Source organism: Tenacibaculum holothuriorum (assembly GCF_002120225.1).
GTDB lineage: Bacteria > Bacteroidota > Bacteroidia > Flavobacteriales > Flavobacteriaceae > Polaribacter > Polaribacter holothuriorum.
Genome location: NZ_LAPZ01000005.1, coordinates 173,014 through 288,356, shown reverse-complemented (window position 1 = coordinate 288,356; position 115,343 = coordinate 173,014). Strand labels below are relative to the sequence as shown.

Sequence of the window (115,343 nt, the reverse complement as noted above, 5' to 3'; positions counted from 1 at the left end):
AATATGGAAATAATAGAGTTAGCTAACAGAGGTTAATTTAGAACTCTTTTTATTTTTGTGGCTTACAGGAACTTTTATAAGAATTGTAGTTCCAGAATTTTCTTTTGAATTGATAGAAAAATTTCCATTAAGCATATGAATTCTAGCTTCAATTTGATTTAAGCCAATACCACCATCTTTAAGAGAAGATGATGAGGTGTTAAAACCGACCCCATCATCTTTAACAAGAATGGTTAGTTGATTGTTTTTCTCTTTCAAATTTATGTAAGCATTTTTGGCTTTGCTATGTTTTAAAATATTGTTGATTAATTCTTGAACTACGTTAAATATTTTAATTTCAAATTCTTGATTATAGCGGTTTATGTTATTTGCCGAAGTATGAAAAGTAAGTTCACTATTTGAATATTTTTTAGAAACATCTTTAATAGCATATTCTAATCCGAATTTTAATAATATTGAAGAGACTAAATTGTGAGATAAATCTCTTACTTTTTGAGAGGCTTCTAAAATTATGGATTGAGTTTTTTCTATTTCAACTGGGGTGTTTTGACTAAACTGTTTTTTAGTAGCACTTAAATGCATATTTGCAGAAGATAAAAGTGCACTTACATTATCGTGTAGCGTTTCAGCTATTTCTTTACGCTCTGCTTCTTTACCATCAATTGTAGCATTTAGTATTTTTATTTGTGCTTCAGATTTTAGCTTTTCTATATTTTGTTGTTGTAATAAGTTAGTTTCAGACAGTTTTAGTTTTAGGTTGTTTTGTCTTAACCTGTAGTTATATACTATAGTTGTTGAGATTATAATTACGAGTAAAGCTAAAGCCCCAAGGTATAAATTTGTTTTATTTTGTTCTGCCTCCAAGAGTTTACGCTGTTCAGTAACTAAATTTGTTTTTTCTTTTTCTAAATTTACTTTTTGTTGAGCATATACTTCTTCGATCATTCTTCTAATTTCCTTGTCTCTTAAATCGTCTTTTATAGCATAAGATTTTTCTTGGTAATCATAAGCTTTATAATCTTTTAGTTTGTATAAAGTCCAAGCTAAATTGAAGTACAAGTCTTCTTTAAATTTAAAAGCATTAGAGCTACTGTTTTTTTCAATTAGATTGACACCTTTAAAATAAAACTCTTTAGCTTTTTCATAATTTTTTTCTATTAAATAAATGTTGGCTAAGTTATTTAATGCAGAAGCTTCATTAACTTTATTATTATTATTTCTGTGAATTTTGATAGCTTTTAAAGCATATTCCTTAGCTTTTTCTATTTTTTTTTCTCTAAATAGTATTCCGGATAAGTTACTATAGGCAGTGGCTATTATACTACTTTGCTTAGTGTTTAATTCAGGTAAAAGAATTAGTTTTTTGTAATAATACTTTGCACTATCACTTTTTCCTAGGTACTGATATTGACTACCTATATTTAGAAGTGTTGGTGCATAATTATCATTGAGCCTTTTAATTTCTTTAATTTTGGAGAGATCATTTGTATAATTTAGAAGTAAATTTTTTTTGTAAAATAAAATGGATTTTTGGTGATTATTAATTTTTCCAAAAATATTAGCTATTAAAAAATTTGTTTTACCTAATAGTATGTTGTTGTCGGTTTTTTCAATCTGCTGTACGAGTGATAGAGATTCTTTTAAAGCTTCTCGATATTTCTTGTTATTGTATAGTTTAAGGCATTTTTTATATATAGCTGAGACTGAATCATTCTTTTGTATGATAGAGGAAATGTACTTAAAAGAGCTATCTTTAGAATAACATAAAGATTGACTACTTATAATCAAGTAAAATAATATATATATAAATTTTTTAACTACCTGGAAATCCACACTCTTATTGTTTTTCTAAATCGAGCCTCTTATTTTAGACTGCTTCTGGTTCAGCAGTACCAATAGAAACTCTAGGTTTTTCTTCAACATCTTCTCTTGAAGCAGTGCCTCTACTCATTGAATTTTTATGGTTAACAAAATTAATTTTTAAAATATCAGATTCATTTAGTTCGAAGTGTCTAGAAAAGTTTTTCTCTTTTGATTTTCCAACTGATAGATGCACTTCGTATACGTTTTTATCTTCGTTATAAATAAATTCTGTTTGAACATTATCATTAACTTTAAAGTCTAGTTGATAAGTACCATTACCATTCGATGTTATACTATACGAATTTAAGAATTCTGTTACACTATTACTCTTTGCAAGTTTAATATCATCATCTTCAACAAAAATCTTCGTTTTTTTATTACCATTAGCTTCAATAAAACCTATTTTTAATTGGTCGTTTTCAACAGAAAAATCGTTAGAATAAGCTGTTTTAGTAGCGACACTGTTTTTTGATAAGACAATGTCGTTAGTATTGTCATTACCTTTAAAGGTAGCAACGTCTGTTTGGTTATCTACATTAAAGTCAATAGAATAAGCCCCTGTTGCATCACGCTTTAATGTGTATGATTTTAATAATTTTTCTTCGGGTTGGTTATTTAAAATTTCAGATTCATTTGATGAACATGATGCTAAGATTAAGCTTAAGCAAAGAAAAAAGGGTGTTAATTTTTTCATGGTAATATAATTTTATGTTAGTAGGAATTTTAAAAGGGAAAAAACGTAAAAAGAAAAAGCGATGTGCTGCAGAAACTATAAAATAGAGAATGGGGGACTTCTATTTTGAGTGATTAGGGGGGTAAAGAAAACGAAAAATGAAGGGGTTTTTCTATTTCTCTAAACTATGTTGTTTCTTACAGCGTACATCGCTAAACCTACTACGTTTTTTACTTGTAATTTTCTATATAAATTTCTTCTATATGTTTCTATTGTTTTTAGGCTAACATTAAGTTGTTCTGCAATTTCTACCGAACTTTTTTCGTTAGCTATATACCTTAGAACTTCTATTTCTCTTTCTGTTAATTCTTCCTCTATTACATTTTCATCTTTGGTTTCTGTAACATAAAGATTAAATAGACTTGTTTTAATGTCGTCACTAAAGTATTGTATTCCGTTATTAACCGATCGCACAGCTTTTATAATATGTTCGCTAGCACAAGTTTTATCTAAAAAACCATTTGCTCCCATACTTATCATCTCTTGTACTAGTTTAGGGTCGCTTAAACTAGATAGTATAATGGTTTTAACATTCATACCACGTTTTTTAAACATTTTTAGAACTTCTATACCATCCATTTCTGGCATATTAATATCTAAAACTAAAACATCAGCATTGTTTTTGGTAAACCATTTAACTACATCTTTACCAGTTAAAGAATAGTCAACAACTTCAATGTCATCTTCAGTATGTAATAATGCAATAACGCCTTCAATTAATATCTTATGATCGTCTGCAATATGAACTTTTATCTTATTACTCATTGTTTACATTTACAAATCTATACTATAATACTACTTCCTACAATACCTAGTAACCCTAAACGTGTTTTAGGGTTAACCCTAAATTGATTAGGGTTAACCCTAATCAAAATGTTAAAATTTTAAGTTAATCCGTTGAAAATACTGGGTTTAACAAAAATAAAAAACCAGGATAAAAATCCTGGTTTTTTTCGCACTAAATATACTAATATGTTAGGTTTATCGTAATCTATCTACAGATTTTACAAGATCTTCATCCTTCTTAATGGCTTTATTTGCTAAAACTAAAAGCAAAATAATTAGAATAGGAAAGAACATCCCAATACCTTTCTCAGAAACTGCAGTTTCTCCAGATAATGTTAGAGATAAATATATCAATACTCCTAGTAAAAAAAGATTAATCAATACATTTAATCGTCCTAATACAAATTGTAATTGGCGATTCATAAATAAAAAGATGGCTACTAACGATAATATAGTTGAGCCATAAAATAAAACTGGAACTATTTTTTCTAAAATTGAAGCACCAGTAAATAAATCATTCACAAAAACACTACCTTTATTAGTATTCCATAAACTAAAAGCAAATGGTAAAGCTCCTGCAATAATCGAAGCTATTAATAAGTATATAGATTGTATTCTTTGAATCATTATTTTTAATTAAGGGTAGCAAATGTAGTATTTCTTTTTTTAACAAGGAAACTTTGCATATTAAATTATTTGGCTATATTTGTCTCGAAAGTAACCGCACTATTAACGTTGTGAAACTCAATCGCAACTGCAATTCAAATAAAAAACTTATAAAACAACAAAATTCTTCCCCTTACCATAGAATTTTATAATAATCATTATTGAAGAATGTTTGAAATTTCTGAATTGAAAGCTAAAAAATTAGCTGAATTACAAGTAATCGCAAAAGAAAAAGGATTGACTAAAATTAGTCAACTAAAGAAATTAGACTTAATTTACAAGATACTTGATGCTCAAGCTGAATCTTCTGCAAAGAAAGAAGTTAAACAGGAGAGTAAGCCAAAACCTAAAAGAAAGAGAATTTCTAAATCTGAAGCTACAGAAGAAAAAAAGGAGGTAAAGAAAGTAGAAGAAAAAGTAGAGGTTAAGCAGCAAGAGAAAAAGAAAGAGACTAAAGAGGAGAAAGCTGCTCCAGTTCAAGAAAAGAAAGAACAAAGAGAGCATAAAAAACCTCAACATTCTCATCAAAATAAAAACCGTAATAACCAAAATAACGGTAATAGAAACAATAAGAATCAGAATCATAAAAACCATAATAAGAATCAAAATCAAAAACATGCTAGCGGTAATAAATACCGTGATCCAGATTTTGAGTTTGATGGAATTATTGAAAGTGAAGGAGTATTAGAAATGATGCCAGATGGTTATGGTTTCTTACGTTCTTCAGACTATAACTATTTATCATCTCCTGACGATATCTATGTATCACAATCTCAAATTAAATTATTTGGGTTAAAAACTGGTGATACGGTAAGAGGTAATGTACGTCCGCCAAAAGAAGGAGAGAAGTATTTCCCATTAATTAGAGTTTCTAAGATAAACGGATTAAACCCTAATATTGTTAGAGATAGAGTTTCTTTTGAGCATTTAACACCATTATTTGCTGAGGAAAAATTCAATTTAGCTGGTAAAGGAGCATCTCTTTCAACTAGAATTATTGATCTTTTTTCACCTATAGGAAAGGGGCAGCGTGGTATGATTGTAGCACAGCCAAAAACTGGTAAGACCATCTTATTAAAAGATGTGGCAAATGCCATTGCTGCAAATCACCCGGAAGTTTATCAAATTGTTTTATTAATTGATGAACGTCCAGAAGAAGTTACCGATATGCAACGTAGTGTTCGTGGTGAAGTAGTAGCTTCTACTTTTGATGAGCCAGCAGATAAGCATGTTCGTGTAGCTAATATTGTATTAGAAAAGGCAAAACGTTTAGTAGAATGTGGACACGATGTAGTAATTTTATTAGATTCTATTACACGTTTAGCAAGAGCATATAATACAGTTGCTCCTGCGTCGGGTAAAATATTATCTGGTGGTATCGATGCTAACGCACTTCATAGACCTAAGCGTTTCTTTGGAGCTGCACGTAACATAGAAAATGGAGGTTCTTTAACTATTATTGCTACTGCATTAACAGAGACTGGTTCTAAAATGGATGAGGTAATCTTTGAAGAGTTCAAAGGAACTGGTAACATGGAATTACAGTTAGAGCGTAATATTGCTAACCGTAGAATTTACCCAGCTATTGATTTAATTAAATCGAGTACTCGTAGAGATGATTTATTATTAGATGATAAAACTGTACAACGTATGTGGGTGCTACGTAAGTATTTAGCAGATATGAATCCGATTGAAGCAATGGAATTTATTCAAGATAGAATTAAAGGTTCTTTAAATAACGAAGAGTTTTTAATTTCGATGAACGGATAATTCTATAGAAGTATAATAAATATGAATCCCGCTAATTTAGCGGGATTTTTTATTTAGGATATATTACTGAATCTAATGGAATATCAAATTCATTAACGTTTGAGATTTTTTCAATAGGTTCAAAAAAGTTAAGCCCAATTGTTTTTACAGTTGGTATACACTCTGCTAAAAATCGGTCATAAAATCCTTTACCATAGCCAACTCTAAAATTCTTCTTGTCTGAAATTAATAACGGGACAAATACCAAATCAATTTTTTTAACGTCTATAACTGTTCCGTATGTAGGTTCTGGAATTCCGTAAGAGTTGATTGCTAATTGTGATTTGTTTTCAAAAACGAAATGAGTTAAGGTGTTGTTAGAAAAATCACTTTTACTAATTATAATTGTTTTGTTTTTTGATTGTAAAAAATCAATAATAGAGTAGGTGTCTATCTCTTTTTGCTTTTTTATTGGAAGAAAAATATGAATGTTTTGAATGCCTGAAAAATCTAATTGTTTTACTTGGTATTCAATACTTTTTTGAAGTTTATCAACTTCATTTTGAGAAAGCTCATTTCTTTTTTGTTTATATATTTTCCGAAGTTCTTTCTTTTCCATTTTTACTGAAGCTTCTCAAGCTCGTTTTGAGTTTTTTTAGGCAAACTTTTTACAACTAAATTATAAGAATGTTCTATTAACTCAAAAGCAAACTTATCCGAAACATCGTTATTTAAAGTAACAGTATTCCAATGTTTTTTATTCATATGAAATCCAGGATTTACACTGTCATATTCGGCACGTAATTCCTCTGCCCAATCAGGATCACATTTTAAGTTTACACTAGTTTCACCATTTTCCCATTTTTCTAACCCTACCAAAGCAAACATTTTATTCATTACCTTAAAAACCAAGGTAACATCATCGAAAGGAAAATGTTCGGTAACTCCTTTTTTAGAAATACAAAAATCTCGTAATTGATCAATATGCATTATTTTCTTCTTTTAGGTTTATGTAAATTAAAAATAATAAAGAAGAAATACCTAGAATTAAGAAAAAATACTTCATAATTCCAGTTAGAATTAAGAATGTAAATCCACGTCTAATATCATAAGTATCTGCTTTTGTCTGAAGTTCTTCAACAAAAATAGAGTTACTTAGAAAAAAGTAAGAAAAAAATGAAAAAGAAGCAAGAATAAAAAGTTTTATATACTTATAATATTTATTTGTCATTCGATTAAAATTATTCCAATAATTTCTGATTTGAGCTTGGTAATTCCAAGGCAGAATAATCTAATTTCCAACCAATAGTTTCTACTAAGTTTTGCATTAAGGTCAGTGCTTCTAAAGCTTCTTTATTAGCAGTTTGCATTAAATTACTCTCGGGTACTTTTTGCAAAATATGCTCTTTAGCTTCTTTATTAACTTTCGTTAAATCTTCTGAACTAAATTTGTTTAACAATCCGTTTTGAATATCGTAAAAACGTAAGTTTGGCTCTACTGAAAAAACTTCAGCCTGAGGAAATTCAGATAAAGAAATGGTTTTGGTTTTGTTATTTGCGTGCATTTTTATTTTACGAAAATCAAAACCAATATGAACTTTAGCGTTAATTAAAATGATCGCTTTTTTCTTACTAGTTAGTAAGCCCAAAAACTTTTCTTTGGTGTTTTCATGATGATAAATTTCAGCGAATTCGCCTTCAACAGTAATTAATTTAGAAACCTTTCTAATCTTATCTAATAAAACAACAGACTGACTTTCCGTAAGATTTTTCTGTTTTGTTATAGCAAATTTTTTAAATATAAAGAACGATGCAATTGCACCGACAATAAGTCCTGTAAAAAGTAATTCCATAAATACGAATTTACGTATCTTTTTTAACTCTTTGAAAGAAGTGATTTATAGTTTTTTTGAAAAAAAATACAGAAATATTTGGAAATTAAATTTTTATAACTGAATCTTTGTACTCGAAAAAGTTCAATCACTTATTGACATGTTATCACGAAAGGTGGAGGGAATAGACCCTTTGAAACCTTAGCAACCCTTTGCTCATGCAAAGAAGGTGCTACATTCTACCCAATTTAAAAAGGGATAGATAACAAAAAGAGCGTTTTGTTCTAAAACAGCTCCATTTTTCATATAACATATTATTAAGTGCTCACTCTTAGAAAAGAGTCGGATTTTTTGATGTTTAAAATCAAAGTTTTGAAAGCACAGTTACAACAAATAAAAATTAAAAACTACACAACCTATAGTGGCTTTGTGTGTGTAGATATACGATTAAGTTATCAGGTTTTTGGAAAAAAACTTGGTACAGCTCCGGTTGTTTTAGTGAATCATGCATTAACAGGCAATAGTAATGTTGCAGGAAAAAATGGATGGTGGCAAGATTTAATTGGAACTAATAAGGTAATATGTACCAATACTTATACCGTGTTGTGTTTTAATATTCCTGGAAATGGTTATGATAATTTTTTAATTGATAACTATAAAGAATTTGTAGCAAGAGATATAGCTAGAATATTTCTAAAAGGCTTACAATTGTTAAAAGTAAATCAATTGTATGCTTTAATAGGAGGTTCGTTGGGAGGCGGAATAGCTTGGGAAATGGCTGTTTTAAATCCAAAAATAACACAACATTTAATTCCGGTTGCATCAGATTGGAAATCTACCGATTGGCTTATTGCAAATTGCCAAATTCAAGAATTAATTCTGAGCAATTCTAAAAATCCGGTAAATGATGCCCGCATGCATGCAATGCTTTGTTATCGAACACCAGAATCTTTTAAAAAACGATTTCATAGAAGTAAAAACAACGACTCTGAGTTGTTTAGTGTGGAAAGTTGGCTTTTGCATCATGGTAAAAAGCTACAAGAACGTTATCAATTGGCTTCTTATAAGTTGATGAATCAATTACTAAAAACTATTGATGTGACTAGAAATAGAGATACGAATGTATTAGAAGAAATTCAAGCAAACATCCATATTGTTGGGGTAGATTCAGATTTATTTTTTACTGCGGAAGAAAACAGAGAAACTCAAAAACAATTAGCACAAGTACATGCAAATGTTACATATCATGAAATAAATTCAGAACACGGGCATGATGCCTTTTTAATAGAATACAAACAACTAAAAAAGATTGTAGCACCAATCTTCAAAAAGAAATTAAATAATAAAATGAAAGTTTTAAAATTTGGAGGAAAATCGCTTTCCAATAAAGGAGTTCATAAGGTAGTAGATATAATTGAACAAAAAGTTAACGATGGTGAAAATATTACAGTTGTAGTATCTGCTCGTGGTAATGCTACAGATACTCTTGAAAATATTTTAGAAAAAGCCGCTAAAAACAAAGCATATAGAGAGCAGCTTGAAGTGTTTAAAAGAGAACAATCATTATTAACTCCATTAGTAGATTTCAGCAAAGAGTTTGAAAGGTTAGAAAAACTTTTTGAAGGAGTTGGTTTATTGGGAGATTATAGTGATAAAATAAAAGATGAGGTTTTAGCTCAAGGAGAATTACTCTCCATTAAAGCAGTTACAGATTTATTAGAACAAAGAGGAATTAGTGCTCATGCAACAGATGCAAGAAAATTTTTAAAGACTGATGAGAATTTTGGCAATGCGCAACCAGTTACAGAAGTTTCTAAAAACAGCACTCAAACTTACTTTGAGGAAATTAAAGAAGAAGTAGCGGTAGTTTCTGGCTTTATAGCATCTACAATTACAAATGAAACGACAACTTTAGGTAGAAATGGAAGTAATTATACAGCTTCTTTATTAGCTAATTTTTTGAATGCAGAAGAGTTGCAAAATTATACGCATGTAGACGGAATTTTTACAGCAAATCCAGATTTAGTTAGTGATGCAAAAAAAATCGAAGAGTTAACGTTTTCAGAAGCAAACGAACTTGCAAACTTCGGAGCCAACATTTTACACGCTAAAACAATAACTCCGTTGTTGGAAAAAAATATAAACCTTAGGATTTTAAATACGTTTAACCCTAACGATAAAGGAACTTTAATTACATCGAAAACAAATTCAAAAGGAATAAAATCATTATCAGTTTTAGAGGATGTAGCTTTAATAAATTTTGAAGGAAGAGGTTTACTTGGCAAAGTTGGAGTCGATGCTAGAATCTTTAAAGCTTTAAGCCTTCACAACATTAGTGTAAGTATTATTTCTCAAGGCTCGTCGGAAAGAGGAATAGGATTAGTCGTAGCAAAAGGCAGTGCGAAAAAAGCAGTTAAAGCATTAGAGACAGAATTTGAACAAGAGTTTTATACAAAAGATGTTCATCAAATTTCTATTTTAAACGAAGTAGCGGTAATTTCTATCATTGGACAAAATTTAAGTGAATTTCATCATCCTTTTAATGCGTTGATAAAAAATCAAATTGTTCCACTACTTTTTAATAATACAATTACAGGTAAAAATGTAAGTATAGTAGTATATAAAGAAGATTTACATAAAGCTATAAATGTAATCCATGGGCAAGTTTTTGGAGTAGCAAAAAAAATAAATATTGCCGTTTTCGGTAAAGGCCTTGTAGGAGGAACTCTTATTAACCAAATTATAGATAACGCTAAAAGTGTTTTAGAGCGTCGAAAAATTCAGCTAAATGTTTTTGCGATTGCAAATTCTAAAAAAGTATTACTTACTAAAAATGGAGTTAACGAAAAATGGGAAGAAAGTCTTAACAAATCTGAGGATAATAATGATGTTGTAAATTCTGTAATTGATTTTGCTAAAGAACATCATTTAGAAAATTTAATAGCAGTTGATAATACAGCAAGTAAGGAATTTATCAATAATTATATTTCTTTAGTAAATGCAGGGTTTGACCTAGTGTCATCTAATAAAATTGCGAATACAGTTTCTTATTCTTTTTACAAAGAACTTAGGGAAACATTGCATAAAAACAAAAAAGTATATTTATACGAGACCAATGTTGGTGCTGGCCTTCCTTTAATAGATACAATTAAATTGTTACATGATTCTGGTGAAAATATAACAAGAATAAGAGGAGTGTTTTCAGGATCGTTAAGTTATATTTTTAATAGATTTTCAGAAGAACAAAAACCATTTTCTGAAATATTAAATGCTGCTATTGAAAAAGGATATACAGAACCAGATTCTAGAGAAGATTTATCAGGGAATGATGTAGCAAGAAAACTACTCATTTTAGCAAGAGAATTAGACTTACATAACGAATTTGAAGACATTTCTATAGAAAACTTAGTGCCTGAGCATTTAAGAAATAAATCTGCGGAAGAATTTCTTCAAAATATTGAAAACCTAAATTCCGATTTTGTACAAAAAAAGAGTAATCAAACAGAAGGGAAAGTTCTAAGATACATTGGTGACTTACATGGCGATTTACAGCAAGAAAAAGGAATTTTGGAGGTAAAGTTAGTATCAGTTCCTAAAAATTCACCTTTAGGAAGTCTTCGAGGGTCTGATGCAATTTTTGAAATATACACACAGTCTTATGGTGAGCAACCTATAGTGATTCAAGGGGCTGGAGCAGGAGCAAAAGTTACTGCTCGTGGAGTCTTTGGGGATATTTTACGATTAGCAAAAAACAATAACAACTAAGAAATAAATAATGAGTACACCTTTTGAAACATTAGCAATACGAACACAATCTGAACGTTCACAATTTTCTGAACATTCTACACCTTTATATTTAACATCGAGTTTTGTTTTTGATGATGCTGAAGATATGAGAGCCTCTTTTGCAGAAGAAAAAAGTAAGAATTTATATAGCAGATTTTCAAATCCCAATACAACAGAGTTTGTAAATAAAATTGTTCAGATGGAAGGAGCAGAAGCTGGTTATGCTTTTGCAACAGGTATGGCAGCAGTATTTTCTAGTTTTGCAGCTTTATTAAATTCAGGAGATCATATAGTAGCTTGTCGTTCAGTTTTTGGTTCTACACACAGCTTATTCACTAAATATTTTCCGAAGTGGAATATAGAAACCAGTTATTTTAAAATTAATGAAGTTGAAAGAATTGAACAGTTAATTCAACCAAATACTAAGATTTTATATGCAGAAACACCAACGAATCCAGCAGTAGATATTTTAGATTTAGAGCGATTAGGGAAGATTGCAAAAAAGCATAATTTACTATTGGTGATTGATAATTGCTTTGCAACACCATATTTACAAAACCCTATAAAGTTTGGAGCCGATTTAGTGATTCATTCAGCAACAAAATTAATAGATGGTCAAGGTCGTGTTTTGGGAGGTGTAGTGGTTGGTAAAGAAGATTTAGTTCGAGAAATTTACTTGTTTTCAAGAAATACAGGTCCAGCAATGTCACCATTTAACGCTTGGGTGTTATCCAAGAGTTTAGAAACTTTGGCAATTCGGGTAGAAAAACATTGTGAAAATGCATTGAAATTAGCACAGTTTTTAGAAAATCATGCTAAAGTAAAACTAGTAAAATACCCTTTTTTAAAGTCACATCCTCAGTATGAAATAGCAAAAAGGCAAATGAAACTTGGTGGAAATATTGTAGCTTTTGAAGTTATTGGTGGAATTGAACAAGGAAGATCATTTTTAAATAAAATTAAAATGTGCTCATTATCAGCAAATTTAGGAGATACAAGAACTATTGTTACACATCCAGCCTCAACAACACACAGTAAATTGAGTGAAAAAGAACGTTTAGAAGTTGGTATAACTGACGGATTAGTAAGGTGTTCGGTAGGGCTTGAAAATATAGAAGATATAATTAGTGACTTAAAGCAAGCGTTGGATTGATGATTGGAGAATAAAAATGTATTTTTGTAGTATGCTTTCAAAGAAAACTAAATACGGATTAAAGGCTTTGGCTTTTATAGCAAAACAGCCTAAAGGAGAAAAAGTACAAATTGCTACAATTTCCGATAGCGAAAATATTTCGCATAAGTTTTTAGAAAGCATACTACTTACCTTAAGAAAAGCAGGGTTTTTAGGAGCAAAAAAGGGTAAAGGTGGTGGCTATTATATGCTTAAAGAACCTTCAGAAATTAAAATGACTGATGTTATTAGAACTCTCGAAGGACCTATAGCGATGCTACCATGTGTTAGCTTAAATTTTTACGAAAAGTGTGACGATTGTCCAGATGAGGATGCTTGTTCAGTACATCGTTTAATGATTCAAGTTCGTGATAATACCTTACAAGTACTCCGTAATAATACCTTAGCTGATCTAGTTTAAAAATAGAACAAGCATTACCGAATTGTTAATTTTTTAGAAAAAACTTTCATAATTGAAAGATAGTTATACATTTGCACGTTCAAATAACCTAGTATTCCGATAGGGTAATGGAGTTTTAAAAATGATTGTAGAACAAGTATTAGAAAATAAAACAAATTTTAAGGCAGATAAAGATTCTGAAAAATCTATTAGAAGCGTTGTAAAATCTATTAGTTGGAGAGTAATAGGAACTATAGACACCATCTTAATTTCATGGATAATTACAGGGCAAGTAAAAACAGCTTTTTCTATAGGAGCTATTGAATTAATAACAAAAATGCTATTGTATTTTTTTCATGAAAGAGTATGGAACAGTATAAAATGGGGCAGAAAATAAGTGTACAGAACATGGATTTAGAAAAAATAAATGAAGAGTTGAGGCTGAAATCACCTCAAGAAATTATTCGTTGGGCATTAACAATGGCTACCAAACCAGTTATTACTACAAACTTTAGACCTTATGAAGCAGCAATATTACATGTGGTGACTAAAGAAGAACCAACAATTAATGTGATTTGGTGTGATACAGGATATAATACCCCCCAAACATATCAGCATGCAGAAAGTGTAATTGATCAATTAAATTTAACCATCGATTTGTTTGTGCCTAAACAAACGGTAGCTCATAGAAATATATTATTAGGCTTACCAACTGTTGATGATCCAAAACATGCCGTTTTTACTGAGCAAGTAAAATTAGAACCTTTTAAAAGAGCCATAAATATTCATCAACCAGATGTTTGGTTTACCAATTTACGTAAAGGACAAACTGCTTTTAGAGATAGTATAGATATAGTTTCTAAAAATAAAGATGGAGTGTTAAAAGTAAGTCCGTTTTATCATTGGTCAGACGAACAATTAGATCAGTATTTAGAGGAACATAATTTACCAAATGAGTTCAAATATTTTGATCCTACAAAAGTAGAAAGTAACAGAGAATGTGGTTTACATATTTAAAAAATGCAATTATGAACACGAATATAATTAGAGTAGGAACCTTAGAAAGTGAAGCCATATTTATTTTAAGAGAAGTGGTTTCTCAATTTGAAAAACCAGTGCTGTTATTTTCAGGAGGAAAAGATAGCATAACACTGGTACGTTTGGCGCAAAAGGCATTCTATCCTTCAAAAATTCCGTTTCCGTTAATGCATATAGATACAGGTCATAATTTTTCTGAAACTATTGCTTTTAGAGATAAGTTAGTTGAAGAATTAGGAGTAGAATTAATTGTAAGAAGCGTACAAGATAATATCGATGCTGGTAAAGTAAAAGAAGAATCAGGTAAGTATGCTAGCAGAAATATGTTACAAACAGAAACCTTGTTAGATGCTATTGAAGAGTTTGGTTTTGACGCTTGTATTGGAGGTGCTAGAAGAGACGAAGAAAAAGCAAGAGCTAAAGAACGAATTTTTTCGGTTCGTGATGATTTTGGGCAGTGGGATGAAAAAAATCAACGACCAGAATTATTCGATATGTTAAACGGTCGAATTGATTTAGGGCAAAACGTTCGTGTATTTCCAATTTCAAACTGGACAGAATTAGATGTTTGGTCCTACATTCAAAAAGAGAACATCGAAATTCCATCCATCTATTTTGCTCATAAAAGAAAAACCTTTGTAAGAGACGGGCTTATTTGGTCTGCTAATGATGAGGTGGTGTACCGAGAAGAAGATGAAAAAATTGAAGAACGTACTGTAAGATTTAGAACCGTTGGAGATATGAGTTGTACTGCAGCAGTACTATCAAATGCGGTAGATATTGATACAGTGGTAGATGAAATTAGAGAATCAACCATTTCAGAAAGAGGCGCTAGAATTGATGATAAACGATCAGAAGCAGCTATGGAAAAACGCAAACAACAAGGATATTTTTAGTCTTATTACTTAAAAAGGAATCACAAAAAACATCGAACAAAAATTATAAATATAACCCGTGCAAAAATCCCTCTCCTTTGGAGAGGGGTGGGGAGAGGCTTATGAACGTATTAAAAATAGCAACAGCAGGTAGTGTAGATGATGGTAAAAGCACTTTAATAGGACGTATTTTATATGATACTAATTCATTAACTGAAGATAAATTACAAGCAATTGAAGAGAAAAGCGCACAACGCGGATTCGATTATCTAGATTTTTCATTAGCAACCGACGGATTAGTAGCTGAAAGAGAACAAGGAATAACGATTGACGTAGCACACATATATTTTTCAACCCCAAAAACCAGTTTTATTATTGCCGATACTCCTGGGCATATAGAGTATACACGTAATATGGTTACTGGCGCGTCTAATTCGCAAGCTTCAATCATTTTAGTAGATGCTCGAAATGGAGTGGTAGAACAAACCTATCGTCATTTTTTTATCAATAATTTATTACGAGTTAAAGAGGTTATAGTTGCGGTAAATAAGATGGATTTGGTAGATTATTCAGAAGAAAAATTCAACCAAATTAAAGGAGAAATAGAATATTTAGCTGAAAAAAGCGGATTTAAAGATCAGCAATTAACATTTATTCCAATTTCTGCATTACAAGGAGATAACGTAGTAAATACGTCAACAAATATTTCTTGGTACCAAGGAAAAAGTTTGTTAGAATATTTAGAAAATATTGAAATTGAATCGACAGTAGAGGAATTCAAAACAAGGTTTCCAATTCAAACAGTTATCAGACCTAAAACCGAAAATCATCACGATTATCGAGGGTATGCAGGAAAGTTATACGGAGGTAGTTTAGCAGTTGGTGATGAAGTTACCGTGCTTCCATCGGCAACACAATCAAAAGTAAAAAGTATTGAGTTTTTTCAAGAATCTTTTCAAGAAGCAACACCCGGAAGTGCAATTACTGTAACATTAGAAAACGATGTAAACCTAAGTCGTGGTGATATGTTAGTGAAAAAAGGAGAAGAACCACAAGTTGTAAAGCAGTTAGATGCTACTATTTGTTGGATGGATAAAGAACCTCTTAAAACATCCGACAAGTATTATGTAAAGCATGGAGTAAACGATGCTCAAGTAAAAATTACAGGTTTAGATGCCTTAATTCATACCGATTTTTCGGGGGAAGAAGAGCAACCATCACAACTATCATTAAATGAAATAGGAAAGGTGCAACTTAAACTGAGCAAGCCTTTGTTTATAGACACGTATGCCGAAAATAAGTCGAACGGAGCTTTTATTCTCATCAATCCAAAAACGAACAATACTTCTGGAGTTGGATTCATAAACTAAAACAAAAGAATCATGGCAATTATTATAACAGATGAATGCATTAACTGTGGTGCATGCGAACCAGAATGCCCAAATACAGCTATTTACGAAGGTGCAGAAGATTGGACGTATGCTCAAGGAACTAATTTAAAAGGAACTGTAAATTTTCAAGGTAAAAAGTTGAATGCTGATGAAGAGCAAGAACCAATTTCTGATGAATATTATTTCATTGTTCCCGATAAATGTACAGAATGTAAAGGTTTTCATGAAGAACCTCAATGTGCAGCAGTTTGCCCTGTTGATTGTTGTATTCCAGATGAAGACGTAGTTGAAACAGAACAACAACTATTAGAAAAACAAGCGTTTTTACACAACTAAAAAAGAAAAATCATGCAAAGTTTTAGAAGCGAAATAGAAAATCCGGTTGTAGAAAAAGATATTTTAGAACTAGAGAAAAAAATAAGACTTTTTAAAGAAGGTCAAATAGACGAAGAACGTTTTAGAAGTTTGCGTCTAGCGCGCGGAGTTTATGGTCAACGTCAATTAGGCGTACAAATGATTCGTATTAAACTTCCGTACGGAAAAGTTACTAGCGAACAGTTGCATAGAATAGCCAATGTTTCAGATGAATATTCTCGTGGTAGATTGCATATAACTACTCGACAAGACATCCAAATTCATCATGTAAGTTTAGATAGAACTCCAGAGTTATGGGCACAATTAGAAAAAGATGATATTACACTTCGTGAAGCCTGCGGAAATGCGGTTCGAAATGTAACAGCTTCTGAAACTGCTGGGATCGATAAAAACGAACCATTTGATGTAACTCCGTATGCACATGCAACTTTTCAGTTTTTCTTAAGAAGTCCTATATGTCAAGAAATGGGAAGGAAGTTTAAAATTTCTTTTTCAGCGACTGATAAAGATTCAGCGTTAAGCTTTATGCACGATTTAGGTTTTATCGCTAAAACAAAAAATGTTGAAGGTAAAACTATAAAAGGATTCAAAGTTTTATTAGCAGGTGGTTTAGGTTCGCAACCAAGGCATGCCGATGTAATGTATGAGTTTTTAGAAACCGACTTGTTAATTCCTACTATTGAAGGAGTATTACGAGTATTCGATAGATATGGAGAACGTAGTAAGAGAGCAAAAGCACGTTTAAAATTTCTAGTAAAAGACTTAGGATTAGATGAGTTTTTAACTCTAGTTGAAAATGAAAAAAGAGCGTTGGCGTATCAAAATCATCCGATAAATACTTCAGAGTTTGAGAATGAAATTGAGTTTGAATCTTCTGAAATTCCAAAGGTTGAAATTCCAAATAAAAAGGAATATGAATTGTGGAAATCTACTAATGTGATTGCTCAAAAACAAGAAGGATTATTCGCAATAGGAATCAAGGTTCATCTAGGAGATTTTTATACAGACAAAGCTCGAAAATTGGCTGATTTAATCAAAAAATACGGAGCCAATGAATTACGATTTACATTGCGTCAAAATATTTTAATCCGTCATGTACGAGAAGAATTGTTATCGTTTTTCTACACTGAACTAGAAAAATTAGGTTTTGCCGAAAGTGGTTATAATAGTTTGGTTGATATTACAGCTTGCCCTGGAACAGATACTTGTAATCTAGGAATTTCAAGCAGTACAGGAATTGCAGTTGAGCTAGAACGAGTATTAAAAACTGAATATCCGCAGTATGCAAATGTTAAAGAGTTAACCATTAAAATAAGTGGCTGTATGAATGCTTGTGGGCAACACAATATGGCACATATTGGTTTTCAGGGAATGTCGATTAAATCAGGAAATCTTGTTGCACCAGCATTACAAATTTTATTAGGTGGAGGAGTTCTAGGAAACGGACAAGGTCGTTTTGCAGATAAATTAGTCAAAGTTCCTAGTAAAAGAGGGCCAGAAACCTTACGCAGATTGTTAAACGATTTTGAGAAAAATCAACAAAATCAAGAAGATTTTTTGAACTATTATGATCGTTTAGGAAAAACATATTTTTACGATTTATTAAAAGATTTGTCAGACACAAAGAATTTAAATGAAGACGATTTTATCGATTGGGGTCATAATAAAAAATATGTAAAAGCTATTGGTATTGGTGAATGTGCTGGTGTGGTTATCGATTTGGTAGCAACGTTATTGTTTGAAAGCGAAGAGAAAATTGAAAACGCAGCAACTACCATTAAAGAAAAACAATGGTCAGATAGTATTTATTATTCGTATTCGGCATTTGTAAATACAGCTAAAGCCTTGTTAACAGCCGAAGGAGCAAAAACCAATACACATGCAGGAATTATTAAAAATTTCGATGAGATTTTTATTACTGAAAGTAAGTTAGACTTAGGATCACCATTTTCAGAAATAATTTATCAAATCAATAAAAATGAACCTACTGAAGCTTTTGCAAAACAATACTATAAGCAAGTTTCAGAATTTTATAAAAAGGCAGATGCCTATAGAAAAATAGCAGTAGAAAGTTAAAAGTATGGAAGATGAATGTACAATCAAAATTAACAGTAGTAGGAGCAGGTCCCGGTGATAAAGATTTAATCACATTAAAGGCCATTAAAGTATTAAAAGAAGCCGATGTTGTCTTGTATGATGCTTTGGTAAATCCAGAAATTTTAGAATTTATTTCACCGAAGGCAGAGTTAATTTTTGTAGGAAAACGCAGAGGTTGTTATCGTTATCAACAAGAGCAAATTAATGAATTAATTGTTGCTCGTGGGATGAGCCATCATCATATTGTTCGATTAAAAGGAGGTGATCCTTTTATTTTTGGTCGTGGAGCAGAAGAAATGACATATGCAGCATCTCATGGAATGCAAGTTGCTGTGGTTCCAGGTATTTCATCTTCATTTGCTGTACCGGCGTATCAAAATATTCCATTAACTAAAAGAGGTAATTCTGAAAGTTTTTGGGTAATTACGGGTACTACAAAAGAGCATCAACTTTCTAATGATATTGTCTTAGCAGCACAGTCAAATTCAACTGTGGTCATTTTAATGGGCATGGGAAAACTGTCGCAAATCATCACTTTGTTTAAACAACAAAATAAGCACGATTTACCAGTTGCAATTATTCAAAACGGAACGACTCCACAAGAAAAAATTGGAGTTGGTACTGTGGAAACTATTGAAGAAGTAGTTGATGAATTAAAGTTAAGTAATCCTGCAATTATTGTGTTAGGAGAAGTGGTTAAACATCGAAGCGAAATACTAAGAATTCAAGAAGAAATACAAATAAAAGCAGTGGTGTAACTATGGAAGAAAGAAATAATTTATATCCTATTTTTTTAAAAGTAGCACAACTAGAGGTGTTAATTGTAGGAGGAGGATTTGTAGCAGAAGAAAAGCTGCGATTTTTATTAAAATCTAGCCCTAATGCTAAGGTCACTATGGTAGCTCCTTTTTACCGAGAAAAAACCATTGCCATAGCAAAAACTGGAAATACTACCATGTTAAATGGTATTTATGATAAGGATTATTTAGAAGGAAAACACATTATTATTGCCACTACCGATAATCCTGAAGTAAATATGCAAGTGTACCATGATTGTAGAGCTCAGAACAAATTGGTAAATGTAGCTGACAGTCCATCATATTGTGATTTTTACATGGGAGGAATTGTTACCAAAGGAAATGTAAAGGTGGCTATTTCTACCAATGGAAAATCGCCAACAACAGCAAAACGATTACGACAATTTTTTGAAGAGGTTATTCCAGAATCCATAGACGACTTGGTAAAGAATTTAAATACTTATCGAAAATCTATAAAAGGAAATTTTGAACGAAAAGTAGAAACATTAAACGAATTAACCCAAACATTAATTCACTAATCATTTCGATTAGTTAGAGAAGAAAGAAAAATGATTGAAACAGATATATTAATTATAGGAGCAGGACCAACAGGTTTATTTACAGTATTTGAAGCAGGATTGTTAAAGTTACGTTGTCATTTAATTGATGCTTTAGCACAACCAGGAGGGCAATGTTCAGAAATTTATCCTAAAAAACCTATTTACGATATTCCTGCATATCCTGAGATTTTAGCAGGTGATTTAACCAAAAACCTTATGGAACAAATTAAACAATTTGAACCTGGTTTTACCTTAGGTGAAAGAGCAGACACTATCGAAAAACAAGAAGATGGGTCTTTCATTGTAACGACCAATAAAGGAACAAAACACAAAGCAGCAGTAGTAGCAATTGCTGGAGGCTTAGGAAGTTTTGAACCTCGTAAACCGCAAATAGAAAATTTATCTCAATTTGAAGATCATGGAGTGGAGTACATGATTAAAGAACCAGAGCTATATAGAGATAAAGATGTGGTAATTGCTGGAGGAGGAGATTCTGCACTCGATTGGTCTATATTTTTAACAGATGTAGCAAAATCGGTAACATTAATTCATAGAAGAAACGAGTTTAGAGGAGCGTTAGATTCTGTAGAAAAAGTACAAGAGCTTAAAAACTTAGGAAAAATAAATCTAATTACACCAGCAGAAGTTAAAGGAATCTTAGGTAAAGATCATGTTACAGGTGTAGTTGTAGAACAAAAAGGAAGTGAACCTTTTATTGTAGATACAGATCATTTCATTCCACTATTCGGGTTAGCACCTAAGTTAGGACCTATTGCAAATTGGGGATTAGAAATCGAAAAAAATGCCATTAAGGTAAATAATGCATTAGATTACCAAACAAATATTCCAGGAATTTACGCTATAGGTGACGTAAATACCTATCCGGGAAAACTCAAGCTAATTTTATGTGGATTCCACGAAGCAACCTTAATGTGCCAAAGTGCCTATAAACGTATTTACCCAGATAAAAAATATGTAATGAAATATACTACTGTAGGAGGAGTTACAGGTTTTGACGGAACTAAAAAAGAAGCACCGAAAGCAGTGGTAAAAGCTATTGAATAATGGAAGTAGATATCAACATTAAAATAAAAGACAGAGCAGGAATAATCCATGAAGTAGTAGCTCCCACAGATATGGCTATGAATTTAATGGAGGTTGTAAAATCGTATGAGTTAGCTCCAGAAGGAACCATTGGTATTTGTGGAGGAATGGCTATGTGTGCTTCTTGTCAATGTTATGTGGTATCAAATCATGAACTCCCAGAAAAAACAGATGATGAAGATGCAATGTTAGCAGAAGCATTCGACGTTCAAGAGAATAGCAGATTAGGATGTCAAATACAAATGACACCCGAATGTGAAGGATTAGAAGTAGAATTAGCACCAGAATCATAATGGAAACATCTGAAAGAAAAAAACTGAAAGTATATCCACTAAAATTAAAAGATGAAGTAGCACATTTAACAAAACAATTGTTTTATAGTTTGTTTGATGATGTTTATGATTTAGAATATAAAAGAGATATCAAAAATAGTTTCTGTTACATTTCAGAAGTGTTAGGAGAATCTCAAGCAGAACAACTATGGAGTCAATTTCAAAATAATTTCGAAACCATTAGATATAAACTTGATTTAGATGCTACTGCTTTCGAAAAGTCAGATCCTGCATGTAAAAGCTTAGACGAGGTATATTTAGCATATCCAGGTTTTCATGCCATAGCTATTTATCGATTGAGTCATGAGTTGTATAAACTAAAAAAATATATACTCGCTAGAATGATGAGTGAATATGCACATAGTATAACTGGAGTCGATATTCATCCTGGAGCTGCTATTGGAGAATCTTTTTTTATAGATCATGCTACAGGAATTGTTATAGGAGAAACCACGCAAATAAAAGACCACGTTAAAATTTATCAAGGAGTTACTTTGGGCGGAATCCAAGTAAAAAAAGAATTAGCAGAAGTTAAGAGACATCCAACGATAAAAAGTAATGTAACCATATATGCAAATGCAACCATTTTAGGAGGTGATGTGGTAATTGGAGCTAACAGTATTATTGGAGCTAATGTGTGTGTAACCAAATCAGTACCCGAAAATTCTATCGTAATTCATCAATCAGAAAATAATATTTCTACCAGAAAATAGTATAAAAAATGAAGACTAAAAAAATTACCGATTTTGTAGGAAATACGCCTTTGGTAGAAGCTACAAATCTTATTAATAAAGAAAACGTAAAATTATTATTAAAATTAGAAGGAAATAATCCTGGAGGAAGTGTAAAAGATCGTGCTGCATACAACATGATTTTCGAAGCGTTGAACCGAAGAAACATCAAGAAAGGAGATCATTTAATTGAAGCCACAAGTGGAAACACAGGAATTGCCTTAGCTTTTATTGCCAAAGTTTTAGGATTGCATATGACCTTGGTAATGCCAGAAAATGCTACTGCAGAACGTGTTAAAACAATGAAAGCTTACGGAGCAGAAGTTTTATTAACACCAAAGGAAGAAGGAATTGAAGGTTCTCGAGATTTAGCTCAAAAGATTAGATATAAAAAAGGATATTTTATGCTAAATCAATTTGAAAATAATGATAATTGGAAGGCACATTATAAAACCACAGGCCCTGAAATTTGGAGAGATACAGAAGGAGAAGTGACTCATTTTGTTTCTGCAATGGGAACTACAGGAACCATAATGGGAGTATCAACCTATTTAAAAGAACAAAATCAAGCGATTCAAATAATAGGAGCACAACCTACCGATGGCTCAAGAATTCCAGGAATTAGAAAATGGTCGCAAGAATATTTACCTAAAATTTTTGACCGTTCAAAAGTAGATCAAATTATAGAAGTAAGTGAAAATCAAGCTCGTAATATGGCAAGGAAATTAGCTAGTAAAGAAGGTGTTTTTGGAGGAATGAGTAGTGGAGGAGCTGTACATACAGCTTTACAAGTAGCCGAGAAAATAGATGAAGGAGTTATCGTTGCTGTTATTTGCGATATTGGTGATAGGTATTTGTCATCCGATTTATTTAATTATTAAAGTTTGTTTCAAACAAAAAAACTTTGTTAATTTGTATCATATTTAGTTCATTAAATTAACTGTTAGTTATCAAGAAAGGTGGAGGGAATAGACCCTTTGAAACCTTAGCAACCCTTTGCATATGCAAAGAAGGTGCTACATTCTACCCAATCAATTTTAAGATTGTGGAGAGATAACGAAAAGAATTTTCTTCTCTTTTCCTGATAACTTCATTTATAAAATCAGGAAATGTCCAACATTTATCAAGAAATACAAAAAAGAATTCTCGTGCTCGATGGAGCTATGGGAACAATGCTTCAGGAGTATAAATTTACTGAAGAAGATTTTAGAGGAGAACGGTTTAAAGGTTTTCCAATTCCACTTCAAGGGAATAATGATTTGTTATCAATTACTCAGCCAGAAGCAGTAAAGGAGGTACATAGAAAATACTTTGCCGCTGGTGCAGATATTGTAGAAACCAATACGTTTTCAGGAACTACTATAGCTATGGCAGATTATCAGATGGAAGATCTAGTATATGAGCTTAATTATGAGTCGGCTAAAATAGCAAAAGAAGTAGCAGAAGAATTTACTCAATTAACCCCTAGTAAACCAAGGTTTGTTGCTGGTTCAATCGGGCCAACCAACAGAACAGCTAGTATGTCCCCGGATGTAAATGATCCGGGGTATCGTGCTGTTACTTTTGATGAGTTAAGAATAGCATATAAACAACAAATAGAAGCTTTGTTAGATGGAGGAGCAGATATTTTATTGGTAGAAACGGTTTTTGATACATTAAATGCTAAAGCATGTTTATTTGCTATAGAAGAAGTAAAAGAAGAAAGAAGTATTGAAGTGCCAATTATGGTTTCTGGAACCATAACAGATGCTTCTGGTAGAACTTTATCGGGTCAAACTGCTGAAGCTTTTTTAATTTCTATCTCACATTTGCCGTTGTTGTCTGTAGGTTTTAATTGTGCTTTAGGAGCTAATTTATTACAACCTCATCTAGAAGCTGTAGCTCCAAAAACAGATTTTGCTATTTCTGCACACCCAAATGCGGGTTTACCAAATGCTTTTGGAGAGTACGATGAAACTCCAGAAGAAATGGCTCAGCAAATAGAAGAATATCTTAAAAAGGGATTAATCAATATTATTGGTGGTTGTTGTGGTACTACTCCTGCTCATATTAATGCAATTGCAGAGGTAGCGAGTAAATACTCACCTAGAAAAGTAGTGATTTAATATGGAGACAGAATGTAAAAGATATATGAGATTAAGCGGTTTAGAACCGTTAATAATTACTCCTGAAAGTAATTTTATAAATGTAGGCGAGCGAACTAATGTGGCAGGTTCTCGAAAATTTCTTCGTTTAATTAAAGAAGAGAAGTATGATGAAGCCTTAGCTATAGCAAGGCATCAGGTAGATGGAGGAGCTCAAATTATCGATATTAATATGGACGATGGTTTGATAGATGGAAAAGAAGCTATGGTTAAGTTCTTAAACTTAATTGCTGCAGAACCAGATATTTGTCGAGTGCCCATAATGATTGATAGTTCTAAATGGGAAATTATAGAAGCTGGTCTGCAAGTTGTTCAGGGCAAATGTGTTGTTAATTCTATTTCGCTTAAAGAAGGAGAAGAAAAATTTATTTGGGAGGCTAAGCAAATAAAACGTTACGGAGCCGCGGTTATTATAATGGCTTTTGATGAAGTTGGTCAAGCAGATAATTATCAGAGAAGAATAGAAATAGCAGAACGCTCGTATAGATTATTAGTGGACATTGTCCACTTTCCGCCAGAAGATATCATATTCGATTTAAACATATTTCCGGTAGCAACAGGAATGGAAGAGCATAGAAAAAATGCAATTGATTTTATAGAAGCTACTAGATGGGTGCGTGAGAACTTAGCTCATGTTAGTGTAAGCGGAGGAGTGAGTAATGTGTCTTTTTCGTTCAGAGGAAATAATACAGTAAGAGAAGCAATGCATTCAGTGTTTTTATACTATGCTATTCAAGCAGGTATGAATATAGGTATTGTTAATCCTACTATGTTAGAAGTGTACGATGACATACCTAAAGATTTATTAGAGCATATAGAAGATGTAATTCTAGATAGACGAGACGATGCAACGGAGCGCCTATTAGAGTTTGCTGAAACTGTTAAAGGAAAGAAAAAAGAAGACGATGTTACTGCTTTAGAATGGAGAAAAGGATCACTTCAAGAACGTATAACCCATTCATTGGTTAAAGGAATTGATGCTTTTATAGTAGAAGATGCAGAAGAGGCTAGAAAGAGTGTAGAAAGACCTTTGCATGTTATTGAAGGACATTTAATGACAGGTATGAATGTGGTGGGTGATTTATTTGGAAGTGGAAAAATGTTCCTACCTCAGGTAGTAAAGTCTGCACGTGTAATGAAAAAAGCGGTAGCGTATTTAAATCCGTTTATTGAGGCAGAAAAAGGAGAAGAACAGCAAGCTTTAGGAAGAATTTTAATGGCTACTGTAAAAGGCGATGTGCACGATATAGGCAAGAATATTGTATCGGTAGTGTTGGGGTGTAACAACTATGAAATTATCGATTTAGGAGTGATGGTTCCGCCAGAAAAGATTATAGAAACAGCTAAAAAAGAAAAAGTAGATGCTATAGGTTTAAGCGGATTAATTACCCCGTCTTTAGATGAGATGGTGTATCTAGCTAAGGAGATGGAGCGTGAAAACTTAGATATTCCATTATTAATAGGTGGTGCAACGACTTCTAAAGCTCATACAGCTGTTAAGATAGACACGCAATATAAAAACGCAGTGGTACATATTAATGATGCTTCTAGGGCGGTTACGGTAGTTGGTGATTTGCTAAATAAAAATATCCGAAATGAGTATGTAGCAAAACTAAAAGAGGATTACGAAGAGTTTAGAGATAAGTTCTTAAAGCGTGGTAAATCAAAATCGTATGTAAGCCTTGAAGAAGCTCGAAAGCGAAAGTTTGTTATTAATTGGGATGAGGTGGAGATTAATAAACCAAAAGAATTAGGAGTTCAAATTTTAGAACAAGTGAGTTTAAAAGAATTGATTCCGTTTTTTGACTGGTCTCCGTTTTTTCGTTCATGGGATTTACATGGTAAGTTTCCAAATATTTTAGAAGACGAGTTGGTGGGGGAACAAGCAACTAATTTGTATCAAGATGCTCAAAATATATTGAATGAAATTGTTGCCAATCAATCCTTGAAGCCGAAAGCAATTTTTGGATTGTTTGAGGCAAATACTGTTAATGATGATGATATTTCTGTGCAGAAAAAAGGAAAAGAAATAACTGTTTTTAGAACACTTCGTCAACAATTAAAAAAGAGAGAGGGAAAGTTTAATTATGCTTTGGCAGATTTTATTGCTCCTAAAGAAACGGGTAAAACAGATTATATAGGTAGTTTTTGTACAGCTGTTTTTGGAGCTGATGAACTGGCAAACAAGTATAAAGAACAGCAAGACGATTATAACGCCATAATGGTACAGGCCTTGGCTGATCGCTTTGCAGAAGCTTTTGCGGAGTACTTACATCATAGGGTTCGTACACAACACTGGGGATATGCTAGCAATGAAAATTTGAGTAACGAAGAATTAATAAAAGAAAGTTATAAAGGTATTCGTCCAGCTCCAGGTTATCCTGCTTGTCCAGATCATTTAGAAAAAGAAACTATTTGGCAATTGCTGGATGTTGAGGAGCGTATTGGTGTGAGCTTAACAGAAAGCCTAGCAATGTGGCCAGCAGCAGCAGTTTCGGGGTATTACTTTGCCAATGAACAAGCTGCCTATTTTGGTTTAGGTAAGATTACCGATGACCAAGTACGAGATTTTTCTAATAGAAAAGGAATATCGTTAGAAAAAGCAAGAAAATGGTTGCACCCCAATATTGCGGAATAATAAAAGATTAAACACAACTAGTGCTTAGCGCTCAAAACTAGAATAATGAAAGTAACAGAACATATAGAGAAAGCAAAAGAAACAATTTTTTCTTTTGAAATATTACCACCATTAAAAGGACAAAATATTCAATCGATCTTTGAAAATATTGACCCCTTAATGGAGTTTAACCCTCCTTTTATAGATGTAACATACCATAGAGAAGAATATGTGTATAAGGAACTAAATGGAGGTTTGTTAAAAAAACAGGTGGTTAAAAAAAGACCTGGTACGGTTGGTATTTGTGCGGCTATACAAAACAAATATCAAGTAGATGCGGTACCCCATATTTTGTGTGGTGGATTTACTAAAGAAGATACCGAGAATTTTTTAATAGATTTAGATTTTTTAGGAATAGATAACGTAGTGGCGTTGCGAGGTGATGCCGTTAAAAGTGAAACCTATTTTAAAGCAGAAAAAGAAGGGCATAGGTATGCTAGTGAATTAGTAACCCAAATACAAGACTTAAATGAAGGAGCCTATTTAGATGAAGAATTACAAAATTCTTCAGAAACTGATTTTTGTATAGGAGTTGCAGGCTATCCAGAAAAGCACATGGAAGCTCCTAGTTTAGATTCAGATATTCATTTTTTAAAAAAGAAAATAGCTAATGGAGCAGATTATATTGTAACTCAGATGTTTTTTGATAACCAAAAGTATTTTGAATTTGTAGATAAATGTAGAAAAGAAGGAATTACAGTACCTATTATTCCTGGTTTAAAACCGTTGTCGACCAAAAAACAATTAAACTTAATACCACATCGCTTTCATGTAGATTTACCAGATGCTTTAATTAAAGAAGTGGTTAAATGCAAAGACAATAAAGAAGTAAGGCAAGTAGGGATAGATTGGTGTATACAGCAGAGTAAAGAGTTAAAAAAAGCTGGTATACCTGTATTACATTACTATTCTATGGGTAAGAGTGATAACATACAACAAATAGCCAAAGAAGTTTTTTAAACTTCTTTGGCTATGTAGCATTATTTATTCAAGAAATCTTTTAATTCCTGATAACTTGAAATTAGTATCGACTTTTTTTCTTTGTGCATAATTTCCTGAATCTGTTCAGGTATGGTTAAAGATGTTTGTAAAGTTTCTTCAACAACATCTAAAAACTTAACAGGGTGAGCAGTTTCTAAAAAGATTCCATAACTATTATTAAGATTAAACTCTTTAAGTCCTAAATACCCCACAGCTCCATGCGGGTCTGCAATATAATTTGAGTTTGAATATAGAGCTTTCATAGCTTCTTTTGTTTGCTCATCAGAAAAAGAATAGGATGAAAAAGCGTTTTTCAATTCCTCTAAATTATTGTTGAATAACTCTTGAATTCGAATAAAATTACTCGGATTTCCAACATCCATCGCATTTGATATAGTCGCTACAGACGGTTGAGGTTTGTACTCACCACTCTCTAAATAGTTTGGAACTGTTTTATTACTATTGGTAGATGCAATAAAATGTTTAATAGGTAAACCTAGTTTTTGAGCCATAATTCCTGCACAAATATTTCCGAAGTTTCCAGAAGGAACAGAAAAAACAGAATCTTTATTTGTTTTATAAACTTGCTTATAGGCAAAGAAAAAATAAAACATTTGTGGTAACCACCGAGCAATGTTAATAGAGTTGGCTGAGGTTAATTTTCGTTGAATATCAGCATCTAAAAAAGCTGTTTTTACCATGTCTTGGCAATCATCAAAAGTACCATTTACTTCGAGCGCTGTAATGTTTTTTCCTAAAGTAGTAAGTTGTTTTTCTTGAATATCACTAACTTTTTTACTTGGATATAAAATCACTACTTTAACACCAGGTACATCTAAAAAACCATTGGCAACAGCACCACCTGTGTCACCAGAAGTAGCAACTAACACAGTAACTTCTTGATTATTATTTTTGTTGAAATAACCAAGACATCGCGCCATAAATCGCGCCCCAACATCTTTAAAAGCCATTGTAGGACCGTGAAAAAGTTCAAGAGTTCCGATATTATTTTCAATAGGAATAACAGGAAAATCAAAATTAATGGTTTCGGCAATTAACTGTTTAAGAATGTCTTTTGGAATTTCATCTCCAACGAATTGTTCTATAGCTTTAAAAGCAATTTCTTCATTGGAGAAAGTATCAATGTTGTCAAAAAAATGCTGATCTAAAGGTTTGATTTCTTCAGGAAAATAAAGCCCTTTATCTGGAGCTAACCCGTTTATTACAGCTTCTCGAAAACTTACTTTTGGTGATGTTTTATGTAAACTAAAATAGTTCATAATATTAGTATTGTTCTAAAATTTTTATTCCTTGTGTATTTACTTCCGAAGTAATTATTGAAAAGTTTATTGAAGTGGTTTTATATGCATTTTTTACAGCATCATAAACCTTATTCATATTTGCATCTCCTTTACATAAAGCAAAAATACTTGGGCCAGAACCTGAAATTCCTGCACCGAGAGCACCTGCTTTAATAGCCGTAGATTTTACCAAATCAAAATGTGGAATTAAATGTTTTCTTACAGGTTCAACAATAATATCTACTAAAGAATTCCCTATCAATTCATAATCATTGCTATACAGACCACTAATTAGTCCTCCAACATTAGCCCATTGTTTTACAGCATTTTTTAAAGGAATTTCCTTTGGTAAAACATCTCTGGCATCTTTTGTTTTTACAGTTACTTCTGGATGAATACAAACCAAACGAAGTTCAATAGGAACAGGAATTTTTACAATGTCTAACGGATCGTAATTTCGAACAAGTACAAAGCCACCATAAAGAGCTGCCGAAACATTATCGGCAATCGGTGAACCACAAGTCGCTTCTTCACCTAACATAGCAAATTGGGTAAGTTCTAAAAGCGAAAAAGGATTCCCTAATAATTGATTTACGCCAAACGCAGCACCCGCTGCACTTGCAGCACTACTACCTAAACCGCTACCAGGTTTATAACCTTTATGGATTTCAATATCAATTCCAAAGTTTGGTGAAACTTGTTGTAACATTGCATTGGCAACGACACCAGCAGCATTTTTATTTATGTCTGTCGGTAAAGAAGCTCCAGTAATTTTTTTAATTCGAATTCCTTTTTCGTCGGATTTTTCGAAGGACATTTGATCACCCAAATTATCAATAGCCAATCCTAATGAATCGAATCCGCAAGAAACGTTAGCAACAGTAGCAGGAGCAAATATTTTTAAATATTTCATGATTGATGTTTTAAAAATTAGCAATTCGAATTACATCAGCAAAAATACCTGAGGCAGTAACTTCTGCACCAGCACCAGCTCCTTTAATTTGTAGTGGATTTACAGGATATCTATCTGTGTAAAACAACACAATATTATCGCTACCATCTAGATTATAAAAAGGATGTTCTGGGGTAATATGTTGTAAACCAACGTGTGCTTTACCATCTTTAAATTCAGCAACATATTTTAAACGAGCATTATCGTTTTTTGCATTTTTATATAGTTCTTGAAACTGATTTTCATACTTTTTTAAAGAAGCATAAAAATCTTCATTATTAGTAGTGTTTAAACTTTCTTCTGGTAAAAAAGAGTTGTTTTTAATGTTAGAAAGTTCTAATTGATAACCACTTTCTCTAGCTAAAATTAAAATTTTTCGAGCTACGTCTATTCCGCTTAAATCAATCTTAGGATCAGGTTCTGTATATCCTTGCGCTTGCGCATCGGCAACTACATCGTGAAATGTATTTGTATCATTAAAATTATTAAAAACAAAGTTTAAAGTTCCCGATAAAACTGCTTGTATTTTATGAACTCTATCACCTGAGGCGATTAAGTTTTTTAAAGTATCTATTATCGGTAATCCAGCTCCAACGTTGGTTTCAAACAAAAACGGAGCGTTATATTTATTAGAAACTTTTTTAAGTTTTAAATAATTTTCAAATTCTGATGCACAAGCAATTTTATTACAAGTTACTACTGCAATATTATTTTGTAAATAGCTTTCGTACATAGTAGCAACGTGTGCACTAGCAGTGTTATCTACAAAAACAGAATTACGAAAATTGTAGGATTTAGTTTTGTTTAAAAAGTCTTCTAAGCCACCAGTTTCTCCTTGTTGTAATGATTCTTTCCAATGGCTTAAATCAATTCCTTCATCGTTAAAATACATTTTCTTAGAATTGGCGATACCAATAACACGAATATTTAATTTTAAATGTTCTCGTAAATAATCTTTTTGTTGCTGAAGTTGAGCTAAAAAGCGTTCACCAACATTACCTACACCAGTTACAAAAAGATTGAGTTGTTTTATTTTTTCTTCAAAAAATTGTTCATGTAAAGTATTTAAAGCCTTTTTAGCATTGTTAGCATTAATTACTGCTGAAATATTTTTTTCTGAAGCACCTTGAGCTATAGCACGAACATTTACATTGTTTTTACCTAAAGCACTAAACATTTGCCCGCTTAAACCTTGATGGTTTTTCATATGGTCTCCAACGATGGCAATTATGGAAAGTTCATTTTCAATATAGATTGAAGAAATTTTTTGCTGTGTTATTTCTAAGGCAAAATTTTCATTTAAAATTTGACTTGCTACATCAGCATCACTTGAATAAATTCCAACACAAATTGAATGTTCTGAAGAAGCTTGAGTAATTAATACTACATTAATTTTATGGAATGAAAGCGTTTCAAACAATCGTTTTGAAAATCCAGGAATGCCAATCATGCCACTGCCTTCAATAGTAAGTAAACTGATATTGTCGATATAGGATATTCCTTTTATTGGATTTCCATTTTTTGCAGATTTACTAATTAGAGTTCCAGGATTTTCAGGTTCAAAAGTGTTTTTAATTCTTATAGGAATATTTTTTCCTAAAACAGGTTGAATGGTTGGTGGGTACAAGACTTTAGCTCCGAAATGAGATAATTCCATAGCTTCTTCATACGAAATTTCTGCTATCGGAAAAGCTTGTTTTACTACAGCAGGATTTGCCGTAAACATACCGCTTACGTCGGTCCATATTTGTAGTTCTTCTGCGTTTAATGTTGCTGCATAAATTGCTGCTGAATAATCGGATCCACCTCTACCTAAGGTAGTAATTTCTTGTTGGTTATTTTGAGCAATAAATCCGCCAGCAATTATAATTTGATTGTTATTCTTATTGCAAAACTCTTGAATAGCAGTATCAGTGTTTTCAAAATTAACTTCAGCATCTATGTAATTACCATTGGCATTAATTAGTGTAGAACTATCTGCGTGAACAGCGTCTAATTTTTCACTGGCTGCTGCCGCTATAATGTAAGAAGACATTCGTTCTCCAAAACTTGAAACTTTTGCTAAAGTTTTATCAGATAATTCTTGTAAAAGATAAATACCATGATAAATAGCAGAGAGTTGATTGAGTAAATTATGAATATGAGTTTTTACAACAGCTTGTCTTTCAGAATGAATCAATTCAGAAATAACAGCAAAATGATGCTCTTTTATTTTTGAAATTGCTTCATCAATTTTAGATTGATTTTCTAAAGCAGTATGAGCCGTTTCGATTAGATTATTGGTCGTTTTTCCGAATGCAGAAACGATTACGACTACTTTTTCTTGTTTTGATATCTGTTGTACAATTTGTAAAACAGCTTTTATGTTTTGATGATTGGCAACTGATGATCCGCCAAATTTTAAAACTTTCATTTTAATTTAATTAAAGGTAATAAACGGGATGTTTTTTAAATTAATTATCTGTTTTCGATTTTTCGAAAATATAATTATAGCCTAAGATGATATGTATAAAAATGACCCCCTAAAGGGTACCCGTTGTAATTGTAGTGAAGCCAATAAAAATACTAGTCGCTTTGGTAGCAACAATAGAAGTGGTTGTATTTCTGTCAATTAGGTTCACGTTTCAAATGTAAACTTTATTTTATGTTAACCAAATTATTTTTTCAGTTTTTTGGCTTTTTCCTGAATAATGGTTGCCACAGGTTTGTTGTAAATTTTACTTTCTAACCACGATAAAATATCTAAATATAAAAAGGCGCGTTTTTCGTAAGGATGATTTTCAAACAGCTGTAAACGAGCATGAATTTTTTGAAATTCTTTTTTGAATTGATGTGGGTATAAATCTCCTAAAGAACGAATAGATTCAATAAAAACTTTTTGAACTTCTTGTAGATTTTCCATCTTTAATAAAAACTTATAAGTGTCTTTAAACTGCCTTTCTAAATGATAATCTAAACCACATTCGTAATGAGCGATAAGGTTTAAAATTCGAGCAAAACATTGTAAATCTTCACCAACATAAAACTTTTTAGTCTTTATAATTTTTGTAAGATACTGTATGCATTCTTTGTTTTTACCCATGCCAAAATATAAACAAGCTATTTTGTAGTATAAAGTTATTATGTGATGCTTGTCTAATTGAGATTGATGTTGTTTTATGTAGTCATTTATTTCATTAATTAAATATTCTCCATCAGCAAAAGTTCCCTCAATAAAATGTTTGTGTAATTTATTGGAATACAAATATTGAAACATTAAAATTTCGGTATTGTTATTCTTCGGAATTAATTGGTTATTTATTTCTTCTTCGAAAGAATTTAACTCTTTGGTAAATTCAGTTTTATGACGAATAAAAAATAAAGCTTCTAATAGATAGTTTTTCCCTTTTAAATAAAATACAGGATTGATTTGAATCATTTTTGGATACTCTCTAAATAGCGATACCCATTGTGAAGCGTACTTATATCCTTTTAAAAAATCTTGTGTTAAAAAACTTCTCCATAAATGAGCTTTATACAGCCAAAGACGTTCACGAAAACCTAGCTTTTGGTATTCAAAAACAGGTAAACGAGCTTCAAAATAGTTATTTATTTTTTGGAGTTCAAAATCGTTACGAGCATATCCGGTTTTTAATAAAATTCCATAAAGTTGTAGCGATAAATTAGACAGTTTACTAGTAATTACATTTTGCAAACTAAGTTCTTTTGCCTGTATCGTAAGTTCATCGGCGCGTGTGCTAATACTCCTAGTTATATATTGACTTTCAATTACTTTTTCAAGTTCTACAATTTCATAAGCCATATTTTTTTCTTCGTTTTCAATGGCTAATGTTTTAGCTTTCTCTAAAATTTTTAAACTTTGTTTGTATAATCCTTTTTGGTAAAGAACTGTAGCAAAATCTAACTGTTCTCGAATTTGCACACGAATGTTTTTATGTGCAGGATTCATTCGTAAACTCGTTAGTATTTGCTTGTATAAATGTGCTTTTAAATTTGATAGTTGTTGCTTGCTTACAATACCACTATTTAAGATGACTTTTTCGTCATATTTTTTTTGTTTTTCTAGAAACTTAAAAAGAGCAAAAAATTTAGCATCAGAGTTACCACCCAATCTACTTATGTATAAGTTAAATTGACGTTTTTCAGATTTTGTTAAAGACTGAATTAATGCAAAAAGAGCATCATTTTGTACATTGGGTCTTGTAAAACTGTTCATTGTAACTTTTTGTTTTTCAGTTTTTTATATGTTTGGTTCTTTTTGTTTGCTATCGTAAGACTCCTTTTTAAAAAGAATCTTTCTAGAAGGGCAATATATACATTTGAATTGTATAAAGACAAGTTTACAATAGTAATGAACGATAACAAAGTACAAATTTTCGATACAACCTTACGAGATGGAGAACAAGTACCTGGTTGTAAATTAGACACTTCTCAAAAGCTAATTATTGCAGAAAGGTTAGACAATTTGGGAGTAGATATAATCGAAGCTGGATTTCCTGTTTCAAGCCCAGGAGATTTTAATTCAGTAAGTGAAATTTCAAAATTAGTAAAAAACGCAACAGTTTGTGGTTTAACACGAGCAGTAAAAAAGGATATTGAAGTGGCGGCTGAAGCATTGAAAGGTGCTATAAAACCAAGAATTCATACAGGAATTGGGACCAGTGATTCTCATATTCTTCACAAGTTTAATACTACACAAGAAGAAGTAATTCAAAGAGCAAAACAAGCAGTTTCTCATGCTAAAAACTTTGTAGATGATGTTGAGTTTTATGCCGAAGATGCAGGAAGAACATCTAATGAGTTTTTAGCTAAAGTATGCGAAGAAGTAATTCAAGCTGGGGCAACAGTTTTAAATATACCAGATACTACAGGGTATTGTTTGCCAGAAGAATATGGAGCTAAAATTAAATATCTAAAAGAACATGTAAAAGGTATAGGAAATGTTACTATTTCGTGCCATTGTCATAATGATTTAGGTTTAGCTACTGCGAATTCTATTGCTGGTGCTATAAATGGAGCAAGACAAATAGAATGTACAATTAACGGAATAGGAGAGAGAGCTGGTAACACTGCTTTAGAAGAAGTGGTGATGATTTTAAAGCAGCATCCATATTTAAATCTTCAAACTGATATCAATACAAAGTTGTTATATGATACAAGTTTAATGGTTCGTGAAAAAATGGGAATGCCAGTGCAACCTAACAAAGCTATTGTAGGTGCAAATGCTTTTGCACATAGTTCTGGAATCCATCAAGATGGAGTGATTAAAAATCGAGAAACGTATGAAATAATTAATCCAGAAGAAGTTGGAGTTACCGAAAGTGCAATTATTCTTACCGCAAGAAGTGGAAGAGCAGCTTTGGCATACAGAGCAAAAAAGATAGGGTATGAGTTAACAAAGATTCAACTAGATTCTGCGTATCAAACCTTTTTAAAGTTTGCTGATAAGCAAAAAGAAGTGATTGATGAAGACATACATTTAATCATGGAACAAGTCAATAAATTTTCTAAAATCGCAATGTTATAATGGGAAAAACATTATTCGACAAAGTATGGGATGCACATGTGGTTGATAGCGTAGAAAATGGACCACAGATTTTATATATCGACAAACATTTAATTCATGAAGTTACCAGTCCGCAAGCATTTAATGAGTTGAGAGAGCGTAATATTCCAATTGCCCGACCAAATCAAATTGTAGCAACTGCCGATCATAATACACCAACTAAAAATCAGCATTTACCAATAAAAGACGAGTTGTCTAGAAATCAATTAGAGCAGCTTACTAAGAATTGTAAAGAGAACAATATTACTTTATATGGTTTGGGACACGAGTACAACGGAATTGTACATGTAATGGCTCCCGAATTAGGAATTACTCAACCAGGAATGACTATGGTTTGTGGAGATAGCCATACCTCTACTCACGGAGCTTTTGGCACCATTGCTTTTGGCATTGGTACGAGTCAAGTAGCTCAAGTTTTTGCTAGTCAATGTTTATTGTTACCAAAACCTAAAAAATTAAGAGTTTCTGTAAACGGTAAGTTAAAAAAAGGAGTGCTTCCTAAAGATGTTATTCTTTACATTATTGCTCAGTTAGGTACAAATTCTGGAACAGGATATTTTTGTGAGTATGCAGGAGATGTATTTGAAGAAATGTCTATGGAAGGTCGTATGACCGTCTGTAATATGAGTATTGAAATGGGAGCAAGAGGAGGAATGATTGCACCAGACCAAACTACATTCGATTATGTAAAAGGAAGAAAGTTTGCACCAAAAGGAGAGGAGTTTGATAAAAAAGTAGCTTATTGGAAAACATTGAGAACTGATGAAGACGCAACGTTCGATCAAGAATATTCCTTTAGAGCAGAAGATATTGAACCAATGCTTACCTATGGAACAAACCCTGGAATGGGAATTAAAATTTCTGAAAATATCCCCACCCAAAATGATGTTTCTTTTGAAAAGTCATTGCATTATATGAATTTCAAAAAAGGAGAATCTTTAGTTAACAAACCAATTAACTATGTGTTTATTGGAAGTTGTACTAACTCTCGAATAGAAGATTTTCGTATTGCAGCCAATTATGTAAAAGGAAAGCAAAAAGCTTCAAATGTTAATGCTTGGTTAGTTCCTGGATCTCAACAAGTAGCAAAACAAATTGAAGAAGAAGGTTTACAGCACATTTTCGAAAATGCTGGATTCGAATTAAGGCAACCAGGTTGTTCTGCATGTTTAGCAATGAATGAAGATAAAATTCCAGAAGGAGAATATTGTGTATCAACTTCTAATAGGAATTTTGAAGGACGACAAGGACAAGGAGCTCGAACAATTTTAGCAAGCCCTTTAATGGCTGCTGCTACAGCAGTAGAAGGGAAAATTATAGATTTCACAAAACACCTAAATTAATATGGAAAAGTTTGTAAAACTAATAGATACAGGAGTTCCATTACCTACAGAAAATGTAGATACCGATCAAATAATTCCAGCTCGTTTTTTAAAAGCAACCGATAAAAAAGGTTTTGGTGATAATGTATTTAGAGATTGGAGATATCATAAAAATGGAGAGTTTAATGCAGATTTTGTATTAAACAATAAGAAATACGGAGGCAGTATTTTAATTGCAGGTAATAATTTTGGTTGTGGTTCTAGTAGAGAACATGCCGCTTGGGCATTAGCCGGGTATGGATTTAAAGTAATTATATCTAGTTTTTTTGCAGATATTTTTAAAGGAAATGCCTTAAATAATGGAATACTCCCAATACAAGTATCACCAGAATATTTAAAAGATTTAATGTATCGAGTAGGATCAAATCCAACGACAACAATTATTGTAGACTTGGAGAGCCAAAGATTAAAAACTCCTATAGGAGTTACTGAATTTGAGATAGACTCGTACAAAAAGATTTGTTTAATGAATGGTTACGATGATATTGATTTTTTAGTAAGCAAGAAAGATAAAATAGAAGCCTTTGAAGCTACACTTTCTTAGGGTAATTATAAAAGAAATTAAAGAATGAAATTTAAAATAGCTGTAATACCAGGAGACGGAGTAGGACCAGAAGTAACTGCCCAAGCAAGAAAAGTATTAAATGCGGTGGCTCATGTTTACGATCATACTTTTTTGTATGAAGAAGCATTAATGGGTGCTTGTGCTATTGATAAAACAGGAAATCCGTTACCTCAAAAAACATTAGAGATTTGTAAAAAAAGTGATGCAATTCTTTTTGGTGCTATCGGAGATCCGAAATATGATAACGATCCGAATGCCAAAGTTAGACCAGAGCAAGGACTTTTAAAATTGCGAAAAGAATTAGAACTGTATTGTAATGTTCGTCCTGTAAAGGCATATGATAAACTAATTAAAAATTCGCCATTAAAAAAAGAAGTAATTCAAGGAACAGATATTACTATTTATCGTGAATTAACTGGTGGAATTTACTTCGGAATAAAAGAGTTAAGTGATGACGGTTCAGTTGCTTTTGACGGTTGCTCTTATACTGTTGAAGAAATAGAAAGAATGGCACATTTAGCTTTTAGAGCTGCTCAGTCAAGAAAGAAAAAGTTAACACTGGTAGATAAAGCAAATGTTTTAGAAACCTCACGTTTGTGGCGTAAAACAGTTACAAATTTAGCTTCTCAATATCCAAATATAACTGTAGAAACTATGTTTGTAGATAATGCAGCAATGCAATTAATCTTAAATCCTAAACAGTTTGATGTAATATTAACCGAAAACTTATTTGGCGATATTTTATCTGATGAAGCAAGTGTTATTGGAGGCTCAATAGGATTGCTTGCATCTGCTTCAGTAGGAAAAACTAACGCTTTATTTGAGCCTATTCATGGATCGTATCCACAGGCAAAAGGAAAAGATATTGCGAATCCGTTAGCCTCTATATTATCAGTAGCAATGATGTTAGAACATTTAGGATTGCATGAAGAGGCAGGAGCCATAGAAAATGCGGTTGAAAAATCATTAGCTTTAGGAATTACTACTGAAGATTTAAACTCAGAAAAACCGTTTAGCACCAGTAAAGTTGGAGATTTTATTGCCGATTATATATATAACCAAGAAGATAGTGATATGAATTTTCAAAACATACATATGGGGCAAAGTACCATAATATAAAATATTGTTTGCTTGTAAAAGAGCTAATCTAAAAGTTGTTATTTAGGTGATTATTTAAATTTCTTTTAAATATTTTGTTCGTATAGCTAAAGAATAATCACTTTAAATTTATATGTTGATTTTGTCTTTTAGCTAGCTCTTTTCTTTTTATTGAAGTTTCAATAATGTATCAATTTATAAGGTTGAATTTTTCTCTAATCTTATCCAAGCCCAAATTATGAATACTTCCTATATGAGTATGCTTTTTTGAAGTAATAGGGATGTATGTGCCATTTGATACTTCATCTCCAATTTTTCGATATGCTTCTCTAAAAGGCATTCCATTTTCAACTAAAGTATTGATATTATCCACCGTAAATAAATACGTATACTTGTCGTCATTTAAGTCAATATCTTTAATAATAATTTGTTGGATGGCATAGTCAAAAACATCCAGTACGTCTTTTAGGTCTTCAAAAGCTTGTATTATATTTTCCTTTAAAAGTTGGTAATCTCTATGATAACCACTCGGTAAATTATTGGTGAGCAATATGGTTTCAGAATATAAAGCCTGAATTTTATTACATTTTCCTCTAATCAATTCAAATACATCAGGATTCTTCTTATGTGGCATAATACTACTACCAGTAGTTAATGCATCAGGAAAAGAAATGAATCCAAAGTTCTGACTCATATACAAACAAATATCCATCGCAAAACGAGCTAAGGTGTTGGCCAAACTACCTACAATCATACTTACAGTACGTTCACTTTTTCCTCTACTTAATTGGGCTGCTACAACATTGTATTTTAAAGAGCTAAAGTTGAGTTCTTGTGTAGTGAATTCCCTGTCGATAGGAAAGGAGCTACCATAGCCAGCTGCAGAGCCTAAAGGATTTTGATCTACGGTTTTTATGCCTGCTTGTACCAAATATAAATCGTCAATTAACAATTCAGCATAAGCAGAAAACCAAAGTCCGAAAGAAGAGGGCATGGCAACTTGTAAATGTGTATATCCCGGTAATAATTGCGTTTGATATTGTTCCGCTAATTGTAATAAAGTATTAAAAAGCGTTGTAGTTTTTTGATGAATAACTTCTAAATTATTTTTATAATAGAGTTGTAGTGCTACCAATACTTGATCGTTTCTGGAACGTGCCGTATGGATCTTTTTACCTACCTCTCCATATTGTTGAGTGAGTTCGTATTCTATTTTAGAATGAACATCTTCAAATTGAGAATCAATTACAAAAGTACCTTCTTCTATTTGTTGTGTGAGTTGGTGAAGTCCTTCTGTGAGTTGAGCGAGTTCGTTGTTTGTAATAATTCCAATTTTAGCAAGCATTTTAGCATGTGCTAAAGACGCTTGTACATCATATTTTGCAATATGAATGTCAATTTCTCTGTCGTTGCCAACAGTAAATTGCTCTATTTTTTTATCAATACCTATTCCTTTGTCCCAAAGTTTCATCTCTTGTTATTTTATACTATTAATACTTGCTTCAATAATTCAATATAAATTTGAATACCTTCTTCAATTTCGGTTAGATAAATAAATTCATCAGCAGAGTGAGAGCGTGTACTGTCGCCCGGACCTAATTTTAAAGAAGGACAAGACAAGACTGCTTGATCGGATAGGGTTGGAGAACCATATGTTGTCCTACCTAAGTTAATACCAGCTTTTACCAAATCATGATTTATAGGAATAGAAGAAGAATTCAAGGCAATTCCCCTTGGAACAATACGATCACAAGGAGCATTCTGAACTAGATAATCAACAATTTCCTGATTGGTGTATCGATCGTTTACACGTACATCAATAACCAAAGAAACTTCAGCTGGTACAGCATTGTGTTGTTTACCTGCATTTATCTGCGTGACGGTCATTTTTACCTCTCCTAAGGTATCTGAATTCTTATCGAAGTGTTTTTCCTGAAACCATTCCAATACTTTTATCGAATTATAAATAGCATTATTTGTATTTGGATGCGCAGCATGACTAGGAGTTCCTTTTACTACGGCATCAAAAACAAGTAAGCCTTTTTCAGCTACAGCTAGTTGCATTAAGGTAGGCTCACCAACAATAGCGACATCTATTTTAGGAATGATAGAAAGCATACTATTGAGTCCGTCTTTACCACTACTTTCTTCTTCAGCAGAAGCTACCATAACTAAATTATAGTTCAAATTTGTATGTGTGTAGAAATACGTGAATGTTGCTAGTAAAGAAACCAAGCAACCACCTGCATCATTGCTACCTAAACCAAATAGTTTGTTGTTTTCTACAATTGCTTTAAAAGGATCTTTCGTGTATCCATTGTTAGGTTTTACTGTGTCATGATGTGAATTGAGCAATAGTGTTGGTTTGTTTTGATCAAAATGCTTGTTGATAGCCCATACATTATTGCAATTTCTTTTAAAAGGTATGTGGTTCGCTTTAAGCCATTGCTCTATATGAGCAGCTGTTACTTCTTCTTCAGAAGAAAACGAAGGTGTTTCGATGAGTTTTTTCAAAAGCTCAATAGCCTCTAGCGTTAATTTTTCGATTGTTTTCATTTTAAACGATCTATTTAGTTTTTTACTGCTTGAATTGTAGTGTGTTTGACATTAGAATTGAATAGCATTTCTGGTTTCCCTATACATACTTTACGCACTTGTTTATTGATGGCATGGAAGCAGTTATTGAGTTTTGGTAACATGCCATCTGTTATGATATTGTTTTCGATTAAAGCTTGATAGTTCTTAGCATTGATATTTTCAATTACAGAATGTTCATCATTTACATCTTGTAATACCCCACTTTTTTCAAAACAGTAGTACAGTTCTGTTTGATAAAGTTTAGCAAAAGCAATGGCTAATTCAGAAGCTATGGTATCTGCGTTAGTGTTTAATAACTGCCCGTTTTTATCATGTGTTAAGGCACAAAAAACAGGAGTAATATGATGGTGTAATAAGGTTTGTAAAACCTCAGTATTTACTTGAACAACATCTCCAGCAAAACCATAATCAATATGGGTAACAGGTCTTTTTATTGCGACGATAGTATTCCCATCAGCTCCAGTAAATCCAAGAGCATTGCAATGATTCTCTTGAAGTTTTGCAATAATGTTTTTATTGATTTTACCAGCATATACCATTGTAATAATGTCTAGAGTGTCAGTGTTTGTTTTTCTACGTCCTTCGATCATTTCAACTTTTACATCCAACTGTTGAGCCATTTCGGTAGCTAATGTTCCTCCACCGTGTACTAATATTTTAGGAGTTTTTATAGAAGAAAACTGTTGAATAAAACTTTCTAAAGCTGTAGGATTATTGATAATATTTCCTCCGATTTTTACAATCTTTAATGTTTCCATAGTTAAAGGTTTTCTAACAGTTTTTTTAAAACAATTTGTGCTGCATAGGTTCTGTTATTTGCTTGAGGTATCACAATAGATTGCGTACTGTCCAATACAGCGTCTTCAATCACTACATTTCTTCTCACTGGTAAGCAGTGCATGCATTTTGCAGCTCCTAGTTTTTCTTTGGTCAACATCCATGCGGTGTTTTGAGATAATATTTTACCATAGTCAGTATAACTACTCCAGTTTTTTACATACACAAAATCAGCATTTTCCAAAGCTTCTTTTTGATTGTAATTGATGGGAGTATCTTGTGTAATTTCTGAATCCAATTCATACCCTTTCGGATGTGTAATTGAAAAATCGATATTTAATGTTCGCATCATTTTTACAAAGGAATTAGCCACCGCATGAGGTAAAGCTTTTGGATGAGGTGCCCAAGAAAGTACAACTTTAGGTTGCGCTGTTGTTTTAAATTCTTCTATAGTAATTGCATCGGTTAAGGCTTGTAACGGATGTGCTGTAGAGCTTTCCATATTAATAATCGGAACAGAAGCATACTTTTCAAAACTTTTTAGAATAGTCTCGGAAGTATCTTTTTGTTTATCCTTCAAACTAGGAAAAGCTCTAATAGCTATAATATCTGCATATTGAGATAGTACTTGAGCCGCTTCCTTTACATGTTCAGAAGTGGTTAAGTTCATAAGAGTACCATCTTCAAATTCTAGATTCCATGCATTATTGATGTTTAAAATCATGACATTCATTCCTAGGTTTTTAGCAGCTTTTTCGGTGCTTAAACGAGTTCTTAAGCTTGAATTAAAGAAAAGCATGACTAAGGTTTTTTGCTTCCCTAAAGATTCATATTGATGCGGGTTCTTCTTTAATTGAATGGTATCTTGAATAGTTCTAGGAATATTTTCAAGATCATATATGTCGGTATATTTTTTCATGTTTTGTTTGTTTAAGAGCTTATCAAGTAAGTTTTTACTAATTGTTGGTAATTTCTTACTTGATAAGATTTCTTGAGATGTTCAAAAGTGCCTTCTAGGATTTGAATTCAGTTTTTAAAGCGTCAAAGAATTGATCGATATGTTTTCTTTGAACGGTAAGCGGAGGTAGAATTCGTAATAAATTAGGATTCTTAGCACTTCCTGTAAAAATCTGATGTTTAAAAATCAAGTTTTTTCTTAGTTCAGCTACTGGAAAATCAAACTCTAATCCCAACATCAATCCTCTCCCTTTTAATCTTTTTAAATAAGGTTGATCATTTGCTTTTTCCATAAAGTATTGAGAGATTTCGGAAGCATTTTGTAATAAATTTTCGTCCTGCAAAACTTTTAAAACTGCTAAAGACGCTGCACAAGCCAAGTGGTTTCCACCAAAGGTAGTACCTAACATTCCATAAGAAGCCTTAATCTTTGGATGAATGAGAATACCTCCTATAGGAAAACCATTGCCCATACCTTTGGCTAAAGAGATAATATCAGGTTGAATTCCATGTTTTTGAAAAGCAAAAAAATCGCCAGTTCTACCAAATCCAGATTGTACTTCATCTACAATGAGTAATGAATTGTATTGATGACATAGTTCTTGTAATTTTTGGTAAAATTTAGAAGAATTTTCGTCGAGCCCACCAACCCCTTGAATACATTCAATAATAACAGCACACACATCATTTTTTCGCAAAGCTCTGTCTACAGAAATAATGTCACCAATATTGATAAATTCAACTTCTTGTTGCGCATTGATTGGAGCTACTATTTTTGCATTATCGGTAGCAGCTACAGCGGCTGAAGTTCTACCGTGAAAAGAGTTTGTAAATGAAATTACTTTCTTCTTTTGGGTATGAAAAGAAGCTAGTTTTAATGCATTTTCATTTGCTTCTGCACCCGAATTGCATAGGAATAAATTATAATCTTCACAGTTCGATTGCTTGGTCAATTCTGAAGCTAAGGCATTCTGTAAGGGGTTTTGAATAGAATTGCTATAAAACCCTAAGTTTTGTACCTGTTCACTAATGCTTTTTACATATTCAGGATGTGAGTGCCCTATAGAAATAACAGCATGACCACCGTATAAATCCAGATACTCAGTTCCATGTTGATCATATACAAAAACATCTTTTGCTTTTACTGGCGCTATATTAAATAGTGGATATACATCAAATAAACTCATATCTGTTCTGATTTAATAGTGTTAATTTTTTTGTAAGAAGCTACCATTCCTTGGATTAAAGAAGAACTCAACCCTTGGTGTTCCATTTCATTCAAACCTTCAATAGTACAACCTTTAGGAGTAGTTACTCTATCAATTTCTTGCTCTGGATGATTACCGTTAGTTATTAATAAACTAGCTGCTCCTTCACAAGTATGCATCGCTAATTCTTGCGCTTCTTTCGCATCAAAACCTAGTTGAATAGCAGCTTGCGTTGTGGCTCGTATCATGCGCATCCAAAAGGCAATACCACTAGCACAAACTACGGTAGCTGCCTGCATTTGAGATTCTGGGATACTAATTGAAGTACCAAGTCTATTAAAAATAGCTTCAGCAACTTTTAGTCTTTCCAATCCTTTGGTATTACCGCATAAACAAGTCATAGATTTTCCAACGGCAATAGCTGTGTTTGGCATAGCTCTAATGATAAATGCATTGGAGCTTATGATGTTTTCTATTTTAGCAATAGAAAAACCAGTTATTGTAGAAATAAGTACATGTTTATCAGTAATGAGTGATTGTATATCGTGTAAAATTTCTTCAAAATGAGCTGGTTGAATAGCAAAAATGATGATGTCAGAATTTTGTACTGCTTCTTTATTATCTGAGGTTAGAAAAACATTTTGATAACCGTCAAAATCTTCAAGATCTTTTAGGTTTCTCTTTGTCAAATACAGAGAGGTAATGGCATTGGTAGTAATCAATCCCTTAGCAATAGATTTACCTAAGTTTCCAGTTCCTATAATTGCTATTTTCATGTGTTTGTTTTTTAGTGTGTTGTTTAAAAATATGTTGCTTTTAATTGTAAGCCTTCGTCTTCAGAAAATCCAAAAAGTAAATTCATGTTTTGGACGGCTTGACCAGAAGCTCCTTTTAAAAGATTATCAATACAACTGGTAATGAGTAATTTGTTTTGATATTTGTGTAAATGAATGAGGCACTTATTAGTGTTTACAACTTGTTTTAGATGTAAAGGAGTGTCTGAAATAGTTGTGAATAAGGCATCTTTATAATATTCCTTATACGTATTTTTAGCTTCCTCAATTGATCCTTCAAAATGGGTGTATAAGGAAGCAAAAATGCCTCTAGAAAAATTTCCTCTATTAGGGAGGAATAGTATATCCGCATTAAAATGAGGTTGCAATATGGTTAATGATTGCTGTATTTCTCCTAAATGCTGATGGACAAAAGGTTTGTAGTAGGAAAAATTATTATCTCTCCAAGTAAAATGAGTTGTTGAAGATAATGATGTACCTGCGCCCGTAGCTCCAGTTACTGAATTAATATGCACATCGTTTTGTAACAAATTATTCTTAGCTAAAGGAAGCAATGCAAGTTGAATTGCGGTTGCAAAACACCCTGGATTGGCTATAAATTGGGCTTCTTGAATGGTAGTGTCGTTATAAAGTTCAGGCAGACCATATACAAAAGACTTATTTTTAAAAATATGATTTTTTTCAAGTCTAAAATCATTTCCTAAATCGATGATTTTAGTATGAGTAGAAAAAGAGTGCATTTCCAAAAACTTTTTAGAGTTTCCATGTCCCAGACATAAGAACAACACAGCTACCTCAGAATTGATTGTATTTGTAAATCCAAGTTCGGTACTACCTATTAAATCTTGATGAACTTTATAAACTTTATTTCCAGCATTAGAAGTACTATAGATGAAATTTATTTCAACTTTTGAGTGATGTAACAATAATCTTATTAATTCACCAGCAGTATAACCAGCTCCTCCTATGATTCCTACTTGTATCATTTTATTGAATTTACTTGTTGATATATTTTATTTTGATTTCCTAGTATTTTAATAAAGCCTTTAGCATCGTTAGCGGTCCAACCATTATTCATTTCTCCATAACTTCCATAAGCAGTATCCATTAAATCATGTTTTGAGGAAATACCATTTAGCGTAAAGTGGTATGGTTTTAAAGTCACGCTAACAGATCCAGAAACATTGGCTTGACTATTGGCTAAAAAAGCTTCTATATCTCTCATTATTGGATCTAAGTACAAGCCTTCATGTAAGTGCATCCCGTAAAAACTAGCTAAGTACTCTTTGTGTTGTAACTGCCATTTGGTAAGAGTATGTTTTTCTAGTAAATGATGTGCTTTAATGCAGATAAAAGCGGCTGGGGCTTCAAAACCAACTCTTCCTTTAATCCCCACAATAGTATCTCCTACATGAATGTCTCTACCAATAGCAAATGCAGCGGCTTTTTTTGTGAGTTTTTGAATGTTAGCTTCTGGTTTGTCTACAGTATTATTAATGGCTACCAATTCGCCTTTTTCAAAAGTTAAAACTATTTTCTCTTCTTTGGTTTTTATTAATTGAGAAGGATAAGCTATTTCTGGTAAAGGTTTGTCAGAAGTTAAGGTTTCATCTCCACCTACACTTGTACCCCAAAGTCCCTTGTTAATGGAATATTTGGCTTGTTGCCAAGACCAATCAATTCCATGACTTTTTAAATATTCAATTTCATTTTGTCTAGATAGCTTTTGATCTCTAATAGGAGTAATGATTTCTATTTCTGGAGCCAACGTTTGAAAAATCATATCAAATCTTACTTGATCGTTACCAGCCCCAGTACTACCATGCGCAATGTGTGAAGCTCCATTTTTTTTAGCATAGGTTACAATTTCAATGGCTTGTACAATTCTTTCGGCACTAACAGAAAGCGGGTAGGTATTGTTCTTTAAAACATTTCCGAAAATTAAAAACTTAACTACCTTGTGGTAAAAATCACCTACGGCTTCGATGTTTTTATAAGTACTTACACCCATGAGGTAAGCTTTTTCTTCAATATTTTTAATTTCTTCGGAAGAAAAGCCTCCAGTATTCACGCTTACCGCGTGTACTTCATATCCTTCTTTTACTAGGCTAACTGCACAATATGATGTGTCTAAACCCCCACTATACGCAATGACTAATTTTTTCATTTTATATTAATTATTTAGTTGTTTGTTTTGTGTTTTTTTGCTTTTTTAAGAGCAAGGCTTCCTTAATTTTTTTAAGCCTTTGGAACACCTTTTCTTTCACTTTTACTTTCTTAGAGTTGGAGGTGTTTGGATCATATAGCATGCCTGTACATAAGCACATTTTTTGTTTTGTTCTTTGTAAAACGTCGTAGTTAACGCAGGTTTGACACCCTTTCCAAAAAGATTGGTCTTCGGTTAATTCTGAAAACGTAACAGGTTTATAACCTAGGCTTGTATTCATTTTTATCACCGCTAATCCGGTAGTAATACTGAAAATTTTGGCAGTAGGATATTGGGTTCTAGATAGCTCAAAAACATGCGCTTTAATCTTTTTAGCGAGTCCAATTCCTCTATAGTTTGGATGTACAATAAGTCCGGAGTTTGCTACAAACTTTCCATGTTCCCATGATTCTATGTAACAAAAACCTGCAAATTGATCTCCATCTAAAGCGATCACCGCATTTCCTTGTGTTAACTTAGAAATGATGTAGTTAGGTGTACGTTTCGCTATACCAGTACCTCTTTTTTCAGCGGCCTTTTCAATGGTGTCACAAATAACTTGCGCATATGTAGCATGCGATGCATTGGCAATAACAATTTTCATTGATATTTAGTTATGATTGAAATTTTAAGTTGTAATCGTTTTGTTGGAAGAAGGAACCGGACACACCTAAGTTCCATGAAATAGAGAAACACCCTTACGGGCGTGGTCGGATAAAAGTAGGGCGTACAGTAATATGGCTATCAGAAAAGATAGTATATGACTTACTAATAAAATTTAAAATTGCTGTTGGTTTCAAAACGAAAAAATAAAAATACAATACCTAGTTTGCTATAATAGAAGACACTGTGTCGGTGATTTACCGCACAAACAAACTGGGTGTATTATTGTATGTTTTATTTTGTTGCATAACGCTACAAAGCTATAAATTAATTTTTGATAAATAAAAGAATACAATTAATTTTATTTTTAATTTCTTGTAAAATAAGGGGTTGTAGTCCTGTTGTTTGCAGGGTTTTATTTTTTTTGTTGAAAAATGTTTGGTGGTTAAAAAAATATTTTGAAATATTTGCAACAGAATGAGCAAACAAGTATTAAATATTATTTCTGTCATTATTGTCGTTGTGATTATTTCACAAGGATAGGGGAAGTAGTATTTAAATTATAATATATCATGAAAGGCTTCCTAAAATTTAGGAAGCCTTTTTTTATGCAATTCAAATAGAACACATGAACATATTTACAAACATAGTAGTCATTATCATTATTGTCATTATTAACTCACCACCGAGTTGATGCAGATAGCTATTGTGTATAAGAAAGCCTGTATCAATTTTTTGATGCAGGCTTTTTTTTATACCTGAATATGACTATTGTATAAGGTTAAGAAACACAAAAATAGATAGTTAGGTGTTTTTATTGATGATTGAGAATCATGTGGTTAGCTAAAAAGAAGAATATAAAAAAAGCATATAAAATAATTTCGAAAAACAAAACAACTGAAAATGTATTTCAACGAAGAAACGGTAATTTTTTACAACGGTAAATTTATTAAAGCAGAAGACGCTAAGGAAAATCCATACGGTCAAAGCTTACATTATGGTAACGGAGTATTTGAAGGTATTAGAGCGTATAATACAGTAAATGGAGCGAAAATCTTTAAACCTTATGAACATTACAAACGTTTAAAATATGGAGCTGAAGTTATGAATATTCCTTTCAATTATAGTGAGGAAGAATTAACAAAAATCAGTTATGAATTATTAGAGCGTAACGGATTAAAAGATGCTTATATCCGTCCGTTAATTACCACTGGAGTAGATATGAGTTTAAAAACATCGTCACAATCAAATTTGTTGATTCAATGTTGGGAGTGGGGGAAGTATATGGGAGATAAATTACTGAGAGTGAAAACTTCCAAATTTCAACGTCCGAACCCAAATTCTTGTTTTGTTGAAGCAAAAGTTACAGGGCATTATGTGAATTCAGTGCTTTCTACAAACGAAGCTAAAAATGCAGGTTATGACGAAGCTTTATTATTGGATATGAACGGAAATGTAGCTGAGTGTTCAGGAGCAAATATTTTTATGCAAAAGGATGGAAAGTTACAAACACCTCCTAAAGGTCATATCATGGCAGGTATTACCAGAGCTACAATTATTGACTTATGTAGAGAAGTTGGGATTTCTGTTGAAGAAAAACATTTTACCCTAGATGAATTGAAAGATGCAGATGCTTGTTTCTTTACAGGTACTGCAGCTGAGGTAGTTGGATTAGCATCGCTCGATGATTATAAATTCCCAATGAATTGGAAAGATACACACGGTTATAGATTAATGAATTTGTACAAAGAAGAAGTACTAGGATTACGATTGAAAGAAAAGACAGCCTAATGGAATTAAATAGATTTAGTAAACGAGTAACTCAAGACGATACACAACCAGCGGCACAAGCTATGTTACATGCTATTGGTTTGTCTAAAGAAGATTTACAAAAGCCATTTGTAGGAATTGCAAGTACAGGATATGAAGGAAATCCATGTAACATGCACCTAAACGATTTGGCGAAAAAAGTAAAAGAAGGAACTGAGAATACAAATTTAGTAGGATTGATTTTTAACACGATTGGAGTTTCAGATGGAATTTCTATGGGAACTCCAGGAATGCGCTTTTCATTACCATCAAGAGATGTTATTGCAGATTCTATGGAAACAGTAGTACAAGCCATGTCTTATGACGGTTTGGTTACAGTGGTTGGTTGCGATAAAAATATGCCTGGAGCTTTAATGGCAATGTTACGCTTAAATCGTCCGTCGGTATTGGTGTATGGAGGTACTATTGCTTCTGGGTGTCATGAAGGACAAAAACTAGATATAGTTTCTGCATTTGAAGCTTGGGGAGGTAAAGTAGCTGGAACTATAACACAAACAGAATATCAAAATGTAATAGAAAAAGCATGTCCTGGTGCAGGTGCTTGTGGAGGTATGTATACAGCAAATACTATGGCTTCTGCTATTGAAGCTTTAGGGATGAGTTTACCTTATAATTCTTCAAACCCAGCTATTAGTAATCAAAAAGAAGAAGAATCGGTAAGGGCAGGAGAAGCGATGAGAACTTTGTTAGAAAAAGACATTAAGCCTTCTAAAATTGTTACTAGAAAATCATTAGAAAATGCCATAAGATTGGTAACAGTTATGGGAGGTTCTACCAATGCAGTATTACACTTTTTAGCAATTGCTAAAGCAGCAAATGTAGAATTTACATTGGCAGATTTTCAACGAATTTCTGATGAGACCCCATTTTTAGCCGATTTAAAACCAAGTGGTAAATATTTAATGGAAGATGTACATCGAGTAGGAGGTACACCAGCGGTTTTAAAATACTTATTAGAGAAAGGATTACTGCATGGAGATTGTTTAACAGTTACTGGAAAAACATTAGCAGAAAATCTTGCTGAAGTTCCAAGTTTAACACAAGGACAAGAAGTAATCAAAACTACAGAAAATCCAATTAAACAAACAGGGCACTTACGAATGCTTTATGGGAATTTAGCATCAGAAGGTTCTGTAGCAAAAATTACAGGGAAAGAAGGATTGTACTTTTCGGGAACAGCAAAAGTTTTTGAAGGAGAATTTGAAGCTAACGAAGGGATTAAAAATGGATTAGTCTCAAAAGGAGATGTCGTAGTCATTCGATACGAAGGACCAAAAGGAGGTCCAGGAATGCCAGAAATGTTAAAGCCAACTGCTGCAATTATGGGAGCAGGTTTAGGTAATGAGGTAGCTTTAATTACCGATGGTCGTTTCTCTGGAGGAACTCATGGTTTTGTAGTTGGTCATATCACTCCCGAAGCTCAAGAAGGAGGAGTGATTGCTTTGGTTAAAGATGGAGATACAATTAGCATAAATGCTGAAACTAATACAATTAATTTACAAGTTTCTGAAGAAGAATTATCAGAACGAAAAAAAGAATGGAAAGCACCTCCATTAAAAGTACAAAGAGGAGTGCTTTATAAATATGCAAAAACAGTGGCGTCGGCTTCAAATGGATGCGTAACCGACGAATTTTAAAAAAAAGTGTATCATGGAAACAAGAACAAAAGAACACGCACAAAAAACAACAGTAAAAAAAGTAACAGTTTCTGGAGCTGAAGCCGTAATTAAATGTCTGTTAGAAGAAGGGGTAGACTTGCTTTATGGTTATCCAGGAGGAGCAATTATGCCAGTTTATGACGAATTATTTAAGTATCAAGATAAATTACATCATGTGCTAACTCGACATGAACAAGGTGCTACACACGCAGCTCAAGGATATGCACGAGCAACAGGAAAAGTTGGAGTTGCTATGGCAACTTCTGGTCCAGGAGCAACCAATTTAGTAACAGGAATTGCCGATGCACAGATCGATTCTACACCAATGGTTTGTATCACGGGGCAAGTAGCTGAACATTTATTAGGTTCAGACGCTTTTCAAGAAACAGATATAGTTGGAATCTCAGCACCAGTAACCAAATGGAATTATCAAATTACGAGAGCAGAGGAGATTCCAGAAATTATAGCAAAAGCATTTTATATCGCTCGTTCTGGTAGACCAGGGCCTGTTTTAATTGATATTACAAAAAATGCTCAGTTCGAACAGTTTGATTTTGAATATAAACCTTGTAAATCTGTTCGTAGCTATAAACCCGTGCCAACTTTAGATAAAAAGAAAGTAAAGGAAGCTGCAACTCTTATTAATCAAGCTCAAAAACCTATGGTGATTTGGGGACAAGGAGTAGTATTGGGTGAAGCAGAAAAAGAGTTTAAACGATTTATAGAAAAAGCAGGAATTCCTTCAGCAAGTACATTGTTAGGCTTATCGGCATTACCAACAAAGCATCCATTACATGTTGGTATGGTAGGAATGCATGGTAATTATGGACCTAATAAACTCACAAATGAGTGTGATGTTTTAATTGCAGTGGGTATGCGTTTTGATGATCGTGTGACAGGAGATTTAAGTCGCTATGCTACACAAGCAAAGGTGGTTCATTTTGAAATTGATCCTGCTGAAATTGATAAAAATGTAAAAACTACAGTTGCGGTTTTAGGAGATGCCAAAGAAAGTTTAAAAGAAATATTGCCACACATTGCTGAAAAATCTCATATAGATTGGCTACAAAAATTCAGAAATTTTGACGCTACTGAATTTGATAGGGTAATTCAAAAAGATCTATATCCAACCAAAGAAGGCTTAACTATGGGAGAGGTAATTAAAGAAATTAATACTGCTTCAAAAGGTGAAGCTATTGTAGTAACTGATGTAGGGCAACACCAAATGATTGCTTGTCGATATGCAGAATTTAATCAAACCAAAAGTAATATTACTTCGGGTGGATTAGGAACAATGGGATTTGCTTTACCAGCAGCAATTGGTGCTAAAATGGGAGTGCCCAACAGAGAAGTTGTTGCTGTTATCGGTGATGGAGGATATCAAATGACAATTCAAGAATTAGGTACCATTTTACAGATCAAAGCAGCAGTAAAAATTGTGGTTTTAAACAATGAGTTTTTAGGAATGGTACGCCAGTGGCAACAACTATTTTTTGATAAGCGATATGCTTCAACAGAAATGACAAATCCAGATTTTGTTCAAATAGCGAAAGGATATCATATTCCAGCAAAACGAGTAACCAAAAGAGAAGAGTTAGAAGGGGCTGTAAAAGAAATGATGCAATCTAAAGAAGCATATTTCTTAGAAGTTTGTGTAGAAAAAGAGGACAATGTTTTTCCAATGATTCCAACAGGATCATCAGTTTCTGATGTAAGATTAAGTTAATATTATGAGTGAAAAGAGAACATACACGGTATCAATTTACACCGAAAATAGTGTAGGGATACTTAATAGAATAACAGCAGTTTTTCAACGAAGAAAAATAAATATAGAGAGTTTAAATACATCGAAATCTGAAGTCAAATCGGTATCAAGAACCACTTTGTTAATAAAGGTAACCGAAGAACAGATTAAAAAAATAATAGGTCAGTTAGAAAAGCAAATTGCAGTAATCAAAGCTTTTTACCATACCGATGAAGAAACGATTTATCAAGAGTCATGTATGTTTAAATTAAGCACAGATTTATTGGTAGGTAACAGCGATATTCAAGCGATTATTAATAGTAGTAAATCACGAGTAATTAATATTAATAAAGACTTTTTTGTCTTAGAAAAATCTGGAGGTAAAGAAGAAATCGAAGAACTGTATCACACACTAAATAAACACGGTATTATGCAGTTTGTACGATCTGGTAGAATCGCTATAACCAAAGAAGAAATGCCAGTGTCTGAATTACTAGAATTAATTAATAACTAAACTAACAACTAAAAAATAAAAGAAAATGAATAACTATTTTAACAATTTGTCATTAAGAAGACAATTAGAACAGTTAGGGAAATGTAGGTTTATGGGGACTGATGAATTTCCAAACGGAATTTCAGCTTTAGAAAATAAAAAAGTAGTTATCGTTGGTTGCGGAGCTCAAGGACTAAACCAAGGATTAAATATGAGAGATTCTGGACTTGATGTAAGTTATGCCTTAAGAGATGCAGCAATTAAAGAACAGCGACAATCGTATAAAAATGCAACAGAACATAATTTTGAAGTTGGAACTTTTGAAAAATTAATTCCAACTGCCGATTTAGTTTGTAATCTAACTCCCGATAAACAACATACACGCGTGGTAAATACCGTAATGCCTTTAATGAAAGAAGGAGCAACTTTATCGTACTCTCATGGATTTAATATCGTAGAGGAAGGAATGCAGGTTCGTAAAGATATTACTGTAATTATGGTAGCGCCTAAATGCCCTGGCAGTGAAGTTAGGGAAGAGTATAAAAGAGGTTTTGGAGTACCAACTTTAATTGCTGTACACCCAGAAAATGACCCAAAAAATAAAGGCTTAGAACAAGCTAAAGCTTATGCGTTTGCTACAGGGGGTCATAAGGCTGGAGTGTTAGAATCTTCTTTTGTTGCTGAGGTGAAATCAGATTTAATGGGAGAGCAAACTATTTTATGTGGTGTGCTGCAAACTGCTTCAATTTTATCGTTTAATAAAATGGTTGAAGAAGGATTAGAGGCTTCGTATGCTGCTAAATTGGTTCAGTATGGTTGGGAAACAATTACTGAGGCTTTAAAGCATGGAGGAATCACCAATATGATGGATCGTTTGTCTAATCCAGCAAAAATTAAGGCATATCACCTTTCTGAAGAATTAAAAGGAATTTTAGCTCCTTTATTTGAAAAGCACATGGATGATATTATGTCTGGACATTTTTCTAAAACCATGATGGAAGATTGGGCAAATGACGATGTAAACTTATTAACCTGGAGAGCAGAAACTGGTGAAACAGCTTTTGAAAAAACAACTGCTACGCAAGAAGAAATTTCAGAACAAACGTATTTTGATAAAGGAGTATTGCTTGTAGCTTATGTAAAAGCAGGAGTAGAGTTGGCATTTGAAACTATGGTAGCTTCAGGTATTATTGAAGAATCTGCTTATTACGAATCGTTACACGAATTACCTTTAATTGCTAACACGGTAGCTAGAAAGAAGTTGTTTGAAATGAATCGAATTATTTCTGATACGGCAGAATATGGTTGTTATCTTTTCGATCATGCAGCAAAACCGTTGTTAGTAGATTTTATGCAATCGGTTAATAGCGATGTAATTGGTAAAGAATATATTGCTACTAATGAAGTTTCTAATACAGAATTAATTGCTGTAAATAAAGCTATTAGAAATCATCCTATTGAAAAAGTAGGAGAAAAATTACGTTCGGCTATGACGTCGATGAAAACTATAAAGGTTTCTCAAGAAAAAGCAGAACCAGTTTTAGCATAATATTTATGGATACGCTTAAAAGAGTAACATATTATCCACAATTATCAGCAATAAAAACTGCTGCCGACAATTTAAAAGAAGTTGTAACGGTAACACCATTGCAAGAAAATTTAAATCTATCATCTCGTTTTGGAGCTAATGTGTTTCTAAAACGAGAAGATTTACAACAAGTTCGTTCGTATAAAATTAGAGGAGCTTATCATAAAATTAATTCGTTAACTTCTGATGAATTAACTAACGGAATTGTTTGTGCTAGTGCAGGGAATCACGCTCAAGGAGTAGCGTATGCCTGCCGAAAGAAACAAATTTATGGTACTATTTTTATGCCAGCACCTACGCCAAAGCAAAAAGTAGAGCAGGTAAAAATGTTCGGAGGTAATTTTGTAGATATTCAATTAACAGGAGATACTTTTGATGATTCTTATAAAGCAGCAAAATATATTGCCGATAGTTTAGGGAAAACATTTGTGCATCCTTTTGATGATGAAAAAATTATTGAAGGTCAAGCTACAGTTGGGTTAGAGATATTAGAACAAACACCAGAAAAAATAGATTATGTTTTTGTGCCAGTTGGAGGTGGAGGACTAGCCTCTGGTTTGTCTTCAGTTTTTAAATATTTATCACCTTCAACAAAAATTATTGGTGTAGAACCTGCAGGTGCTCCTTCTATGCAACAGGCTATTGATTCAAGAAATAATATAGTGTTAGATACAATAGACAAATTTGTTGATGGTGCAGCAGTAAAACAAGTAGGAAGTTTGACTTATAAAATTTGTGCAGAAAATTTATCAGAAATGATAACTGTTCAAGAAGGAAAAGTATGTCAAACAATTCTCGATATGTATAACAAAGAAGCTATTGTGGTTGAACCCGCTGGTGCATTAACCATAAGCGCTTTAGATTCTTTTAAAAAAGATATTGAAGGAAAAAATGTTGTTTGTGTGGTAAGTGGGAGTAATAATGATATTACTCGTACTGCCGAAATTAAAGAAAGAGCATTGTTGTTTGGAGGTCTTAAACATTATTTTATTGTTCGATTTCCGCAAAGAGCAGGAGCTTTAAAAGAATTTGTAATGAATGTTTTAGGAAAGAATGACGATATTACTTTTTTTGAATATTCAAAGAAAACAAATCGAGAAAACGGACCCGCTGTAGTTGGAATTGAGTTAGAGAAAAAAGAAGATTTACGTCCTTTAATTCAAAGGATGAAAGAGAGAAGTTTTTATGGGGAATATCTTAACGATAAACCTAACTTATTTGAATTTCTTACATAAAAAAAGCACCTAATTTAGGTGCTTTTTAGTTTATTCAATTAAGTTTTTAGTGTCTTCAGAATCTAGCGTTGGAATAGCTATTCGTTCTATTGAAGGAACACTGTTTTGTAACTCTTTAAAAGCATCTAATCCGCATTGTAAAAAACTAGCATAGTCATCTTCCGCAGGAGTATAACCAACTGGTTGATTTAGTACTTTCTTTCCATCTGAACTTAATAAAGCATAAAAGGGTTGAGAATTCGTTTGGAAAAATTGAGTTTGATAATGAGCCCATTTATTCCCATAGGTTTCTAACTTTCTTTGTCCACCATTAATTCTATTTACAAATACTTTTTCATTTTCTGGCAACTCTTTTTTATCATCTACATATAAAGAAATAAGTACGTAATTATTTCGAATATAATCATCGATTTTTGGTAATGGCCAAACGTGCTCTTCCATTTTTCTACAGTTTACACAAGCGTATCCTGTAAAATCTAATAAAATAGGTTTGTTTACTTTTTGAGCGTATGCAATTCCTGTTTTTAAATCTTTAAAACACTCTAAGTTGTTAGGGCATTCTTTCGGATAGATAAAACTGTATCCTACCGGAGGAGCTAAACCACTTAATAAGGTTAAAGGCGTAAATGTTTTTGTTTCTTGATTTATTCTAAATCCTGATGCTAAATAAATAGTGAAGGCAGCAACTAAAATTCCGAAGCTAATTCTAAAAAATGATAATTTTTTAAGTGGAGAATCGTGTGGGAATTTAATTTTTCCGAATAAGTATAAAGTTAATCCAGCAAAAATAAGGATCCAAATAATTAAGAAAGGTTCAATTTTTAGTAAGTTCCAGTGTTGTACTAAATCGGCATTAGATAAGAATTTAAACGCTAAAGCTAATTCTAAAAATCCTAAAACAACTTTTACAGAATTTAGCCATCCGCCAGATTTTGGTAAAGAATTCAACATGTTTGGAAACATTGCAAATAAAGCAAAAGGCAAACCAAGAGCTACACCAAAACCACCCATACCAGCGGTTAATTGCCACGCGCCGCCATCAGCAGTTAAAGAACCGGCTAATAAAGAACCTAAAATTGGTCCTGTACAAGAAAACGATACGATGGCTAAGGTAAGTGCCATAAAGAAGATTCCTAAAATTCCTCCTACACTTTCACCTTGTGTGGTTTTACTTGTCCAACTTGCGGGTAAGGTTAATTCGTAATATCCGAAGAAAGAAAAAGCAAAGAAAACAAAAATGACAAAGAAGATAATATTTAACCAAACGTTGGTTGAAATTTCGTTTAAAATATCTGGATTTACAGAATCTAATAAATGAAAAGGAATACTTAATACTAAGTAAACTGCTAAAATAAAGAATCCATAAAGCAATGCTTTTGAGATTCCTGAACCTTTGTTTTTCTCTCCTTTTTTAGTGAAAAAGCTAACAGTAAGTGGTATCATTGGAAATACGCAAGGAGTTAATAAAGCTAATAGGCCACCAGCAAAACCTAAAGCGAAAATATTCCATAGAGATTTTCCTTGTTTCTTTACTTCTGTAGCTTTTGAGACTACTTGATTCGCACAATTTGTTTCAGTTTTTACCAATTCATTGGCAGTCATTCCGTACAATAGTTCATTGGCGTCAGTATCATTTAATGCTGTGGTAGTAGTTTCGTTATTAGAAGTAGTTGAACTTTTGGAATTATCGAAACTAAATTCAAAGTTTTCATCGTTAGGAGGAATACAGCGTTGACTATCACAAGTCATAAAATTGACACTTCCAGTAAATTTAGCTTTAAGGTCTTTAACTCTTACTTTTTGAGTGAATGTAGCTACTTTATAAAATTTGGTAACCGTCATATTATTAAACAACGGATCTTTAGCAACACTTTTATTGAAGTCACTTTCAGCAACTTCACCAATAAGTTCTACAGCATCGTTTTTATCAAAAAAGAATTCAGTAGGTACTGGTCCTCCGTCATCTAAATGCTGAGAATAAATAGCCCAACCTTGGTCGAGTTTTGCAGTAAAAATTAGGTTAAATTCATTGTCTGAAATAGCTTCTGTTTTAAAAGACCATTTTACAGGATCTAAAATCTGAGCAGAAACTACATTAGTTACTAATATTAATAATAAAAGTAATCTTTTCATTTTTAAAGAGGTTAATGTATGATGTAGCAAATCTACTTAAAAAGTTATTGACATGAAGTTAATAGAGTGATAAATGTTTAGTTAGAATTTTAATAATAAAGATAAAACAATTATTGTGTAGAACACTTTAACTATATATTAAAGAATCTAAGAAGAGAGATTAGATAATTAATAATACCTTTGAAAATATTGAAATGAACATTTTAGTAGAATAAAAATATGAAGAAAATATTTTATGCTATTTGCTTAATTTTTATGGTTATATCCTGTAAAAAAACGGATGCTAAATTAACCAAGATAATAGCAAAAACCATTGAAATTGATAGTACTATACAACCTTCAGTAGCATTGAAGACTGTAATCTCTCCTTACAAAGAAAAGTTAGCGGCAAAAATGCAAAAGGTGTTGAGTTACAGTTCTGAGGAATTAAATAAAAAAGATAGTGTTAGGCAAAGTTTAGTAGGAAACTTAATGGCAGATTTATCTATCGAAATGGTATCACCTTTGTTTAATAAAAAGACTAACGAAACTATTGATTTTGTAATGTTTAATTATGGTGGAATTCGTGCTATAATTCCCAAAGGAGAAGTTGCAGTTGAAAGAGCATTTAAGATAATGCCTTTTGAGAATGAGTTAGTTGTAGTTGAGCTTACAGGAGAGAAAATTAAAGAGTTAATTTCCTATTTTATCAATAATAAAAAAGCGCATCCATTATCTAAAAATGTACAACTTACGATTGCCAGTGGTAATTATGATTTAAAAATTAATAATGTTCCTTTTGATAGTAAAAAAACATATAGAGTATTAACTTCAGACTATTTACAAAGCGGAGGTGATAGAATGACATTTTTTAAAGATCCAGTAAAGTTGACAAAGTTAAACTACAAATTTAGAGACGTAATTATTGATTATTTTAAGGAAGTAGATACTCTAAAATCTACCATTGATAACCGTATTATAGTTAAGTAAAATGAAGAGAAGAGATTTTATAAAACAAATAGGAGGCGCTTCAGCTTTAACAGTAACAGGAGGATTAATGTTACCGTCATTTACTAGTAAAGAAAAGCGTCATATCACAATTTTACATACGAACGATACGCATAGTCATATTGAACCTTTTAAAGCAAATCATAAAAGACATGCAAACAAAGGAGGAGTAGCAAAACGTGCTACTTTAATAGAACAAGTAAGAAGAGAAAACCCGAATACGTTATTATTAGATGCCGGAGATATTTTTCAAGGAACTCCATATTTTAACTTTTTTGGAGGCGCGCTTGAGTTTAAATTAATGAGCATGTTAAAGTATGATGTAGCAACTATTGGAAATCACGATTTTGATAATTCAATAGATGGTTTTTACAAACAACTTCCTCATGCAAAATTTGATTTTGTTTCTGCCAATTATGATTTTAAAAATACAGTTTTAGATACACATGTTAAACCATACAAAATCATTGTTAAAGATGGAATTAAAATAGGAATCTTTGGATTAGGAGTGCAGCTTGATGGTTTGGTAAATAAAAAGCTATATAAAGAAACAGTTTATTTAGATCCTATTGAAGTTACTCAGGATATAACAAATGAATTGAAGAATGAAAAAAAGTGTGAGTTAATTATTTGTTTATCTCATTTAGGGTATTATTATAAAAATACTCCAGAAGTAATCTCTGATTTAAATTTAGCAAAAGCAACTAAAAATATCGATTTAATTATTGGAGGGCATACTCATACATTTTTACCAAAACCAACTATTGTTAAAAATATTGAAGACAAAAACATGTTGGTAAATCAAGTAGGAGCTTACGGAATTAATGTAGGTAGAATCGATTTTTACTTTGATGAGAAAGGTAATAAATCATCAACAGGAACAACTATTATAGTGTAATTGTATGTTCATTAGTATTAAAAAATAAAAACTCGTAAATCTTAAGATCTACGAGTTTTTTTAGTCGGGGTGGCAGGATTCGAACCTGCGACCTCCTGCTCCCAAAGCAGGCGCGATGACCGGGCTACGCTACACCCCGAAAATTGAGGTTGCAAATATAGTACATTATTTTTATATTTTAAAAGCTTTTTGAGCTAAATGTTTAAATTAAATATGAGTAAAAAGTATGAGTTTTTATTAAGTATTGCTTTCTGTTTTGTTTTTTTTCAAATATTGTATTCTCAAGAGTATGATTATAAAGTGGTTGTGAAAGGTTTGAGTAATCCGTGGGGATTTACTTTCTTGCCAGATAATTCAATGTTGATTACAGAAAAAAGAGGAGAACTTATCCATTTTAAAAATGGCAAAAAGATTATTGTTTCAGGTTTACCAAAAACTGAAGAATATGGTCAAGGCGGTTTAATGGATATTGAACTGCATCCAAAGTTTAAAGAGAATCATTTTATTTATTTCACGTATATAGCTTCACATGGAGCAGGTAGAGGTTTTAATACTGTATTAATGAGGGCAGAATTAAAAAACAATCAGCTAATCAATAAAAAGATATTGTATAAAGCTTCTCCTAATACTAAACGTGGTCAACATTTTGGATCTAGAATTGCTTTTGACAAAGAAGGTTTTCTATATTTTAGTATAGGCGATAGAGGGAATAGAAATAAAAATCCACAAGATATTACTAGAGATTGTGGTAAAATTTATCGTTTACATGATGATGGTAGAATTCCTAAAGACAATCCGTTTGTAAATACCAAAGATGCTAAAACAGCTATTTATAGTTATGGACATAGAAATCCTCAAGGAATGGAAATCAATCCATTTACTGGAGAAATTTGGACTCATGAACATGGACCGAAAGGTGGAGACGAAATCAATATCATTAAAAAAGGAAAGAATTACGGTTGGCCAAAAGCAAGTTTTGGTAGAAATTACATAGGTACTAGATTTACCAAACATACCTCTTTACCAAACATGGAAGATCCTTTACATCATTGGACTCCTTCTATAGCTCCTAGTGGAATGGCTTTTGTAAACAGTAAAAAATACCCAAGACTACAAGGGCATTTATTAGTTGGGTCATTAAAATTTCAATATGTAGCAAATTGCACTTTACAAAAAAGAAAAGTTGTAAAAGAAGAAAAAATGCTAGAAGGTTTAGGTAGGGTGCGTTCTATAGAACAGGGTTTAGACGGCTTTGTTTATGTAGGAATTGAAAATCTAGGTATTATTAAAATTCTTCCTAAAAAGTAATACTTTTACTGCTTTTGTAAGATAGCTTTTGTTTATCGTCTAATTGTCAAAAGATATTCACAAAAAATTTTTTAAAAGTTAAAAAAAATTACATTTGTAACTCTAAATTTTTAAACGATGGCAGAAAAAATTAAATGTTTGATTATAGGATCTGGACCAGCAGGTTATACAGCAGCTATTTATGCAGCAAGAGCAGATATGAAACCAGTTATGTATACAGGAATGCAAATGGGAGGTCAATTAACAACGACTACTGAAGTTGATAATTTCCCAGGATATCCAAACGGAACTGATGGAACTGCAATGATGGAAGATCTAAAGAGTCAAGCAGAACGTTTTGGAACGGATGTTCGTTTTGGAATGGTAACTAAAGTAGAATTTTCTGATAAAGAAGGTGGGATTCATAAAGTAGTTGTTGATGAAACTACAGAAATTGAAGCTGAAACTGTTATTATTTCTACGGGTGCTACTGCTAAATATTTAGGTTTAGAAAGTGAGCAACGTTTAATTGGAGGAGGAGTTTCGGCATGTGCAACTTGTGACGGATTTTTCTATAAAGGACAAGATGTTATTGTTGTAGGAGCAGGAGATACTGCTGCTGAAGAAGCTACGTATTTAGCAAATATTTGTAACAAAGTTACAATGTTGGTTCGTAAAGATTATATGAGAGCTTCTAAAGCAATGCAACACCGTGTAAATAAAACTGAAAACATCGAAGTGTTGTATAACACAGAAATTGATGAGGTTTTAGGGAGTAATGTTGTAGAGGGGGTTCGTGCGGTAAACAATCAAACTGGTGACAAGAAAGATATTTCAGTAACAGGAGTATTTATTGCAATAGGTCATACACCAAATACGCAATTATTTAAAGGAGTTTTAGATATGGACGAAACAGGTTATTTACTAACTAAAGGAAAGTCTACTAAAACGAATTTACCAGGGGTTTTTGCAGCAGGAGACGTACAAGATAAAGAATATCGTCAAGCAGTAACTGCAGCAGGTACAGGTTGTATGGCTGCTTTAGATGCAGAGCGTTATTTAGGAGCTTTGGAATAGAGTTTTATTGATTATAAAGTAAAAAGAGCTTATTAACTTAGTAAGCTCTTTTTTTATGATTCAAAAAATTATCTTCTAGTTGTTTAATTCAGCAATCATTTTCTTAGCAGTTGGATTATCAGCGTTGAACTTTAAAGATTCTTCAAAAGCTTTTAAAGCATCTTCTTTTCTGTTTAGTTTTATTAAGCTGTTTCCGTAATAATTATATATACGGTGAGTATAATACCCATGATTTGGATACAGTTTAAGATTGAGTTCAAAAAACTTAATAGCGTCTTTGTAGTTTCCTTTGTCAGCTAAAGATTGTCCATATTCATTTATGAGCCTTTCTGAGATAGCATATTCTGATTCTTTATTGTATTCATTTTTAATAAACTCAATAATTTCATCAGTAGATTTTTCAAGTTCTAACTCCGCTATAGGTTTTCTATTTAACATTAATTTTCTTAGAATCCACCAATAACGCCAAGAAGGAGTTTCTGTTCGGTTAGAAAGTTTTACATGTGTTAAATAATCTAATTTAGTTTTATGTACTACAACTACATTTCGTTTTGGAATAACTGTAATAAATTGACCAGTCATATCCCAAGCTGTGTATGCTCCATTAAAATCTGGGTTATCATAAAAGCGATCAAATCCCCACCATAAATAGCCATAAGTTTCTTGTAAGGGACTAGAAATATCTCCTCCTATTCTAGTTCTTACAGTATCTATTGGAATTACAGAAGATGTTATTTTTTTAATCCAATTTTTAGGAATTATTTGTTTTCCTTTCCATTTACCTTCTTGTAACATAAGTTGACCAATTTTAGCCATATCTCTGGTTGAAAGGTGCGTGTAATGAGTGTCAAACTTAGAATTGTGTGTGTAATCTTCAGACTGATTTTTTATATTCCAATCTTGAAATTCTAGAGGTATAGCTAGTTGCTGTTCTATTTCTTTATGAAAATTGTTTCCTGATTTTTTTTCTAAAATATAAGTTGCAACATTATAGTCCCAATTATTGAATGAAAAGTATTCACCAGGTTGTACACTTCCTCTTTTTTTGTTTTCAAACAATGTAAAATTTCTTCTATCCTTATCAGAATATAAAACTCCAGAAGAAGAGCTAAGTAAATGATCAATTGTAGCCTGTTTTTCAATAGGTAATAACCCTAAGAAATCATTCACGTTATTATCTTCAATTGTTTCGTTTAAATTAATGCTTCCATCTTCAATATATTTACCAAACAACATACTTAAAATACTGATTTTAGCATCGTTTAAATTACTAATTTCTGATATATCTCCATATTCAAAAACTATTTTTCCATTTTCTAAAACAAGCATACTTGTTGTTTGGGATTCTTCCCTTAGGTATGTATCTATTTCTATAAACTTGTCTTTAGTAAAGTAAGAATTGCTGTCAATTTGTTTTTTTACAAAAGCTGTTCCTTCATAAGAAGAACTTCTATAAAACCAAGTTTGAACACTTGTGTATGATAAAATAACCATTATTAGGGTAATAGCTATACTTCCTTTTAGGACATTATGGAGTTTGTATTTTTTGTAAAAATGTAAAATCACTTCTCTTTTTTCTAAATACAAATAAACAATAATCAAATTAGGAACCCAACTTAACCATGCAACCACTTGGTAAGCCAATGCAAATTCACCAAAAATAACTATTAATAAAGGTAGCCATAGTCTTAGAGTAACTGCTCCGAAAGTACCAGCATAATTATACATCATATATTTTTTATGAGCTATAACATTACCTTTTCGTATACTAGTATAACCTAAAATAGCTAATGTTACCCAAATTAAAGAGCCCATAGCGAATGCAATTTTTGGTGACAAACCTGCTGAAGCATGAAAGGCAATATAAAAACCAGGAATTCCGCTAAGAAGTATTGAAGCGATATAAATTTTACCGATCCACCTATGGATATTTATATATCTTTTTCTGAATTTTTCAATGAATTGTACCCAGCCAATTAATAAGGCAATACCTCCAAAAATAATATGTAAGTAAAAGCATATTAAATAGAAGTTACTATTTAATAATGAAATAGCTTTTGAAGATAAAAGGAGAATTGGTTCATTCGTTAAGATGTATTTTAAAGGGTAAGTACTATAAAATACACATAAGCCTCCGAAGAGAATCCAAAGCAAAATAGCTATATTTTTTTTCATTTTTATTGTTTTGATACTACCAAATTAGAATGAAAAAAAACAGATATAATATAAACAGAGGACCTAAGGTATAAAACTTAGTGTTTTAGGTAAAAATATAGGGTTCAGGTATAAAAATACTCTTTTTAGGTATAAAATTTAAAGAGATAAAATTCGATTTTTATAACTTTTAGACACGGGAAGTTCTGTTTGAGTAAGTAAAATTGTATTAGAATCTTTCCAAGCTTTAAAGTGTGTAGGGTTTATTAAATGTGAACGATGAACTTGAATTAAAAAATCAAATTCGTATTGAATTTTCTTTAAGGAGCTTCTAATTAATTTCGTTTTCAATTGTTCGTTTTCTAAAAAGAAAATTTCTACATAATTCTGAGAGTTAGAAATACAAATTAATTCGTCTTTTTTAATTTTTAAAAAGTCTAATTTATTTTCTCCTTTAAAGATAATATACTCTTCTTTTTTTGGAATTAATTTAATGGCATATTTTCTTAATAAGAAAATAATAGGGCTAATAATTAAAGTAATATTTAGTATAATTTCAGTAAAGAAGCGAGGGAAATCATAAAAACCATAAACCATGGGACTTCTATAATACGTGTATGTTAGAATAGAATAAAAGAAATAGAATACAAAGTATGTGCTTAACTCTAAAAGAATATTCCATTTATTAAGCTTTCTGAAAATTATATTTTGATATATAGCTACAAAACTATAGGATAAAAAAGCAGCTATGCTAAAACCCACACTTACATTTATCCAAATACCTAAATCCATGTTTCCATGTTCAAATGGTCTTGCAAAAAAAGAAAAAACAAAACTCCAAACACTTAAAAGTATTCCAATAATTAGATGATGTTCTCTTGATGGATTTAATTTCATAGAATACAAATATAGTTGGCTAAAATTATATTTTAAATTAGAATGTAAAGAATTTGATTTTATAATTAATAAAAAAAGTAACTCTTTATTAAAGAGTTACTTTTTTGTTTTCCATTTCAATTTTTCCATTAAGACTTATCTAAAGCTTTATGTTTAATTCTTTTATTTTTTATCCATAACAAATAACTAAATATTAATATTAAATCTATACATATTGCATTACTAAGCATAGCGAAAGCAAATTCATTTTTTAATTCTGTAACAGAAATCGCAATTGCATTAAAATGATTGTTAGCTCCGTGAAACAAAATAGCTATAAAAATTGAATATCTATTAAAACCTATATAAGCTACTATTAAAGAAAAGGCAACACAAGCCAAAGGATAAGTTACAAATGCTTCCAAATAAGGATGACTAGGGAAATTGTATCCTTTTAAAGCTACAGGTAAATGCCAAAACCCCCATATAAATCCTAAAATAATTGCTCCTTTAATTTGTCCAAAATTTTCAAATAACTTTTGTTGTAAGTAACCTCTCCAGCCAATTTCTTCTCCCATTACTAAAAGACTTGTAGCTAAATAACCTAATGCAATTATCAAAATTATTTCTGTAGTGCTGCCCAGTATTGACCAATCTGGGGTATTACGATATCCTAATGTTATTTGAATATAAAATCCAATAACTACATAAATTAATGGAATAAGAATGGCCAAAATACTACCTTTTAAAGTAGGCTTAAAAAATCGAAGTGATTTCCAATTACCACCTTCTTTTTTATTGATAATGATAGCAATTATTGCAGGTAAAAAACCGTAGATTAATGAAAATACTGTTCTAAAAATAAGATTAGAAAAATTGAAAGCATTTAAGAATAAGAAACCCAAGCTCCAAGATATTCCTAATACCCAGAGTGTATATTTTTTTGCTTTTTTTAAGTTTTCTTTTCGATGTTGTGTAGTGTTAATTGTTGTATTCATAAATTTTTTACTCATTTAAATTTTGAGCAAAACAACTGAGAAACAATAATTAAATCGACTCACTGGATGCAATGAGACTTTTTTCTATACTTTTTTTGAATTGTAAAGGTGTAATTCCTTCTTGTTGCTTAAAAACTCTATTGAAAGTAGCTTTAGAGTTAAAACCAGAATCGAAAGCAATAGCTAATAATGTTAATTTTTCAGAATTACCATTGCTAATAACTTCTTTAAAGTGTCGAATTCTATATGTATTTACAAATTCATAAAAAGTAGTATTAAGGTTTGTATTGATATAATTTGATAACTTTTTATCGGTAGTGTTTAGTAATTCGGCAACTTCTCTTAAAGAAAGGTTTTGCTGTTGGTATATTTGTTTTAGTTGAAATAGTTCTTCTAGTTTTTGATGAAACTCTTCCGATCTGTTTAATTCTAATACTGGTTTATTTTTGATCTCTTTTTTTTCTTGAATAGCTTCTGTATTTAGGAGAAAAACATGAGTTTGATTTAAACCATAATAACCTACGTACCATATTAAGATTGTTAAGAACAACAAGTTGATGGATAATACAAATTGAATAGAAGGATAGAGTAGTAGTAAAATTCCGGATAAAATATCAATAAAAACAAAAGCAATAATTCCGTACACCCAAATATAAAACCATTTTAAATCGATGTTTTGAATGTTTGAGTATTGATTGGTTAACTGTTTTCTATACATCTTCAGTATAAGAAAACATTTATAGAGGTAGTAAATAAAATGAATGTAGCCTATAAAAGGTATGATAAAACTTACTAATTGAATAGAACTTATTTCATTTGAATTTGTAAAAAGAAAATATTTAGGAAGCGAGTATAAAACAAAGCCAATAAAAAAAGGGATTAAACTTTTTAAAATGTTTTTTGTATGTACTTTTTCATTATAAATAGATTTTATATAATAGAATAACAATACTCCTAAAGCATAAGGGATTATAGTTCCTAAAGGAACTAATAAAAATGCCAATAACTCATGTTTAGAATAGGTCGCTCCATAAGTTAGATAAAGCGTTAATAAACAAAAAATAACAGCGATTAATATTCTATTTGAAAAGTACTGAATTCTCTTAGAGAGTAGTAGAATAAGTAATAAGCAAAGACTTACTCCAGAATATAATAAAAAAGTTAAAATCTCTTTCAATATTCAAGACGGTTTTTAATTATACTATTATTTATGAAAAAGTATTATAAATAATAATTAAAATAAAATATGACAGAACTATGCCATTGGTGATAAACCCAATAGTTCTCATTTTTGAACTAGATTCCTTTAAGGCTATATATACTTTAATCCCTCCAACTAATGCTAAAACAAACATTATAAAAACTAATAGGGCTACAATTAATAAATTATTAGAGTTAAAAAATATCTCTGTTTTAAGGTTTATGTTCAGTAAACAAAATATGCTTAATGAAATAATTCCAAGATAAAAGCTGTTTTTTGAGTTTTTCATTTCATTGGTTAGTATTTTTTTAACGGAATTGTGTATGAAACGTAACGTGCAAAAAGACACTAATTTTTCGGATTAACACAGAGCCGAATTTTTATATTTTGTTTTTAATTTTTCTCTTTTTAAAAGCCAAATTAAAAATTTGGCGGACTTTTTAAATATACATTAAACTTTGAACTAAATACCAAACCCAGTATTAATTATAGCCATTGTTAACAAAAGTTATTTTTTTAATTCAAAGTAGTATATCTCATCAATTTCTTCGCTCTTATTTTTTTTAGTTTTTTTTGAGGTAAAATAACCTGTGTTTTCTGTAGTTAGCACGTAATTTATTTTTTCTCTCGAATCTATTAAGTTTTTAATTTTTTGAGGAGTTGACCAATAATTACTTTCATTTAATAAGGAGAAGTATAAATCTATTTTATTTTTGTTTTTTTGAGAGTACACAATTTTTGTGTCATTTATTAAAATAGGATGATAGTTATACTTTCCAGTATTTAATTCGTCCAAATTTCTTTTAAAAATCCAATTTTCTTCAAAACTTGGTCTAGTGTATAGTTTTAATTTTATTTTCTCCGATTCTTTTGAAGCAATTATCATATTTAAACCATTAGTAAAGAAAGTAGAATGACCATATGAGAATTTTTCTAATTCTAAATTTACCAATGTTGGATTTAATAAATTGAAATTATCTATTTCACATTTATATAGTTCTAAATTTCCTGATTTTTTATTGTTTGAGGTAAAATAAAATTCGTTAGAAATTGGTAAATAAATTCCATTAGAGATATTGTGAAAATCTTCTCTGTTTTTTAAGTTAAACTTTATTAGTTTTTTAAAATAAGACTTGTCTTTAATCTCAGCATAGAATAGAGAATAAAAGTTATTTTCCTTGTTCAAAGCTGAAATGATTATTCCATTTTTATATTTTGAATTAGTGTAAGCATCTAAATCAATATTAGTTTTTTTTAAACTATAATTACTTTTACAGGAAATAATAACTAAAACTAATATTATAATATAAGTTATTCTCTTCATTTTCAATTTTGCTAACAGTCCTGTCTATGAATGGCAGCGTGCAAAAAGATGCTGATTTTTAAAATTAATCCAGAACCGAATTTTTATATTTTGTTTTTAATTTTCTCTTTTTAAAAGCCAAATTAAAAATTTGACGGACTTTCTAAATATACACAAACCTTTCGGTTAAGCACATATTAGCTATGTTTTATACACTGTGTTTGCATTTCTTTTTTTATATCCAATCCATTGATAAATTTTCTCTTTTTTCAAATTCACTTGGAGTTATTTGTTGTTTCCCCAAATCTTTTAATATTTCTTGAGCCATTCTTGAAACTTTTATCCAATCAGAATCATTTTTTTTCATTTTGTTTTCCAATGTATTATTTATCATTGGTCTTATGGTTTCTCTGAGTAAATTTATTTTATCACGTGCAAGTTGTGAAAAACCATAAAAGTCAGATATTGCGTTAATTGTCTGTTGATGAAAAATAAACCCTAATTCTTCATCTAATAACTCTGCATAACCATAAATATCGTCAACATCTTCATTTTCATAATTCATAGCGATAATCTGAAGTGTAAAATTTGTTAAGTTATATATGTATCTTTTTATACGGGGAATTTTTTCAGAATCATTTCCCTTGTAATAGAATGTAACTAATGAATTATCGTTTAAATCTTTTATTTCAAATTCTTTCCTCATTTTTCTAATGAATGCCAACGGCTCGGTGTATGGTTTGTTGCGTGAATTTAGCGATAAACTCGGCAAGTACAAAACGACGAGGAAATTCCGCAGGAATTTCCGTTGTAAGCATTTGCTAGTAATGAACTATACACATTGTTGGCGTGTCGTTTTTCTTTTTAAGTCAATCTCGCTTCTCGGGTTAATTTGGACTTGTCAATTACCAAGTCGTTGCTGAACCAGTCAGTGAGAACTTTTTCTATTTCATTGTCATTATATGTCTTTGGATTGCGTCTGGATTTTATGTAATTCTCTCTTGTCATTTTCTTTGCAAGTTGCCCGACTGTTTTTAAGTCAAGTTCATTTCCGGTCTTAGTGGCAAGCCATAGTCCACCAATTGAAAGTCCAAGCCCAGCAAGTGCAAATTGCCAAACAAATGCAAGTCCAACCAACGAAGTTAAAAGGAGCAGAACAAGAAAACCTGTCACATAATGAGCCGGTCTTAAGAGTGATAACTTAAATCCTAAATCTTGTTCTATTTGCTTTATCTTTGATTTTCTTATTTGCCTTGGTAGGAGGTCTGCGAGTAAAGAGTCTGCAGTTATTTTTTCTTTGTCAACTTGCAATGCAGAAATTAATGAGCTCCGCAATTTGTAAAAGGCTTGTTGTGTTGTACAGTCGTCTGTATGGTCAAGTTGTATTTTGTTCTTGATGTGGTCGCAGATCTCACCAAAAGTCTGAACGTGAGCAAGCTCGTTGTCGGCAAATTTGATGTCAAACGAGTCCTCCACTTTTACGAGTATGTCCTCAATGTCCTCAGGGTCGGTATTTTTTAGTTCAAATTCTTTCATTTTATAATGCGCGCCAACGGTCTCGTATAACCGTCAGTTACGGGTTTTAAATTACTGTTTTTCGATTTAGCACTGACGCTCGCAATTCCGAGTGGATTCGGACGTAGTCGAATCCGCCGTAATTGCGGTTATACATTGTTAGGTGCAGTTTTTATTATTTCAATGGTGTTGCAATTCGAACACCACCAATATTCTTTTTTATTATCCATTAGTTTTGATTCCGTTTTCTTTTCGCATTTTGAACAATTCCTTTCGTCAGATTCATTCTCGAAAGCTCGATAATTGCAATTCCCACATACCCAAATAGTCAGAAGAGATTCATCTTCATCCACTTTCCAGTAAAAGCTATCCACTTTACATTTTGGACAGATTTGAGTTGCCATAATACTATTTTTTAAAATTATTCCACCATTCTAATACTTCCACAGTCATTTTGTCGGAGTCAATATGTTCGACCGAAAACCCATAATTATTAGTCAACTCAAATTGTATGGCTTTTGACATTTTAAATTTATCAGAACCTTTATATAATTGACTAAGAAATAGATGATTAATTGAATCAAATTCGTCATCTGGCGAGTCAGGTATTAATTCCCACGAGTTAATTATTTCTCTTAACTCACTAAATGCTCTTTTATATTCTTTCTTTAATCGAGAGTTCATTTCAAATTGCACCTAACGGTTTTGTGTATGGCTTGTTGCGGGAAATCAGCTATGATTTTCCGCCGCAACCTAAATATAGTAAATTGCAATGAATTCCGATTAGGAATTCAGCCGCAATGAGCTATACACGTTGTTAGCCACTGGCTTTTTCCGTTACTTTATTCACTTTCACATAAAACCAAGGCGAAGATTCAAATCCGTTTTTCTCGTCATTCATATATTCCACTATTTCAGTCCATTTATCATTTTCGCTAATCAGTCCGTATTCGTTTATTTCAATTCCGAATTTTTCGATTAATTCACTTGCTAAATCGTGGCAATGAAAACTATGAAATTCACTACTATCTTCAATTCCGATTAAGTCGTATCCCAAAGTTTGCTCGTCCTTGTTTTCTGTAATTCCTTTTTTTAGATTTATTGAAAGTCCGATTTCGCCAAAACTTGTCTTTTCAGGATTGAATAAATTTAATAATTCGTCTCTTTCTGATTGAGGAAAGTTAATACTCAATATTTCACTTTCTTCTTTTGGGAAAAATGAACTTTTATATTCGGTTAGGGTTTCTAAATCGGCAAATGTGCAAATCCATCCGATTTTGTTTTCCTCCATTTTTTTGTCCGTCCAATTCTGAATTTCTTTAATCAGATTTTCATCAAGATTAAAGTCTGATTTGGTTTCTGCATTAACATTTTTTCCATCTTCCGCCCACGAAATTGACCAAGCGTCAAAAAAAGAATCGTTTATACAAGTACTGCAAGTATGCAACTTTTTCCCTTTGTAAGTTCCAAAATTGGTATCACGAAGTTTAATTAAATAATATGCTCCAATGTAGTATCTCAATGTTTTTTCAGCTTGTGGCTAACTTGTTTATATATGCATAAAACACATCGTTATACAACCTTTTTCAAGAGTATAAACGCATAATTATGCTTTGATTTTATTTGAAATTCTTTCATAGCATATGAAGAATATTTTTCAAATGTAATTGAAATTTAAAAATTAGACAAACGAAAAAAGGTCGTCAAAAACTAATTCGACGACCTTTTAAACAAACAACTAAATTCTAAAACCTATAAAAGTTGAAGAAATTTTTATGCTCTTAATGAGCAATTATTTTTAGAAGCAGTACTTGTTCTCTGCTTTTAACTTTTCTGCAATAGTGTTACGTAAGGCAACTACGTTAGGGTAGTTTGCGTACTTTGTAAAACGCTTAAGACCCATTAACATCATACGTTGCTCATCACCTTCTGCGAAAGAAACAATTCCTTCTCTTCCGTTTTTAGTAATGATTTCTACGGCGTTGTATAAGTATAACTTCGCCATAGCGATTTGCTCTTTCTGAGAATCTTCTCCAAAACGCTTAACGTTCTTTTCAGTTCTTAAGATCCCAGATTCTGCCATATATATTTCAATTAAAATATTTGAAGCAGCTGTTAATAATTGTTGGTGTTGCTCTAATTCTGTTCCGAATTTTTGAATAGCGGCACCAGCTACCATTAAGAATACTTTCTTTAATTTTCCGATAATTTCTTTTTCTTCAGCAAATAACTCTGAATAATCTGGAGTATCGAAAGAAGGAATTCCCATTAATTCTTCACCAACAGCCATTGCAGGATTTAATAAATCTACATGACCTTTCATGGCTTTCTTAACTAACATTCCTACAGATAATAATCTGTTAATTTCGTTAGTACCTTCGTAAATACGAGCAATACGAGCATCTCTCCATCCAGCTTCCATTGGAGTCTCTTCAGAGAATCCCATACCACCATAAATTTGAATTCCTTCATCAGCACAGTTTTGTACGTCTTCAGAAACTGCTACTTTTAAGATTGAACATTCAATAGCATATTCTTCAACTCCTTTTAATTCTGCTTCTTGATGTGTATTTCCTTCAGATTCACGAATAGCAATTCTATCTTCAATATTTTTAGCAGCTCTATAAGATGCAGACTCACCTACATAAGCGTTTGTAGCCATTTCTGCTAATTTCATTTTAATAGCTCCGAATTCAGAGATTGAAGTTTTAAACTGCTTACGCTCGTTAGCATAGTTTACAGCATCACTAATAATTCTTCTTTGAGAATCTAAACAAGCAGCTGCTAATTTAATACGTCCAACGTTTAATGCATTCATAGCGATTTTGAATCCACCACCACGAACAGATAACATGTTTTCTACAGGCACTAATGTATCGTTAAAGAATACTTGACGCGTAGAAGATGCACGAATACCTAATTTGTGTTCTTCTTCTCCTAAAGTAACTCCGTTAGGATTGTTTTTATCGTAGTCTAAAATGAAACCAGTAATGTTTTTATCATCACCAATACGAGCAAATACAATGAATACTTCTGCAAAACCTGCATTAGAAATCCACATTTTTTGTCCGTTAATTTTATAGTGCTTTCCGTCTTCTGTTAACTCAGCAGTAGTTTTACCAGAGTTAGCGTCAGATCCTGCTCCTGGTTCTGTTAAACAGTAAGCTCCAAACTTTTCACCCATTGCTAAAGCAGGAACGTATTTTTGCTTTTGCTCTTCAGTTCCGTATAAAGTAATTGGCATGGTACCAATACCTGTATGTGCACCAAAAGCAGTACTAAAAGAACCTGTACCACTAGAAATATAGTCACAAGTTAACATTGTAGAAACAAATCCCATTCCTAATCCGCCATAAGCTTCTGGTACAGCTACACCTAAGAAACCTAATTCACCCGCTTTACGCATAGCTTCTTCAGTTAATGCATAATCTTTCTTTTCGAAACGTGGTCTGTTAGGAATAATTTCACGGTCGTTAAATTCTTTAACCGCTTCTTTCATCATGTTTTGCTCTTCTGAAAAATCTTCAGGAGTAAATACGTCTTCACATTTTGTTTCTTTTACTAAGAATTGTCCTCCTCGTAAAATATCTTTATTTAATTCTGACATAATATTTTAGATTTTGAGATTCAAGAGCCAAGAGTCAAGACTTGTTAAGACCATATTGGAAGCTTGAAATCATTTTTTGTATTGATTTAATTTTTTGTTCTAATTCGTTAAAACTTTTTTCAGACAGATAATTCTCATTAAAAGCAATAATTAATTGGGTTTCCCATTCAAAGGCTGAACCTAAACTATCTTCTAAATATTTACTAAAATGCTTATCTGTACTTTTACTTGATCCTTCGGCTATATTAGAAGGAATTGAAACTGCACATCTATTCATTTGTGAAACCAAACCAAATTTTTCAAACTCTGGAAAGGTTTTTGTCAATTTATAAGAATCAGAAACTAGCTTCATGCTTTCAGTCCAAATTTTTAATTTTTTGAAGTTATGCATGGTCTTGTTTCTTGATTCTAATAATCTTGTTTCTTAATTTAAGAATTCGAAAATACCTGCAGCACCTTGACCAGTACCTACACACATAGTTACCATACCGTATTTTCCTTGCATATTACGCTTACGCATTTCGTCAAATAATTGAACCGATAATTTAGCACCAGTACAACCTAACGGGTGACCTAAAGCAATAGCTCCACCATTAACGTTGATGATGTCTGCGTCTAATCCTAATTCACGAATTACAGCTAATGACTGAGAAGCAAAAGCTTCATTCAATTCTATTAAGCTAATATCTTCTTGTTTTAACCCTGCTTGTTTTAATGCTTTTGGAATTGCTGCAACTGGACCAATTCCCATAATTCTTGGTGGTACACCAGCAGCGGCATAACTTACCATACGAGCAATTGGTTTTAAGTTTAACTCCTTAACCATGTCTTCACTCATAACCATAACAAAAGCTGCTCCATCACTCGTTTGAGATGAGTTACCAGCAGTAACACTTCCTCCTTGAGCAAATACAGGACGTAAACGTTGTAGCCCTTCAATGTTAGACCCTTTACGAGGTCCTTCATCTTTAGTTACTGTGTATTTTCTTGTTGCACGTTTTCCTTTAGCATCAATGTAAGTTTCTTCAACTTCAATTGGTGCTATTTGATCTTGAAAACGATTTTCTTCTTGTGCTTTTAAAGCTTTTAAGTGAGATTCTAATGCGAATTTATCTTGGTCTTCACGAGAAATATTAAACTTCTGAGCAACCTCTTCAGCAGTATTTCCCATTCCCCAGTAATAATCTGCATGTCCATCAGCAACGATGTCGTAGTTTAATTCTGGTTTAAAACCTGTCATTGGTACAGAACTCATACTTTCAGCTCCACCAGCAATGATACAATCTGCCATTCCAGATTGAATTTTTGCTACTGCCATACCAATTGTTTCTAATCCAGAAGAACAAAAACGGTTTACAGTTACACCAGGAACATCTTCAATTTTTAATCCCATTAAAGAGATTAAACGAGCCATGTTTAATCCTTGAGAACCTTCTGGCATTGCATTACCAACGATAACATCGTCAATACGCTTTTTATCAAACTCTGGTAACTGCTTCATCATATAATCGATCGTTTCAGCAGCTAACTCATCAGCTCTTTTAAATCTGAACGCACCTTTTTTAGATTTACCTACGGCGGTTCTATATCCTTTTACTATATATGCTGTTTTCATTGTTTTAGTTTCTTAAAGGTTTACCAGTTTTTAACATGTGCTGAATACGCTCTAACGTTTTGCGTTCTGTAGTTAAACTTAAGAATGCTTCACGCTCTAGGTCTAATAAATACTGCTCAGTAACTTTTGTTGGTTCTGATAAATCTCCTCCAGCCATTACATAGGCTAGTTTGTTTGCTATTTTTTGATCGTGTTCTGAGATGAATTTAGATGCGTTCATAGAATCTGTTCCTACTAAGAACATACCTAATGCTTGCTTACCTAATACTAATACATCTTTACGTGCAGGTGGTTGAGAGTAACCAGCTTCAGCTAATAATAAAGCATGTTTCTTAGCTTCTGCAATTTGACGATCTTTATTTACAACAACTACATCTTTTCCTTTTTGTAAGATATTGCTATCGAAAGCTTCGTAAGCCGAAGTTGCTACTTTAGCCATACCAATAGTTAAGAAGTGCTCTTGTAAAATGTTTAATTGAATATCTCCTTTTTGGAATAAATCTTGAGCTCTTACAGCCATTTCTTTAGATCCACCACCACCAGGTATAACTCCAACTCCAAATTCTACTAATCCGATATACGTTTCGGCAGCAGCAACAACTTTATCTGCGTGCATAGATAATTCACATCCACCACCTAAAGTCATTCCGTGAGGAGCAGCAACTGTTGGAATTGCAGAGTAACGCATACGCATCATGGTATCTTGGAAATACTTGATAGCCATATTTAATTCGTCATACTCTTGCTCAACAGCCATCATAAAAATCATTCCGATATTAGCACCAACAGAGAAGTTTGCTCCTTGGTTACCAATTACTAATCCTTGGAAATCTTTTTCAGCTAAATCAACTGCTTTGTTTAATCCTGCTAAAACATCTCCACCAATAGTGTTCATTTTAGATTGGAATTCACAGTTTAAGATTCCGTCTCCTAAATCTTCAATAACAACTCCTGAATTTTTAAATATTTCAGTTGTCTTACGGATATTATCTAAGATAATGAATGAATCTTGACCTGGTTTTTTAGTTTGAGCTTTAGCCTCTACATCGTAATAATACGTTGCTCCATCTTTTACTGAATAGAAAGAAGTAGACCCTTTTGCTAACATTTCTGTTACCCAAGCAGCTGGTTCTTTTCCTTCAGCTTTCATTAATTCGATACCTTTTTCTACTCCTACTGCATCCCAAATTTCGAAAGGACCATTTTCCCATCCGAAACCAGCTTTCATGGCATCGTCAATTCTATATAATTCGTCAGAAATTTCTGGAATTCTGTTTTGAACATAAGCAAACATTGCTGCAAAGTTCTTACGATAGAATTCTCCTGCTTTATCTTTACCTCCAACTAATACTTTAAAACGATCGATTGGTTTATCGATAGTCTTTGTTAATTCTAGCGTAGCAAACTTTGCTCTTTTCTTAGGACGGTACTCTAAAGTATCCAAATCTAAAGATAAGATTTCACGTTTACCTTCTGCGTTAGTAGTCTTTTTATAAAAACCTTGTTTTGTTTTGTTACCTAACCATTTGTTCTCCATCATTTTTTCGATGAAGTCTGGTAACTTAAATAATTCGTGCGCTTCGTCGTTAGGGCAGTTTTCATAAATACCATTAGCAACGTGTACTAAAGTATCTAAACCTACAACATCTACCGTACGGAAAGTAGCTGATTTTGGTCGACCAATTACTGGACCTGTTAATTTATCAACTTCTTCAATAGTTAACCCTAATTCTTTTACTTGGTGGAATAAACTTTGAATTCCGAAGATACCAATACGGTTACCAATAAACGCTGGAGTATCTTTTGCTAATACTGAAGTTTTTCCTAAGAATTTAGAACCGTAATCCATTAAGAAGTCAGTTACTTCTTGCTTACAATCTGGTCCTGGTACAACTTCAAATAATTTTAAGTAACGAGGAGGATTAAAGAAGTGAGTTACCGCAAAATGCTTACGGAAATCTTCACTACGACCTTCGTTCATAAATTTAATTGGAATACCTGACGTGTTAGAAGAAACAATAGTACCTGGTTTACGGTATTTTTCTACTTGTTCAAATACTTTTTGTTTAATATCTAAACGTTCAACTACAACTTCCATAACCCAGTCTACATCTTTAATTAAATGTAAATCGTCTTCTAGGTTACCTGTAGTAATTCTATCTGCAAATTTCTTGCTATAGATAGGAGATGGTTTCGATTTTAAAGAAGCCGTTAAAGCATCGTTTACCAAACGGTTACGAACAGCTTTGTCTTCTAAGGTTAATCCTTTTGCTTTCTCTTTGTCGTTAAGTTCTCTTGGAACGATGTCCAATAATAAAACTTCCACGCCAATGTTTGCAAAATGACATGCAATACCAGATCCCATAATACCCGAACCGATAATTGCTACTTTTTTAATTCTTCTCGTCATTTGTTTATTGGTTTGTTTTATACTGCTTGCTTGTTAATATCTTCGTCTCCATAAACTATTTTATCGGAGATAATTTTGTTGATGGTTTGTGTTACTTTAAAGAAACTTTCCAATTCTTTTTCAGAAACAAATTCTCTTACCTTATTGTTGAATTGATATACGTGTCCTTTAGAAACTTCACGCATTTCTTTACCAAAGTCAGTAAGTTTAATGATTACGCTTCTACCATCATTAGGGTTTTTCTCTCTGCATATAACTCCTTTGTCTTCCATAGTTTTTAATAAACGTGAAAGGCTAGTGGGCTCCATTCCCATTAAAGGCCCAAGAGCGGTTGAAGGGGTACCGTTCTCAAAATCTATATTTAAAAGAGCAAAGGCTGTAGCCATAGTGCTATCGTGTTTTGCAGCTTGCTCATTATACATTTTTGCAACTGCTTGCCAAGTAGCTCTTAATTGATGATCTATTGATTTGTTTTTATCCATGCTCGCCAAAGATATAAAAATTTATTATGCACGCATAGTAAATCAAGAAAAAATTATGCGTGCATAATAAATTTTTATAAGAAGCTTATAAAAAAGGGGAGTTTTAATTGCTTAATCCTTAAAAAACTTAATTGTTTTTTGCGTATTGTTTGAAGTGCTAATTTTTAAGAAGTAAATACCTTTAGCTAAAGCAGATGTGTTTAAGGTGTTAAATGTTTTCTTTTTAATAGGAATTTGTTTTCCGAGAACATTATAAACGATATAGGTAGCTTTATGAGGTAAATTATGGATGGTAATAACATCGTTTACAGGGTTAGGTGATATTATAGTTTTAAGTAAAGCTTCTTTATTTGTACTTAATACAGCTGCGCAATTATTTTGATTTGTAGAATTTCCATGACAGAATAATGTTGTATCACCTTCACCAACAACTCTATTAAAACTAATAATTCCAGAATAACTACCAATTCCTTCAGTATAATAAACAGTGTCAGTTTCTAAATGATGTCTTTTCTTTCCATTTGAATCGGTATCAATTTTTACAATTTTAACCTGTGAACTGGTATTATTAGCGTTAGCATAATATTCATCAGATAAAACATCATTAATATTTAAATTAAAGTCATATAAAATATATTCTTTGTAAATATTTTGGCTATTGTTATTAGTCCATATATAAACTTTCTTTTCAGCAATATCTTCTCTAATATATTCTTGAAGTTCTACAAAATCATTTTGATTAACTACATATGGAGTTTTATATTCAGGACAAGGATCATTACTTGTTTTGGTATATTCTGCATAAAGTAGTTTTTTATATGACTTTCCAGAAATAATAGTGTCGTTACCTATTTTGTATCTATAATAAGCTCTGCTACAGTGACCGCCTAAAACTGTTTCTACATCCCAAAAAGAGCCATTTTTAATAATAGGAGTATATTCTTGAGCTGTTAAGAATGAAGATTTTAATATTAAAAATATAAAGCTTAGATAGTAGTAGTTTTTCATAACAAATTGGTTTTTACCAAAGTTATAAAATAATATTGTTTGTAACAAAAAGAAGAGTCTTTATACTAATCATTAAAATATTGTAAGTTTGTGTACATAACACGTAACAAACGTAAACTCAATTAACCAAAAATCAATGAGTAACTTATTAGAAATTAATAATGTAGTAAAACGCTATGGAGATTATACTGCATTAAATGATGTGTCTTTGCACATACCTAAAGGAAGTGTATTCGGACTTTTAGGTCCTAATGGAGCAGGAAAAACGTCACTTATCCGTATCATCAATCAAATTACAATGCCCGATGCTGGTGAAATAATTTTAGATGGAGAAAAATTAGCACCACATCATATAGAACATATTGGTTATTTACCAGAAGAAAGAGGGTTGTATAAATCTATGAAAGTAGGTGAGCAAGCGCTGTATTTAGCTCAGTTAAAAGGATTGAGTAAAGCTGAAGCAAGAAAACGACTAAAATACTGGTTTGATAAGTTTGATATTGGTGCTTGGTGGAATAAAAAAATAGAAGAACTTTCTAAAGGAATGGCGCAAAAAGTACAATTTATAGTTACAGTTTTGCACCAACCTAAATTATTGATTTTTGATGAACCATTTTCTGGGTTCGATCCTATTAATGCACAATTAATAGCAAAAGAAATTTTACAATTGCGCGATGAAGGAGCTACTATTATTTTCTCAACACATAGAATGGAAAGTGTTGAAGAAATGTGTGATTATATTGCTTTAATAAACAAATCCAATAAAATATTAGACGGTAAATTAGACGATGTTAAACGTCAGTATAGGACCAATACTTTTCAAGTAGGAATCAACACTTCAAACCCTAAAGAGGTAGAAGCTAAGTTAAAAGAAAACTTTAAGGTTTACCCTGCGGATTTTAGAATGTTAAATGATGGATTAACCTTAAATGTAAAGCTTACTCAAGGTAATTCAGCAAACGATTTATTAAGTTATTTAACATCTCAAGGAGAAGTACAGCACTTTGTAGAATTAATTCCTAGCGCAAATGATATTTTTATTCAAGCTGTAGGAAAGAACAGTATCGTTTAATCAAACTAATCAAAAAATAGAGTAGCTATTTAGCTGCAAAACGTATTATAAAATGAAAAAATTAAGACTTATTATAGAACGTGAATTTATTGCCAAAGTGCGTAATAAATCGTTTCTTATTATGACTTTTTTAAGTCCGTTAATAGGTGTGGGTATGATTGCTTTAGTCGTTTTTTTAATGAAAAAGAATGACGATAAAGTAAAAGAAATAGTGTATGTAGATGAATCAGGATTATTTTCAAAAGAAGACTTTAAAGACACTAAAACAATCAAATATCAAGACTTTACCGATTTAGGTTTTGAAGAAACTAAAAAGAAAGTAGAAGATGGTAATCATTACGGAGTGTTGTATTTACCAAAGCAAGACAGTTTAGAGGTTTTAGCAAAATCTATTCAGTTTTACTCAAAAGACACACCAGGATTAAATACTATTGAAAATGTAGAGCGTAATGTAAATAGAAGATTACGAAATCTTAAAATGACTAACCTTGGAATTAATCTTGAAAAGATAAAAGCTTCAAGAATAAGTTCGGATATTAAAATGTTTAATTTCTCTGGAGAGCAATCTTCAAAATTAATTAACGGATTAAAAATTGGTGTAGGTACAGTTGCAGGATATTTATTAATGATGTTCGTTATTATATACGGAACATCAGTAATGAGAAGTGTTATTGAAGAAAAGACGAGTAGAATTATCGAGGTAATTGTTTCGTCGGTAAAACCTTTCCAATTAATGCTAGGTAAAATAATAGGTAATGCTTCAGCTGGATTATTGCAATTTATTATCTGGGGTATTTTATTATTAATATTAAATGTAGTTGCTAGTTCTTTCTTTGGTTTAGATATGAGCGAAATGCAAACTGCAAATATGTCTCCTGAGCAAGCTGAAGCATTAAAACAAGCTGCATCAGGAAATAAAATGCAAATGATATTTCAAGAAATAATGAAGATGCCATTGGTAACATTATTCTTCTTATTTATCTTTTACTTCTTCGGAGGTTATATGTTATACAGTTCATTATTCGCAGCAATTGGTGCAGCGGTAGATAATGAAACCGATACACAACAATTCATGATGCCAATTATGATGCCATTAATGTTAGCAGTTTATGTAGGAGCTTTTACGGTAATTAACGATCCACACGGACCAGTTTCTGTAATTTTTTCGCACATACCATTAACTTCTCCAATTGTAATGTTAATGAGAGTTCCTTTTGGTGTTGCTTGGTGGGAAATAGCAATTTCTATGGCATTGTTATTGATTACCTTTTTAGGAGTAGTTTGGTTAGCCTCTAAAATTTACCGAGTAGGTATTTTAATGTATGGTAAAAAACCAACCTATAAAGATTTATGGAAATGGATTCGCTATAGCGGGTAAGAAGATTAAAGACTGTTAGATAAAAGAATAAAGATTTTGGGAAAACATAATTTTAAAAAACTTAAGATTTGGCAAAGCGGAATGGAACTTTGTCAAATTGTTTTTAAAATAACAAGTCAGTTTCCAAAAGAAGAAATTTATTCTTTAACTTCTCAGATTAATAGATCAGTAGTTTCTGTTCCTTCCAATATAGCAGAAGGTTCAAGTAGAGCTTCTAATAAAGATTTTAAAAGATTTTTAGAAATAACTTTGGGCTCTCTATTTGAACTACAAACACAAATAGTTTTATCTAGTTATAAAGATTATATTACAAAAGAAGAATTAAAAGATTTAGAAGATAAAATAGAAGAGTTGCAAAAAATGATTTCTGGTTTTAAGAATTCATTAGACTAATCTTTTCTCTTTTTTCTTTTTTCTAAAAATCTAAAATAAATGAGTAAAATACTAATCATAGAAGACGAAGCAGCAATTCGTAGAGTACTTAAAAAAATTATTTCAGAAGAAAATGATGCTTATGAAGTAGAAGAAGCAGAAGATGGTTTATCTGGAATAGAAAAGATAAAAGAGAAAGATTACGATTTAGTTTTATGCGATATAAAAATGCCAAAAATGGATGGTGTAGAGGTATTAGAAAAAGCAAAAAAACTAAAACCAGAAATTCCTATGGTAATGATTTCTGGTCATGGAGATTTAGATACCGCAGTAAATACTATGCGCCTTGGAGCTTTCGATTATATTTCGAAACCACCAGATTTAAACCGTTTATTAAATACAGTTCGTAACGCACTTGATAAAAAAGAATTGGTTGTAGAAAACAAGCGATTAAAAAAGAAGGTAAGTAAGAATTACGAAATGATTGGTGAGAGTGATGCTATTACTCATATAAAAGATATTATAGAAAAAGTTGCTGCTACCGATGCACGTGTTTTAATTACTGGACCAAACGGAACAGGAAAAGAATTAGTAGCTCACTGGTTACACGAAAAGTCAGACCGTTCTAAAGCACCAATGATTGAGGTAAACTGTGCAGCAATTCCTGCTGAGTTGATAGAGAGTGAATTATTTGGTCATGTAAAAGGTAGTTTTACGGGAGCTAATAAAGACAGAGCTGGAAAGTTTGAAGCTGCCAATGGCGGAACAATTTTCTTAGATGAAATAGGTGATATGAGTCTTTCTGCACAAGCAAAAGTATTACGTGCGTTACAAGAGAATAAAATTCAGCGAGTAGGTTCAGATAAAGATATTAAAGTAAATGTTCGTGTAGTAGCTGCAACGAATAAAGATTTAAAGAAAGAAATCGCTGAAGGTCGTTTCCGTGAAGATTTATACCATCGTTTGGCAGTAATCTTAATAAAAGTTCCTGCGTTAAACGATAGAAGAGAAGACATTCCTTTACTAGTAGAATTTTTCGCAAATAAAATTGCCAACGAACAAGGAACACCAAAAAAATCTTTTTCTAATGGAGCTATCAAGTTACTGCAAGAATATGATTGGACAGGAAACATTCGTGAATTACGAAATGTGGTAGAACGTTTAATTATTTTGGGAGAAAAAGAAGTTTCAGAAAATGATGTGAAACTTTTTGCAAGTAAGTAACCATTAAGTATGGAAAATAAAACGATAGATTACATAGAGTTTAAGGCAAAGAATCTTGAAGACATTAAAAGTTTTTACTCTACAGTGTTTTCTTGGGAGTTTACAGATTATGGACCAAGCTATACTGCATTTTCTAATAGTGGATTATTAGGTGGTTTCGAATTAACAACTAACGAAATTGTAAACGGAGCTTTAATTGTTTTATATAACGATGATTTAGAAACTATTCAATCTGAAATAGAAAAAGCTGGCGGAAAAATTTCAAAAGCTATTTTTGAATTTCCTGGAGGACGAAGATTCCATTTTTTAGATCCTTCGGGTAATGAATTAGCGGTTTGGTCAGATAAATAATTAAATAAAAAAGCTATTAGTTTACAAACTAATAGCTTTTTTATTTAACACCCTTTTCAGCTATAAATCAAATCGATCTAAGTCCATCACTTTAGACCAAGCAGCAACAAAATCAGTTACAAACTTTTCTTGCGCATCATCAGCACCATATACTTCAGCAATGGCTCTTAGTTCAGAATTAGATCCAAAAATCAAATCAGCTCTTGTTCCTGAGAATTTCATTGCTCCCGTAGCACGATCTCTACCAATAAACTCTTTATCACTAGTGCTTGTTGCTTTCCAAGTAATAGAAAAATCTAAAACATTGGTAAAGAAATCGTTGGAAAGTGTACCTATGTTATCAGTAAATACCCCAAGTTTAGAACCGTCGTAGTTAGTGCCTAAAACTCGTAGACCACCTATCAAAACAGTCATTTCTGGAACTGATAATGTCAATAAATTAGCCTTGTCTACCAATAGTTCTTCCGCAGCAACATCCAAATTAGCTTTTACATAATTTCTAAATCCATCCGCTCTCGGCATTAAATAATTAAAAGAAGTAATATCTGTTTGTTCTTGCGAAGCGTCTCCTCTTCCAGAAGTAAAAGGAACGGTTACTGAATGACCTGCATTTTTTGCAGCTTTTTCAATTCCTACGTTACCACCTAATACAATTAAATCGGCGATAGAAACCGTGCCACTAAAATTACTTTGAATGTCTTCATAGACAACCAATACTTTCGTTAATTCTTTAGGGTTGTTAACTTCCCAATCTTTTTGAGGAGCTAAACGAATACGCCCACCATTGGCGCCACCACGTTTGTCAGAACCTCTAAAGGTAGAAGCTGATGCCCAAGCCGTAGTAACTAATTGAGAAATACTCAATCCCGAATTTTTAATACTCGATTTTAAACTTGCTACTTCCGTATCAGAAAGCGTATTTCCTTTTGGAATTGGATCTTGCCAAATTAATTCTTCTTTAGGAACTTCTGGACCTAAGTACAAAGCTACAGGTCCCATATCACGATGGGTTAATTTAAACCAAGCTCTTGCAAAGGCTTCTTCAAAAGCTTTATGATCTTTATGGAAACGTTCAGAGATTTCTCTATAGATCGGATCCTTTTTTAAAGCCATATCTGCTGTAGTCATCATTAAAGCTTGCTTTCCGTTAGGATCTCCAGCTTTAGGAGCCATTCTAGCATCTGAAGCGGCAGTCGGTGTCCATTGATGTGCTCCAGCTGGACTTCTCGTCAATTCCCAATCATAGTTTAGTAGTACGTCAAAATAATCATGATCCCATTGGGTTGGATTTGGTGTCCAAGCTCCTTCAATACCACTGGTAATAGCGTCGTCTAAAACTCCAGAACCAAAAGTATTTTTCCATCCTGTACTCATTTCTTCAATCGGAGCTCCTGCTGGTTCCGCTCCTACATACTTATCAGGATCAGCAGCACCGTGTGCCTTTCCAAAGGTATGTCCACCCGCTACCAAAGCAACGGTTTCTTCATCGTTCATCGCCATACGACCGAAAGTTTCGCGAATGTCATGTCCAGAAGCTAGTGGATCTGGATTTCCATTAGGCCCTTCAGGATTTACATAAATCAATCCCATATGTACAGCTCCTAGGTCACTTTCTAAATCCCCATCCTCATAGCGTTCTTTATTTCCTAACCATTCCGTTTCATTTCCCCAATAAATGTCTTGTTCTGGTTCCCAAACATCTTCACGTCCACCTGCAAATCCAAAGGTTTCAAAGCCCATAGATTCTAAGGCGCAGTTTCCAGCAAGAATCATTAAATCTGCCCAAGAAATTTTATTTCCATATTTCTTTTTAATTGGCCATAATAATAAACGAGCCTTATCTAAGTTTCCATTATCTGGCCAGCTATTTAATGGTGCGAAACGATGCGTTCCCGTTCCAGCACCTCCACGTCCATCACCTACACGATAAGTTCCGGCACTGTGCCAAGCCATACGAATCATTAATCCACCATAATGCCCATAATCAGCAGGCCACCAATCTTGAGAATCGGTCATTAAGTCGATTAGGTCTTTTTTTAGTTCTTCGTAATTAATACTATTAAAGGCAGCAGCATAGTTGAAACCAGTTCCCATTGGGTCAGATTTTGTAGCATTTTGTCTTAGAATATTCAATTTAAGTTCGTTAGGCCACCAGTCTCTATTTCTGGTTCCTCCACCTGCAGTATGCTTTTGGGTTCCACCCATAAAAGGACACTTAGAAATATCTCCTGAAGATGTATGTGGATTTGAATCTTTCATAATTTGTTGTTTTTTAGGTTGTTGCTCCTCAAATTTACGATAAATCAATCAATAATTTTTATCTATATTTTTTATTATAATATAACTTTTTATTATTTATAACTTTGGTTTTTTGTTTACCTAACTTGTTTTTAAGGTTTTAACTATAAATATTTACATAATTTATAGTTTGGTTTTGGTAGTATTGATATTTTCTATTGAAGAATAAGAAAATATTTTTGGTTTTACATTTTTAAAAGCAATAAAGAAGATACATTTGTCCCTGTTAAAAAGAACATAATTAATAATCATAAAAAAATAAAAGATGGCTACATTAGTTGGTAAGAAATTTCCAAATTTAAGCGTTGATGCAATGAATGAAATGGGAGATACGTTTAAATTAAATGTTTTAGAAGAAGCAGTTAAGAACAAGAAAAAGGTATTATTATTCTGGTATCCAAAAGATTTTACTTTTGTGTGTCCTACAGAATTACACGCTTTTCAAGCTGCTTTAGGTGAGTTTGATAAGAGAAATACAGTAGTAATTGGTGCTTCTTGTGATACTCCTGAAGTACACTTTGCTTGGTTAAACCAATCTAAAGATAACGGAGGAATTGAAGGTGTAACATACCCATTATTAGCAGATAGTAACCGTAACTTATCTTCTATCTTAGGTATTTTAGATATTTCTAACGAAACATATGATGAGGCTACTGGTACTGTACAAGTAGAGGGAGATAACGTAACATATAGAGCTACATATATCATTGACGAAGAAGGAACTGTTGTACACGAAGGTGTAAACCACATGCCAATTGGTCGTAACGTAAACGAGTACCTACGTTTAATCGACGCGTATACACACGTACAAGAAAAAGGTGAAGTTTGTCCTGCAAACTGGGAAGAAGGTAAAGAGGCTATGAAGCCAAATGCTAAGTCTACTGCAGAATATTTAGCTGCAAACTAATAAAACTAAATTCGTGTGAAACGAAAGGAGTAGCACGAATTTTACTTCTACTATACTAACATTAGTATATCTTTTAGGGATTTTTTTACTCCTAATTAACTTTAAAATTTAAATCATGGTACAAGAATTAAATCAAGACAATTTAGCACAAATTGTTTCCGATAATAAAACTGTAGTAGTTCAATTTTCAGCAACTTGGTGTGGAAACTGTAGAATTATGAAACCTAAATTCAAGAAGTTGTCTTCTGAAAATGAAGAAACTGTATTTGTAATTGCTGATGCAGAAAAATTTCCTGAAAGTAGAAAATTAGCTACAGTAGATAATTTACCAACATTTGCAACTTTTGTAGATGGTAAATTTGTAAACCAAGTGCAAACTAACAAGTTTGATGTTTTAAAAGAATTAGTAAACGAAGTAATTTAATTATGAAATTACCAGTAATTAAACATTTAACTTCTTTCATAGAAGAGAACGATCAAGACTATGTGTTAGAAACTATTGAGACTTTAGAAGCATTAACAGAAGTTCCGTCGTTAAAAGACGAGGAATTAGATGTTATTGGTGAATTAATTTCTAACATGTACGGAGCGATAGAAGTTTCAAAAATGATAAAAGAAGGAACTCCTAAAAAAGAAGCGTTAAATAATTTTATGCAACGTGTTTTAGGATCGATTGATAAGTAATTAAAATTACATTTTAATACAGTATATAAAGTCTAAGTTATTATTGAGAGCTTAGGCTTTTTTTATTTAAAGACTGATAAATATCATATGCTAGCAGTAGCTTATTATTTAGTTTTGAGTATAGAATTTAAATAAATAAGTATGAGTAGCGTAGAGTTAAATCAAGGAGAAATAAAAGTAATTTTAGATAAAAATAATACTGGTAAATTATCTTTTGCTGAATTAGGAATTACAAAAGAAAGTAATTTTTTAGAAGGTGGATTGTTACGTTTGGTTTTTGACTTTAAACAAGTGAAAGATCATAATTACTTTAAGGTACCTACAGTAGAGGTTTTTTATGAAGAAAACATGTCTGAAACACATTGGATTTGTGAGTTTAACGGAAAAACAATTTTAGATAAGTTAGATCATCACGGTCATTCTACAGTGTTATTATTAAACAGAAAAATATTAAGTGATTTAGAACAACATCACGAAAATGAAATGATAATTCATGCTGAGTTTCCTAAATCGGCAAACTTAAATTTAGACAAATCATATATACATTTTTTTAAGTAAGATTATTGAAATTGTATATATAGTTAAGTGAGAGAAAAGAGAGAATTTTAAAATTCTCTCTTTTTATTCGTCTAAACTCAATTACCATTTATCGAAGTAAAAGTACCTTTCGTCTAAAATTTATTAAAGTAATTGTAATAGATAGGTACATTTACAACAAGTTTAAAATTGTTTTGCATTTTTGTAGAACTTATAAAAAGAATTGAAGTTCGCTGGGGGGCTGCTTCTTTTCTTTTTTATTTTATACTACTTTCGCTATTGTTATATAGCAATTTTATGAATCCCAATTTTACCGACTACTTATTAAAAGTAACACAAGCTACGCAATGCAATGAGGCTGAAGTTATACAAAGCTTGTGGAGTGGTTATGGTAAAATTTCTCGTTATATAGTACACAATTCTAACTTACAAACAGTTGTAGTTAAGTTTATCGATTTAGATAAAGCTACACAGCACCCAAGAGGATGGAATACCAATTTTTCTCATCAACGAAAAGTAAGATCCTATCAAGTAGAAACGAATTGGTATGAGCAGTGGAGTAAAAAATGTACTATGGATTGTAAAATTCCTAACCTCATAGGTTCTTATACTGAAGGAAATAAACAATGGATTGTCTTAGAAGATTTAAACAAACACTATCCTTTACGAAAAGCACAAATTACCTTAGATGAGGTAAAGGTTGTGTTAAAATGGTTAGCCAATTTTCATATACAGTTTTTACATCGAAAGCCAACTGGATTATGGAAAGTAGGGACTTATTGGAATTTAGAAACGAGACCCGATGAGTTACAGCAAATGGAAGCTTCTCCACTTAAAGAAAAAGCTTACGAGATAAATACTATCTTAAAAAATTGTAAGCACCAAACTATTGTACATGGCGATGCGAAGTTGGCAAACTTTTGTTTTGCTAAAGATGGTGAAAAAGTAGCTGCGGTAGACTTTCAATATGTTGGTGGTGGTTGCGGAATAAAAGACGTAGCCTATTTCTTAGGAAGTTGTATGTCGAGCAATGAATTAGAATACCACGAAGCAGAAGTGTTAAACTACTATTTTTCTGAATTACAAAAAGCATTTAAAACCACTCAATTCTCTTTTCCTTTTACGGATTTAGAGAACGAGTGGCGAAAATTATACCCTGTAGCTTGTACCGATTTTATACGCTTTTTATCAGGTTGGATGCCAACTCACCAAAAAATAAATGATTATAATCGAAAATTAGTTGATGAGGTTTTAAGGGAGTTGTAATGATCTTGACTATTAATTATTGCGTGTTTTGGTACTTAGATTTTAAGCATGAAACTTAAAATAAGAAAGGGTTTACGGATTAAGTAAAAAGAATAATTTATAACAACAGTAGAATTAACTATTATTTGTTTTCTTTTTTCTTGATTTCATCTATTAGTTTTAGAATTGTGTTAATAAATCTAACTCCCTTATCAGAAATAAGATAAACCTCTTTTTTCAAAGCTCGACTAGCTTCATTATCATGTTCGATTAATCCCTTTTCTATTAGTTTGTTAATCATAGTGTTAACTGATGACTCGCTTTTGTCAAGTGCACTAGCAATTTTATGAATACTTACAATTTTTTGATATCCATTTAAATAATCTAGGATTAAAAATTCTGTAAAAGACAGCTTTTTAATTCTTTTATTTTCAATAGCTCGTAATCTTTCTCTTACTTCTTCACTTGATAACGTAACTTCACATAGAACAGATTTTCCTTCATCCAAGCAGTCTGGACATCTCATTTTAAATGCTTTTAAAGTTTTAAGCATTTCGTATGAAAACTCGTGATTATTTGGGCACTTTATTAATTGAGTTTTATTAAAATAATCAGAGATAAGAATGTTCATATTGAACCTAGCTTGAGTAAAATACTTTATCAACCTTGAATTATAAGCTCTAGCAAAATTTAAATTATGTGTTTTACATAATCCGTAATCCAGTGAGTATAAGACTGATATGTTGTCGTTGTTGTCATTTATGTTATTGTAAGTAGTTAGAAAACCATTAAGCTCTAAATTATCTAATAAATTAGAAATTTCTTTATTTACAACAAAGTGATTAGTTGGTTTCCCTTTTATTCGTGTTCTAATAGATGATGATGAGTTTGTTTTTTGCCTTTTAATAATATTGTTTAGTAATTGATATTGATGGTTATTTGAGATTTTGTCTTTAAAAGGCTTTGTGACAAATTGATTTGCAATAAAATATTTTTCAATTACATCAGAGTAATACCTTTTTGAAGCATTTTCAATAGCTTCTTTTGAAATTTTTACATCATGTATTAAGCAAGATTCGTAACAATATGATAATAAAAAACCTATTTTACGAGGAATATTGAAAGAGGTACTAAAAAGAATATCATAAATTTCTGATTCATCTATAGAAAAGAATTTTTCCCAATTATTATTTGGAAAAAATAGATGCAACCTTTTTTTAATTAATCTTTTTGTATAATCTAAAGCCAAAGTTTCCATTTTGGTAATATTAGCTTGTTTTTCAAATGTGTAAAAAGCATCAAAAAAATCAAGTGAAATCTCATCAATTTTTGAATTATCTAATTTCCCGTAATAAAACCTATTTGGATATATAGCTATTTTAAATTTTACAAAATCATCAGATAAATTATTTAGTGGTGATATGAACCAATCCATAAATACTTTTTGTGATTCTTCGTCAATTTCAGAATAATCATCTAGGAAGATATAGAGGTGATCAATATTTAAAATTTCTTTAATAGATGTAAGTTTACTAATTAAGCTTTTTTTTATATCTAAATAGGTGACAAGGCTTGTTTCAAATTCTGATTTGATTGAGCTTCCCTTGGTTAATGAGCCTTCGATACTCATTTTTGGTGTTGTAGAAATATTAATATTACCTTTTACAGACTTTTCTTTGTCTTCTTGGTTTGAAAGCTTATAGTTAGTAATTAACGAAGCATCCACTTGCTTTGTTACGTCTGAAATTGACTTTTCGATTTCATCCAGCTCTAGATTTATTTTATCTATTTGTTCTTTATCGAAACCTAATATTCTTTTCAGTATTGATACTTGAACAAAGTCATCCAATCTATTCTTAGTTTCTAGTACTATTTCTTTAATTAAGTTGCTGAATAATAGATATTTTTGAAGTTCTTTACTTACGCTTTCTATTTCTAAAGGAATCGTTGGAGTTGAATTATCGTAAAGTGATTTAACATCAATATAAATAGATATACATTTATTATTTGATATTAAGTCTTTTTGAGATTTTTGAAATATTGTTGACTTTCCTGTACCTTTTCTTCCTACAAGAATTGTAGTTCTAGGTAGGTTTAATTTATTGATAATTCCATTGTTGGGTAATAAATCAGTATAAATGTCATCTATGTTTCTATCGTCAATAAAATCTTCTATTCTTGTTTTTCTTACTAATTTTAAAGACTCAGCAAAGTCAAGAAATCTTTCTTTATTTTTCATAGTCTAATATTGTGATTAACTTGTTTATATAATGAATAAAGAGCATTGTTATAGATCCAAAAAATGGAGAATACAGTATGTATATATAACTTTGTGACTCTAATAAAAAAATGAGCTTCCGAATGTAGTGTAAGTGAAAAATAAAATATTACGGGAATCCGTAGAAAGAGTAATTTTATAAAAAATAAAAACGTACTTAAACAAATAAGCTAAATACGTTTATAGTATTTTAAAAAAGAAAGTTATTTAAATAACTTTCTTTAACATGTTTTTTCCTGTAACAGCTGTGGCAGATAAAATACCAGAAAATAAGGCACCACCCACACCTGCAGTAACAATATCTTGTCCTGTTAAATAAAAGTTTTTAATCGGTGTTTTAGGTTTTAAAAATGGTTGTCTAAAACGAGAGGGACTGTGATCGAGTCCGTAAATTTCTCCTTTTTCGTAATTCACAAAATGCTCTGTAGTTAACGGAGTAGAGAGTTCATAATAACTTACTTTACCTTCTAAATGCGGTAGTTGTTTGTACAATTCTTGTAATAAACGTTGTGCAATTTCTTCTTTAATACGTTCGTATTCGTCACCGCGTTTTTTCCATAAAGAACCTTTCCATTGTTCAAAAGTTTCATAAGGCAACAAGGTAATAATATCTATAGAGCTTTTTCCTGGGTAGCGGTTTAACCAATCGGGGTCTTTAGCACAAGGAAACGACATATACACCACAGGAAATGGCTGCGATAAATCGTTTACATAATTTTCTACACAAGTATCATGATCTCCTTTTTCTGGATATACCCAATAATTGGTTGTAGGTATTTTTAACTCTTCGGGAGTTCCTTCTAAACCAATATACAAACTTACATGTGCTACCGATGGTTTTACTTTTTGTAATTGCTTTTTTAATTGAAATTTTTCTACAATTTGTTGCGGTAATAATTTGTTGTAAGTAGTAATTAATCCTGCATTACTAATAATGTTTTTCGCTAAGAAATGCTTGCCATCTTTCATTTGTACACCTGTAGCTTTTCCGTTTTTAATGAGTACTTCATCAACTTCTGCACTTACTAAAATGGTTCCACCAGTAGCTTCAATTACTTTGTCAATAGTTTTAGCAATTTGCGAAGAGCCACCGATAGGAAAACTTCCTCCATCAAAATAATGACGTGCTACTGAGGCGTGCATAGAAAAACTACTTTGCTTTGGTGGTAATCCGTAATCACCATATTGACCCGTAAGTACTTTAATTAGTTCTTCATTATCGGTGAGTTCCCGAAGTACTTCGTAGGTAGTTTTATCGGAATATTTATGAAAAGGTTTACGTAAATATCCGCCTATAATCCTATTTGAAAAAGGTGATAAAGTTTTACTGATATAATAGTTTTTGCTGGCTTTTACAGCATTAAAAACCGTGTCTACATATTTGTGAATGGCTTGTTCTTCTTCTGGGAAATAGGCAATCATTTGTTGTTTAAAGTTTTTTATGCCTTTTACAAAATCGTACTGCTTGTCGCCAATAACAATTTTGTCATAAACTTCACCCATATCTTGCCATTTCAATTGCTTGTCGGTTACATAATCAAACAACTTTTTTAAGATGCTTTTTTCACGTTGTACATCCCCTATATAATGAATTCCTACATCCCATTCGTAACCTTTGCGTTTAAAAATATGCGTAAATCCACCTGGAGTATAGTGGCGTTCGAGTACCAATACTTTTTGACCTTCTTTGGCAAGAATTGCTGCGGTTGAAAGTCCGCCCATTCCAGAGCCAATAATAATAGTATCGTAATTTTCTTGTAGTGTAGGTTTCTTTTTATAGGATTGAATCATAGTATTAGGGTAGATTAAGTTCCTAAGATACTAGATATAATTTGAATAAAAAACGGTGAGATAAAATAGGTTTTAAAGATGCTTTTTAAACCAATTTATAACTAAACTATCTACTTTTTTTCTATACTTTGTTAATCCATGATTTCCTCCTTCAAATACCTTAAGTTGATGAGGTATTTTATATTCCTCCAATTTTTTAGAAAGTTTTATAGAGTTAGCTACAGTTACTCTTTTGTCAGAATCTCCGTGAAGTATTAGCAAAGGAACGTTTTTAGGAAGTTTATCAACAAGATAAATCGCTGACCTTTTTTTTAGTTCTTCCTCTTTATTTTTCCAATAGTTTGGGATTAATTGAGCGTATACACCAGCTTCCATTTTTGGTCTATTGATAATTGTTTTATCGCTAGGAGCACCTCCAGTTACAGCTGCTTTTATCTGGTTAGTTTTTGTTAAAGCTAAGTAAGTCATCATACCGCCACGACTCCAACCATACATGCCTATTTTTGTACTATCAGCTTTAGGAAGTTCTTTAACAACTTTAATTAAGTTGAGTACATCATTCAGGTCATTACCACCAAATTCATCATTACCTTCACTCTTTCCACTACCTCTGTAGTTACAACCAATAATTATAAAGCCTTCATTAGCTATTTTTGAAAACATTGGATTTAGAAAGTATCTGTTTTTTTGAGGAGTTAAAGATAAAGCACCATAATTTCTATTCCCTCCTCTATTAAATATAATAACAGGATATTTTCCTTCTTTTTTAGGAAATGCTGCATAAGACTGAATTTTTAATCCATCACTTAAATAAGTGATTTCATATAAGTTTACTTTTTGTAAATATTGAAATTTTGGTTTGAAAACCTTTTTCTCAGTATCTTGAAATAAACCATTATAGTTTTTCCAATCAATTTTTTCCTTTTTTATGATTATAGACTTTTGGGCGTAACAAGAAATACTGATTAAAATCAGAAATTGTAGAATAAATCTTTTCATATAGCAATTCAATTTGTAACTAAGATTTTTAATGATGCGTTAACTTAGTTATAATAGCTTCGTGTTGTGGGAAGAGTGTGATTAACGTTTCTCTTTTTGGTAAAACAAAATCATTGAAATCAAATCCCGGAGCTACGGTACAACCTGTAAAAGCATAGGCGTTTTCTGCTTCCACTTCTGCAGCAAACCAATAACCCGCGGGCACTACAAATTGAGGCTGTTCGTTTTGTTTTATATCATTTCCTATAAGTACAAAAGAATAGTCTCCTTCTGGAGAAATCATATGTAGTTTTAAGGTACGTCCTTTATAAAAATGCCAAATTTCATCTTGGTTGATTTTATGAAAAGCTGAAAACTTTTCAGAAGTCAATAAAAAGTATATCGATGTTGAATAATTTCTATTTCCTACAAATTCTGGAGGTAAATGTTCGTTTTGGATAATTCCGTTACTTCTATAAGTTTCTTTAAAATATCCACCTTCTGGGTGTGCGGTTAAATCAAATTGTTTAATGATTTGTTGTGCTGTCATCTTTTGGTTGTTCTTTGGCTTCGTTGGCTTTCTTAATAATAGCTTTTAATCGCTCTTTATTGCGTTGTTTTTCTGTACGAAGCTTGTTTTCTTTTTGCTTCATCAAACGAGTATGCTTCGCTTTGTTTACCGTATTTTTTGCTTTTCCTTTTTTAGGCATCTTTATTCGTTTTAATAGCTAATAATCCTAAGAAAGTCAATGCTCCATTTAAGATTAGTACAAAGAATCCGAAGTCAAATCCTAAACTGTTTTTACTATACACGCTAATTAAATAGGTAAGTACTGGAGCTACCAAACAAATAATAGGAACTAGTTTGTCTTTTACATTGAGTTCGGTAAATAGTCCAAAGGCATATAATCCTAATAAAGGTCCGTAGGTATACCCTGCAAACTGGAATATTTTAGCAATTACACTGGCATCAGCAATAAAATATTTGAATATTAAAATTGTAGCAATTAGGATGAACGAAAATAACACATGTATCTTTTTACGAATGGCTATTTTTTCTTGCTCGTCTTCTTTTTTATCAATTTCTAAAATATCAATACTAAATGATGTTGTTAACGAGGTTAAAGCACTGTCGGCACTTGAATAGGCTGCGGCAATTAACCCTAATAAGAAGAATAGAGAAGTAGCAATACCTAAATCGCCACTCATCGCAATAGTTGGGAATAAATTGTCTCTATGTGCATCAATTCCATTAGTTGCTGCATAGTCGGTTAGTAAAACTCCTAAGGCTAAAAAGAAAAAGTTTACAATTACTAGGACAATAGTAAACCAAAACATGTTCTTTTGGGCATCTTTTAAATTGCGACAGGTTAAGTTCTTTTGCATCATGTCTTGATCTAACCCGGTCATTACTATAGCAATAAAAGCTCCTGAGAAAAATTGTTTCCAAAAATAACTTCCTGCTTTTACATCATCAAAAAAGAAAGTTTTAGATAAATCATTATCGGCAATATAGGAGAATAAACTGTCTATTTGCATTGCATCTTTAATCATTACAATACAAACACCTACAGCAATCAGCATGAATAAGGTTTGCAAGGTGTCTGTCCATACAATAGTTTTAATTCCCCCTTTAAATGTGTATAACCAGATTAGTAAAATGGTAATGGTTACCGTTACCCAAAATGGAATTCCGTAAGCATCAAACAAAATTAATTGCAATACATTGGCTACTAAAAACAAACGAAAAGCAGCTCCTACAGTTCTTGATAATAAGAAAAAAGAGGCTCCTGTTTTATAGGAATATCTTCCAAAACGATCTTTTAAATAAGTATAAATAGAAGTTAGGTTGAGTTTGTAATAAAGCGGTAATAATACCAATCCGATTACAGCATATCCTAACACATATCCTAACACCATTTGCATATAACCCATTTGCTGACTCTCTACCCAACCTGGTACAGAAATAAAGGTTACACCAGAAAGAGAAGCCCCAATCATACCAAAGGCAACTAAGTACCATGGTGAGGAGTTGTTGGCTTTAAAAAAGGTGTTGTTGTTAGCAGATTTACCAGTGATGTACGAGATAAGAATTAATACACCAAAATAAGCTAAAATAAGTAGGAGTATATGTAATGGTTGCATACAATTAAATTATGAATTACGAATGTACAAATTTCTCATTCGTAATTCATAATTTAAGAATTCTAAGAAAGCTCGATAATGACTTCTTCGGTTTTTCTACGAACCTTTTTTCAGTCTTTCATATAATCGTCTTCAGCTCTAAATCCAACCGGTAATACTAATACCGATGTTAAGTTATGTTGGTCTAAACCTAAGATTTCGTCGTATTTTGCAGGAACAAATCCTTCCATCGGACAAGAATCAATTTGCTCATTAGCTGCTACCGTCATTAAATTTCCTAAAGCAATATAAGCCTGATTTTTATTCCAACTACTTAATTCTTCTTGAGTTTTACTGGCTACTGAAGAAGAAAGCATTTCTTTAAATGGGTTTAAAATTTCGTCAGGAGTATTTCTAATATTTTTCACTAAAGCAAAGTAGCTTTCTACTTCTTTTTGAGTAAACTCTTTTGGAATACATAAAACCAATACATGTGATGCTTGGGCTACTTGGGCTTGATTCCAAGAGTGCTCTACCAATTGTTGTTGTAACTCTTTGTTTTGAATTACTACCATTTTTACAGGTTGTAACCCATAAGAAGTAGCTGTTAAATTAAAAGCTTCTTTTAAAATGTTGATTTGTTCTGCAGAAAGTGATTTATGTTCGTCAAATTTTTTAACAGCATAACGCCATTGTAAATTTTCTATGCTATTCATATGTTATTATTTTGATGCAAAAGTACTACAGACAATTAGAAATTGAATGTTAACATCATTGTAAAAATTGATGGCCCTATTGATTAGCCTTTATAGTTGTCAATAATTCGTAAGAAAGTCTCTGGTTCTGGTCGTACACGATAATTATCTGTTAGGTCTGCAAAGATGATTTTATCGTTTTTATCGGTAATAATTACAGTAGGTAATACTACATCCGATTCATATCCTAATACTTGAAAACCTACAGGAAGTCCGTTTTTATGAATGATTTTTAATTGTTTGGCAACTTTGTTGTCAATATCTCTCAAAAAATGAAATGGGACTTGGTGTTTCTTTGCTAAACTCTTGGTGAACTTATGAGGCTGAGAGCTTATTAGTAGCATATCAATATTTCTCTTTTCAAGTTCTTTATATTGTTGCACTACTTCTTTTATTTGTGCCATACATAAAGGGCACCAATTACCACGATAGAAAATTAATATCTTAAAATCACCAGTAAAAGAGTTGCTATTAACCATTTCTTTATTGGTGTTTTCAAGAGAGAATTCAGGCAATTTTTTTCCGAAATCTAATACCGACATATCTCTTGAGTTAAAGGTAGAGTACCAAGTTAAATAAGCTAACCAGCCTAAAGCAATGGAAAGCGGAATTAATAAAGAGTCCCAGTTGAAATCTAGTAAGTTTAATGTAAAACCTATGCTTATTAAAGCAGAGTAAAACGTTAATGTTTTGGTAGTTCTGGCGACTGGTTTTATAAAGAGCATTAAGAAAAATGATACTACTGAAATAGAGGAGAGGAGGAGTCCGATACTATGTAAAGTAAAATTATTTTTTAGTAGTGTGTTTATAAATATAACTAGCGAATAAACTGGGAAAGCACTAATAAATAGGGATTTAATGATATTTTTCATAACTTAAAAGTCGAGAAAATTTGTGTGAATTTACAATAAAAACTCAATTGTTATGAAAGAAGAATTCTTACATTTTTTATGGAAGCAAAAGCTGTTTAATTTTAAAGATATACAAACGGTTAATGGTGAGTTCGTTGAGGTATTAAAAACTGGCGAAATGAATAAAAACTCAGGTCCCGATTTTTTAAATGCTCAATTAAAAATTGATAATCAGATTTGGGTAGGTAATGTTGAGATTCATGTAAAATCTTCTGATTGGTATTTGCATCAACATGAAATAGATGCTAATTACGATGCTGTTATTCTTCATGTGGTTTGGGAGCATGATACTGAAGTTTTTATGAAAAATAATAAAGCGTTACCAACATTGGTTTTGAAGGATTATATTCCAAAAGAATTGTTAGAAAACTACCAAAACTTATTTTCAAAAAAAGAAAAATGGATTCCTTGTGAAAATCAAATTTCTGAAGTTGATTCTTTCTTAATGAATAACTGGTTAGAGCGATTGTATTTTGAGCGTTTAGAGAATAAATCAATTTTGATTAAAGAGTTACTAGAAGAATCAAACAATGATTTTGAAGCTGTTTTATTTCAACTGTTAGCGAAGAATTTTGGATTAAAAGTAAATGGAGAAGCTTTTTTACAACTATCTCAATCTTTTGATTTTTCTATTCTAAGAAAAGTTCGTTTTGAAGAACAAACATTATCCGCTTTGCTTTTTGGACAAGCTAGGTTTCTAGACGGTAGGATTGAAGATGAATACTTTTTGAGTTTACAAAAAGAGTATGAGTATTTAAAGCATAAATATAAGTTGTCTCCTATTATTAAAGGGAATTTTCAGTTTTTTAGAATGAGACCAAATAATTTTCCTACAATTCGATTAGCACAGTTAGTTGCTCTGTACCATAAACGAACTAATTTATTTAGCGATGTAATGAGTTTAAATAAGTTAGATGATTTTTATGACTACTTTTCTGTAGAAGTAAATGATTTTTGGAAGAGACATTATACGTTTGAAACCACTTCTAAAAAATCGACTAAAAAACTCACAAAATCGTTTGTAGATTTACTGATTATCAATACAATTATTCCTTTAAAATTTATGTGGTTAAAAAGTAGGAGTAAAGAAGTAAATGAAAGTTTTTTGAGTTTATTGAAGGAAATAAAACCCGAAAAGAATGCTATTATTTCTAAATTTTCAGATTTAAAAGTTATTTTAAAAAACGCTTTTGAAACACAAGCGCTATTAGAGCTTAAAAATAACTATTGCGCATTAAAACGTTGTTTAGAATGCGCAATAGGAAATAAGTTGTTAAGAAATTAATTACTTTTGCGTAAAGACTACGCATAATGAGTGACCAATCTATTAGACTTTCTGTTGATGCCGTTGTATTTGGATATGAAGAAGGAAAAACTTCTGTATTATTAATAAAAAGAAAATTTAATCCATTTAAAGGCGAATGGGCTATTCCTGGAGGTTTTGTTAAGGAGAAAGAATCTTTAGAAATGGCTGTTGAAAGAGAGCTTTTTGAGGAAACAGGAGTTAAGATAAATTATTTAGAACAGCTGTATACATTTGGAAGCCCTACTAGAGATCCCCGTGGTAGAGTTATTTCAGTTTCTTACTTTGGATTAGTAAAACCCAAAGCATTTAAAATTTTAGCATCAACAGATGCTGAGGAAGTTAAGTGGTTTAGTATTGAGAATTTACCTAAATTATCTTTTGATCATGAAACTATTTTAAAATTTGCTATAAAACGATTACAAGGAAAAATCGTGTATGAGCCAATTGGGTTTGAATTACTAGAAGAGAAATTTCCTTTTTCTGATTTAGAAAAGCTTTATACGACACTTTTAGGGAGAGATATAGATAGAAGAAATTTTAGGAAAAAAATAATTAAGCTGAATGTATTAGATGAACTAGAAGAAAAAATTTCAAAAGGTTCAGGAAGACCAGCAAGTCTGTTTAAATTTAATAAAAAGAGGTATTTCCAATTAAAAAAAGAGGGTATTGTATTTGAAATTTAATTAATTTGTGTAAAAAAAACACAAATTAATTTGTTTGAGTTTTAATATGTTTTATATTTGTGTCATTAATACACAAATAAATTTAATGTTATGTTAGGAATAAACTATATCAAATTCGATTCAATGAATTATGTAATTCATTATAAAAATGGAAGTGTTAAAAAGGAGGGAAGAGGGTTAGCTTTTTTTTATTTTTCTCCAAATTCTTCAATTGTGTCAATACCAATTCAAAGTAATGATTTTCAATTTGTGTTTAAAGAAACTACCAAAGATTATCAAGAGGTTACTCTACAAGGACAAATCACATATAAAATTGAAAATCCAAAGCAGTTAGCAGAAACACTAGATTTTACAGTAAATGCTAGAAAAGAATATATAAAAAACGATTATGAAAAAATTCAACAAAGAATTATTAATGAAGCTCAGACAGCAAGTGCATCTATAATTCAGCGTTTAAATTTAAAAGAAGCGTTAAGAAAACTTGAGGAAATAGAAAGTGAAATCTTTAGCAATGTTCAAAAATCGAAGACAGTTCAAATGTTAGGTTTAGAAGTTTTAAGTGTTAATGTGCTAGGTGTTACACCAAGTCCAGAAATGGCTAGAGCTTTAGAAGCACAAACAAGAGAATCTTTACAAAAAGAAGCTGATCAAGCAGTGTATGAACGTAGAAACTTTGCAGTAGAGCAAGAAAGAATTATTAAAGAAAGTGAATTAAATACTGAAATAGCTGTTGAAGAAAAGCATAAGCAAATTGTAGAGAAGAAAATGGAAACTGATGTGGTTAAGCAAGAAAATGAAAGGAAATTAAAGGAAATGGATATGGCTTCTAGTATTTCTTTAGAAGAAAAGAAAAAAGAGTTAATTGATATTCAAGTCACAAATGAAAAAAAAGAAGCAGATATGAAAGAGTACGTATTAAATGCAAATTTAAAACCATATAAAACTCTAGATTGGAAAACTCTTATGGCTATAACTAATACAGGTAATGATGCAGGAAATAATATAGCTTTAGCATTTAGAGAATTAGCTGAGAATGCAGATAAGATTGAAAATTTGAGTATAACTCCTGAATTATTAGATTCAATTGTGAATAAGAGCAAAAGACAATAATGGATTTTGAAAAAGCAATAATAATAAGAGATAAAACGAGGCTTGAGCAATTAATAGAAAGATTTAATTCTAAAGCTCAGGCTAAGTTTTATATTGAAAGTTCTGGGGGTGATTTTAATTTTTTTGAAGAAGAACATGATACATTTTATGTGTCTCTTTCAGTAATTAAAGATTCTATCTCTAAATTATTTAAATATAAAATAATTGATAGAAGTTTTTTATCTACATATATTTTTACAGAAACTGATTTAATATTTGTTATTGGACAAGATGGTTTAGTTGCTAATACTGCAAAATATGTTAAAGGCTTTCCTATTGTTGGAGTAAATCCAGATAAAAAAAAGTATGATGGTGTTTTATTAAAACACTCTCCAAAAGATATAAAAATACTCTTGAAAAGTATTTTGAAAAGAGAATTTGAGGTGAAGAAAGTTACAATGGCTCAAGCTAAATTAAATGATGGGCAAACTTTATTAGCTTTTAATGATTTTTATATTGGAGCAAATTCTCATGTATCTTCAAGGTATGAAATAGAATTTGAAGGAAAAAAAGAGATTCAGTCTTCTAGTGGAATAATAATATCAACAGGAGCAGGTTCAACAGGATGGTTGAGTTCTATATTTAATATGGCTAATAATATTAGTGGTGGTTATGATAGGGCTAATTTAGATTGGGCAGATGATAAACTAGTTTTTGTAGTTAGAGAACCTTTTTTAAGTAAAGTGACAAATATTGATATAGGTTTAGGAATAATTACAAAAACTAAAAAGTTAAAGATTAAATCTAACATGCCAACTAAAGGAATTATTTTTAGTGATGGAATAGAATCAGATTTTTTAAATTTTAACTCTGGGAGTTTAGTAGAGATAAGTATCGCAAAAGAAAAAGCAAGTTTAGTGATATAAAAAATCCCAAACTCAAAGTTTGGGATTTTATTTTAATATAAACTCTTAAATTTTTGAGGATTTGCTTCATGCATAATCTCATAAACTTTTTCGAAAATATCTTCAGCAGATGGTTTAGAGAAATAATCTCCATCGGTACCATAAGCAGGTCTGTGTGCTTTTGCAGTTAAGGTTTGTGGTTTGCTATCTAAATGACGATATCCGTTTTGGTTTTCAACAATTTCTTGTAATAAATATGCTGACGCTCCACCAGGTACATCTTCATCTACCACTAATAAACGATTTGTCTTTGCAACCGATTTTACTGTATCGTGATTAATGTCAAACGGTAATAAACTTTGTGCATCAACAATTTCAACATCAATACCAACTTGAGCTAAATCTTTAGCAGCTTCTTCTACAATTCTTAAGGTAGAACCATAAGAAACTATAGTAATATCTGTTCCTTCTTTAATAGTTTCAACCACACCGATAGGAGTTTTAAAATTCCCTAAGTTAGTTGGTAACTCTTCTTTTAAACGATATCCATTTAAACATTCTACAATTAAAGCAGGATCATCACTTTCTAACATAGTGTTGTAAAAACCAGCAGCTTTGGTCATGTTTCTTGGTACTAAAACATGAATTCCACGAATGTTGTTAATAATTCCACCCATTGGAGAACCAGAATGCCAAATACCTTCTAACCTGTGACCACGAGTACGAATAATTAACGGAGCTTTTTGCTTACCGAAAGTACGGTAACGAAGTGTTGCTAAATCGTCACTCATAATTTGTAAAGCATATAATAAATAATCTAAATATTGAATTTCTGCAATCGGACGTAAACCACGCATTGCCATACCAATACCTTGACCTAATATTGTTGCTTCACGGATTCCAGTATCAGAAACACGTAACTCACCAAACTTTTCTTGTAATCCTTCTAACCCTTGGTTTACATCACCAATATGACCAGCATCTTCACCAAAAATTAAGGCATCAGGATGTTTTTTAAAGATAGCTTCAAAATTATCACGCATAACAATACGCGCATCTACCATATTTTTTTCTGAAGCATAAGTTGGAGCTTCAGCTTTTATATTTTGAGCAGCTTTATCAGATTCGCTTAATAAGTGTGCAGAATATTTAACAGCTGCACTATCAATAGCGTTTTTAATAAAATTTTGTAACTCTATTTTTTCAGTAAAGTTTTCTTCATTTAAATGACGTAAACTTTTACGAGCTGCCACTAAAATATCTTTTCTAATTGGCTCAGATATTGAAGCTAAATCGTTTTTATATTTGGTAATAAATGTACCATTGCTGCTTTTTTGTGCTACTCTATCTAATAAGTCGATAGCATTTGCTACTTCAGCTTTAATTTCATTCGTAAAAGAACTCCAAGCATCGCGTTTTGCTTTACTAACTTCTTTTTTAGCTTCTTTTTCTATGCTTAATAATTCTTCTTCAGAATCTACAAATTTTAAGGTATTACCGTTTTCATCTTGTAATTCGAATTCTAAAATCCATTTACGCATTTGAGCAATACAGTCAAAATCTTGTTCCCATTGTAAACGCTCTTTTGATTTATATCGTTCGTGAGAACCTGAAGTTGAATGTCCTTGAGGTTGCGTTAATTCTTTTACGTGAATTAATACAGGAACGTGTTCTTCTCTTGCAATTTTAGAAGCTTTATTATAAGTGTCGATTAATTCAACATAATTCCAACCATTAACAACAAATATCTCGTATCCGTTATTGTCACTATCACGTTGGAATCCTTTTAAGATTTCAGAAATATTTTCTTTAGTTGTTTGGTGGCGTGCATGAACCGAAATACCGTATTCATCATCCCAAACGCTCATTACCATTGGTACTTGTAAAACACCAGCAGCGTTTATGGTTTCAAAAAATAACCCTTCAGAAGTACTTGCATTACCAATTGTACCCCAAGCAACTTCGTTTCCTTGGTTAGAAAAGTTGGTGTGATTTTCTAATCCTTCAACTTTTCTGTAAATTTTTGATGCTTGAGCAAGACCTAATAAACGTGGCATTTGACCAGCGGTTGGAGAAATATCTGCTGATGAATTTTTCTGAGCAGTTAAGTTTTTCCAATTTCCGTTTTCGTCTAAAGAATGCGTAGCGAAATGTCCACCCATTTGACGACCAGCAGACATTGGCTCTATGTTAATATCTGTATGAGCATATAAACCAGCAAAGAATTGTTGCGGAGTTAGCTCACCAATGGCCATCATAAACGTTTGATCGCGATAATATCCAGAACGAAAATCTCCGTTTTGAAAAGCTTTAGCCATTGCTAATTGAGGCACTTCTTTACCGTCACCAAAAATTCCGAATTTAGCTTTACCTGTTAAAACTTCACGTCTTCCTAATAAACTACATTCACGACTAACACGAGCAATTCGGTAATCGTTTAAAACTTCATTTTTAAAATCTTTGAAAGAAAGTTGTTGAGTGTTAGTAAGTTCTGCTTTTTCTGCCATTGAAATGATTTTTTTGATCCTATGCAAATGTACGTTTTTTAAATGAAATTTAAAAATTAGGCTTTTTATTGAATAAATCGCAAAAAAATAAAAATAAAGAAGCTTTTGTTGAGTATTTTATAAAAATCCTCGACGAATAAAATTATAAATAGCAGTAAGATTTGTTGTTAGTACAAATCGGATTTTTTTAGGGTATGCATGCTGGCTAATTTCCCAACCATTATTTGAGTAAATAGGAAAGTATAACTCTAAAATATTTGGCACAAAATTTAAACGTATTCCGTTTTCGTAAGCGAAGTAAATATTTTGATTTCTGTTTTTTACAAAAGCAATGTCATTGTATAATTCCATCCAACGCCAAAGTCCTATACTTGAATTAAAAGCAACCATATATTGATTGGCAAATCTTACCGGAAGTTTTGATTTAAAACCTCCTTCAGCCATAATAAACTGTTGACTGAAAAAACCAGAATCTTCAGAGCGTCCTAAATAATTAAGCTGAAATAAGTAATCGTTTGCTCTATCTAAACCAAAGCTAAAAAAATCACTATTAGTATTGTTGTAAATGAAAGCTCCTGCATAAGCTCTTAACTCTAAACGTCTGTCATTTCCTGTTAAAACACGATATCTAAAATCAGCAATAAGTTTTCCAAATTTATCAGCTAATTGTGTACTTAAGCTATATTGAGTTCCCCTAATAATATTTCGATGGTTTCTAAAATAACTAATGTTTAAAATACTGTATTGGTCTTCATCTGATTTCGCTTGTCCCACAGGTATTTCTCGATTAATAGTACTTAGACTAAATGTTAAGTTTTTAGCGCCAACATCTCTTAAAGAATTTCGTTTAAACTGAATTTGAACATAAGGACTAAAAGAGGTGTATGCTAAATCTTCATTATAATGCTGATAAACACCACCAACACCGTATATGGTTCGATATACTTTGCTTTTAGGTTTAGCAAAGTCGTTATAAAGAATGCTAAAACCTCCAGTTAATGATTCACTTCTAGTAGCATACGATGGAGTTAAGTTGATTTCTAAATTACGAGCAATAATTGGGCGGTTGTGTAATTTCATTACAAAAATGGCACCGTCATACAGATTGTATCGTATTTCTGGTTGAAAATAAATTTGATTGTAATAAGGATCTTCTACATCTTTTATTAATCGGAATTGTAGTGGTTTATTAAAAATTCCGTTTTTAAGACTTTTTAAATTATCTAAAGTATTGTATTCTGGGTATAAATTTTCATAATTTAAAGCCAATCGATTAAAGTTTCCTTTAGGAATAGTAAATGTCTTTGTAGAATCGATTCCTTTTAACCATTTCTTGAAGCTTATACTCTTTTTGTTTAATCCATAAAGAGCAATTGGAGCTGTTATATTTCTTTTATTTTTTATAGTGAACTGTATGCTGTCACCTTTTGTTTTAACCTTTTTAATGGTGTAGTCAATTTTTTTACTTGTCTTAATATAATCGCCAAAAAACCAATTTAAATCTTTATCAGTTTTCTTTCTAAGAATAGTTTCAAATTGAGAGCTTGAAGAAATTTTAGATTTATTTTTATTGAAAAACTCCTTAATAGAGTTATTTAAAATAGAATCTCCTAAATAGCCTTTGAGATATCGTAAACCTAAACCAGCTTTATATTTATTAACCAGTTTTCTATTAAAATTAGATAAAGAATCTGACCTTGTTGTTAATGGTTGGTCTAAAAACTTTCGTGTACTAAATTGATATACAAAAGGGTATTTATCGTTAAAATTAAGTTTAGAAAAATTGAATGAACGAATACCCCAAACTTTTGAAAGTTTTCCTAATAATTTTACATTTGGATAATACTTTTTAGCGTATTCCATCATTACATAAGTTTGAATACCGTCTATTAACCAATAATCTGTTCGTCTATTTAGTAATAAAGTATTGTCTAAATATTTTTTGGTAAGAGCTTTTAACATAGTCATATCCCAAAGAAATTCATCAGGAAACGGGCTAAGAAATTTTGGAAGTTGATTTAAACCGTAAATAGGGTTTTTACTTTGTGTGGCCTTATCAACTAAAATATCGATGTTTGGATATTTTCCTAAAACAGATTCGATAAAATCTAATTCTCTTTGAACTATTTTGGTAGAAGGCTGGTATCCGATTTTCTCATTAAAAATATCAGTTTTAATAAGTAAGTTTTTGGTTTTTATAGCCTTAAAATCTCTTTTTTTGTTAATGTTTAGTATAACATCTGCTTTTTTATTTCCAATCAAATAAAACTCATTGTAGCTTTTTTGTTTTAATTCTGATTGATATAAATTACTCGTAACATGATAACCTTTGGGAGTAATAAGTTTAATGTTGTAATTTGAAGCATCAATGTATAAATCATCCATGTTTAAATTACTCATTAGTTGCCATTTGCTTTTAAAAATAGCAGGAGCCATGTACCAGTATCTAAGATGGTATCCTATTTCTGAATATCCATAATTTGTGAACTTTGCATTAGGGATTTTTACCGTATAGGTAGCAGATATAACTAAGCTGTCTTTTGGTAAAAGAGGTTTGTTGAGTAAAACTTCAATTATGTCAGATTGATTTTTTAATCTTTGAAATGAAGTTTGTTCAAAATTTACAGTTAAATTTTTTATAGAAGTAAAGCCACGTTCTTCTTCTTTTGAAAAATAGAGCTCTTTTTTATAATCGTCAATAAACCTTTCTGAAAGTGGTGTGTTTCTATCCTTATAACTATTAGCCCAATCATGTAAAAAAATAGAAGTAAGTTTTTTGTCAGACTTGTTATAAAAAACAGTTTTTTGTTGAATATTTAAGCTATTTAAAGAGTCGTTGAGTTTAACAGTCATTGTAATAGCATTTTGTTGTGCAAAAGCTTGACTTAATATGCAAACTAAAAAAAGTGCTATTACAATTTTAAATTTCAATTTCTATCTAAAAAATATATGTTTTCAATTTTTGGTTCTTAAGAAAGTTAAACCGTTGGTAAAGTACTAATTTTAAATTGAAATTCTATTTGATTTTATATTAGTTTTTTTTAACTAATAGATTAGATGTAAGCTTAGTGCTTAAATTTCTTTGTTAAACAAAAAATATCTTTTTTAGGTAGAAGGAAAAATAAAAAAAAGTTAATTCTGATTTATCTATGTAAATAAATCTTAGAATTAACTTTTTTAAATAAATTAAAGTGGTAACTTATTAGAAGTTAGGTTTTAATTGATATTTAGCATAGAATCGGTTAAAGTGTTCAACAGCTTCTTCAGCAGTATCTACAACTCTAAATAAGTTTAAATCTTCTGGACTAATATTTCCTTCTTCTAATAAAGTATTTTTAATCCAATCAATTAATCCTCCCCAAAATTTTCTTCCAACTAAAACGATAGGGAAACGTCCAATTTTCTTAGTCTGAATTAACGTGATTGCTTCGAAAAGTTCATCTAAAGTTCCAAAACCACCAGGCATTACAACAAAACCTTGAGAGTACTTAACAAACATTACTTTACGAACAAAGAAATAATCGAAGTTTAAGTTTTTATCATGATCAATCCAAGGATTGTCGTGTTGTTCAAAAGGTAATTCAATATTTAATCCTACTGAAGTTCCGTTACCTCGACGTGCTCCTTTATTACCAGCTTCCATAATTCCTGGCCCACCACCAGTAATTACTCCAAAACCATTTTGAGTTAATTGAAAAGCAACTTCTTCAGCTAATTTATAATATTCATGATCGGTTTTAGTACGTGCAGACCCAAAAATAGAAACACAAGGTCCTATTTTACTTAGTTTTTCATATCCTTCGACGAACTCAGACATGATTTTAAAAATAGCCCAAGAATCGTTAGTTTTTATTTCGTTCCAAGTTTTTGGTTGTAATTTTTCTTTTATTTTTCTGTCATCATTCGGACTCATACTCATAATTTTTTAAATTTTTACTACTAAGTTTTTTGCAAAAATTTCATTTTTTTGCAAGCCTGCTAATTTAGTGTTTTTTTTAAATAGAACTATATTTATGATTGCAAATTTTAAGCTAGCTCCTTCTTCAAAAACTTAGCAGTATAACTCGTTTTATGTTTCGCAACTTTTTCTGGAGTTCCAGTAGTAAGAACAGTTCCTCCTTTTTTTCCGCCTTCTAAACCAATATCAATAATATAGTCAGCAAGTTTTATTACATCTAAATTATGCTCTATAATTAAAACTGTATTTCCTTTGTCGGCTAGTTTATTTAATACATCCATTAGTACTCTAATGTCCTCGAAGTGTAATCCAGTAGTTGGTTCATCTAAAATATAAAAGGTATTTCCGGTATCTCTTTTAGATAATTCTGAAGCTAGTTTAATACGTTGTGCTTCTCCACCAGAAAGAGTAGTAGATTGCTGACCAAGTGTAATATATCCTAGACCAACGTCTTTAATAGTTTTTAATTTTCGGAATATCTTCGGAATGTGTTCAAAAAACTCAGTAGCTTCATTAATAGTCATGTTTAATACATCAGAAATTGATTTTCCTTTGTAACGAATTTCTAATGTTTCTCTATTAAAACGCTTTCCTTGACACGTTTCACATTCTACATGAACATCTGGTAAAAAGTTCATTTCAATTACACGAACACCACCTCCTTGACACGTTTCACAACGGCCACCTTTTACATTAAAACTAAATCGACCAGGTTTATAACCTCTAATAGATGCCTCAGGAGTTTTAGCAAACAAACTACGTATTTCACTAAAAACACCTGTATAAGTTGCAGGATTCGATCTTGGAGTTCTACCAATTGGCGATTGATCAATATCAATAACCTTATCTATATGCTCTAAACCTTCTATTTTTTTATAAGGCATTGGTTTTTTTACAGCTCTGTATATATGAGCGTTCAAAATAGGGTATAGCGTTTCGTTAATTAGTGTTGATTTTCCACTACCAGAAACTCCCGTAACACAAATCATTTTTCCTAAAGGAAATTCAACAGAAACATTTTTTAAGTTATTTCCAGAAGCACCAGAAAGTTTGATAATGTTACCGTTTCCTTCTCTTCTTTTTTTAGGAACTTCTATTTGTTTTCTTTTTGAAAGATAATCTGCCGTAAGCGTAGTATGAGATTTTAAATCTTCAAAAGTACCTTCACTCACGATTTCTCCACCATGTCTTCCTGCTCCAGGACCAATGTCTAAAACAAAATCAGCTTTTTTAATCATATCCTCGTCATGTTCTACGACTAAAACAGAATTTCCAACATCACGAAGCTTTACCAAGGAATCGATAAGTTTTTCATTGTCTCGTTGATGTAAACCAATACTAGGTTCATCTAAAATGTATAAAACTCCAACGAGTTGAGAACCAATTTGAGTAGCCAAACGAATACGTTGCGCTTCACCACCTGAAAGTGATTTTGAAGTTCGATCTAAGGTTAAATAATCTAAACCAACATCTAGTAGAAACTGAATACGAGTTCTAATTTCTTTTAAAATTTCTGAAGCGATTTTTAACTGCTTTTCAGAAAATTTATTTTCAATGTTTTTAAACCAGCTAGCTAATTCTAACACATCCATTTGTGCTAAATCACTAATGTTTTTATCGGTGATTTTAAAGTGAAGAGCTTCTTTTTTAAGTCTTTTTCCGTCACATGAAGAACATGAAACTTCATCCATAAAACCTTTTGCCCATCGTTTTATAGAAGAACTGTCAGAATTTTCATATTGACTTTGAATAAAAGTGTTAATCCCCTCAAAGTCTATTTCGTAATTGCGAGTAACGCCAAGGTTTTTAGATTCTACTGAAAATTTTTCTTTTCCACCTTGTAAAATAACCTCTAAAGCTTCTTTTGGAATTTTATGAATAGGATCGGTTAATTGAAATTCGTACCTATCAGCAATGGTTTGAAGTTGTTTGAAAATCCAGCTGCTTTTTTGTTCTCCAAGTGGAGCAATTCCACCACTTTTTATAGATTTTGAATCGTCAGGAATTACCTTTATAGGGTTGATTTCATTTGTGATTCCCAATCCGTTACAGCTTGGGCAGGCACCTTTTGGTGAGTTAAAAGAAAATGTATTAGGCTCTGGGTTTGGGTATGCAATTCCTGAAGTAGGACACATTAACTCTCTACTAAAATAACGTGGCTGATCTTCATCAACATCAATTACCATTAGAATATTATCTCCTGTATAGAGTGCGGTTTTAATGGTTTCCTCAATTCGTTTTTCTGCAGATGTATTTACAGCTAATCGATCGATTACAACTTCAATATCGTGAGTTTTATAACGGTCGAGTTTCATTCCTTTTTCAATTTCACGAATTTCTCCATCTACTCGAACACGAACAAAACCTTGTTTGGCAATTTGCTCAAATAATTCTCTGTAATGTCCTTTTCTCGATTTAATTAATGGAGCTAGAATAGCAATGCGTTTCCCTTCAAAATCTTTTAAAATAAGTTCTTTGATTTGCTCGTCTGAATAACTTACCATTTTTTCTCCTGTATTATAGGAATAAGCATCAGAAGCTCTTGAAAATAACAAACGAAGAAAATCGTAGATTTCGGTAATGGTTCCTACCGTAGATCGTGGACTTTTATTGGTAGTTTTTTGTTCAATAGAAATTACTGGTGAAAGACCATCAATCTTGTCTACATCTGGTCGTTCTAAACCTCCTAAAAACTGACGAGCATAGGCGGAAAAAGTTTCAATATAACGTCTTTGTCCTTCTGCATAAATAGTATCAAATGCTAGAGAAGACTTCCCGCTTCCACTTAAACCAGTAATAACTACTAGTTTTTCACGAGGAATCTTTACATCAATATTTTTTAAATTATGTGCTCTTGCACCGTAAACTTCAATATATTCTTGTTCTTTCAAACTCAAGTTTTTAGGAAAAGAGCAAATTTACCAAATTAGTATGTAATTTACAGTTCATGTTTATAACAAATAATACTATTTTGGTATCTTGCATTTAAAATAAGTTAAAATGAAATTTATTCATTCGGTTAGGCATTTTTTTGAACGTCATGGATTTAACGTTTCTTCAAGGTTTGCAGATAGATTAGGGATGAGAGCAACCAATGTTCGCTTATTCTTTATCTATATATCTTTTGTGACTGTAGGATTGTCGTTCGGATTGTATTTAACCTTGGCTTTTTTATTGCGTTTAAAAGATATGGTGTATACCAAAAGAACTTCGGTATTTGATTTATGATAAATGAAGTGTTAAAATCTAGATTGTATAAAGCAATTTTCTTTTCCGTTTTAATTTTAGGAATTGGAGTTGGAGGATATCTCTTTTTATTCGATTATTCGTTTATTGATGCTTTGTATATGACAATTATCACCATAACCACAATAGGTTTTGGAGAAGTTCATCCGTTTGGTGTGGGAGAGAAGATTTTTACAATTGGCTTAATATTATCGAGCTTATTTATTTTTGGTTATGCAGTGTCTTCATTTTCGGAATATTTAATAAGCGGACAGTTTTTTCATCAACTAAAAATTAAGAGAGTGCAAAAAAAAATAGAAGAGTTAGAAAATCACACGATTGTTTGTGGTTACGGAAGAAACGGAAAGCAAGCTATGGTTAAGCTTAAAAACTATAAGCAAAACTTTGTAGTTGTAGAAAAAAATAAAAATCGAATAAAAGAATTAGATGCTAACGGAATTTTGAATATTGAAGGAGATGCAACAAGTGATGAAATTCTTATTAGAGCAGGTATAGCAAAAGCAAATAGTTTGATAACAGCATTGCCTTCTGATGCCGATAATTTATTTGTTGTACTAACTGCAAAACAATTAAGTGGTAGGTGTAAAATTATAAGTAGGGCTTCTAATGAAACAACAGTAAACAAACTTAAAATCGCTGGAGCAGATAACGTAATTATGCCCGATAAATTAGGTGGTGCGCATATGGCTTCTTTAGTTGTTTCTCCTGATATAATAGAGTTTGTAGATCAATTAACTATTGACGGAGATGCAAACATGAACTTAGAAGAAATTTCGGTAGATAATCTTCCTGAAATGTACATTGGAAAAACAATTCTTGATTTAGATTTACGTAAAAAAACAGGATGTACGGTTATTGGTTTAAAAACTCCAGATCAGCAATATGTAATAAATCCTGAAGCATCTGTAAAGCTAGAAACAAATACTCATTTAATTGTATTAGGGAGATCAGAGCAAATAAAAAAACTAAGAGAATTATTTTAAATGGTTAAAATAGTAATTACTGGTAGTAATGGTTTATTAGGACAAACCTTATTAAACTTATTTTTAAAAGAAAAAGAAAAGTATACAATTATTGGTTTTTCGAGAGGAGGAAATAGAAGTGGTAGAACCGATTTTACTTTTGAGTCTATTGATATTATCGAAAAAGACAATTTACTAAGTACACTTAAAAAACATACTCCCGACGTAATAATAAATACGGCTGCAATGACCAATGTTGATGCTTGTGAAACTCAAAAAGAAGAGTGTAACAAACTTAATATTAATGTTGTTGAATATTTAAAGGAATATTGCGGAAATCATAAAACACATTTAGTTCATTTATCAACCGATTTTATTTTTGATGGAAAAAACGGACCTTACAAAGAAACAGATGCTCCCAACCCGCTAAGTCATTATGGAGTATCTAAGTTAAAGTCAGAAGAAGTTTTAACTAAATCAACAATCAATTATACCATTCTAAGAACAATATTAGTCTACGGAAAAGTATTCGATATGTCTAGAAATAATATTGTGCTATGGGTAAAAAAATCTTTAGAGCAAAACAGACAAATTACCATTGTAAACGATCAATATCGAATGCCTACGTATGTAGAAGAATTGGCAAAAGCTTGTAAAATAAGTATTGATCAAAAAGCTTTTGGTGTTTTCAATATTTCATCAAACACATTATTGAGTATTTATGAAATAGCTCAAGAGATAGCTGAAGTTTTTGGGCTGAACAAAGAATTAATAAAACCAATTTCTACAAAAACATTAAATCAAACAGCTCCAAGACCCTCAAAAACAGGTTTCGATTTAACTAAAACGAATACCGAATTAGATTTTTATCCAAAGTCGTTTAAAGAAGATTTATTACAATTTAAAGAAACCTTAACGTAAAAAACATATTTAACAGGCAAAACTTGTTAAAAGTGCAATTTTTTAAGATATTGCGCACAACTAATTCAAAATACACAAATAATTTATCATGAATAAAAGACTTCTTACGTTACTATTAATGATAGTACCGATGTTCACATTTGCCCAAGAAAAAGGTTTAGCAGAAAAAATAAATGAAGGTTTTCAACCAATAGCAGATGCTTGGGGGAGTTTTGTATTCTATCCTGTAAAATTAGGTGGAGGAGTAGAAATGCCTTTAGTAATAATTATGTTATTAGCAGCAGGTTTAATTTTTACCATATTGTTCAAGTTTGTTAATATTCGATTATTTCCAGTATCAATTAATATTGTAAGAGGAAAATATGATGATGTAGATCATGTTACATCTGGAGTTATGGCAGGGGATCCTACACCAGGAGGAGATGCTATAGAAACAATTAGAGTAGAAGGAGAAGAAGGAGAGGTGTCTCATTTCCAAGCATTAACGGCAGCTTTATCAGGAACAGTAGGTTTAGGTAATATTGCGGGGGTTGCAGTGGCATTATCTTTAGGTGGACCAGGAGCAACATTCTGGATGATTATGGCTGGTTTAATAGGGATGTCATCAAAATTTGTTGAATGTACTTTAGGTGTAAAGTATCGTGATGTTGGAGAAGACGGAACTATT

102 protein-coding genes, 1 tRNA gene and 2 riboswitches (2 of these 105 only partly in view) are annotated in these 115,343 nt (G+C 31.8%); of the genes, 52 read left to right on the top strand and 51 right to left on the bottom strand.

Translation table 11 applies throughout. The features are described from left to right. Positions 1-36, top strand: the 3' portion of a protein-coding gene (locus tag WH52_RS08835) for a metallophosphoesterase family protein (protein WP_086030583.1). Its footprint begins 462 nt before the window's first position; the window shows 36 of its 498 coding nt (coding positions 463-498); its start codon lies off the left edge, out of view; it ends in the stop codon at positions 34-36. On the opposite strand, the gene WH52_RS08830 is transcribed toward WH52_RS08835, so the two are convergent. The 4 genes from WH52_RS08830 to WH52_RS08815 all read right to left on the bottom strand — a co-directional run bounded on the left by WH52_RS08830 (position 19) and on the right by WH52_RS08815 (position 4,009). After that, positions 19-1,788: a tetratricopeptide repeat-containing sensor histidine kinase gene (locus tag WH52_RS08830; protein ID WP_158091365.1), complete on the bottom strand. Its 1,770-nt coding sequence runs from the start codon at positions 1,786-1,788 to the stop codon at positions 19-21. The two genes, WH52_RS08835 and WH52_RS08830, sit on opposite strands and share 18 nt — an antisense overlap. A 79-nt stretch (positions 1,789-1,867) precedes the next feature. After that, complete coding sequence (locus WH52_RS08825; RefSeq protein ID WP_086030581.1) at positions 1,868-2,557, bottom strand: hypothetical protein; 690 nt, start codon at positions 2,555-2,557, stop codon at positions 1,868-1,870. A 159-nt stretch (positions 2,558-2,716) separates the two neighbouring features. After that, positions 2,717-3,361: a response regulator transcription factor gene (locus WH52_RS08820; RefSeq protein WP_086030580.1), complete on the bottom strand. Its 645-nt coding sequence runs from the start codon at positions 3,359-3,361 to the stop codon at positions 2,717-2,719. Between the two features lie 216 nt (positions 3,362-3,577). After that, positions 3,578-4,009, bottom strand: a complete 432-nt coding sequence (locus WH52_RS08815) for a DUF4293 domain-containing protein (RefSeq protein WP_086030579.1) — start codon at positions 4,007-4,009, stop codon at positions 3,578-3,580. Positions 4,010-4,216: 207 nt separating this feature from the next. Between WH52_RS08815 and rho the strand changes: the two genes are divergently transcribed. Then, positions 4,217-5,818, top strand: coding sequence for a transcription termination factor Rho (gene rho, locus WH52_RS08810; RefSeq protein ID WP_086030578.1), 1,602 nt, complete (start codon positions 4,217-4,219; stop codon positions 5,816-5,818). Positions 5,819-5,867: 49 nt separating this feature from the next. On the opposite strand, the gene WH52_RS08805 is transcribed toward rho, so the two are convergent. Genes WH52_RS08805 through WH52_RS08790 form a run of 4 tightly spaced genes read right to left on the bottom strand, consistent with a single transcriptional unit; the run spans position 5,868 to position 7,650 of the window. Next, positions 5,868-6,416 (bottom strand): 5-formyltetrahydrofolate cyclo-ligase, encoded by a 549-nt coding sequence (locus tag WH52_RS08805; RefSeq protein WP_086030577.1) that lies wholly within the window; start codon positions 6,414-6,416, stop codon positions 5,868-5,870. Between the two features lie 2 nt (positions 6,417-6,418). Next, positions 6,419-6,787 carry an MmcQ/YjbR family DNA-binding protein gene (locus WH52_RS08800; RefSeq protein WP_086030576.1) on the bottom strand — a complete coding sequence of 123 codons (369 nt, stop codon included), beginning with the start codon at positions 6,785-6,787 and terminating at the stop codon, positions 6,419-6,421. Next, positions 6,777-7,028 (bottom strand): hypothetical protein, encoded by a 252-nt coding sequence (locus WH52_RS08795; protein WP_086030575.1) that lies wholly within the window; start codon positions 7,026-7,028, stop codon positions 6,777-6,779. The genes WH52_RS08800 and WH52_RS08795 overlap by 11 nt, the downstream gene beginning before the upstream one ends. 10 nt (positions 7,029-7,038) lie before the next feature. Beyond that, on the bottom strand, positions 7,039-7,650 hold the full coding sequence (locus WH52_RS08790) for a DUF4230 domain-containing protein (RefSeq protein ID WP_086030574.1): 612 nt from the start codon (positions 7,648-7,650) through the stop codon (positions 7,039-7,041). A gap of 139 nt (positions 7,651-7,789) precedes the next feature. Next, positions 7,790-7,898, top strand: a riboswitch (SAM riboswitch). Positions 7,899-8,001: 103 nt separating this feature from the next. On the opposite strand from WH52_RS08790, the gene thrA (WH52_RS08785) reads away from it, so the two are divergent. From thrA (WH52_RS08785) to metF, 18 genes are all read left to right on the top strand, one after another. Then, the gene (thrA, locus tag WH52_RS08785; protein WP_086030643.1) at positions 8,002-11,394 is read left to right on the top strand and encodes a bifunctional aspartate kinase/homoserine dehydrogenase I; all 3,393 of its coding nucleotides are present in this window, start codon (positions 8,002-8,004) and stop codon (positions 11,392-11,394) included. Between the two features lie 10 nt (positions 11,395-11,404). Continuing rightward, a complete protein-coding gene (locus WH52_RS08780; RefSeq protein ID WP_086030573.1) occupies positions 11,405-12,568 on the top strand; it encodes a trans-sulfuration enzyme family protein in 1,164 nt (387 codons plus the stop codon). A gap of 31 nt (positions 12,569-12,599) precedes the next feature. Then, positions 12,600-13,007 (top strand): RrF2 family transcriptional regulator, encoded by a 408-nt coding sequence (locus WH52_RS08775; protein WP_086030572.1) that lies wholly within the window; start codon positions 12,600-12,602, stop codon positions 13,005-13,007. A 121-nt stretch (positions 13,008-13,128) separates the two neighbouring features. Continuing rightward, entirely contained in the window at positions 13,129-13,383 is a 255-nt protein-coding gene (locus WH52_RS08770) for a DUF2061 domain-containing protein (RefSeq protein ID WP_086030571.1), read from the top strand. A gap of 11 nt (positions 13,384-13,394) precedes the next feature. Beyond that, the gene (locus tag WH52_RS08765; RefSeq protein ID WP_086030642.1) at positions 13,395-14,003 is read left to right on the top strand and encodes a phosphoadenosine phosphosulfate reductase domain-containing protein; all 609 of its coding nucleotides are present in this window, start codon (positions 13,395-13,397) and stop codon (positions 14,001-14,003) included. Positions 14,004-14,014: 11 nt separating this feature from the next. Beyond that, a complete protein-coding gene (gene cysD / locus WH52_RS08760; protein WP_198938421.1) occupies positions 14,015-14,920 on the top strand; it encodes a sulfate adenylyltransferase subunit CysD in 906 nt (301 codons plus the stop codon). Positions 14,921-15,021: 101 nt separating this feature from the next. Beyond that, positions 15,022-16,269 carry a sulfate adenylyltransferase subunit 1 gene (locus WH52_RS08755; RefSeq protein ID WP_086030569.1) on the top strand — a complete coding sequence of 416 codons (1,248 nt, stop codon included), beginning with the start codon at positions 15,022-15,024 and terminating at the stop codon, positions 16,267-16,269. A 12-nt stretch (positions 16,270-16,281) separates the two neighbouring features. Beyond that, complete coding sequence (locus WH52_RS08750; RefSeq protein WP_086030568.1) at positions 16,282-16,626, top strand: 4Fe-4S dicluster domain-containing protein; 345 nt, start codon at positions 16,282-16,284, stop codon at positions 16,624-16,626. Positions 16,627-16,638: 12 nt separating this feature from the next. Continuing rightward, positions 16,639-18,741 carry a nitrite/sulfite reductase gene (locus tag WH52_RS08745; RefSeq protein WP_086030567.1) on the top strand — a complete coding sequence of 701 codons (2,103 nt, stop codon included), beginning with the start codon at positions 16,639-16,641 and terminating at the stop codon, positions 18,739-18,741. 11 nt (positions 18,742-18,752) lie between these two features. After that, positions 18,753-19,520, top strand: coding sequence for a uroporphyrinogen-III C-methyltransferase (cobA, locus tag WH52_RS08740; protein WP_086030566.1), 768 nt, complete (start codon positions 18,753-18,755; stop codon positions 19,518-19,520). Positions 19,521-19,522: 2 nt separating this feature from the next. Continuing rightward, the gene (locus WH52_RS08735; RefSeq protein ID WP_086030565.1) at positions 19,523-20,098 is read left to right on the top strand and encodes a precorrin-2 dehydrogenase/sirohydrochlorin ferrochelatase family protein; all 576 of its coding nucleotides are present in this window, start codon (positions 19,523-19,525) and stop codon (positions 20,096-20,098) included. A 30-nt stretch (positions 20,099-20,128) separates the two neighbouring features. After that, entirely contained in the window at positions 20,129-21,184 is a 1,056-nt protein-coding gene (locus tag WH52_RS08730; RefSeq protein WP_086030564.1) for an NAD(P)/FAD-dependent oxidoreductase, read from the top strand. Next, positions 21,184-21,516, top strand: a complete 333-nt coding sequence (locus tag WH52_RS08725) for a 2Fe-2S iron-sulfur cluster-binding protein (RefSeq protein ID WP_086030563.1) — start codon at positions 21,184-21,186, stop codon at positions 21,514-21,516. The genes WH52_RS08730 and WH52_RS08725 overlap by 1 nt, the downstream gene beginning before the upstream one ends. Further along, positions 21,516-22,268, top strand: coding sequence for a serine O-acetyltransferase EpsC (epsC, locus tag WH52_RS08720; RefSeq protein WP_086030562.1), 753 nt, complete (start codon positions 21,516-21,518; stop codon positions 22,266-22,268). The genes WH52_RS08725 and epsC overlap by 1 nt, the downstream gene beginning before the upstream one ends. Before the next feature lie 8 nt (positions 22,269-22,276). Next, positions 22,277-23,167 carry a cysteine synthase CysM gene (gene cysM, locus WH52_RS08715; protein WP_086030561.1) on the top strand — a complete coding sequence of 297 codons (891 nt, stop codon included), beginning with the start codon at positions 22,277-22,279 and terminating at the stop codon, positions 23,165-23,167. Positions 23,168-23,230: 63 nt separating this feature from the next. Continuing rightward, positions 23,231-23,346, top strand: a riboswitch (SAM riboswitch). Between the two features lie 49 nt (positions 23,347-23,395). Beyond that, entirely contained in the window at positions 23,396-24,391 is a 996-nt protein-coding gene (locus WH52_RS08710; protein ID WP_086030560.1) for a homocysteine S-methyltransferase family protein, read from the top strand. 1 nt (position 24,392) lies between these two features. Further along, a complete protein-coding gene (gene metH / locus WH52_RS08705; RefSeq protein WP_086030559.1) occupies positions 24,393-27,068 on the top strand; it encodes a methionine synthase in 2,676 nt (891 codons plus the stop codon). Between the two features lie 45 nt (positions 27,069-27,113). Next, positions 27,114-28,067, top strand: a complete 954-nt coding sequence (gene metF, locus WH52_RS08700) for a methylenetetrahydrofolate reductase [NAD(P)H] (RefSeq protein ID WP_086030558.1) — start codon at positions 27,114-27,116, stop codon at positions 28,065-28,067. A 20-nt stretch (positions 28,068-28,087) separates the two neighbouring features. On the opposite strand, the gene thrC is transcribed toward metF, so the two are convergent. From thrC to WH52_RS08680, 4 genes are all read right to left on the bottom strand, one after another. Then, a complete protein-coding gene (gene thrC / locus WH52_RS08695) occupies positions 28,088-29,368 on the bottom strand; it encodes a threonine synthase (RefSeq protein WP_086030557.1) in 1,281 nt (426 codons plus the stop codon). 4 nt (positions 29,369-29,372) lie between these two features. Further along, positions 29,373-30,302 (bottom strand): homoserine kinase, encoded by a 930-nt coding sequence (locus tag WH52_RS08690; protein ID WP_086030641.1) that lies wholly within the window; start codon positions 30,300-30,302, stop codon positions 29,373-29,375. Between the two features lie 10 nt (positions 30,303-30,312). Further along, positions 30,313-32,754 (bottom strand): bifunctional aspartate kinase/homoserine dehydrogenase I, encoded by a 2,442-nt coding sequence (gene thrA, locus WH52_RS08685; protein ID WP_086030556.1) that lies wholly within the window; start codon positions 32,752-32,754, stop codon positions 30,313-30,315. 243 nt (positions 32,755-32,997) lie between these two features. Further along, complete coding sequence (locus WH52_RS08680) at positions 32,998-34,557, bottom strand: hypothetical protein (RefSeq protein ID WP_086030555.1); 1,560 nt, start codon at positions 34,555-34,557, stop codon at positions 32,998-33,000. Positions 34,558-34,692: 135 nt separating this feature from the next. Between WH52_RS08680 and WH52_RS08675 the strand changes: the two genes are divergently transcribed. From WH52_RS08675 to leuB, 4 genes are read left to right on the top strand one after another with little or no spacing between them, the layout of a single operon-like run. After that, entirely contained in the window at positions 34,693-35,868 is a 1,176-nt protein-coding gene (locus WH52_RS08675) for a 2-isopropylmalate synthase (RefSeq protein ID WP_086030554.1), read from the top strand. Beyond that, positions 35,868-37,250 (top strand): 3-isopropylmalate dehydratase large subunit, encoded by a 1,383-nt coding sequence (gene leuC, locus WH52_RS08670; protein ID WP_086030553.1) that lies wholly within the window; start codon positions 35,868-35,870, stop codon positions 37,248-37,250. The genes WH52_RS08675 and leuC overlap by 1 nt, the downstream gene beginning before the upstream one ends. Position 37,251: 1 nt before the next feature. Next, entirely contained in the window at positions 37,252-37,833 is a 582-nt protein-coding gene (gene leuD / locus WH52_RS08665; protein WP_086030552.1) for a 3-isopropylmalate dehydratase small subunit, read from the top strand. A 24-nt stretch (positions 37,834-37,857) separates the two neighbouring features. Beyond that, positions 37,858-38,973, top strand: coding sequence for a 3-isopropylmalate dehydrogenase (gene leuB / locus WH52_RS08660; RefSeq protein ID WP_086030551.1), 1,116 nt, complete (start codon positions 37,858-37,860; stop codon positions 38,971-38,973). Positions 38,974-39,142: 169 nt separating this feature from the next. Here leuB and argH read toward each other — a convergent pair whose 3' ends face one another. The 9 genes from argH to WH52_RS08615 all read right to left on the bottom strand — a co-directional run bounded on the left by argH (position 39,143) and on the right by WH52_RS08615 (position 48,096). Beyond that, the gene (argH, locus tag WH52_RS08655; RefSeq protein WP_086030550.1) at positions 39,143-40,423 is read right to left on the bottom strand and encodes an argininosuccinate lyase; all 1,281 of its coding nucleotides are present in this window, start codon (positions 40,421-40,423) and stop codon (positions 39,143-39,145) included. A gap of 11 nt (positions 40,424-40,434) precedes the next feature. Beyond that, complete coding sequence (locus tag WH52_RS08650; protein WP_086030549.1) at positions 40,435-41,508, bottom strand: M20 family metallo-hydrolase; 1,074 nt, start codon at positions 41,506-41,508, stop codon at positions 40,435-40,437. Positions 41,509-41,522: 14 nt separating this feature from the next. Then, complete coding sequence (argB, locus tag WH52_RS08645) at positions 41,523-42,308, bottom strand: acetylglutamate kinase (RefSeq protein WP_086030548.1); 786 nt, start codon at positions 42,306-42,308, stop codon at positions 41,523-41,525. 2 nt (positions 42,309-42,310) lie between these two features. Beyond that, the gene (locus tag WH52_RS08640; RefSeq protein WP_086030547.1) at positions 42,311-43,246 is read right to left on the bottom strand and encodes a Rossmann-fold NAD(P)-binding domain-containing protein; all 936 of its coding nucleotides are present in this window, start codon (positions 43,244-43,246) and stop codon (positions 42,311-42,313) included. Positions 43,247-43,340: 94 nt separating this feature from the next. Next, positions 43,341-44,471, bottom strand: a complete 1,131-nt coding sequence (locus tag WH52_RS08635) for an aspartate aminotransferase family protein (RefSeq protein ID WP_086030546.1) — start codon at positions 44,469-44,471, stop codon at positions 43,341-43,343. Beyond that, positions 44,468-45,268: a pyrroline-5-carboxylate reductase gene (proC, locus tag WH52_RS08630; protein ID WP_086030545.1), complete on the bottom strand. Its 801-nt coding sequence runs from the start codon at positions 45,266-45,268 to the stop codon at positions 44,468-44,470. Before proC ends, WH52_RS08635 begins: the two co-directional genes overlap by 4 nt. Positions 45,269-45,291: 23 nt before the next feature. After that, on the bottom strand, positions 45,292-46,272 hold the full coding sequence (gene argC / locus WH52_RS08625) for an N-acetyl-gamma-glutamyl-phosphate reductase (protein ID WP_086030544.1): 981 nt from the start codon (positions 46,270-46,272) through the stop codon (positions 45,292-45,294). Then, the gene (locus tag WH52_RS08620; protein ID WP_086030543.1) at positions 46,269-47,453 is read right to left on the bottom strand and encodes an argininosuccinate synthase; all 1,185 of its coding nucleotides are present in this window, start codon (positions 47,451-47,453) and stop codon (positions 46,269-46,271) included. Before WH52_RS08620 ends, argC begins: the two co-directional genes overlap by 4 nt. Positions 47,454-47,463: 10 nt before the next feature. Next, the gene (locus WH52_RS08615) at positions 47,464-48,096 is read right to left on the bottom strand and encodes a GNAT family N-acetyltransferase (protein WP_086030542.1); all 633 of its coding nucleotides are present in this window, start codon (positions 48,094-48,096) and stop codon (positions 47,464-47,466) included. Positions 48,097-48,998: 902 nt separating this feature from the next. On the opposite strand from WH52_RS08615, the gene WH52_RS08610 reads away from it, so the two are divergent. From WH52_RS08610 to ilvA, 6 genes are read left to right on the top strand one after another with little or no spacing between them, the layout of a single operon-like run. Then, entirely contained in the window at positions 48,999-49,886 is an 888-nt protein-coding gene (locus tag WH52_RS08610; RefSeq protein WP_086030541.1) for a branched-chain amino acid transaminase, read from the top strand. Further along, positions 49,886-51,562 (top strand): dihydroxy-acid dehydratase, encoded by a 1,677-nt coding sequence (gene ilvD, locus WH52_RS08605; RefSeq protein WP_086030540.1) that lies wholly within the window; start codon positions 49,886-49,888, stop codon positions 51,560-51,562. The genes WH52_RS08610 and ilvD overlap by 1 nt, the downstream gene beginning before the upstream one ends. Positions 51,563-51,575: 13 nt before the next feature. Next, positions 51,576-53,309, top strand: a complete 1,734-nt coding sequence (ilvB, locus tag WH52_RS08600; protein ID WP_086030539.1) for a biosynthetic-type acetolactate synthase large subunit — start codon at positions 51,576-51,578, stop codon at positions 53,307-53,309. Between the two features lie 4 nt (positions 53,310-53,313). Then, positions 53,314-53,841, top strand: a complete 528-nt coding sequence (gene ilvN, locus WH52_RS08595) for an acetolactate synthase small subunit (RefSeq protein ID WP_198938420.1) — start codon at positions 53,314-53,316, stop codon at positions 53,839-53,841. 25 nt (positions 53,842-53,866) lie between these two features. Further along, on the top strand, positions 53,867-55,369 hold the full coding sequence (gene ilvC, locus WH52_RS08590; RefSeq protein WP_086030537.1) for a ketol-acid reductoisomerase: 1,503 nt from the start codon (positions 53,867-53,869) through the stop codon (positions 55,367-55,369). Positions 55,370-55,374: 5 nt separating this feature from the next. Further along, complete coding sequence (gene ilvA / locus WH52_RS08585; RefSeq protein WP_086030536.1) at positions 55,375-56,643, top strand: threonine ammonia-lyase IlvA; 1,269 nt, start codon at positions 55,375-55,377, stop codon at positions 56,641-56,643. A 30-nt stretch (positions 56,644-56,673) separates the two neighbouring features. On the opposite strand, the gene WH52_RS08580 is transcribed toward ilvA, so the two are convergent. Continuing rightward, a complete protein-coding gene (locus WH52_RS08580; RefSeq protein WP_086030535.1) occupies positions 56,674-58,776 on the bottom strand; it encodes a protein-disulfide reductase DsbD family protein in 2,103 nt (700 codons plus the stop codon). Between the two features lie 219 nt (positions 58,777-58,995). Between WH52_RS08580 and WH52_RS08575 the strand changes: the two genes are divergently transcribed. Both WH52_RS08575 and WH52_RS08570 read left to right on the top strand, forming a co-directional pair. After that, positions 58,996-59,745, top strand: a complete 750-nt coding sequence (locus tag WH52_RS08575) for a 5'-nucleotidase C-terminal domain-containing protein (protein ID WP_086030534.1) — start codon at positions 58,996-58,998, stop codon at positions 59,743-59,745. Between the two features lies 1 nt (position 59,746). Next, positions 59,747-60,661 carry a bifunctional metallophosphatase/5'-nucleotidase gene (locus WH52_RS08570; protein ID WP_086030533.1) on the top strand — a complete coding sequence of 305 codons (915 nt, stop codon included), beginning with the start codon at positions 59,747-59,749 and terminating at the stop codon, positions 60,659-60,661. 64 nt (positions 60,662-60,725) lie between these two features. Here the strand turns inward: WH52_RS08570 and WH52_RS08565 are convergent. Then, positions 60,726-60,800, bottom strand: a tRNA-Pro gene (locus WH52_RS08565). Between the two features lie 74 nt (positions 60,801-60,874). On the opposite strand from WH52_RS08565, the gene WH52_RS08560 reads away from it, so the two are divergent. Both WH52_RS08560 and trxB read left to right on the top strand, forming a co-directional pair. Next, entirely contained in the window at positions 60,875-61,969 is a 1,095-nt protein-coding gene (locus tag WH52_RS08560; RefSeq protein ID WP_198938419.1) for a PQQ-dependent sugar dehydrogenase, read from the top strand. Positions 61,970-62,086: 117 nt separating this feature from the next. Beyond that, complete coding sequence (trxB, locus tag WH52_RS08555; protein WP_086030531.1) at positions 62,087-63,025, top strand: thioredoxin-disulfide reductase; 939 nt, start codon at positions 62,087-62,089, stop codon at positions 63,023-63,025. A 75-nt stretch (positions 63,026-63,100) separates the two neighbouring features. Here trxB and WH52_RS08550 read toward each other — a convergent pair whose 3' ends face one another. The 15 genes from WH52_RS08550 to WH52_RS08475 all read right to left on the bottom strand — a co-directional run bounded on the left by WH52_RS08550 (position 63,101) and on the right by WH52_RS08475 (position 80,194). Further along, positions 63,101-65,200, bottom strand: coding sequence for a DUF2306 domain-containing protein (locus tag WH52_RS08550; RefSeq protein WP_086030530.1), 2,100 nt, complete (start codon positions 65,198-65,200; stop codon positions 63,101-63,103). Positions 65,201-65,338: 138 nt separating this feature from the next. Then, the gene (locus WH52_RS08545; protein WP_086030529.1) at positions 65,339-66,076 is read right to left on the bottom strand and encodes a LytTR family DNA-binding domain-containing protein; all 738 of its coding nucleotides are present in this window, start codon (positions 66,074-66,076) and stop codon (positions 65,339-65,341) included. 128 nt (positions 66,077-66,204) lie between these two features. Continuing rightward, positions 66,205-67,053: a CPBP family intramembrane glutamic endopeptidase gene (locus WH52_RS08540; protein ID WP_158091364.1), complete on the bottom strand. Its 849-nt coding sequence runs from the start codon at positions 67,051-67,053 to the stop codon at positions 66,205-66,207. A 49-nt stretch (positions 67,054-67,102) separates the two neighbouring features. Then, the gene (locus WH52_RS08535; RefSeq protein ID WP_086030527.1) at positions 67,103-68,230 is read right to left on the bottom strand and encodes a helix-turn-helix domain-containing protein; all 1,128 of its coding nucleotides are present in this window, start codon (positions 68,228-68,230) and stop codon (positions 67,103-67,105) included. A gap of 532 nt (positions 68,231-68,762) precedes the next feature. Continuing rightward, on the bottom strand, positions 68,763-69,578 hold the full coding sequence (locus WH52_RS08530; RefSeq protein WP_143592117.1) for a hypothetical protein: 816 nt from the start codon (positions 69,576-69,578) through the stop codon (positions 68,763-68,765). 214 nt (positions 69,579-69,792) lie between these two features. Beyond that, positions 69,793-70,263 carry a hypothetical protein gene (locus WH52_RS08525; protein ID WP_086030525.1) on the bottom strand — a complete coding sequence of 157 codons (471 nt, stop codon included), beginning with the start codon at positions 70,261-70,263 and terminating at the stop codon, positions 69,793-69,795. A 158-nt stretch (positions 70,264-70,421) separates the two neighbouring features. Further along, positions 70,422-71,093, bottom strand: a complete 672-nt coding sequence (locus WH52_RS08520) for a hypothetical protein (protein ID WP_086030524.1) — start codon at positions 71,091-71,093, stop codon at positions 70,422-70,424. Positions 71,094-71,480: 387 nt separating this feature from the next. Next, positions 71,481-71,756 carry a hypothetical protein gene (locus WH52_RS08510; protein WP_086030522.1) on the bottom strand — a complete coding sequence of 92 codons (276 nt, stop codon included), beginning with the start codon at positions 71,754-71,756 and terminating at the stop codon, positions 71,481-71,483. Positions 71,757-71,889: 133 nt separating this feature from the next. Continuing rightward, a complete protein-coding gene (locus tag WH52_RS08505) occupies positions 71,890-72,594 on the bottom strand; it encodes a hypothetical protein (RefSeq protein WP_086030521.1) in 705 nt (234 codons plus the stop codon). A gap of 276 nt (positions 72,595-72,870) precedes the next feature. Further along, positions 72,871-74,679, bottom strand: a complete 1,809-nt coding sequence (locus WH52_RS08500) for an acyl-CoA dehydrogenase family protein (RefSeq protein WP_086030520.1) — start codon at positions 74,677-74,679, stop codon at positions 72,871-72,873. Positions 74,680-74,713: 34 nt separating this feature from the next. Next, a complete protein-coding gene (locus WH52_RS08495; RefSeq protein ID WP_086030519.1) occupies positions 74,714-75,070 on the bottom strand; it encodes a four helix bundle protein in 357 nt (118 codons plus the stop codon). Between the two features lie 33 nt (positions 75,071-75,103). After that, positions 75,104-76,294, bottom strand: coding sequence for an acetyl-CoA C-acyltransferase (locus WH52_RS08490; protein WP_086030518.1), 1,191 nt, complete (start codon positions 76,292-76,294; stop codon positions 75,104-75,106). A gap of 4 nt (positions 76,295-76,298) precedes the next feature. Next, on the bottom strand, positions 76,299-78,704 hold the full coding sequence (locus WH52_RS08485; protein WP_086030517.1) for a 3-hydroxyacyl-CoA dehydrogenase/enoyl-CoA hydratase family protein: 2,406 nt from the start codon (positions 78,702-78,704) through the stop codon (positions 76,299-76,301). Positions 78,705-78,721: 17 nt separating this feature from the next. Then, positions 78,722-79,186 (bottom strand): MarR family winged helix-turn-helix transcriptional regulator, encoded by a 465-nt coding sequence (locus WH52_RS08480; protein WP_086030516.1) that lies wholly within the window; start codon positions 79,184-79,186, stop codon positions 78,722-78,724. 111 nt (positions 79,187-79,297) lie between these two features. Beyond that, positions 79,298-80,194 carry a T9SS type A sorting domain-containing protein gene (locus WH52_RS08475; RefSeq protein ID WP_143592115.1) on the bottom strand — a complete coding sequence of 299 codons (897 nt, stop codon included), beginning with the start codon at positions 80,192-80,194 and terminating at the stop codon, positions 79,298-79,300. 136 nt (positions 80,195-80,330) lie between these two features. On the opposite strand from WH52_RS08475, the gene WH52_RS08470 reads away from it, so the two are divergent. From WH52_RS08470 to WH52_RS08450, 5 genes are read left to right on the top strand one after another with little or no spacing between them, the layout of a single operon-like run. After that, positions 80,331-81,266 carry an ABC transporter ATP-binding protein gene (locus WH52_RS08470; protein ID WP_086030514.1) on the top strand — a complete coding sequence of 312 codons (936 nt, stop codon included), beginning with the start codon at positions 80,331-80,333 and terminating at the stop codon, positions 81,264-81,266. A 52-nt stretch (positions 81,267-81,318) separates the two neighbouring features. Next, positions 81,319-82,644, top strand: a complete 1,326-nt coding sequence (locus WH52_RS08465; RefSeq protein WP_086030513.1) for an ABC transporter permease — start codon at positions 81,319-81,321, stop codon at positions 82,642-82,644. A 36-nt stretch (positions 82,645-82,680) separates the two neighbouring features. Then, positions 82,681-83,037: a four helix bundle protein gene (locus WH52_RS08460; RefSeq protein WP_086030512.1), complete on the top strand. Its 357-nt coding sequence runs from the start codon at positions 82,681-82,683 to the stop codon at positions 83,035-83,037. 39 nt (positions 83,038-83,076) lie between these two features. After that, entirely contained in the window at positions 83,077-84,240 is a 1,164-nt protein-coding gene (locus WH52_RS08455) for a sigma-54-dependent transcriptional regulator (protein ID WP_086030511.1), read from the top strand. Between the two features lie 9 nt (positions 84,241-84,249). Then, positions 84,250-84,591 (top strand): VOC family protein, encoded by a 342-nt coding sequence (locus WH52_RS08450; protein ID WP_086030510.1) that lies wholly within the window; start codon positions 84,250-84,252, stop codon positions 84,589-84,591. A 60-nt stretch (positions 84,592-84,651) separates the two neighbouring features. Here the strand turns inward: WH52_RS08450 and katG are convergent, their stop codons facing one another. Then, on the bottom strand, positions 84,652-86,850 hold the full coding sequence (katG, locus tag WH52_RS08445; RefSeq protein WP_086030509.1) for a catalase/peroxidase HPI: 2,199 nt from the start codon (positions 86,848-86,850) through the stop codon (positions 84,652-84,654). Between the two features lie 304 nt (positions 86,851-87,154). Between katG and WH52_RS08440 the strand changes: the two genes are divergently transcribed. The 5 genes from WH52_RS08440 to WH52_RS08420 all read left to right on the top strand — a co-directional run bounded on the left by WH52_RS08440 (position 87,155) and on the right by WH52_RS08420 (position 90,283). Next, complete coding sequence (locus WH52_RS08440; RefSeq protein ID WP_086030508.1) at positions 87,155-87,796, top strand: peroxiredoxin; 642 nt, start codon at positions 87,155-87,157, stop codon at positions 87,794-87,796. 115 nt (positions 87,797-87,911) lie between these two features. Next, the gene (locus tag WH52_RS08435) at positions 87,912-88,220 is read left to right on the top strand and encodes a thioredoxin family protein (protein WP_086030507.1); all 309 of its coding nucleotides are present in this window, start codon (positions 87,912-87,914) and stop codon (positions 88,218-88,220) included. 2 nt (positions 88,221-88,222) lie between these two features. Further along, entirely contained in the window at positions 88,223-88,480 is a 258-nt protein-coding gene (locus WH52_RS08430; protein ID WP_086030506.1) for a DUF6952 family protein, read from the top strand. A 141-nt stretch (positions 88,481-88,621) separates the two neighbouring features. Next, the gene (locus WH52_RS08425; protein ID WP_086030505.1) at positions 88,622-89,038 is read left to right on the top strand and encodes a hypothetical protein; all 417 of its coding nucleotides are present in this window, start codon (positions 88,622-88,624) and stop codon (positions 89,036-89,038) included. A gap of 276 nt (positions 89,039-89,314) precedes the next feature. Continuing rightward, on the top strand, positions 89,315-90,283 hold the full coding sequence (locus WH52_RS08420; RefSeq protein WP_086030504.1) for an oxidoreductase family protein: 969 nt from the start codon (positions 89,315-89,317) through the stop codon (positions 90,281-90,283). 121 nt (positions 90,284-90,404) lie between these two features. Here WH52_RS08420 and WH52_RS08415 read toward each other — a convergent pair whose 3' ends face one another. The 8 genes from WH52_RS08415 to WH52_RS08380 form a co-directional block, all read right to left on the bottom strand. After that, on the bottom strand, positions 90,405-92,501 hold the full coding sequence (locus WH52_RS08415) for a helix-turn-helix domain-containing protein (RefSeq protein ID WP_086030503.1): 2,097 nt from the start codon (positions 92,499-92,501) through the stop codon (positions 90,405-90,407). A gap of 246 nt (positions 92,502-92,747) precedes the next feature. Continuing rightward, a complete protein-coding gene (locus tag WH52_RS08410; protein ID WP_086030502.1) occupies positions 92,748-94,331 on the bottom strand; it encodes a phytoene desaturase family protein in 1,584 nt (527 codons plus the stop codon). Between the two features lie 72 nt (positions 94,332-94,403). Next, positions 94,404-95,330 (bottom strand): alpha/beta hydrolase family protein, encoded by a 927-nt coding sequence (locus WH52_RS08405; RefSeq protein WP_086030501.1) that lies wholly within the window; start codon positions 95,328-95,330, stop codon positions 94,404-94,406. Between the two features lie 28 nt (positions 95,331-95,358). Next, on the bottom strand, positions 95,359-95,859 hold the full coding sequence (locus tag WH52_RS08400; protein ID WP_086030500.1) for a cupin domain-containing protein: 501 nt from the start codon (positions 95,857-95,859) through the stop codon (positions 95,359-95,361). Beyond that, on the bottom strand, positions 95,837-96,019 hold the full coding sequence (locus tag WH52_RS08395) for a hypothetical protein (protein WP_086030499.1): 183 nt from the start codon (positions 96,017-96,019) through the stop codon (positions 95,837-95,839). Before WH52_RS08395 ends, WH52_RS08400 begins: the two co-directional genes overlap by 23 nt. Beyond that, the gene (locus WH52_RS08390; protein WP_086030498.1) at positions 96,012-97,454 is read right to left on the bottom strand and encodes a sodium:solute symporter; all 1,443 of its coding nucleotides are present in this window, start codon (positions 97,452-97,454) and stop codon (positions 96,012-96,014) included. The genes WH52_RS08395 and WH52_RS08390 overlap by 8 nt, the downstream gene beginning before the upstream one ends. Positions 97,455-97,564: 110 nt before the next feature. After that, positions 97,565-98,149, bottom strand: a complete 585-nt coding sequence (locus WH52_RS08385; protein ID WP_086030497.1) for an NAD(P)H-dependent oxidoreductase — start codon at positions 98,147-98,149, stop codon at positions 97,565-97,567. 83 nt (positions 98,150-98,232) lie between these two features. Then, the gene (locus WH52_RS08380; protein ID WP_086030496.1) at positions 98,233-99,060 is read right to left on the bottom strand and encodes a peroxiredoxin family protein; all 828 of its coding nucleotides are present in this window, start codon (positions 99,058-99,060) and stop codon (positions 98,233-98,235) included. A 52-nt stretch (positions 99,061-99,112) separates the two neighbouring features. On the opposite strand from WH52_RS08380, the gene WH52_RS08375 reads away from it, so the two are divergent. The 4 genes from WH52_RS08375 (at position 99,113) to WH52_RS08360 (ending at position 103,103) form a co-directional block, all read left to right on the top strand. After that, positions 99,113-100,384, top strand: a complete 1,272-nt coding sequence (locus WH52_RS08375; protein WP_086030495.1) for a DUF2851 family protein — start codon at positions 99,113-99,115, stop codon at positions 100,382-100,384. Between the two features lie 26 nt (positions 100,385-100,410). After that, entirely contained in the window at positions 100,411-101,088 is a 678-nt protein-coding gene (locus WH52_RS08370) for an NUDIX hydrolase (RefSeq protein WP_086030494.1), read from the top strand. 90 nt (positions 101,089-101,178) lie between these two features. Continuing rightward, a complete protein-coding gene (locus WH52_RS08365) occupies positions 101,179-102,198 on the top strand; it encodes an SPFH domain-containing protein (RefSeq protein ID WP_086030493.1) in 1,020 nt (339 codons plus the stop codon). Beyond that, on the top strand, positions 102,198-103,103 hold the full coding sequence (locus WH52_RS08360) for an NAD(+)/NADH kinase (protein ID WP_086030492.1): 906 nt from the start codon (positions 102,198-102,200) through the stop codon (positions 103,101-103,103). The genes WH52_RS08365 and WH52_RS08360 overlap by 1 nt, the downstream gene beginning before the upstream one ends. A gap of 32 nt (positions 103,104-103,135) precedes the next feature. Here WH52_RS08360 and WH52_RS08355 read toward each other — a convergent pair whose 3' ends face one another. From WH52_RS08355 to uvrA, 4 genes are all read right to left on the bottom strand, one after another. Then, on the bottom strand, positions 103,136-105,589 hold the full coding sequence (locus tag WH52_RS08355; protein ID WP_086030491.1) for an alpha-ketoacid dehydrogenase subunit alpha/beta: 2,454 nt from the start codon (positions 105,587-105,589) through the stop codon (positions 103,136-103,138). Positions 105,590-105,706: 117 nt separating this feature from the next. Further along, the gene (locus WH52_RS08350; RefSeq protein ID WP_233131537.1) at positions 105,707-108,442 is read right to left on the bottom strand and encodes a gluzincin family metallopeptidase; all 2,736 of its coding nucleotides are present in this window, start codon (positions 108,440-108,442) and stop codon (positions 105,707-105,709) included. A gap of 349 nt (positions 108,443-108,791) precedes the next feature. Beyond that, positions 108,792-109,502: an LOG family protein gene (locus tag WH52_RS08345; RefSeq protein ID WP_086030640.1), complete on the bottom strand. Its 711-nt coding sequence runs from the start codon at positions 109,500-109,502 to the stop codon at positions 108,792-108,794. A 113-nt stretch (positions 109,503-109,615) separates the two neighbouring features. Continuing rightward, complete coding sequence (uvrA, locus tag WH52_RS08340; RefSeq protein WP_086030489.1) at positions 109,616-112,438, bottom strand: excinuclease ABC subunit UvrA; 2,823 nt, start codon at positions 112,436-112,438, stop codon at positions 109,616-109,618. A gap of 109 nt (positions 112,439-112,547) precedes the next feature. On the opposite strand from uvrA, the gene WH52_RS08335 reads away from it, so the two are divergent. The 4 genes from WH52_RS08335 to WH52_RS08320 form a co-directional block, all read left to right on the top strand. Beyond that, a complete protein-coding gene (locus WH52_RS08335; protein WP_086030488.1) occupies positions 112,548-112,775 on the top strand; it encodes a PspC family transcriptional regulator in 228 nt (75 codons plus the stop codon). Continuing rightward, a complete protein-coding gene (locus WH52_RS08330) occupies positions 112,772-113,776 on the top strand; it encodes a potassium channel family protein (RefSeq protein ID WP_086030487.1) in 1,005 nt (334 codons plus the stop codon). Before WH52_RS08335 ends, WH52_RS08330 begins: the two co-directional genes overlap by 4 nt. Continuing rightward, a complete protein-coding gene (locus WH52_RS08325; protein WP_086030486.1) occupies positions 113,777-114,676 on the top strand; it encodes an SDR family oxidoreductase in 900 nt (299 codons plus the stop codon). 88 nt (positions 114,677-114,764) lie between these two features. Beyond that, positions 114,765-115,343, top strand: the start of a protein-coding gene (locus WH52_RS08320) for an alanine/glycine:cation symporter family protein (protein ID WP_086030485.1). The gene runs 1,002 nt beyond the window's last position; 579 of the gene's 1,581 nt are visible here — the first part of the coding sequence; its start codon is at positions 114,765-114,767; its stop codon lies off the right edge, out of view.

Bases quoted from the DNA above. Each gene is read 5' to 3' on its own strand.
- WH52_RS08825 (WP_086030581.1), bottom strand. From the start codon at position 2,557: ATGAAAAAATTAACACCCTTTTTTCTTTGCTTAAGCTTAATCTTAGCA.
- WH52_RS08820 (WP_086030580.1), bottom strand. From the start codon at position 3,361: ATGAGTAATAAGATAAAAGTTCATATTGCAGACGATCATAAGATATTA.
- WH52_RS08815 (WP_086030579.1), bottom strand. From the start codon at position 4,009: ATGATTCAAAGAATACAATCTATATACTTATTAATAGCTTCGATTATT.
- rho (WP_086030578.1), top strand. From the start codon at position 4,217: ATGTTTGAAATTTCTGAATTGAAAGCTAAAAAATTAGCTGAATTACAA.
- WH52_RS08805 (WP_086030577.1), bottom strand. From the start codon at position 6,416: ATGGAAAAGAAAGAACTTCGGAAAATATATAAACAAAAAAGAAATGAG.
- WH52_RS08800 (WP_086030576.1), bottom strand. From the start codon at position 6,787: ATGCATATTGATCAATTACGAGATTTTTGTATTTCTAAAAAAGGAGTT.
- WH52_RS08795 (WP_086030575.1), bottom strand. From the start codon at position 7,028: ATGACAAATAAATATTATAAGTATATAAAACTTTTTATTCTTGCTTCT.
- WH52_RS08790 (WP_086030574.1), bottom strand. From the start codon at position 7,650: ATGGAATTACTTTTTACAGGACTTATTGTCGGTGCAATTGCATCGTTC.
- WH52_RS08780 (WP_086030573.1), top strand. From the start codon at position 11,405: ATGAGTACACCTTTTGAAACATTAGCAATACGAACACAATCTGAACGT.
- WH52_RS08775 (WP_086030572.1), top strand. From the start codon at position 12,600: ATGCTTTCAAAGAAAACTAAATACGGATTAAAGGCTTTGGCTTTTATA.
- WH52_RS08770 (WP_086030571.1), top strand. From the start codon at position 13,129: ATGATTGTAGAACAAGTATTAGAAAATAAAACAAATTTTAAGGCAGAT.
- WH52_RS08765 (WP_086030642.1), top strand. From the start codon at position 13,395: ATGGATTTAGAAAAAATAAATGAAGAGTTGAGGCTGAAATCACCTCAA.
- cysD (WP_198938421.1), top strand. From the start codon at position 14,015: ATGAACACGAATATAATTAGAGTAGGAACCTTAGAAAGTGAAGCCATA.
- WH52_RS08755 (WP_086030569.1), top strand. From the start codon at position 15,022: ATGAACGTATTAAAAATAGCAACAGCAGGTAGTGTAGATGATGGTAAA.
- WH52_RS08750 (WP_086030568.1), top strand. From the start codon at position 16,282: ATGGCAATTATTATAACAGATGAATGCATTAACTGTGGTGCATGCGAA.
- WH52_RS08745 (WP_086030567.1), top strand. From the start codon at position 16,639: ATGCAAAGTTTTAGAAGCGAAATAGAAAATCCGGTTGTAGAAAAAGAT.
- cobA (WP_086030566.1), top strand. From the start codon at position 18,753: ATGAATGTACAATCAAAATTAACAGTAGTAGGAGCAGGTCCCGGTGAT.
- WH52_RS08735 (WP_086030565.1), top strand. From the start codon at position 19,523: ATGGAAGAAAGAAATAATTTATATCCTATTTTTTTAAAAGTAGCACAA.
- WH52_RS08730 (WP_086030564.1), top strand. From the start codon at position 20,129: ATGATTGAAACAGATATATTAATTATAGGAGCAGGACCAACAGGTTTA.
- WH52_RS08725 (WP_086030563.1), top strand. From the start codon at position 21,184: ATGGAAGTAGATATCAACATTAAAATAAAAGACAGAGCAGGAATAATC.
- epsC (WP_086030562.1), top strand. From the start codon at position 21,516: ATGGAAACATCTGAAAGAAAAAAACTGAAAGTATATCCACTAAAATTA.
- cysM (WP_086030561.1), top strand. From the start codon at position 22,277: ATGAAGACTAAAAAAATTACCGATTTTGTAGGAAATACGCCTTTGGTA.
- WH52_RS08710 (WP_086030560.1), top strand. From the start codon at position 23,396: ATGTCCAACATTTATCAAGAAATACAAAAAAGAATTCTCGTGCTCGAT.
- metH (WP_086030559.1), top strand. From the start codon at position 24,393: ATGGAGACAGAATGTAAAAGATATATGAGATTAAGCGGTTTAGAACCG.
- metF (WP_086030558.1), top strand. From the start codon at position 27,114: ATGAAAGTAACAGAACATATAGAGAAAGCAAAAGAAACAATTTTTTCT.
- thrC (WP_086030557.1), bottom strand. From the start codon at position 29,368: ATGAACTATTTTAGTTTACATAAAACATCACCAAAAGTAAGTTTTCGA.
- WH52_RS08690 (WP_086030641.1), bottom strand. From the start codon at position 30,302: ATGAAATATTTAAAAATATTTGCTCCTGCTACTGTTGCTAACGTTTCT.
- thrA (WP_086030556.1), bottom strand. From the start codon at position 32,754: ATGAAAGTTTTAAAATTTGGCGGATCATCAGTTGCCAATCATCAAAAC.
- WH52_RS08680 (WP_086030555.1), bottom strand. From the start codon at position 34,557: ATGAACAGTTTTACAAGACCCAATGTACAAAATGATGCTCTTTTTGCA.
- WH52_RS08675 (WP_086030554.1), top strand. From the start codon at position 34,693: ATGAACGATAACAAAGTACAAATTTTCGATACAACCTTACGAGATGGA.
- leuC (WP_086030553.1), top strand. From the start codon at position 35,868: ATGGGAAAAACATTATTCGACAAAGTATGGGATGCACATGTGGTTGAT.
- leuD (WP_086030552.1), top strand. From the start codon at position 37,252: ATGGAAAAGTTTGTAAAACTAATAGATACAGGAGTTCCATTACCTACA.
- leuB (WP_086030551.1), top strand. From the start codon at position 37,858: ATGAAATTTAAAATAGCTGTAATACCAGGAGACGGAGTAGGACCAGAA.
- argH (WP_086030550.1), bottom strand. From the start codon at position 40,423: ATGAAACTTTGGGACAAAGGAATAGGTATTGATAAAAAAATAGAGCAA.
- WH52_RS08650 (WP_086030549.1), bottom strand. From the start codon at position 41,508: ATGAAAACAATCGAAAAATTAACGCTAGAGGCTATTGAGCTTTTGAAA.
- argB (WP_086030548.1), bottom strand. From the start codon at position 42,308: ATGGAAACATTAAAGATTGTAAAAATCGGAGGAAATATTATCAATAAT.
- WH52_RS08640 (WP_086030547.1), bottom strand. From the start codon at position 43,246: ATGAAAAAATATACCGACATATATGATCTTGAAAATATTCCTAGAACT.
- WH52_RS08635 (WP_086030546.1), bottom strand. From the start codon at position 44,471: ATGAGTTTATTTGATGTATATCCACTATTTAATATAGCGCCAGTAAAA.
- proC (WP_086030545.1), bottom strand. From the start codon at position 45,268: ATGAAAATAGCAATTATAGGAACTGGAAACTTAGGTAAATCTATTGCT.
- argC (WP_086030544.1), bottom strand. From the start codon at position 46,272: ATGATACAAGTAGGAATCATAGGAGGAGCTGGTTATACTGCTGGTGAA.
- WH52_RS08620 (WP_086030543.1), bottom strand. From the start codon at position 47,453: ATGAAAAAATTAGTCATTGCGTATAGTGGGGGTTTAGACACATCATAT.
- WH52_RS08615 (WP_086030542.1), bottom strand. From the start codon at position 48,096: ATGAAAATTGTTATTGCCAATGCATCGCATGCTACATATGCGCAAGTT.
- WH52_RS08610 (WP_086030541.1), top strand. From the start codon at position 48,999: ATGTATTTCAACGAAGAAACGGTAATTTTTTACAACGGTAAATTTATT.
- ilvD (WP_086030540.1), top strand. From the start codon at position 49,886: ATGGAATTAAATAGATTTAGTAAACGAGTAACTCAAGACGATACACAA.
- ilvB (WP_086030539.1), top strand. From the start codon at position 51,576: ATGGAAACAAGAACAAAAGAACACGCACAAAAAACAACAGTAAAAAAA.
- ilvN (WP_198938420.1), top strand. From the start codon at position 53,314: ATGAGTGAAAAGAGAACATACACGGTATCAATTTACACCGAAAATAGT.
- ilvC (WP_086030537.1), top strand. From the start codon at position 53,867: ATGAATAACTATTTTAACAATTTGTCATTAAGAAGACAATTAGAACAG.
- ilvA (WP_086030536.1), top strand. From the start codon at position 55,375: ATGGATACGCTTAAAAGAGTAACATATTATCCACAATTATCAGCAATA.
- WH52_RS08580 (WP_086030535.1), bottom strand. From the start codon at position 58,776: ATGAAAAGATTACTTTTATTATTAATATTAGTAACTAATGTAGTTTCT.
- WH52_RS08575 (WP_086030534.1), top strand. From the start codon at position 58,996: ATGAAGAAAATATTTTATGCTATTTGCTTAATTTTTATGGTTATATCC.
- WH52_RS08570 (WP_086030533.1), top strand. From the start codon at position 59,747: ATGAAGAGAAGAGATTTTATAAAACAAATAGGAGGCGCTTCAGCTTTA.
- WH52_RS08560 (WP_198938419.1), top strand. From the start codon at position 60,875: ATGAGTAAAAAGTATGAGTTTTTATTAAGTATTGCTTTCTGTTTTGTT.
- trxB (WP_086030531.1), top strand. From the start codon at position 62,087: ATGGCAGAAAAAATTAAATGTTTGATTATAGGATCTGGACCAGCAGGT.
- WH52_RS08550 (WP_086030530.1), bottom strand. From the start codon at position 65,200: ATGAAAAAAAATATAGCTATTTTGCTTTGGATTCTCTTCGGAGGCTTA.
- WH52_RS08545 (WP_086030529.1), bottom strand. From the start codon at position 66,076: ATGAAATTAAATCCATCAAGAGAACATCATCTAATTATTGGAATACTT.
- WH52_RS08540 (WP_158091364.1), bottom strand. From the start codon at position 67,053: ATGAATACAACAATTAACACTACACAACATCGAAAAGAAAACTTAAAA.
- WH52_RS08530 (WP_143592117.1), bottom strand. From the start codon at position 69,578: ATGAAGAGAATAACTTATATTATAATATTAGTTTTAGTTATTATTTCC.
- WH52_RS08525 (WP_086030525.1), bottom strand. From the start codon at position 70,263: ATGAGGAAAGAATTTGAAATAAAAGATTTAAACGATAATTCATTAGTT.
- WH52_RS08520 (WP_086030524.1), bottom strand. From the start codon at position 71,093: ATGAAAGAATTTGAACTAAAAAATACCGACCCTGAGGACATTGAGGAC.
- WH52_RS08510 (WP_086030522.1), bottom strand. From the start codon at position 71,756: ATGAACTCTCGATTAAAGAAAGAATATAAAAGAGCATTTAGTGAGTTA.
- WH52_RS08500 (WP_086030520.1), bottom strand. From the start codon at position 74,679: ATGTCAGAATTAAATAAAGATATTTTACGAGGAGGACAATTCTTAGTA.
- WH52_RS08495 (WP_086030519.1), bottom strand. From the start codon at position 75,070: ATGCATAACTTCAAAAAATTAAAAATTTGGACTGAAAGCATGAAGCTA.
- WH52_RS08490 (WP_086030518.1), bottom strand. From the start codon at position 76,294: ATGAAAACAGCATATATAGTAAAAGGATATAGAACCGCCGTAGGTAAA.
- WH52_RS08485 (WP_086030517.1), bottom strand. From the start codon at position 78,704: ATGACGAGAAGAATTAAAAAAGTAGCAATTATCGGTTCGGGTATTATG.
- WH52_RS08480 (WP_086030516.1), bottom strand. From the start codon at position 79,186: ATGGATAAAAACAAATCAATAGATCATCAATTAAGAGCTACTTGGCAA.
- WH52_RS08475 (WP_143592115.1), bottom strand. From the start codon at position 80,194: ATGAAAAACTACTACTATCTAAGCTTTATATTTTTAATATTAAAATCT.
- WH52_RS08470 (WP_086030514.1), top strand. From the start codon at position 80,331: ATGAGTAACTTATTAGAAATTAATAATGTAGTAAAACGCTATGGAGAT.
- WH52_RS08465 (WP_086030513.1), top strand. From the start codon at position 81,319: ATGAAAAAATTAAGACTTATTATAGAACGTGAATTTATTGCCAAAGTG.
- WH52_RS08455 (WP_086030511.1), top strand. From the start codon at position 83,077: ATGAGTAAAATACTAATCATAGAAGACGAAGCAGCAATTCGTAGAGTA.
- WH52_RS08450 (WP_086030510.1), top strand. From the start codon at position 84,250: ATGGAAAATAAAACGATAGATTACATAGAGTTTAAGGCAAAGAATCTT.
- katG (WP_086030509.1), bottom strand. From the start codon at position 86,850: ATGAAAGATTCAAATCCACATACATCTTCAGGAGATATTTCTAAGTGT.
- WH52_RS08440 (WP_086030508.1), top strand. From the start codon at position 87,155: ATGGCTACATTAGTTGGTAAGAAATTTCCAAATTTAAGCGTTGATGCA.
- WH52_RS08435 (WP_086030507.1), top strand. From the start codon at position 87,912: ATGGTACAAGAATTAAATCAAGACAATTTAGCACAAATTGTTTCCGAT.
- WH52_RS08430 (WP_086030506.1), top strand. From the start codon at position 88,223: ATGAAATTACCAGTAATTAAACATTTAACTTCTTTCATAGAAGAGAAC.
- WH52_RS08425 (WP_086030505.1), top strand. From the start codon at position 88,622: ATGAGTAGCGTAGAGTTAAATCAAGGAGAAATAAAAGTAATTTTAGAT.
- WH52_RS08420 (WP_086030504.1), top strand. From the start codon at position 89,315: ATGAATCCCAATTTTACCGACTACTTATTAAAAGTAACACAAGCTACG.
- WH52_RS08415 (WP_086030503.1), bottom strand. From the start codon at position 92,501: ATGAAAAATAAAGAAAGATTTCTTGACTTTGCTGAGTCTTTAAAATTA.
- WH52_RS08410 (WP_086030502.1), bottom strand. From the start codon at position 94,331: ATGATTCAATCCTATAAAAAGAAACCTACACTACAAGAAAATTACGAT.
- WH52_RS08405 (WP_086030501.1), bottom strand. From the start codon at position 95,330: ATGAAAAGATTTATTCTACAATTTCTGATTTTAATCAGTATTTCTTGT.
- WH52_RS08400 (WP_086030500.1), bottom strand. From the start codon at position 95,859: ATGACAGCACAACAAATCATTAAACAATTTGATTTAACCGCACACCCA.
- WH52_RS08395 (WP_086030499.1), bottom strand. From the start codon at position 96,019: ATGCCTAAAAAAGGAAAAGCAAAAAATACGGTAAACAAAGCGAAGCAT.
- WH52_RS08390 (WP_086030498.1), bottom strand. From the start codon at position 97,454: ATGCAACCATTACATATACTCCTACTTATTTTAGCTTATTTTGGTGTA.
- WH52_RS08385 (WP_086030497.1), bottom strand. From the start codon at position 98,149: ATGAATAGCATAGAAAATTTACAATGGCGTTATGCTGTTAAAAAATTT.
- WH52_RS08380 (WP_086030496.1), bottom strand. From the start codon at position 99,060: ATGAAAAATATCATTAAATCCCTATTTATTAGTGCTTTCCCAGTTTAT.
- WH52_RS08375 (WP_086030495.1), top strand. From the start codon at position 99,113: ATGAAAGAAGAATTCTTACATTTTTTATGGAAGCAAAAGCTGTTTAAT.
- WH52_RS08370 (WP_086030494.1), top strand. From the start codon at position 100,411: ATGAGTGACCAATCTATTAGACTTTCTGTTGATGCCGTTGTATTTGGA.
- WH52_RS08365 (WP_086030493.1), top strand. From the start codon at position 101,179: ATGTTAGGAATAAACTATATCAAATTCGATTCAATGAATTATGTAATT.
- WH52_RS08360 (WP_086030492.1), top strand. From the start codon at position 102,198: ATGGATTTTGAAAAAGCAATAATAATAAGAGATAAAACGAGGCTTGAG.
- WH52_RS08355 (WP_086030491.1), bottom strand. From the start codon at position 105,589: ATGGCAGAAAAAGCAGAACTTACTAACACTCAACAACTTTCTTTCAAA.
- WH52_RS08350 (WP_233131537.1), bottom strand. From the start codon at position 108,442: ATGACTGTTAAACTCAACGACTCTTTAAATAGCTTAAATATTCAACAA.
- WH52_RS08345 (WP_086030640.1), bottom strand. From the start codon at position 109,502: ATGAGTCCGAATGATGACAGAAAAATAAAAGAAAAATTACAACCAAAA.
- WH52_RS08335 (WP_086030488.1), top strand. From the start codon at position 112,548: ATGAAATTTATTCATTCGGTTAGGCATTTTTTTGAACGTCATGGATTT.
- WH52_RS08330 (WP_086030487.1), top strand. From the start codon at position 112,772: ATGATAAATGAAGTGTTAAAATCTAGATTGTATAAAGCAATTTTCTTT.
- WH52_RS08325 (WP_086030486.1), top strand. From the start codon at position 113,777: ATGGTTAAAATAGTAATTACTGGTAGTAATGGTTTATTAGGACAAACC.